This window comes from Cytobacillus massiliigabonensis, assembly GCF_900199725.1.
Taxonomy (GTDB): Bacteria; Bacillota; Bacilli; order Bacillales; family Cytobacillaceae; genus Cytobacillus; species Cytobacillus massiliigabonensis.
In genome coordinates this window covers 2041511-2156853 of the sequence record NZ_LT904904.1, presented here as the reverse complement: position 1 = coordinate 2156853, position 115343 = coordinate 2041511, and the positions used below count along the sequence as shown (strand labels likewise).

Sequence of the window (115343 nt, the reverse complement as noted above, 5' to 3'; positions counted from 1 at the left end):
CATTTTGTATCAAATAATAAATCTTGCATTATATTTATTTTTTTAATCAGAAAAAACCTGTCCAATTATAAATGAACAAGGTTCTCAGTAAAAATTCCTTTGCAACTGTGATCACATTTTTTTAGCATAAGTTCTGTGAAAAGCAATTAGCAGATCTAACTCCTTTCACGAGGGGTCATGTGCATGATGTAATATCCTAAAATTAACACTAATATAACAAATGAATAGAATAATGTATTTAATGGATTTTCATGGTCGACGATAATTAACCTAATCATCGCGGTAATGCCAATGTATATAAAATATCTCAAGGGGAAATGATAATTCTCCTTAAAATACTTCACAATCATTGATATAAATTCAAAATACAAAAAGTAGATAAGTATATTGGCAAGAAATAGCTTATAGTCATTGCTTTCATCATTGAAAAGCATTTGAATAAAAATAATTAGCTCCTTTACTAATAACACTGATAAAATGCATGCCAAAATGACTAGAGAAACATTCAAAATAATTTGTAAAATTATCGGGATTAACTTTATACTATTTTCAAAATGTCTTTTCATTATGCAGACCTTCCTCAACCTTAGTTCCTATATTTTATAAAGGATGAGGAATTAAAAGATAGCATAGTTTGGTTAATTTTATGTAAACATATTTTAAAAATGTCCCGTTGGATCACCCAATGATCATGAACAAATTGAATTGTATAGATAAGTGTTAAAAAACTTCTTTTAGGAAACAGTTAGATATAATGGAATCTGCTTTTCAATAAATTTGCCGTATGTCTCTCCCACAAAGTATTTCATCACCATGTAAACTGTTTCATTTTCTTCAAAATAAGATATTTCATAAAGAATTATTTTTTCAATATAATCTATTATGGCTTATTAAACCCATTTTTTTAATAAATTTTTACAGTAAAACATGCTATACTATATAATGCATATTAATCACCTTCCAATTTTCTGAAATTGGAAGGTTTTCTATTGGCGAATTAAGTAAGAAAAGAGGAGACAAAATTGAATAACGAAACAAAACATACATCCGTTATTGTAGCCTTGTTAATTGCAACCTTTCTAACAGCAATTGAAGGCACAATTGTCAGCACGGCTATGCCGAAAATTGTGGAAGACTTAGGCGGAAGTGAACTGTATACATGGGTTATATCTGTTTATCTTTTAGCTACAGTTATCAGTACACCCGTTTTTGGAAAACTCGCTGATTTATACGGCAGAAAACTAATGTTTACCATTGGAACAATCATTTTCCTCATTGGCTCTATGCTTTCAGGGCTATCACAATCAATGGAACAGCTTGTACTATTCCGATTGATTCAAGGGATTGGAGCTGGAGCCCTGACAACAATTCCATTCACCATTATTGGAGATGTTTTTGAATTTAAACAGAGGGCGAAGATTCAAGGGTGGATTAGCAGTATGTGGGGAATTGCAGGGATTGCAGGTCCGCTTGTTGGCGGGTTTATTGTCGACACCATCTCATGGCACTGGATTTTCTACATGAATCTGCCATTTGGAATCATATCATTAATTTTATTATGGGTTTCTTTAAAAGAGCAAATAGAAAAGAAAAAGCAAGTGATCGATTATGCTGGGATTCTCACATTTGCTATTTGTATGACATCCTTCTTATATGCATTAACACTTCTAAAGGAGCACAAACATTTAACCGGAAGCATCACAGTATACCTAGTTATTGCTTTTATCGGTCTTTGCTTATTTATTTGGATTGAAGCAAAAGGGAAAGAACCCATGCTGCCGCTTACTCTATTTAAAAATACACTTATTACCGTTTCAAATATTGCCGGATTTTTATTAGGCTTTATCCTTGTAACGGTAACGTTCTATATCCCATTATGGGTTCAGGGAGTAACGAATTTAAATGCCACTTATTCGGGAATTGCGATGCTGCCAATGTCTGTCACATGGCCGATTGGAGCGATCTTTTGTGGAAAATGGTTAGGAAATAAATCAATTGCCCATGTTACCTTAATAGGTACTTTAGTGGTTATTTTAAGCTGTACTGGCTTTGTATTTTTCCAGACAAATACACCAGTATATATCATGATGGTGGTTACCGCATTTATTGGAATCGGTTTTGGTCTAGCATTTACCGCATATACGGTTGCCGTGCAATCAGCTGTTGAATGGCAGCTTCGTGGTGCTGCAATGGGATCCCATAATTTAATGAAAAACTTAGGACAAACCATCGGAATTGCCGTTTCCGGTCTATTGCTAAGTGATCAGCTAAAAGGACCCTCATTAGAATCAAGCTTGCACTCTGTATTTATATTACTAGTTGTATTAGCGGTCTGTTCATTCGTTGTAACCGGTGTGCTTATCAGAAAGAAAGAGTCAGAACTTGCAGTAAGATAGAGGGATAGGTTCACTGACTATAACCAATTACAAAAAAATAGGAGGAGGGGTCTGACCCCTCCTCCTATTTTTTTAAGTTAAAAAGAAAAGCTGAATAATAGAGAATGCTGCCATTCCCATAATTGGTGCAAATTTTAATACAGTAAACCAAGCTGTTGTTGAAACAAGTGGCTCTAATGGGTCTTTCGCAGGTGAGGCAAGAAAATTGATTAAACGCTCCCATCTCTTCTTCTTAGACTGCATTGGAAAATTTGGAATATCCACATGATATTCATCTAACTTTGTACGAAGATGATGTGCCTTATTAAATGGATCGTGATTCATTGAAATCATCCTCCAGTTCTTCTTTTAAACTTTGGATTGCTGTGTGTAATCTCGATTTGACCGTTCCTTTTGGTATATTCAGTATTTCTGCAATTTCTTCATGTTTCATATCATGATAATAGAATAAAAGAATGACTGCCCGCTGTTTTTCAGGGAGATTTGAAATGGCTTCCCGAATCGTCAGCCGATCCGTATGGTGCAGTTCACCTTTCGTAATTGGGGCTAAAAAAGGCATAAACGATTGCCATTTTTTCCGCCGATTTAATTTATCTATCAGTAAACGGTATGCTATTTGAAATAGATAATTTTTTATCTTCCCTTTTCCTGGATGAAAATGATATTTGTAACGCTGAAGCTTGACAAATGAATCTTGAACGATATCAATCGATAATTGCTGATCCCTTGAATATCTGTATATAAACGAATATAAAGCAGGCTTTAAAAGGGTATAAATACCAGCTAGTGCATCATCATCTCCATTTTGATAAGCAATCATTAACTCATCAGCACGCTCAATCAATTTGATCTCCCCAGCGCTCTTTAATCGCCTTTAGGGTTAGTGAAACTCTTGTAATTAAGTAAATCATCGACACAAGTGTCCAAACCTGTGCTTGATTCGTAAAAAACTGGACAAAATTATTCTCAACATTTTGTCCGTTCGAAATTAATAGATTTAGAACTTGAACACAAACTATCGCATAAATTGCAAGACAGAGTGTGAGTGTATCAAAAACATTCCAGCGTAAATATATTTTTGTTTTCTTAAAATTAATTTTGCCATTCTCTCGGACAATATGTTTACGATCCATTGGAATCACAATTGCTATTATAAGCACCATGAACACTCCACCCACAATTAAGGAAATAATCCAGCCAGTATCCATTATAAAAAACCCCTTTTCTCTCTTTACTAACCTTTACATTCAAGAAGGGGAAAAAGTTCATTTTAATAAAATATTTTATTTTTTTTTAGATAAAGCAATATTGCTAAAATGACATGAATAAGTGGAACAAATATTGCCCAAGGAAAACGTGGAGACCCGCTAAAATACCATACATCCGGATAAAGGAAAATGGCACTGATTAACATCAGTCCCCAAGATTGCTTAATAAGTGCATATATAAAAAGACTGACTGATGCTATAAGCAAAGGATAAAACAAATTCAAAGTACCTAACAAAAGACCCATTAATTCTTCCATGCTTTACACACCCTTAAAAATTTGGCTTAGTTGTTTGTTAGCCCTTCAAATCTTACATTTTCCCCATATATAACTAAATCGTTTCAATGTAAGAAATTAATCAATCATACTTAAGTACTTCCAGCATAAAATCTAAATGATTTTCAACTAATAGATACACTGGACCAAAGAAGAGGATTATCCAATGCACGAACGCTATGTAATTATTACTGGTGCTAATTCAGGGATTGGAAAAGCAGCTGCGATACAGTTTGCATCTAAAGGATGCACTGTCATTATGGCATGCCGAAATCTGGAAACTAGTAAAGCAGCACATTCTGAAATTATTAAAGCATCCAATAATAAAAATATCCATCTTATGAAAGTGGATATGTCCTCCTTCCGTTCGATTCAAAACTTTTGTACACAATTTATTAGCAATTATGGAAATTATGCAAAGAATTTACCGACCCGAAAACATTCATATAAAACATCACTGTTAAAATTAATCACAATATCTCTTAGGGTTCTGCTGATTTAATCAAAAGACATAACTCTTCATTCACCAAATATTCTTATACTTTTCAATATGTTCCAAGCTTATAGGTGCCTTTTGTAATTGATGAGGGCAAATCTTATTATATTTTTTGATTTTTTTATTAATCTCTTCGACATCATTATTTGTTTCACAAGTATGGACTAATTGGGAGATTTCCTTTTGCAGCTTCACCCATTGTGGCAAATAACCAGCATCTTTTGCAATCTTTTGAAAGTGCTGGAATGTGTCCATCTGCAAATATTCTTTAGATAGCGGCTTTCCTTTCCCTTTATAATCAAAATTATCTTTCTCACCTGCACGCTCCAAAATCTCGCCTATAAGATCATTGTATTCCCTGGTCATAGAACCACTCCTTAGGTCAAATTATTCAATCCCTTACTGAGACAGAGGGACGGTACTGTCCCATATAATTAAATATAATGATGACTATGAAGCTTGGCCCCTCATCCTGAACCTGTTGACTGTATTAGTTCACTTTTCACTCTTATTCTTGGGTAACGGGAATCAATCACCCTTATTGAGTTCATTTTTCACTCGTATTCTTGGATAACGGGAACCAATCCATATGTGATAGGAATTATTCTTAATCAACTATCCAATCAATTGCTTCACTATCTAAGAGTAACTCAATTGTTTTTAAATGATTGGAGTCACTGATTATTTTAAAATTATTAATGTATTCACTATCCAAATCTAAGTTAAAACTTTCAGTTTGTGTAATCTCCTCCTTCTCGTTGGTCGTAAGAATGCTTAAATGATATTCTCTAAAAGTATTGGAAAGATTGTTATCTTTTTTTAATTTTACATCGGATAAGTCCTCCAAAATACTGTTTATGAAATTCTCATTTTTTATCGTTACATGTGCTTGCCTATTGCCTGTATGATCAACTGTATAAATTGTGATACTGGGAACAATCGTTGCCTCATTGAGCTGTTTTGCAAAATGCTTTTCAAAATTTGTGTATTTCAATTGGTTGAAAATAAGGATTGTTCCTAATACAACAACCGTTACAGCTATCCCCACTGATCTCTTTGTTTTAAAAAATAAACTCATAATCATGGCAACAATCACAATACTAATGGCCATCAGAAATAAATTAAATGGAGCCAAAAGAAAGTCAAAAATATAATTTAGTAAGTTTATTACATTCATGTTTAACCCCACATCCTTAATGGATCACTTTACTTTACTTTCTTACAAACATACACCATTTGCGTGCTATCAGCAGTTATTGGCGTTTCATTCCAATCTTGATAGAGATGTTCGATTTCAAAACCATTAGCAGATAAAATTCGTTCCATTTCTTTCGGGTACACATACCGCAGCCCACTTCAATAGAAAGGGTAGATCCTCTTTATACGATTCGTTTTCACTATCATATGTCTTTGGGTCATCATATTCTTCGAAATTATCTAATATCATAAAACACACCTCTTTTTCTAAATTTTACCACAAATTCTGAAATTTAACTTAATAAAAAAACGCTTTACCCCTTTTCGAAGCAAAGCGCTTTAATCATTATTTTTTAGTGATAATTTTATCGATAATCCCGTATTCCAGTGCTTCCTCGGCGGTCATATAGAAATCACGATCACTGTCTTTAGCAATTTTTTCAACAGGCTGTCCTGTGCGATCAGCAATAATTCGATTGACATGATCCCGGAGTTTTAGAATTCTTCGTGCAGAGATTTCAATTTCTGTTGCCTGCCCTCTTGCGCCTCCAAGCGGCTGATGGATCATAATCTCGCTGTTTGGAAGGGCAAACCTTTTCCCCTTCGTACCAGCAATTAGCAGCAATGCTCCAAATGATGCAGCCATTCCCATACAAATGGTGCTTACATCTGGTTTAATATACTCCATCGTATCAAAGATCGCAAAGCCAGCTGTTGTCGATCCTCCAGGGCTATTAATGTAAATAGAAATATCTTTTTCTGGATTATCCGCTTCCAGAAACAATAGCTGGCCAATAACACTGTTTGCGACTTGCTCATTAATTTCTTCCCCAATGATGATGATTCGATCCTTCAAAAGACGTGAATAAATATCATATGAGCGTTCTCCACGATTGGAATGTTCAATCACATATGGAATTGTACCCATTAAAATTCCTCCCTTTATTATGCTGCGATACAATAAAGGTCAAGAGGAGATTGAGAATATTTTTTCTTAGACAGCTTGGGGACATCTGCCAATGAAGGAATGTTCGATACATACTCAATTAATATGGATGGGTCTTCAGATTGTAAGGATTGATAAATCAGGTTCCCTAGCATTTCCCTTTCTTCCTCACACCAGTAGGAATCCACAGTTTGGAGATTTGTTTCCTTCTCTAGCCGCTTCCTTGTTCTATGAATAATCGCTTTTACAGCCATTTCCGATGTATCCAGCAAATCCGAAATTTCCTTTGCCTGGTACCTGAAAGCTTCTTTCAATAAGAAGATGATTGCTTGTTTTGGTGTTAGCTTAGTTATTAAAAACTTTACTGTATCAAGCAGTTCATCAGTATTAAATGGATCAACTTTTGCTGATTTCTCCTCGTGAAAGCTGATAACTTCGCGATTTCTTTTTCTAATCGTGTCAATCCATTGATGGTAAGCAATTTTGTTCAAAAGTGCAGGACTTACTTCGGAAGAAGGATAATACTGGATTGCTTTTAAGACTGATTCCTGAACAAGATCGTCAGCATCCCATTTGTTTTTCGCCAGAAAACGGCAATACCTTAGAAGACCTGGATACAGCTGATTCAAATGATTACTTCCTTTCTCTATCTGAACCCTTTCATTGGCAAACAAGCTTTCATTAGAAACCATTCCATTCACTCCTTTTGAACCTCCTTACCTTAATAACGGTTAGGGGGGACTGAAAAGATACGGGTATATAAAATATTTAATTACATATTTTATCCGCAGAATGATGTAGTAAAAAATTTACCTAAACACAAATTTTTGACTACATCCTGGCAGCTATGTAATAACTAAATCTAGATGACCACCGAATTTTGCTATCTAAATAATTGTTCCTCACCATTTAGGTTCCATGGCTTCCGATTTTTCTATCTTCTCCAATTTCGGGATCCATGAAGCTTCCATGGCTACCAATTTTTCTACCTTCTCCAATTTCGGGCGACATAAAGCTTCCATGGCTACCAATTTTTCAACCTTCTCCCATTTTTGGACGCAATCGATCCCCTAATGGGTACATTTTCGGTAACTTCCCTCACTAAACAAACGCAACGTATTAAAAATTCCGAATATCGGCAATAGGACCAATCTCATTAAAATTGCCATTCTCAATGATTGAAATAAGTTTCTTTGCCGTTTCCTCCGCACTAACTAGCTTTCCTTGTTCTTTATAATCAATGAACCGGTCTAAAAGCGGGAATGCATCCTCACTGCTTGCACGAATAATTTCCTGCATACCGGTGTCGATAATCCCTGGGGCAATCGAAATAATCTCAACTGGGCTTTCTGCATTTTCTTGCTCAAGAGCGATAACCCTTGAAAAATGATCCAATCCTGCTTTTGTCGTACAGTACGTTCCCCAGCCTTCATAAGGATTTCTGCCTGCTCCAGAAGAGATATTAACAATTCTCTTTTTCCCGTTAAAATTCTCCAGCTTTGAGATAAACACATTGGAAATAATCATGGGTGCGGTTAAATTAACTGCCATTGCCTTAGCCATTTCTGCAGCATGTACAGTGCCGATCAATCCAATGGGATCAACCATTCCTGCGTTATTTATAAGAGTAATGGATTCCACTTCCTCCGGGACAGAGCCAACGATATCATACGTAAGAGATTCTAATTTCTCTAGCTCCGATAAATCCGCCTGAAAAAATTTCACTCCATCTTGACTAATATTTGTTCTTGCAACCCCAACAACGTAATTTCCTGCTTCGCTCAATTGTTTTGCAAGTTCAAACCCGATTCCTTTTGATGCACCTGTTATGATATAAACATTCATTTGTCTTCTCCCCTTTTTTACAATATGTAGATATATAAGAAGGTAACACATCACTTATAAAAAAAGGAAGTTGAATCCCACATACTGTAGAAATTCATCTTCCTATCTGAAGTACTCTATATACTCTCTTGCTTCAATCCATCAATTATATTTTCCTTCTTCACTTTTGAGCTTGAGTAAAGCATCGCAGAAAGAACAATGACAAAAACAGCAACTAGACAATACAATACACTTAACCAAGGGAGGGAAAATGCATAAGAAAAGCTATTCATTGTTCCCTTATAAATTAAATACATGACGATAATGCTAATCGGAAGTCCAAAAAGTAATGAGTTGACTCCATAAAAGATACTTTCATAATTAATCATTTTATTAAAGCTTTTTGGTGTCATCCCAACCGATTTCAACATCGCAAACTCGCGCTTTCGCAAGGCAATGCTTGTTGAGATGGTGTTAAAAATATTTGCAATCGAAATGGCCGTAATTAAGACAATAAATCCATACGTAAAGACAGACATAAGCATGATCATTTGCTCTTCCTGCTGTCTCTGTTGAAAAATATTATAGAAAGAAAGCCCGTTTTCCTTCATTTCTTCCATTTCCTGCTGTGTTTTCATCGGATCTGAGCTTTTCAAATAAATGGAGGTGGCAATTTCCGGATTAGGAAGCTGATCAGTCAGCTTTTTCATCACTTGTTCAGAAACAATGATATCTAATCCGCCAACTCCTCCTGATTGAACGCCCATAGGGTATTGATCAGTCGTTGCTTCCACTTCAATATTTTCGAGCTTTGTCTGCTCTCCTGTTTCCCAATCTGCATAAAGTATATTAATTTTTTCCCCAATTTTGGTATGAATCGCTTTTGTTTCAACAAACTTTCCTGCATTCATATCTTCATACGTAATTGTGTCAACAATAATACCTGCGATATGCTCTGGATTGTTAAGCTTCTTAACATCCGTGCCAGCTATTTTCGCATATGATTTTATGGCATCTTCACTTAGTGCATGTAATCGAATATAATACGGATACTGTCCATTTTCAAGGGAGGTTTCTCCAGCCTTTACCATTTCTTTTAATTCATTGGCAATTGCTGATTCTTTTATCATTGAGGTCGCGTTTAATTCTTTAATCACATTAAATTCATTCACATCCCCTAGAGTTGTAATTTTTTCTATCAGGTCATCTTTTTCATCATCAATAGATACCTGTATATCAAATTCCACACCGGACTGTGACAATTCCAATGATTTCTTCAAGCTCGCTGTAAAATAAGACACTGATAAAAATAAAACAATACTAATTACTAAAGAAAAAATTGTTGCCCGGTATCTGCGTTTGTTTCTCTTTAAGTTTTTTAAACCGATTTCTGCTTCAATGCCGAAAAGCCAACGAATTAATTTTGATGTTTTTACTGATTTCCCAGTTAGTTTCACATCGGCTGTTTGCCGAATGGCATCAATGGCGGAAATTTTTGATGCTTTCACTGCTGGGACAAAGGTTGATATGAAAATAGTTATTATAGAAACGCCACAGGCAATGAGAATAGAAACTGGTGTGACAGTGACCATTAACTTTTCAGTAACCCCTAGAGCACCCTGAATAATCGAGTTAATAAACATAAAAGTAATCCCGATGCCTGCAAGGCCGCTTACTATTCCAATTGGAATACTAATTAAACCAATAATTACACCCTCAAAAAACACAGAATTTCTCTTCTGCCTTTTCGTCGCCCCTACACTTGAAAGCATCCCTAAGTGACGAGAACGTTCCGAGACAGAGATGGCAAAGGCATTATAGATCAATGAAACCGATCCAATAATAATGACTGCCATAATAATGACTGATAATGATAGAAGTGTATTCTTTAGTCCATTGTTATTTGTCAAACCATAATAATGCAGCAAATCATTATTATAAGAAATAGATTTTAATGGAATATTATTCTTCTTCGCTACGTTTTCGGCATGTTCATATAATGAACGTTTAACTTTCTTTTGTACGACAGTCGCATTCACAGTATTTTTTTCCGAGATCGCATGCTCATCCAAATATGCGAGAATCGTATATGCTGGTGACCACGCTGGCTCCCACGTTGGACGTTTGATAAAACCGACAATTGTATAATTTTTTGTTTGCTCAACACTTAAGCTTTCAAGCAATTCCCCATTTTCTATTTGCAACAGGTCATTTTGTGTTAGTATTTTGTCTCCAGATGGACTTATCCGGTTACCCACTTCAAGCTGCAACGAATCCCCCATTTTATACTCAACTTTTGCATTTAAAGCAATTTCTTCTGAAAGGACGACTTCATTCGGTGCCTCTGGAAGTCTTCCTTGACTTAATTCAATTGGGAACTGCTTGAAGCCATCATCATTGTATTCTTTGACAAATACATACGGCTTGTAATCATTTTCACTTCCTTCTAAGAATGCATAGCCATTATCCCTTGATAAGATCACTTTTTCCGTTTCTTCATCTGCTGTGATGGCTTGGAGCTGATCTGGATTGACATTCTTATACTGAACATGCCATTCTCCATCGCTTGCAATTGTCTGTCTTTGCATCAGATCCATAAAAGAGAATCCAAGGGTAGCAACAGCTGTTACCATGGCAACTGAAATGATGACACCTATAATTGTCACAAGTGTACGTTTTTTATTTTGCTTCAAATGCCTAACCGTTAATTTATTGACTATGTTCATGGACGAATCACCTCATCATTGGCAATCCTCCCGTCTTCAATGGTAATTACTCGATCAGCTTGCAGAGCAATTCGTTCATCATGGGTAATCACAATAAGCGTTTGATTATACGTTTTATTAAACATTTTTAAAAGATCAATGATTTCACCGCTGTTTTTACTGTCCAGATTCCCTGTTGGCTCATCTGCAAGCATAATTGCCGGATGACTGATCAACGCTCTGCCGATTGAAACTCTTTGCTGCTGTCCGCCAGAAAGCTGATTAGGAAGATGGGTTAAGCGATTTTGCAAATTTAATATTTTTACAACCTCTGCCAATTCCTTCTTATCCACTTTATGTTCATCCAATAGTAATGGAAGCGTAATATTCTCCTCTACTGTTAGAACAGGGATAAGATTATAAAATTGATAGATTAAGCCGATTTGTCTGCGTCTGAATATAGCAAGCTGTGTTTCATTCAACTGATATATATCGGTGTTATCGACAAGCACTTTTCCGCTTGTTGGTCTGTCTACTCCTCCAAGCATGTGAAGCAAGGTAGATTTTCCAGAACCAGACGGACCAATAATCGCGACAAACTCTCCTTTTTTAATCGAAAAAGAAACATTATCAAGTGCCTTTACTGCTGTTTCGCCTTTTCCATATATTTTAGACAGATTCTCTATTTTCAAAATATCCATTGAAATACCTCCATGTTTTGCTAATGGTTCTAGTTTACCTGTCTAAAATGACTATTAGGTGACTTAGAATATGACTATTTAGTCACTTAAATAATCTGTTTATAAAACTTCAGTTGAAATTGTGTGCCCTTATTCAGCTCGCTTTTTACATGAATGTCCCCATTTTGGCGTTTTATAATGCTATGAGCCATGGCAAGTCCTATACCAACACTATCCTCACATGCATTTTTCCCTTTATAAAAACGGTTAAATATATAAGGAATATCTTCCTTTGGAATGCCCTCTCCATCATCTTCAATCAATATTTCTGTAAAAAGAACATTTTCTGAAAAAGAAATAGAAAGGGTACCACCTGCTGAAGTATGCTCTACACAGTTTTTTAAAATATTTATAATCGCTTCGCATGTCCAGTTGAAGTCCCCTATAAAGGAAGTCTTATCTTCCCCTTCAAATGATAGAGTTTGTTCTTTAATATCTATTGGAATCATAATCGCCTCTGCCGCTTTTTCAATTAGTTTCTTCACGTAAATTTGATCTTTTTTGAATGAAACAGTGCCCGCATCAATTTTTGAAAGCTTTAATAACGAGGAAACAAGCCATTCCATTCGTTCAAGCTGTATCCGAATACTTTTGATAAATTCAGTCCTTTTTTCTACTGGAAGCTTGGCATCATATAACAAATCAGCCATCATCAACATAGAAGTAAGCGGTGTTTTTAGCTGATGGGAAATATCTGAGATCGCATCAGTTAACAATATTTTATCCAGCTTAAGGACAGATTTTTGCTCAGACAGCATGAGTGTTACTTTGTATATATCATTTTTTAAAATACTAAGCTCTCCCTCTTGATTATCACGAACATCAAGCGAATAATTGCCGCTAGTAATTTGGCGCAAGTAGCTTGAAAGCTTTTCTATCTCTTTATACCTCCAACGGGTAAACATCAAGCTGCACCCTATCAGAAGAACTGATGTAATCAATGTGATTAATGCGGCATTGATTGAAAAAAATGCTGCTGTAATACAAGACATCAAACTAATGGTACTCATTGCCGTCAGTAAAAATGCAATTTCACGATTACGGAGCATCTTACCCACCTACCTTATAGCCCATGCCTCTAACTGTTTTAATCAGTGTTGGATTTTGAGGATCATCCTCAAGCTTTTCACGCAGTCTTTTTATGTAAACGGTCAATGTATTGTCATTAACAAAATCACCTGCCACATCCCAAATTTGTTCAAGTAGCTGATTTCTTGTCAGTACTTGACCAATATGATTGGCGAAAATGAGCAATAATCGATACTCTAATGCGGTTAAGACAATTTCTTCGCTATGCTTATAAACCTTTCCTTCAAGCGAATTGATACGAATGCTTTCAATTTGAATGGTCGCATTTTTTGGGGGCTGTTTTTGATATCTCCTCAAAACAGATTTAATTCGAGACAGGAGTTCACGTATTCGGAAAGGCTTCGTGATATAATCATCCGCTCCCATATCAAGTCCCATAACAACATTGATCTCATCATCATTTGCTGTTAAAAATATGACTGGTGTATCGTTCCTTTCCTTCACAAGCTTACATAGTTCATAGCCGCTTCCATCTGGCAGGGCTAAATCAAATAGACATAAATCCAATTCATCAGATTGATTTAGGAGTACCTTTTTCGCTGAAGCAGCATCATAACAAATGACAGTTGTATAAGAATCCTGCTGCAGTGAATATTCAAGCCCCGATGCTATGGTTTTATCGTCCTCAACTATTAAAATTTTCATCATTCTCATCCTGCCTTTTGTAAATGTATTACAAAAAAACACATGGCAATTTTCTATTATAAATAGCCATGTGTTTTCTATTTTTATCTCTAAAAATTCATGCGGAAAAACTCTCTGTCAGCATTTCCTTCAGCTGCTTTCTTACTCGATATATTTTCGTTTTCACCGTATTTTGGTTTATCTTTAATAGGGTGGCTATTTCTCTTTCCTTTAATCCGCTATTTATTTTTAGAAGAAACACTTCCCTTTGATCGAGGGAAAGAGAGTTTATAGCTTGTTGGATTTGTTCTTTTAAGAGATTCATTTCCACTTCCTGTTCGACATTTTGATCCATTTTTATATTAGCCGTTTCTATTTCGATATGACTCGCCGTTCGATCGTTTAATTTTCTTTCTTTACGGACAATGTCAATGGCAGATCTTGTTGCTATTGCGGAAAGCCACGCGCCTACTTTTTCAGGGTCTTCGATTGTGTTCATTTTCTGATAAGCTTTAATCAATGTTTCCTGAACGGCATCTTGAGCTAAATAATAATCTCTAGTAATACAGTAGGCAACTTGAAAAAGCCTCTTATTGTACAATTTAAAAAGTTCGTTCATATCCATACAATTGCAATCCACTCTTACCCCTCCTCTCTGCCTTAAACAGCTGACTTATTTAAAATATTTCTGTACAAACTCAGGAATATGCTCAGCTGTAAAGCTTTTGATATCTATAGACCCATCCGCTTTATAATAATACCCAATCATGTACGGACCATCATGAATTCCGCTGGCATTAATTAAGCTTTCTTCAAGTCTTTTTTTATCTGTCACTTTGATGGAATGGCCAATTTTTCTCATTTGTTCAAATAATTCTTCATAGGAATATCCTTGGGCATAATTGATTTTAAGATCATTTGTATCAACAATATAGGCATATGATATATCAGCTGCTGTTACTTTTGCCTGCTCCAGTAACTCTTTTTTATCCAGCCATTCCTCAAAATTCTTATATGATATTCTCCATTCGATTCCCACCGTTTTTTCGTTTTTTTGCATAATTTCGATGAATGCAAGAGGATCTCTATCATCTTCTGTTTCCTCATAGGTTGCTGTATTAATTTCATCTTTTAATACTGCGATCGCTTCCTTTATGTCAGCTGGATCTACTATTACAGCTTTTTTCTGAATAGGTCCATAAGGATGGATCGTGATTTTTTCTATTTGGTCTTCTTTTAATTTGAATATCCCGTTAGTTACCCTTTTATATTCTTCCGACTCATGGATTAGTTTATAATAATGAGCATATTCCTTTTTGTTTATCACGTAATCCCGTACAAGCTTCTTCCCATTTTTCAATTCATAAACAAAAAAGGCATGTTCACTCCTGTCATTTAATTTATTCTCATTTTTATTTGCAATGATCTCCTTATGAAGCCTTCTAATTAAATCCATATTTTCAATGGTAGTTAGGTAAAATGGATCCTCGGCATCACTATACATGAAATAATTTTCACTTAAGTGAATCCTTTCGACCTCACTTAAATTAGGCACTTTTTTTTCAAACTGGGTAAAATCGAATTGAAATAAAATGACTAACAGTGCCATTGCCCCTGCATAAATAATAAGTCCTTTAATATGAATAATAATCCGCCAAGATTTTTGCAGAACCATCTCGGCAACAAAATAGCCAAGAATTGCCCCAAACACATAGCCCGCAATAAGCCAAGTCGTATTTCCCTCCATAATTCCAAAGTACAAACCGCCTAACAGCATCGTACAAAAGGTCATCCCATACTTAAAAATTGGTTTTAACAAGGGAAATACGAGTGATTGTGTGACAGCTTCTAGCCTTCTGTTTTTATACACCCATAAAGAAACACCGTATAAAATGAATATAAGTAAGCAATAAACAATGATTTCAATTGCCCCTAAAGGTCTGTAATCTATTTGACTGAGTGCGACTAATGGAGAAAATGATTCAACCTTACTTTCCATCACATACTGATCAGCAAATCCATACAGATAGAATGGGAGATTATAAGCTAATAAGACGAGTAATCCCATTGGCAATAGTAAAAATATATACGTTAATATCCCTTGCACTGCTGAAATGCCCGATATCATTCCTGTAAAAACACCCGCTAGAAAGACAAGAAGATTAAACATAATTGTGATGCCAAGCCACTTGAAAATATCAGTCCATGTAAAAAACTCAGCCAAATTCAGCGGAATATACAAAGCTGAGATGATGATAGCGATCAGCAATACTGGAAAGATTAATAGGATCATTCCAGTTAATGCATATTGATGAAAGAGCCGATCTCTTTTAATCGGCAGACTATGAATAAAATCACTATAAGGCTTCACTTGAAGGTATCGGAATAAAAAAACCGCTAATATGACAGGAATTCCAATATTTAATACTGCTTGAATTTCAAAGTGAAAATAGAATAAGCTTTCTGCTCTAATATATTGTCTTTGTTCTCCTGTTGCTGTCATTAAAATTTCTAATGGAAGAGCAATAATTAATCCTAGAAAGTGAACAATTGTAACCCAGCCGACACTTCTAATGATCGTTCTTCTTATTTCTTTATTAACCAAGGATATTTTCGACTGCATAACCAACATCCCCCATTTCATAAATAAAAATTTCTTCAAGCGTCAATGGAAGAATATCAAGAATGACAGGCTGATATTTTTTTATACTTGCCGTAACTTCCTCTTCTTTGCCCTTTACGATTAATAAGAGAATACTTCCCCTCTTCTCTCTATGCAGCACTTTAACAGAATCAAAAATACTAATTGGAATCGGAGCACCGCCCTTAAAAGCAATCTGCACCTTATGCGTATCTGATTTAAGGTCATCTAGATCTTTTTCAATCATCATTTGCCCTTTATGCATAATTCCTACAAAATCACATAGGTCCTCTACTTCTCTTAAGTTGTGAGAGGAAATTAGTACAGTCATTTCTCTATCAGCCACATCGTCAATCAAAAGAGCTTTTACCTTTTTTCTCATGACCGGATCCAGTCCATCTAAAGGCTCGTCAAGAATTAGCACTTCTGGCATTGCAGATAACGCAAGAATAAATGCCACCTGTCTTTGGATTCCTTTTGAAAAACGATGGATTTTCTTATGTATATCGACCTGAAAAATAGCTACAAGCTCTTGATAGCGTTCATCATTCCAACGAGGATAAAGATTTGCGTAAAACTGTGCCATTTGTTTAGTCGTGTAATGCGGCAGAAAATAGGGTGTGTCCTGGATAAAAAAGATCTTTTCTTTCACTTCCGGGTTTTCATAAACTGGCTGCCCGTCAATCGAAATCAATCCTTCATCTGGCACATATAACCCTGTTAAAAGCTTTAAAAGGGTTGTTTTCCCTGCACCGTTCGAGCCGAGCAAGCCGTAAATCGAACCTTTGTTGACAGTCAGACTTACATTTTCAACCGCTTCCAGCCCATCAAATGATTTCCGGACATGACTAATTTTGATCATTTTCTATCCCTCCCCCAATTGAAGCATGTAGTTCTTGTATCGTTACTATTAATTCTTCCACTGTTACGCCTAAGTACATCGCTTCTGATAACAGCTTCATTAAGTCACTTTTTACTTTTAGAAGCTTTTCTGTATTTTGGCTGTCAATTGCCGGACTGACAAAGCTTCCTTTTCCTTTAATCGAATAGATATATCCTTGGATTTCAAGCTCGCGATACGCTTTTTGAATCGTATTCGGATTGATCGTTAGCTGTTGGGCGAGCGTCCGGACGGAAGGCAGCTGTTCATCAGTCTTTAACACTTCGGTTATAATAAGTTCTTTAAGCCTTTCAACCAATTGTTCATAAATCGGCTTGCGGCTCCTTATATCCAACTCGAACATACGCACTCTCCCATCTGTATGCAGTGTACTATGACTCATAGTACAGTTAATACAGTTTGATTATAGTACAAATTGGCAGGAAATCAATCCCTTTTTTCAAATCTTAGAGGTTATTTTTAAAATGCGAGATAAACTGTTAAAATTGCGAGATTTAGTAAAGATAATGGCAGATAAACTTTTAGAAGGGCTAGATAACTATTAAGAATTGCTAGTAAAATATCAAATTTGCGCTATGTTTAATATGAAATAGCCCTAATTCTAGGAAAAAAAAAAGAAAAGTGCTAAGCACTTTTCCTTTAAGCAATCATTTTAATGATCGAATGTTCACTGCACATGCCTTAAATTCAGCTGTCCCTGAGATTGGATCAAATTCATTAATTGTTAAGACATTTGTTGGAACTTCACTGAAATGGAAGCTCATGAATACGAGTCCTGGTGCAACTTGCTCAGTGACTTTTGCCTTCACGTGCAGGCTGCCCCTTCTCGAGCTAATCTCAACTAGTTCACCTGTTTCAATGCCAAGCTTTGCTGCATCGTCTGGATGGATATCAAGCGTTTCTTCTTTTTGCTTGATTTTTACACCGCTTGCATAAAAACGTGTTTGTGTATGGGTATTATATGATTCATAGCGTCTTCCAGTTGTCAGTGTAAATGGATAGTCCTCATCCGGCAGCTCAACCGGCTCTGTATACATGACTGGAACGAATGGTGACTGCTTTCCGCTAACTGCAGCCTCGTTATGATACCTTTCATGTAAAACAAATGTACCTGGATGGGACTCATCTGGACAAGGATAATGGAGGCTGTATTCTTTTTCCAGTCTTGAATAAGGCATCCCGCCATACATTTCCCATGCAAGCTCACGCAGTTCATCCCAGATTTCTTCACTGCTATTATAGCTCATTGGATAACCCATTAATGTAGCTAGTTCACAAAGTATAACCCAATCGTCTTTCGTATTCGGATGGGCATCAACTGCTTTCCGTACACGTTGAATACGGCGGTCTGTATTCGTATACGTTCCTTCCACTTCTCCCCATGATCTTGCAGGCAAAACAACATCAGCAAGCTTAGCTGTCTCTGTTAAGAAAATATCCTGAACAATTAAAAGATCTAATTTTTCGAGCAGCTTTCTTGTGTGTGTCATATGAACATCCGCCACTAACGGATTTTCTCCAAGACAATAAAGCGCTTTGACCGCTCCAGTTTCCATTTTATCGAATGCTCTTGTTTGCGTATCACCGGCTATTGGGTTAATCTCCATGCCCCAAGCTTTCTCAAATCGCCCGCGGTACTCATCGTTCGTTATGCTGACTGCACCTGGCAGCTGATTAGGCAGGCATCCCATATCTCCTGCCCCCTGCACATTATTTTGCCCGCGTAGCGGCATAATCCCGCTGCCAGGTTTTCCAATATGACCAGTTAATAACGCTAAGTTTGCAATATCAAAAACATTATTTACTCCACAATGATGCTCTGTAATTCCGAGTGTGTAGGCAATCATTGCTTTATCTGCTTTTGCATATTCTCTTGCCGTATCGATAATGTCCTGCGGTTCGAGACCAGTAATTGCTGCGGCAAATTCAGGTGTATACTTTTTCACTTGTTCTTTTAACGTGTCAAAATCAACTGTAAATTGATTAATAAAGGCTGGATTATATAATTCTTCCTCAATAATAACTTGAATCATAGCATTCATTAACGCGATATCTGAACCGACATTAATTTGTAAATGGCGATGGGCGCTTTTCACCATGTCAATCCGGCGAGGATCGATTACAATAATTTTCAAGCCGGATTTCACTGCCTTCTTCATGCGATTCGCAATAATCGGATGGGCTTCCGTTGTATTCGAACCCATGAGTAAGAGAACTTCTGTATGATCAAAATCTTCTAATCTATTCGTTGGAAATCCGCTTCCAAATACAGTTGCCAGACCGGCAACGCTCGGAGCGTGTCACGTTCGGTTACAGCCATCAATATTATTGCTGCCGATGACTGTTCTCATAAATTTCTGGGTTACATAATTCACTTCATTCGTGCTTCTAGCAGTTGCAAACATTGTGATGGCTTCAGGACCGAACTGGGATTTGATTGCCTCAAGCTTCTCTGCAATAAATGCATACGCTTCTTCCCAAGTTGTTTCTACAAGCTGTCCTGCCTTGCGGATTAACGGAGAAGTTAAACGGCTTTTATCATGTACATATTCATAAGCAAACGAACCTTTTACACATGTTTGCCCCTTATTAACCGGTGCTTCTTTATCTCCGCGTATTTTCACAATTTTATTATTGTCTACCTCAACAACGAGTCCACACCCTGTTCCGCAATAGCCGCAGACTGTTTTTACCTTTGCAGCTTCACCCATCATTTATCCTCCCTTTTCGTAAGAATAGTTGATTTCATCCTCATCCCTATTATTTTGAAAGCGATTGCAACATTTTTCGAACCGTTTCAAAATTCACATAATACACTTTCTATTATACTACATTATGAATATTTTAAAAATGGGTTATCACTATAGAAAAAATCAGTCCATTCTTAAGGACTGATCCTTTCAATCTTACTTCTTCGTTTTATTAGCAATCTCTATCGCCCGATTTGTTCCCTCTGCTGCTTGATCAAGTACTTCCTGCGGATCAGCACCTTGATACAAATTTTCAAGGGCAGTAACAATTTGCTGACGGGATTCTGGGAAAACAGAAATGAGCGCACCTTGTGTTGCAATAGACGGTTTGGTTTGCTGAAGCTGATCGACTGTTACCTTCAATTGCGGGTATTTCTCCCATTCTGCCTTAACAATATCCTCATCGTAAGCTGCTGGATTTATCGCGAAATATCCTGTTCCAATATGCCATTTTGCCTGAACCTCAGGTGTAGTTAAATATTTCATGAACTCCCATGCTGCTTCCTGCTCTTCCGCTGCAATGCCTTTTGACATCCATAAGGATGCTCCGCCAATAGCTACCCCTTGACGTTCTACTTCATCCGGGTATGGGATAAACGCTACGCCCACCTCAAAAGGGGAATTATTAACAGCAGCCGCAACACCTGCAGACGAATCCATGTACATCGCTACTTTTCCCGTCTGGAAGGCTGCACGGATATCATCCCAATTCGTTCCATAGTTTCCGAATGTACCTGCCTTATTCATATCATTTAAGAAATTAAAGACTCGCAGACCTTCTTCTCCATTGAATACCGCCTCTGTCGCATCTCCAGCTCTGCCATTTTCTTCATTTACATATAAACCACCTTGTGTGGCAACAAGCTGTTCAAAAAACCAGCCATAAGTTAGCATAGAAAAGCCATATTGCTCATCAGGCTTTGTCAGTTTTTCTGCTGCCGCTTTTATTTCATTAAAGGTTTGCGGCACCTTATCCGGATCAAGTCCAGCCTCTTTAAATGCATCTTTGTTATAGATCATTACCGGTGTAGAGGAATTGAATGGCATCGAATACAATTTTCCATCTACGCGATAGTAGTTTAAGATATTCTCTTCCAGTTGAGAAAGATCATAATTATCCTTATCAATAAACGATTGCATTGGCTCAATATACCCGCTGTCAATCATAAACTTTGTGCCGACTTCAAACACTTGTGTGATTGCTGGTGCATCTTTCGTTCCGCCTACACTGCGTAGTTTTGTTAATGATTCCTCATAGGAACCTTGAAATTCGGCATTGACGGTATACTTGTCTTGTGAATTGTTAAAATCAGCCACAATGGTGTCAAGTGCTTCTTGACCCGCACCAGACATTGCATGCCAGAAATTGATTTCCACCTTGCCGGAACTTTCTTCTTTTTCTTTATCTCCGTCATTTTTATCCGATGGTTCTGGCTTACTTTCATTATTCGAACAAGCTGCCATAAAGATCAGGCTGAAGATCAAGCTGAACAAAAAGAGAAGCTTTACATTCTTTTTCATTGTGGCAAACGCCCCCTATTATTTTAATGCACCTTGTGTTAATCCTTTTTGCAATTGCTTTTGACCGATAAATAACAGCAGCAATGTGGGGATAATGACAACAATTACTCCAGCCATAACCACCCCCCATTCGGTTGCGACCTCTTGAGACTGGAGCTGCTTCAGCCCAATTTGGACTGTTCGGACTTGATCGTTGTTTGTAACTAATAATGGCCATAAATACATATTCCAAGTCGTTAAAAATCCGTAGGCCCCTAAAGTTACTAAACTTGTTTTTGAAACTGGGAGAATCACTCGTAAAAAGAAAGCAAATCTACTTAAACCAGCAATTTGCGAGGCTTCATATAATTCTTTCGGAATCGTCTTGAAATGCTGCCTCAATAGAAATGTTCCGAAAGCCAGTGCAAAAAACGGAACAGTTAATCCTTGATACGTGTTTGTCCAGTCCAATTTTTGAATGGTAAAGAAATTCGGTATCATTGTTGCTTCCCAAGGGATCATCATTGTTGAAATAAATAGGAAAAATATAAAATCCCTTCCTTTAAAAGGAATGAATACGAACGCATACGCAGCCATACTGCAGACGATCAGCTGTCCAAACATGACACCTGTTGAAACAACGAAGCTATTCATTAAATACTTCATCAATGGCAGACGTTCAAATACCCTAAAATAATTATCTAAAGTAAAGGATTGTGGAAAAAACTTGCCTTGCATGATTTCCCCGCCTGTCATAAAGGAAATCATGAAAGCGTACATAACCGGAAAAAAAAGCAGGAAGGCTGAGAATAAAAGCAAAAGGTAGAAAACAATTTTCTTCGGAATGCTCATTGATAATGCACCTTCCTTTCGCCAAACTTAAACTGTAAAATCGTGACGATCAGTATGCACAAAAATAAAAAGACTGCTTGAGCACTTGCTGTTCCAAATTGATAGTTTACAAATGCCTCTCGATAAATGGAATAGACAATTAAATTAGTAGCCTGAGAGGGACCGCCTTTTGTCAAAATATCAATTTGTCCGAATGATTGAAAAGCATTAATTAATGAAATCGTAATAATAAAAAACAATGTCGGCGACAGCATCGGAATCGTTATTCTTCGGAGCTGATACCAATAGCCAGCCCCATCAATTTTCGCACTTTCATATAAATACCCATCAATATTTTGAAGGCCACCTAAGAGAATCAAGAATGAAAATCCTGTATTGAGCCAAATAGTAGAAATCGAAACGGATAATAATGCCCAATCCGGATCGAGCAGCCATTGTACTTCTGGCAAATTCAAGAGATTTAACAAACGATTAAACATACCGACGCTCGGATGGAAAAGAAAAAGCCAGACTACGGAAGAAGCAGCAACTGAAATCCCCATCGATGAGGAAAATATCGTACGAAAATAGCCAATGCCTCTAAGCTTTTCATTCGCAATTAGCGCGAGAAACAAAGCAAGAATAACGCCTGCAGGAACTGTATATAAAACAAATAATATCGTTGCCTTTATACTATTTTGAAAAGCTTGCGATTCTAATAAATAGGCATAGTTCTCCAACCCGACAAATAGAGCAGCACTCCCATGCTGATCAGTTAAGAAGAAACTTAAATAGATTGTCCGAAACATAGGGTAAAAAACAAACACCGAAAACAGCAAAACCGAAGGGAATAAGTATAGCAATGCAGTCCGGGCATTAAATGATCTTTTCCAGAAACTTTGTTTTACTAATAGACCGTCACTGCTCCCCTTCATAAAAACACCTCTTTATCAAGGATATTATTTTCAATATCTGTAGGTGCTTTAATTCGTTCATTTGTTTTACGATCAAATAAACATAGGGATTCATATTTTATTTGAATCGGAATTTGATCACCAACATGCAGGCGCCATTGTCCATTCCATTTTGCCATCCATTCTTTGCTGCCTATTCTAAATGAAAAGATCGTTTCATTACCGAGGATTTCTACATTAATTGCTTCTACTACTATTCGATTGTCTGGGCTCGTCTCCTTTGATGCGACTTTTATATGCTCTGGCCGAATACCCGCGAGTATCTGCTCTGTATGTAAAAGCCTGCTATCTTCTTCGGGAATCTTAATTTTGTATTCATCCCCAATCTGTAATTCTGATAGCTGTCTATTAATTACACCTTCAGCAATATTCATCGGAGGGGAACCAATAAATGTTGCGACAAAGGGATTTGCTGGGTAATTATAAATATCGATTGGCTTACCGATTTGCTGAATTTTGCCATCATGAAGAATCATAATACGATCCCCCATCGTCATTGCCTCCACTTGATCATGGGTAACATAAATCATCGTGATCCCAAGCCGCCTTTGAATTTGTTTAATTTCCGATCTCATATGTGCCCTAAGCTTTGCATCTAAATTAGATAAAGGTTCGTCCATTAAGCAGATAGGCGCTTCATTTACTATTGCCCGCGCGAGAGCAACCCGCTGGCGCTGTCCCCCTGAAAGTTCACGAGGCTTACGGTTTAAATACCCACTTAAGCCAAGCATGGCAGCAACCTCATTACATCGAGTCTTTCGTTCTAGTTTTGGTATTTTCTTGACGTGCAGACCGAAGATGATATTTTCCTCAACAGATAAATGCGGATAAAGAGCATAGTTTTGGAAGACCATTGATATATCCCTTTTACTGGGAGGCAATTGATTCGCTTCCTTTTCACCTATTCGCAAGATGCCTCCTGTTATTTCTTCCAGACCAGCAATCATTCGCAGCATGGTGCTTTTCCCACACCCTGAAGGACCGACTAGCACGAAAAATTCACCTGGTTCTACCATGACATTAATATTAGAAATGACCTCTGTTTTTTTATCGTAAGTCTTTGAAACATTTATTAGCTCTACTTTCTTCAACTATTCATCCCTCCATGCATTTTGGGAGCTTTATAGCTAGATTTTTATAGATTGGAAATATTTCTCTCATTCATATTCTAATTACACAAAATCACAAATATGCTAACAATATCAAAATTGCATAAACAAGGAGTCTTTCAGCCTATTAAATGTAAGGAGAAAATTTTAAAATGAAGCAAAAAACACTATTAGCATGCGGTTTCCTCATATTTTTCATGGGGGGCTGCTCGAAGTCTGAGCCACCTGATCCATCCATTATTTCAGATTCTTTTATTGTTATTGGTCATCGAGGAGCCTCTGCCTATGCTCCTGAGCATACAATCGCGTCCTATCAGTTAGCGCGGGATCTTGGCGCTGACTATATTGAAATTGACTTGCAAATGACTAAAGATAACGTACTTGTTGCGATGCATGATCAATCAGTTGATCGAACAACAAACGGGATAGGAAGTGTAGAATCTCATACACTAGCGGAAATAAAAAGACTTGATGCAGGTTCATGGTTCAATAAAAAATTTCCATTGTACGCTGACACTAACTATAAATTTTTATCCGTTCCAACCTTAGAAGAAATTTTTTATTATTTCGGAAAAGAAGCTAATTATTATATCGAGACAAAATCACCTGATAAATATCCGCAAATGGAGGAAAAACTCATCCGCTTACTTAGGAAATATGATCTCATTGAAGAGCACAAAGTGATTATTCAGTCCTTTAGTGAAAAAAGCCTTAAACAAATACATGCGGCAGAGCCAAAGATTCCTTTAATCCAGCTTCTCTCTTATCAACGCCCTGCAAAGTTAACTAAATCAGAAATTAAAAAATGGAAGCAATACGCAGTTGGCATTGGTCCAAATTATCAAATGATAGATGAAGCTTATATTAAAATGGCAAGAAGAGCAGGACTGCATGTTCATCCATATACAGTAAATTCAAAACAGGAATTGGATCAGTTAAAAAAATGGGGAATAACCGGAGTATTTACAGATTTAACAGGTTCACTTTCTGAGAATTGGAAGAAGTAATTCAATTTCATACATGCCGTTCGCAAGGACAGGCATTAATTGTAATTTAGAGTTTTTTATTTCAGCTTGTGCAAAATTAATCCAAATCTCGTAGAATCATATTCATTTTTTAACAAAAATACACTTCTCATAAAATTATGATTATATTTATTATTAGTTATACAAATTTACCTAAAAAAATCCGAAACACCATATTAAAGGTGTTTCGGACACTTTTTTCAGCAAATAAAACCTAGCCTTGATGATATATTCTTTCCTATTTCAATCATTCGTGGCTGAAGCTCTAATATTCTTTCATCAGTCATCCTTATTGTCGGTCCGGAAATGCTGACAGCAGCAGCAACCTTTCCTAAATGATCAAAAATCGGAACTGCAATACATGTAATTCCATATTCATTTTCCTGCAAGTCAAGTGCAAATCCTTTATTCTTCACCTCAGCAAGCTCCTTGATAAAAACATTTATATCTGTAATGGTTTTATCCGTATGAACAGGCAGCCCTTTTCTTTCTAATATTTCCTGAACAATATCTACTGGCAAATGTGCCAGAATCGCTTTGCCAACAGATGTACAATGCATCGGTGCTCTTTTACCGACCTTGGAGTGCATACGCAAAGCTTCGTTTCCATCTAGCTTTTCAATATAAACGACCTCTCCTTGATCATACACAACTAAATGAATCACTTCATTCGTCTCTTTTTCAAGCTCCAATAAAAACGGCTTTGCCTCAGTCCGCAAATCAAGTGAATCTAATAGTTTCGAACTCACCTCTAAAAATTGGTAGCCTAATTTATAGCGTTCTGTGTCCTTATCCTGTTCAACATACCCATATTGAACAAGCGTCGAAAGGATTCTGTAAACTGAGCTTTTATTAATATCCATCTGATTGGCAATCTCTGTTACTCCCAGCCCGCCTTTTTTCATGCTGACAAGCTTAATTATATCTAGTGCACGGCTAACAGATTTCACCATATTTTCTCTTTCCAACTACCTTCAGCTCCTGTTTGGCAACTTTAGATTATTGCTCGATTGCAGACTTAGCCTTTGCTTCTAATCTACGGCGATGCAGGATCGGCTCTGTATAACCGCTCGGCTGTTCATACCCAGAAAAAATCAATTCCCACGCAGCTTGGAACGCAACCGATTCTTCATAATTAGGCGTCATTGATCGGTACATAGGATCACCAGCATTTTGTTTGTCTACAACAATTGCCATACGTTTTAATGTTTCTTCTACTTGTTCCTTCGTACAAATGCCATGATGGAGCCAGTTAGCAACATGCTGGCTGGAAATCCTTAATGTCGCCCGGTCCTCCATAAGCCCAATATTATTGATATCAGGTACCTTTGAACAGCCAATTCCTTGTTCAACCCAGCGAACAACATATCCAAGTATTCCTTGTGCATTATTATCCAGCTCAGCTTGCACTTCCTCCTGTCCCCAACTTGGATTAGCAGCAACTGGAATTTGCAGGATTTCATCCCGCAAGCCTTTCATTTCTTTTATTAATTCATTTTGTACCGTTCTAACATCAACTTGATGATAGTGAAGGGCATGCAAAGTGGCTGCTGTTGGCGAAGGCACCCAAGCCGTGCTGGCTCCAGCTTTTAAATGACCGAGCTTTTGCTTAATCATTTCTGCCATTAAGTCAGGCATTGCCCACATTCCTTTACCAATTTGGGCACGGCCTTGGAACCCTGCAGCCAATCCATTATTCACATTTGACTTTTCATAGGCATGCAGCCATGCCGATAACTTCATATCATTTTTGCGAATCATTGGACCAGCTTCCATTGATGTATGCATTTCATCCCCAGTACGATCAAGAAAACCGGTATTGATAAATGCAACTCGTTCCTTTACTTCACGGATACAAGCTTTTAAGTTAAGGGACGTTCTGCGTTCTTCATCCATTACCCCTATCTTAAGTGTGTTTCGCTGTAAACCAAGTAAGTCCTCTACTCGATTAAATAAAACATTTGCAAAGGCAACTTCTTTGGAGCCATGCATTTTTGGTTTCACAATATAGATGGAGCCCTTTTTGGAATTTTGATATTGTCTATCTCCTATTAGAGAATGCTTTGCGATTAGGGATGTAACAACCGCATCCATAATCCCCTCATACACTTCTTCGCCATCCTCGTCTAAAATCGAATGGTTTGTCATTAAGTGACCGACGTTCCGTATAAACATCAAAGACCGCCCATGCAAGGTGAAGGTTTCGCCATTAGGTGCAGTATAACTGCGATCAGGATTCAGTTTTCTTGTCATTGTTTGATGATCTTTCGTAAAAGTTGCAGTTAAATCCCCTTTCATTAAACCTAACCAGCTGCGATAAACTTCAACTTTATCCTTCACATCAACAGCTGCAACAGAATCCTCACAATCCATAATCGTAGACAGTGCTGCTTCGAGAAGAATATCTTTAACACCTGCCTCATCTGTTTTTCCGATTGGGTGATTCCTGTCAATTTGTATTTCGAAATGCAATCCATTATTTTTTAATAATATTGCTGAAGGATTGTCCGAACTCCCTTGATATCCTGCGAATTTCTCACCGTTGATTAATTTACTTTCATTCCCATTATTTAGTGTGGCAATTAATTGTCCATCAGTAATATGATATTGAACCACATCCTTATGCGATCCACTTAGTAATGGTACAGTTTGATCAAGAAATTCACGAGCAAGGGAAATGACCTTTTTTCCACGAACTGGATTGTAGCCTCCACTGCGATGTGCTCCTTTCTCTTCACTAATAACATCCGTTCCGTATAGGGCATCATACAAACTGCCCCAACGAGCATTAGCAGCATTGAGAGCATAGCGATGATTATTTACAGGCACAACGAGCTGTGGTCCAGCTTGAATGGCAACTTCATCATCCACACCAGCCGTTGTAATTTCAAAATCATCACCTTCGTCCTCAAGATAACCTATATCCTCAAGAAATGCTTTATATTTCGCAAAATTAAAGTCTTTGTTTTCCCTATGCCATGAATTAATTTTATTTTGAAGCATCTGACGTTCAGTAAGAAGCTGTTTATTAATAGGTGAGAGCTCCTTCACAATGTCTCCAAATCCATACCAAAACATCTCCTGCTCCATACTTGTTCCAGGAAGTGCGTCAGAATTAATAAAATCGTATAACTCAGTGGCCACTTGCAAATTTCCAATTTTTCGATAAGTCGTCACTCTTCATTGCCTCCTTTAAATCAATCGTTTGTTATTACCAAACACTGTTCCATTCTACCGTTAAGTACAGAATAGCATAGGATCATAAATTGTTTCAATAATTTTCTAAAAATTTAGCAAAATAAAAAAAAGACCACAGGTGCAGTTCGCACTCGTGATCTTTTTTATTATATACGGCGAGCATGTCCGTTAAAATGGTCTTTCCAATATCCGCTGGTCATGCTGGCAACAGCAACACCTGTAGAAGTTTGAGAACCGATAAATCTTCCTCCACCGATATAGATGCCCACATGTCCATCTTTTTTATACGTGTCGAAGAATACCAAGTCTCCTGGTTTTAAATCACTTGGTGATATTTTCGATCCTGAATATCTTAATGATGAAGTACTTGCTGGAAGATTAATTCCTCCTTGGGAGAAAGCCCAAGAAACAAAACCTGAACAGTCAAATCTTCCATTCGCAATATCTGATGCTGTTCTTCCTGCACCAAAAACATAAACCGAATTTCCGATATATTTATATCCAGCTGCAATAATTGTACTTAAATCTCCGCTTGCAGAAGGCACATAGTGAGAAGAGCTGCTTTCATTCGATGATGAACTTGAACTTGAACTTGAACTTGAACTTGAACTAGAATTTACAGCAACGCTTTTTGGCGTGAATTGGCTAGCAATTCTATTTCTAATTTCAGCTTCTCTTGCAGCAAGCTCGCTATCCTTAACTTGTAAGCTATCTTTAAGTGATGCAATTTTCTTTTCCTTTGCTTCAAGATCTTCCTTTAATGAATCATTTTGAGCTTTTTGCTCATTCATTAACTCCTGCATCCCTTGAAGCTCTGTTTTCATATCTTGAAGTTCATTTAACTTCTTTTCTATTTTTGCTTGATTCTCTTCTAGAACTTTTTTATCTGCTTCATGCTCAGCTAAAATATCTTGGTCTGCCTGGACAATTTTAGTAACAGCACCAACTCTTTCAATAAAGTCACCAAAGCTAGTTGATCCAAGCAGGACCTCAACATAGCCAATCGGAGAGCTTCCATTTTCCTGGTAAGAAACCGCTCGTTGTTTTAAAATAACGCTTCGTTTATCAATTCTTTCTTGTATGACAGCTTTTTCGTTATTAAGTTCCTCAATTTCTGCATTCGTACTAACAATGTCTTTTTCTGTTTTCTTAATAAGTTGTTTGTTATCAAGAATCGCTTGGTCGATTCTTTTTAATTGTGCATCTAATTTAGCTATCTCCTCAAGGACTGCAGTTAATTCCTGATCAGCTTTTGAAAGGCTAGATTGTATGCCTTGACGCTGTTTTTGGATAGATGACTTTTGTGTATGTAAGGAATCAGCTTTTACAGACGGAATAGCAAACGCTCCTCCTAATCCAAGCATTAATGTCGTATTTAAGATTACTAGTTGCTTCTTCATCATTTTGCCTGCCTTCCAATATACTCTAGTTGTTTTTATATGTACATTTTAATATTTCAGATAATTATGTTACTCTTTTCTTGGTTTTTCGATTATTTTTGACAGAATATACATTTCTTTCACTTGCAAGTTGAATTATATCATCATAATTTGACAGGAAGATGTTATTAATATTACAAGAATATTTCATTCAGTACCAAAAAATTGAAAAAATACTTTAATATGTATATTTATTGAAAAAACTAGAGACTTATTGGTAATATAAATCTTGATGTAATAATTAATTACCTATGAATATAGTAAAGGAGATTTAATATGACTAAAATCTCGCTTGCAGAGGCAGTTAAACTAAAAAGTGTATTATCAAAGAGAATTCATGAATTAGAAGAGGAAATGGATCGTGTTTCCTTTATTGAGATAGAAAAAGGAAGCCAATTGCCAAAACAGGCACGTCAATTGAAGGATGTTGAAGAAGAAATTGAACAAATTCGACTGGATTTTAGACTGCTTGATCGGTTAATGTATAGAGCAAATATCGATCATGAAATACAATTTAATCAGGAGTCCCTTCCAATAGTAGAAGCGATTGAACTTGCCTCACAGCTCCGGGCTAAAGCGCGCAAATATAAAGAGTTCGGTTCAGCAGTAAAGGAGGAATTTCTCTATCCGCTTGGTGACTCAGGATCCATGATTAAAGTGGCGCTATTTGAACCTGAAGATTATCGCATGAAAGCTATCGAAATGGAACGTCAAGCAAACAGGCTGTCCAATTTCATCAACGCAAAAAATTATACAGTTGAATTAGACTTTGACAGTGAAAAATATTTCTAAACCTTGAAGTGGTGAGACTCCGCTTCAAGGCATAGAAGGAGAAAATCGTGTACCTTTAAGTACAGTATTATGGTGAAGGCAACCCAATAACTACTAACCATTTATTATGTTACCTGTGACCGATGACCAACTATGGCTATGGATTGGTCGATGACCAAAATTCGTTGTTTTGTAATTCTCCTTCTATTGGCCCCTAGCTAATTAGCTGGGGGTTTCTTAGTTACTTATATATGGACCTAATATATTGATGACCTCATTTAGTTTCTTAGCATTTTTCTCATACATTTTTTTTGCATCTTCAGATTCTGTTTCAAGGCTAAATATCTCCAGATCAGCCTGACATTTCTTCATCATTGCCAATAATAATAGTCTGGTTTGCGGGAGCGGCACTTGGATTTTATCATCGAAAAGATCGACAGTTAGTTCTCCATACGAGTCAACTTGTCCATAAAAAACATTATCGAGTGTCACATTAAGTTTTTCTAATTCTAAATCCAGCCATTTTCTGCTTTTTCCCACAGCAGCAAGTGCATCATAAACGATTTCTCCATCCCTTATGATCATTTGTGGTGCTTTTTCATTAGGGACCTTCATATTTAAGTCTTTTGCAGTTATAGGTCTGTATTCCCTTTTTAACAGTACACTTAAATCGCCTGTTGGTTCTAAGACAGCAAATTCTACGTCTGCTACATTAAAGACATTTTTTTGCCTTAATAAGCTTCCTAGCTCATCTGTAGAATATTTTTCTTTCTTAAGATTATCCTCCATGATCTTTCCATCTTTAATAAAAATCGTGCTCTTCCCTTCGACAAAATCACGAAATGAATTGCTTTTTAAAGAAAGAAAATCCACTAAATATGTTATACTTCCGAATAAGAAAATGGCAAGAATTCCATGAGCCATATTACTTTCCAGTCCCATAATTACTTCCCCTGCAATACTTCCTATTGTAATTCCAGAAATATATTCAAAAAAGGAAATTTCCGAAATTTGTTTTTTCCCTAGTATCTTTGTAAAGAAAAATAATACAATCATAAATAGAATAGATCGAACAATAATATGGCTCCAATCCGACATATGCTCACCTCACCTTATGTTTGTTTATATTGTGGCTCCTCTAACACCATTTCATTTACCCGGTATTGAAGGTCTTTCTTTATCTCATTCATGATATTCATCATTTCATGGAATGTCCTTTGAGCTGCTTCTTCTTGAGAATTTAATGCTAAACTCGATAGCTGTGCTTCAATTGAGCGAATAGCTGCTACACATTGATTAACACTGGAAACTGTTGTCATCCTTCCACCTTCTTTAAAATAATGAAAAGGTTGGCGAAAAGCCAACCATCCAAGCAATTATTTATATTGCGGCTCTTCTTGCTGAATTTGCTGCAAGCGTGGTTGAACATTATCAATAATTGCCTGAGTTTGCTGAGCAGCATCCTGATATAACTGTTTTGCTGCTTTATTATCTGTTGCTAATGCGAATGTTTCAAAGCTAGCTTGAGCGCTTTTTAAACCAGCGATCGTTTGTTTGATATTTGTACCTACTGTCATTTCAATTCCTTCTTTCATTAAATTAATCACTTACACCGATATTATTTCTTTTTCCTTCAGCAATATTAGAACTAATTTTTGGAAAAATTAATTTCACATGATAATTCTTTCTAGATAAAATATGTGATACTCATCACTACTATCTTTATTGAGATTAATTATCATTAATATGTACGATATACTCTCTAGTATGGAGGTTAATAATAATGGAGAAAAAATCAATTGCCGCTGCTCAAGAATTCAATGAGAAACAATTTACAAAACGAATTCTTTTTCGTGAAGGAGAAAGTACAGTATTTGTGCTAAACTTTATGCCTGGACAGCAGCTCCCCGCACATAAGCATCCAGGAACGAATGTTTATTTAATGGTACTTCAAGGAAGTGGTACCCTTTCAATAGATGGTATACCTACAGATATAAGTGAAAAAGATGTAATTTTAGCTGGAGGCAATGAAGAATTTGCCTTTACAAGCAGCGAAAATGAACATACGTCTTTGTATGTCATGTTAAACAAGATTCCTGATGAAAGATATGTACAGAATATTTAATTAGATATTTTGTTATAAAGGGCTGGAGAAACTCCAGTCCTTTTTTAACGATAGAATAATTCATAGGTTTAACGAACATAATTAATTTAAATTGTTTTTGGAGTGATTAAACTTATGAATTATAAAAATCCTATTAGTTCATCCGAACTAGGAACACTTTGGCTTACATATCAAGAAAAAACACTTATTTTAAGAGTATTAGAGTACTTTATCGCAAAAGCAGATGACCAGCAGGCTATTAATATTATGGGCGGCTTATGGCAGGAACTTCACTATTATGTTCAAAAAATAGAGACGATTTTGAAAAATGAAGGAGCCGCGATCCCAAAAGGATTTACAAATGAGGATGTTAACTTAGAAGCCCCGAAATTATATGACAATGGATTTGATATTATGTTCATTCGAATATTAAAGGAAGTTAGTATGGGGATGTACACAATCAACATGAATATGGCTTACCGTGATGATGTGATGGCTATTTTCGAAGGACTAACTGCTATTACCCAAAAAATTTATAAACTTTCTACATTATATTTACTTGAAAAAGGAATACTCAGCCTTCCACCTAACGTAACAATACCCAAAACCACAGAGTTTATTAAAAGCAAAGACTATTTAAAGGGATTTAAACTATTTAGCGACAAAAGATCCCTAAATGATATTGAATTAGGGTACCTCCATCATGGGATTGAAACAAATAATATTGGCATGCAGCTTATTACTGGTTTTGCCCAATGTGCGGAGGATGATGAAGTAAAACAATATTTTGTTAAAGGAAAAGAACTAGCAAAGAAACAAATAAAGGAATATGAACAAATACTGCTTGAAAGCGATGTTCAGTTTTCCGCTACTTCTGGAAGCACTGTTACAGCATCTACAATCGCCCCATTTTCTCAAAAACTTATGATGTTTTGCGTATATCTTTTAAATAGTTTTGGGATCGTTGGCGGAAGTTTCGGAGCCGTATTTAGTTTAAGAAATGATGTTATCTTAAAAACTTCTTTATTTGCCAAAGATATATTCTTTTATGCAAATGATGGGATTAAAATTATGATAAAAAATGGCTGGTTAGAAGAACCTCCGCAAATGGAGGATCGCCCTCGTTTAATAAAAGGAAAAAATAAATAAGCTGAAATTTCTCTCTTGAATAATTATGGATTCGTTGATAAATAATATAACTGGTGTTACCTACTAACACTAAATCTAAATGTGGAGGGATACATGTTGAATATTCTTTTCCGCTTAATATCAGCATTATTAACTCTGTTTATTAAAGGTGCATTCTTTTTGAAGAAAATAAAATGGAAGTTCGATGAACTGTTAAGAATGCCTGCATACAATTAAGCCTGAATATTCTTTTCGTATTTATCTTTTCCGCATTGTATTTATAAAGGCAGGCATATTGAATGCTTGCCTTTTAAAATTTCAAGAATAACTAGTACCAATTTAATTCACCTTATGATAATCCATTGCTCTTACACTAATAGAAATTAGGTGGTGAAATTAAGATGCCCGACAGACAGCCGATCGAGTATACAGGACGGGTTTTGGATCAAAGAAATGATCTTACTGGACCTGATGATAAAGAAAAGGCGTCCTATCCAAAACCTCCACAACATGTGTCTATCAAGAGATCTGATGCTAAAGAAAGCCAGTAACCATATAAAGCAAAAAAACAAACCATTTTGATGAATCAAAATGGTTTGTTTTTCCTATGATAATTGCATGGTCGTAATGCATGTGCCGTCATTTTCAAAAGTAGAAAGCTTTGACTCCACCATTTTTCCATCATTCGAAATTGTTACATGATACTTTTTATCTCGCGGTAACCATAAATCAATAAATCCATTTGCTTGAGATTTCATTGTTTCATTCACAATTACATTGCCTTCATTATCTTCAATGTATACCTCAAACTCTTTCTCCACCATTTCTCCTTGACAACCTGTCAAGCTATGATTCGTTCATGGATGGGTTTCATTAACATAAGGAGCGATCGATACAAAAAACTCGTCCTCAGGCAATTCATAGGTTAACTGACTTTCATCGCTGTCGGTTACAATGAGTTGCTTTGATGTGATTGAAGCTGTATGATCCTTGATTTTGCCTGTACTATAATCATGGACCAGCTCCTTAATGTTTTCAGTCTCTCCTTTTTTTGAAGAGGTTTCTTCATTCGTGTTTCCTCCGCTGCAAGCAGCTAACATAATAGTGGCCAACAAAGTAAGACCAATAAATCTCCTTTTCATCTCAAATTATCCTCCTTTCACAGCCAATGAATACAATACCTAAAAAGTATGCAGATTTTATGCATTAAATTTAGCAGTCTACATATATTTTTTTTGCTATTAATATGATAGAATTAAAATTCTAATTTCATTATATCATTTTCATCTATTTTATTTAGGCTTTTCAATGCTAATTTGTCAAAAATAGGGACGGTGACTGCCGTTGGTTTCTAGAGTCTCTACGAGAGATAAAATACTTGAACTATTAAAAAAAGAAACAAATTTAACTGTTAATGAACTTTCTAAGTCTTTAGGAATTACAGAAATGGCTGTACGAAAACATTTAAATATACTGGATCGAGATTTATTCCTGGCTATAAAGGAAGTAAGACAGCCAATGGGAAGGCCGATCCTTGTTTATTCTTTATCACAAAAAGCAAATGATCTATTCCCAAAAAGTTATGAAAATATGACTGTAGAATTTCTGAATGACTTAAAAGAATTACATGGAGAAGGAATAATTGATTATCTTTTAGAAAAAAGAAGTGAACGGCTTAAAAATAGTTACATAATGCACATGAAACATAAAAACTTCGAAGAAAAAATAGTAGAGCTTAAAAATATTCAGATAAAAAAAGGATATATGGCTGATGTGACAAGAATTGATAATAAAACGTTTGAATTAGTAGAATACAACTGTCCTATCTTTGCCGTTGCAAAAGAGTATAAAAAAGCTTGTTCTTGTGAAACTGAAATGTTCAAGGAAGTCTTAGGAACCAGCAATGTAAAAAGACTAACCTGTAAGGCAGACAATGATGCGCATTGCAGATTTTTAATAAAGGATTATGATTCAGAATAGGAATGCTGGCGGCCTTTGTCGTTAGCATTTTTTTATTACTACTCTATGTAGAGTCCATTTTTTGCTTTTATGGAGGCATATGCTGTCTTGAATATTGAAAAAATCCCGGTAAGATGAGTGATCCCATCTTATCGGGAAAAGACAAACCCTTATAATATTGCACAAATGTGCATTTTTTTATTGAACTTCTGCCATATTCTCCTTAATTAACTTCAATCTCTCAGAAACCTCTTCATCAATTAATTCATGTTCTTTCACATAACGGTTTCGTGGGTGAACACGACATTCATGGGTACATCCGCGCAAATATTTATGTTCATTTTCTTCAGTGCAAATAATTTGTTTGTTGCATTCGGGATTGGCACAGTTTACATAGCGCTCACATGGTTCACCCGTAAAGAAGTCTTTTCCTACAATGACATGCTCCTTCTGATTTACCGGAACACTAATTCTTTCATCAAATACATAACATTGCCCATCCCAAAGTTCACCTTGCACCTCTGGATCTTTTCCATAAGTTACAATGCCTCCATGTAGCTGACCTACATCTTGGAACCCTTCTTTAACTAGCCAGCCAGAGAATTTTTCACAGCGGATGCCCCCAGTGCAGTAGGTTAGGATTTTTTTATCCGCAAACTCCTCTTTATTCTCCTTTATCCATTGAGGCAATTCACGGAATGCCTTAATGTCTGGTCTTACAGCGCCCCTAAAATGACCTAGATCATATTCATAATCATTTCTGGCGTCGATCACTATGGTATTTTCATCCTGCATTGCTTCATAGAATTCTTTCGGGCTTAAATATTGGCCGGTTACTTCCTTCGGATTAATGTCATCCTCTAAACGAAGAGTAACAAGTTCCTTTCTTGGACGTACATGCATCTTTTTAAAAGCATGATCGTCAGCCTCGTCTATTTTAAAAACCATTTCAGCAAAACGAGGATCTGCTTTCATTGTCTCCATATAACGATCGGTTTGTTCGATAGTACCGGAAACTGTTCCATTAATTCCTTCCTCAGCGACAAGAATTCTGCCCTTTAAATCAAGCTCCTTACACATTCTTAAATGTTCGCTAGCAAACTCTTCAGGAAGATCAATTGGGACATACATATAATACAAAAGGACTCTATACGGTTTATTGTTTTCTGACATTCTATTTCTACCACCTATCATAATTAATATTTGCAAGATATTAATGCATTTAGGCAGGTTCTAACATACCTTATTGCTATTCTTACAAGTTTTATTCTTCACCTAAAAAAATTACTTCTGTTTCTAAATCAACACCAAAGTTTTTCTTTACCGTTCCTTTAACTACGTTAATCAATTCAATATAGTCTTTTGAAGTAGCCTGATCAATATTGACGATGAAGCCTGCATGTTTTTTTGATACCTCTGCTCCGCCAACTCTTGTACCTTGCAGCTCGCTATCTTGAATTAATTTTCCAGCATAGTGTCCAGGTGGGCGCTTAAATACACTTCCACAAGAAGGATATTCAAGAGGTTGTTTTGATTGTCTAGCAATGGTTAATTCTTCCATTTTTTGTTTGATTGATTTGGGATCACCTTGTTTAAGCTGAAATTCAGCTTCTAAAATCACATAATCCCCATTCATGAAAATACTTTTACGATAGCCTAATTGCAAAGCTTCTTTTGACAACGATAGAATGTCGCCATCCCATGTCATAACTGTCGCTTTTTCAAGTACATCTGAAATTTGTCCTCCATAAGCACCAGCATTCATATATAATGCTCCGCCAACACTTCCTGGAATTCCACACGCAAACTCTAATCCAGTGAGTTCATATTCTAATGCAAAGTTAGAAACACCAATGATAGCGGCTCCGCTTTGAGCGGTAATCACATCTTCATTTACACATATTTGATTAAACTTAGTAAGACATAATGCAATGCCGCGAATCCCGCCATCTCTTACAATTACATTCGAACCGCTTCCTAGAATTGTGACAGGAATATCGAACTTTTTTGCCTGCTTTACGACTGACTGTATCTCAGCAAAACTAGAAGGTGTAATAAAAAGGTCTGCCACTCCACCAAGTTTTGTAAACGTATGATTTCTGATCGGCTCCAATAATTTAATATTTTCCTTCATTACATCTGCCGTAATTGTGTTAATAAAATGTTGATATTCACTCATCATTTTTCCCCTTTAATTCCTAAATAGATATCCTATACTCTATATTTAATGATACCTATCCCAGAAAGGTGTATCGATCAAATGACTATCACTCATAGGATATTATTAAGTTTTTATACCAAAATGTATAAAAACTCTTTGTTACTATAACATACTATGCTATTTTTTTCACCTTTCAAAAAACAGACTAATTATTCGCTAATTTCAATTTCCTTATAGGGAAACAAGGACATTTAAAAAAGTTACTCAGCAGTTTGAGTAACTTAAATTTGTCTTTATTATTTTTACTAATGTATCGTCTGGCCAAAAAGTTGAATCCAATCAAAAAGCTGTTAAAGTAGGTAAGAAGGGCAAAATTTTATGGAGGAACTTTATAAATGAGCAGGAATATTTTAGTCGTTGATGATGAAAAGGAAATTGCAGATTTAATTGAAGTATATTTAAAAAATGAAAATTATACTGTCTTTAAGTATTATACCGCTAAGGAAGCTCTAAATTGCATTAACACAGAAAAACTGGATCTCGCCATTCTTGATGTAATGATGCCGGTAACAGATGGATTTGCTATTTGTCAGAAAATCAGAGAAAAATATCATTTCCCTGTTATCATGCTCACTGCCAAGGATGAAGAGATTGATAAAATTACTGGCTTAACATTGGGTGCGGATGATTATATTACAAAACCCTTTCGCCCTTTGGAGCTGATTGCCCGTGTAAAAGCTCAGCTTAGGAGATTTACAAAATATAATCAGCAGGATACAGAAGAAAATGAACATATCATCACCGTCTCAGGTTTAGTCCTTGATCAAAAAACGAGGAAGTGCCAACTAAACGAAAAGGCTTTATCGCTGACACCGACAGAATTCTCCATTTTATGGTTTTTAAGTGTAAATCGGGGCCGCGTCGTTAGTTCTGAGGAATTATTCAAGGAAGTATGGGGCGAAAAGTATTTTAGCAGCAATAATACAGTGATGGTTCATATTAGACATTTGCGAGAAAAAATGAATGATTCCGCAGAAAAGCCCAAATATATAAAAACAGTCTGGGGAGTGGGGTATACGATTGAATAATGAATTTAGCAAATTAAAAAGGAAAATTATTCTTCAGATTACTTTAATTTTACTCTTAACGATCATTGTCGGTTATTTCATTTATTATGCATTCATTGATGGTGTCCTGCAGGATCCTTTTGCCAATATGTTTATTTACTTTTGTGAAAACGTGCTTCAGCTCGATTTCTATACTGCACAAAATATTTACTCATCAATATTTCAAATGAATAAATCATTGTGGCTGGCAGTTGGTTTCATTTTATTGCTGCTTGTTATTTTTTACCTGGCACTCACTCGATTTACACGCTATTTTAACAAAATCAGCGAAGGAGTGGATAGGCTAACTGAGGAATCTGAAACCGACATTCAACTTCCTGCTGAACTGGATTTTATGGAAAAAAAGCTTAATACAGTGAAAAGCAAACTTGAAAAGCGTGCGAAGGATGCAAAGGAAGCAGAACAGCGAAAAAATGATCTTGTCGTCTATTTAGCCCATGATATTAAAACTCCATTGACATCAGTCATTGGCTATTTAAGTCTATTAGATGAGGCATCCGATATGCCAATGGAGCAAAAAGAGAAATATCTAAAAATCACATTGGAAAAAGCAACACGCTTAGAACAATTGATCAATGAATTTTTCGAAATTACGAGATTCAATCTACAGTCGATTTTACTCGAAAAAGAAACAATCAATCTGAACTATATGCTTATGCAAATGGCAGATGAGTTCTATCCGTTACTTGCCCCAAATGGAAAGCAAGCAATAGTGGATGTCGAGGAAGATCTTAAGATCGATGCTGATGCAAATAAGTTAGCAAGAGTATTTAACAATATATTAAAAAATGCCATCACTTATAGCTATGAAAATAGCATCATTGAAATTTGCGGAACAAGGAAAAACGAACAGGCAATCATTACTTTTACTAATAAAGGGAAGGTCATTCCTCCTCAAAAGTTAGAAATGATATTTGAAAAGTTCTATAGACTAGATACTTCCCGTACTACACAAACAGGCGGGGCTGGATTAGGCCTAGCTATTGCTAAAGAAATTGTCCATGCTCATGGAGGCACAATTTCTGCGGAGAGTAATGAAGAAAAGACGATATTTACGGTTACGGTTCCGATCCACTCTTAAGAAAATCTTAAGATTTCAATAATGGAAAATTAAAAACTCACTCCTTCTTTTATGTTTTAATTAGTGAAGCAATGAGATAAGGAGTTGTTTTTATGAGAAAAAGAAAAAGTACAAGTCGTACTGCTTGGATCATTACTTTTCTAATTGTGCTAGCGATTTTTTTTATTCCGTTGGAAAAGTTCGATAGATTGATTCAAGACAGACCTGATCATGATACGCCAAATAATCATATAGCAAGTAATACATCCATTGAAAGTGATCTCCATAGTCAAAATGCCATTTTAATAAACTTAAAGGATCATAAAATCTTGATGGAAAAACATAGTGAGGAAATCATCTTCCCTGCTTCCCTCACAAAAATAATGACTGCATTAGTCGCTATTGAGAATTTATCTGATTTGCATAAGCAGATTTTACTACCTGAAAGATTGTTTTCCGACCTTTACGCGGCTAATGCATCAATGGCTGGATTTCTGCCAAATGAAAAAGTAGCTGCCATTGATCTTCTTTACGGAACAATGCTTCCTTCTGGTGCAGAAGCTTCTATTGGGCTTGCAAATGAGATTGCTGGGTCAGAAGCAGCATTTGTTCAGCTTATGAATGATAAGGCTAAGCAGCTCGGTATGAAGGATACGCATTTTATAAATGCTACTGGTCTACATCATAGAGACCATTATTCAAGTGTAAAGGATATTTCAGTGCTATTGGAATATGCATTGAAAAATCAAACCTTTCGAGCCATCTTTACAGCAGAAAGACATTCCACTTTGCCATCAAATCTTCATCCAGATGGGATTACATTTAAGAGCAGTATGTTTAAAAATATCGATCCAGCTAATTTTCTGAGCGGGGAGATTATTGGCGGGAAAACAGGCTATACAGAGCAAGCTGGATTGTGTCTGGCGAGCATCGCTGTAATTAATGGAGATGAATATCTTCTAATTACCGCAGGTGCTAATGGAAACCATCAAACTGAACAATTCAACATTACGGATGCAATTGAAGTGTATAAGCAATTATAATCTTACTATTTTACTAGGGAACCCACACATTCAATCGGGGTTCCTTTGTTTCACTTTCCATTTTGAGAATCAAATGATCAAAACTGACAAAATTATTCTTATGTAAAAATATTAGACCATCCATACTCTTTTTATCAGGTATTGATTCATTCTTTCCATACTTAATTAACAAAGATACTGCTCCTTTTAGTTATACTCGCTCAAGTTTCCGATATGGCTTAGGAGGCAGCTTAATATGAATTGAATCTCCCGGCTCTATCTCACCACTTTTCAAAACAATTCCCATAATGCCAGCCTTGCGAATAAGATTTCCCTCACTATCCTTATCTATAACTGCTTGCAAAAGACCGGGCTTAAAATGATCTATTTGTTGACAAGGATTACGTAGACCAGTTATTTTAACGATCGCCTCTTTACCTACGTGAAGAATTGTGTCTGCAGGCAATTCAAGAAGGTTGATCCCATGGGTTGTGATATTTTCACCTAGCTGACCAGGTTTAATATCAAAACGGTCGTGTAATTCATCGAATAACTCAGATTGAATGAAATGTACTTGTCTCAAATTAGGCTGATTCGGATTCTGCGCCACTCTTGAGCGATGTTTGACTGTTAGGCCAGAATGTGCGTCTCCTTCTACCCCAAGTCCTTCCACTAATTTAATCCTATTTACATTTTCCTTACTAAATGTATGCGAGCTGCTCAAGCTTACAGCAAGTACGCTTCCGCTTATCAAATTTTTTGCCTGTTTATTCATACTTTTTCTCCATTTCTCTATTTTTTGATTCTATCAATTGGAATTGGGGAATTTATCCTAAACAATTAAAAATTGATCATTTTATTATTATTTATCTTTATTCTTCATCAAAAGTATAGATTCCTTCTATATTATTTTGTTGCTATTTAAATTCCAGTTAAAAAGCATTACTATATAAGCAATGCTTTCTATTTCAGCAGATTTATTACTCCAGTGAGAATATTTACGCCTTTTTTCAAATCTTGGCTTGCTGCATGCATGACCTTCATTCCTAAACCGATGATTGATGTGTCTTGCTTTTTTAGGCTTGCTAGTTCTTGTTTCGTGTTTATAAGCTCTTTGTTCATTGCCTCTATTTTTTTTTGTAACACGAAAAGCTCATGATCCTCATTTTGCTGTAAATTCTGCTCTTCCTCCATTTCATCAGGTGCATTGCCAATTTCTCCAACAATCTCCATGAGTGTTTCATCATTCAAAAGCTTGTTTGCCATATTCATTAAAGAACTGTAGTTAAGTGAATCTTCATTTTTCAGGAGGCTTGTAACTAAGTTCATCGCTGATTCATTATTAAGAGAATGCTTTTCTGTATCTTCACTATTACTTGTCACTTGGTGAACTCTCCTTTCAAAGTTTTTAAAAATATAGTCACCTTCTAATAAATACACTGGGAGGATCATTTCCCAGTGTACCTTCTAATTATGCTGCAGGCGTTTGTACAAATAATGAACGAATGGCATTTCTTATTGTATGTGCTTGATTTTCACTGCCTAGTATCATCGCCAAAATCCATGCAAACAACAGAATGATTAGAAGAAGAAGAATTACTAGCATAAATAGTCCCCCCTTTCACAAAGATTTAAGGGACCCTTACAGTTTCATGTTATGTATGAGTGATGGACATGCATAATAAAACCCCCTATATTCTTAAAAATAGGCAAAAAAAAGCACAAGCATTTTGCTTGTGCGCTAAATTTATCTCTGGAATTGTACTTTATGAAGATTTGCGAATATGCCACCAAGGTCAATCAATTCATCATGGCGTCCCTCTTCTGCAATTCCATCTTCCGTTACCACGACAATACGGTCAGCATTACGAATCGTTGCTAGTCTATGAGCAATAACAAGTGTTGTTCGGTCTTGTGCAAGCTCGGTTAGTGCTGTTTGAATAATTTGTTCTGTTTCTGTATCTAATGCAGATGTTGCTTCATCAAGAATAAGAATAGGCGGGTTCTTTAGAAACATTCGTGCGATGGCAATCCGCTGCTTCTGACCGCCTGAAAGCTTCAATCCTCTTTCCCCAATTTGTGTTTCATAGCCAAACGGGAGTGAAGCAATGAAGTCTTCCAAGTGGGCCCTTCTTGCCGCTTCTTCAATTTGTTCATCCGATGCCCCCAGCATCCCATAGGCAATGTTTTCTTTCAGTGTCCCTGTAAATAGAAATACATCCTGCTGCACAATGCCAATTTGTGAACGGAGCGATTTTTTCGTCAATTCCCTAACATCCAGGCCATCGATTGTTATGCTCCCGCTGTTGACATCATAAAAACGTGGGATTAGAGAGCAAATGGTTGTTTTTCCGGCGCCAGAAGGACCAACAAACGCAACTGTCTCCCCTTTATTAATTCGTAAATTAATCCCTTCCAGCACAGATTTATGCTCATCATAGCTGAAGGAAACATCATTAAACTTAATATCCCCTCGAAGGGTGGCAACTTCAATGGCATCTTCTGCATCTTCTACCTCAGGTTCTGAATCCATTAACTCTAGAAAGCGTTTGAATCCTGCCATTCCTTTCGGATAAAGCTCCAATAATGCACTAATTTTGTCAATCGGTTTTAAGAGAACATTCACATAAAGAACAAAACCAACTAGTTCTCCATAAGATAGTTGTCCGGTAAAGCTCAGCCATGCACCAAAAACAAGGACGATTAAAGTCATTAAGCGCGTAAGCATATAAATCCCAGAAGAACTAAAACTCATAATTTTATAGGCAGATAGCTTGGCTAAACGAAATCTTTGATTATTGCTTCTAAATCTGCTAATCTCATATTCTTCATTTGTAAATGATTGAACAACACGTACACCTGAAACACTATCCTCTACTCTTGCATTCACATCGGCAATTTCACCGTACATTTTCTTCCATGCTTTATTCATACGGATATTGCAGAAGGAGATAAGCCAAATAAGAAACGGAGTAATAATTATCGTAACTAGTGCCAGTTTCACATTAATCGTAAGCATGATCCAGAATGCCCCAACAAAAGTCATGATCGCAATAAATAAATCTTCTGGTCCATGATGCGCCAATTCCCCAATATCAAACAGATCATTTGTCACTCGGCTCATAATGTGCCCTGTCTTTGTATTATCAAAGAAACGGAAGGATTGCCGCTGTACATGCTGAAACAGCTGCTGTCTCATATCTGTTTCAATATTAATTCCGAGCATGTGTCCCCAGTAGTTGACAATATATTGCAAGAAGGTGCTTACTAAATATAAAGTTAAAAGTCCTGCACTAACAGACACAATCTTCGACCAATTTCCGCTTGGAAGCAAATCATCTACAAACCATTGTACAGCAAGCGGAAATGCTAGCTCCAAAATTGCGACAATGACTGCACTGCTAAAATCGATCGTAAAAAGTTTTTTATGCGGTTTATAATACGAAAAAAATCGGCGAATCATATCGTTTTTCTCCTTGTCCCAAAAATACAATCACTAGGATTATATGATTTGATTGATAAACATACAAGTTAATTGATTTAATGAGCTTTTTTCGTCTTTTTAAATTTTATTTTCATTATTAACTGATAAAGGACCTCTGAAATGACAAGTCCAACAGCAATCGCACCAGAAATCATAAAGGCCTTTGCGGCTAGCTGAATCGCGCCATTATAATCGTTGACAACAAAATGGCGCATCGCATCATAGGCTAAACCTCCTGGAACAAGCGGAATGATCCCTGCGACACTGAAAATTATGATTGGTGTTTTGTACATTCTAGCAAAGATTTGACTAATAACCGCTATCACAAAAGCGGCAACTAAAGACGCGACAACCGCATCGAATTCCTTATTCACGAGGAAGATGTAAACAAACCATCCAGCCATGCCAACAAACCCACATTTCAGCAATGACTTTTTAGGCGCATTAAAAAGAATGCCAAACGCTGCAGAGGCAATGAAACTTGTTATTAAGTGTACAATCATTTGCTGTATACCCTCCGTTTATCCTAATAAAAGGCGACGACAACTGCAATTCCAGTTCCAATCGCACAGGCAGTTAAGAATGCGTCAGCCCCTTTTGATAATCCCGAAACTAAGTGCCCCGCCATCAAATCCCTTACAGCATTGGTAATTAATAGACCTGGGACAAGCGGCATAACCGACCCAATTATGATCTTATCAAGCTGTGTCCCGACACCCATTTTTACAAACAGAAAGGCAATTAGACCGATTACAAGTGATGCAACAAATTCAGAAAAAAATCTAACCTTTAATATTTGATGAATATAGACAAAACAAACAAATCCTAATCCTCCTGCAATGACTGCAGGAATAAAATCACTCCACTGTCCTAAAAACATCATTAAGAAGCAGCCGCTAGCAATGGATGCAGCAATGATTTGCTGATAAATCGGAAAAGTAAAGTCAGCATTTTGAATTTCTTTCAATCGATTAAGCGCTTGTTCAGAAGTCATTTCTCCGCTGCTTAACTTTCTCGAAACTCCATTTACAAGTGTAACCTTATATAAATCCGTTGTCCGCTCGGATATTCGAATAAATTTTGCTGGTTCTGTTCCATCAATAGAAAAAATAATTCCAGTCGGTGTTACATAGCTATGTGATTGAGGAATGCCGAACGAAGCCGCAATCCTTGTCATTGTATCCTCGACTCGATAGGTTTCTGCTCCGCACTGCAGCATAATTTTCCCAGCAAGCAGACATAATTCAATCACTTCATAGGTTTGGGGAAATCTATTTTCCACCCTTTTCCCTCCTAAACAATATTACATTACTACAATTAATTATATTTCTTCATAATATAGGAAATGTGGTATGAATTAAAGAGCAATCTAGAAAGTTTTGCCCTGTATGACGATATAAAAATCTTCGAAATATAATTATATCTACGAAAAAAGAAATTTATTTACGAAATATTAAATATATCTACGAAATTATATGTTATATCTGCGAAAAAACAAAAATATCGATTTTTCGACAAAATCATCATGATTCAGCCAGAGAAAAAAGCTGCCGAGCAGGCAGCTTTTTCCTATAGTGGAACGTCCAAAATAATTTTTGTCCCTCTATCCTTAATTGACTGGATCTTAATGCTCCCTTGTACGGCTTTGGCCCTTTCTTCCATACTAAAAAGGCCCACTCCTCGGGAAACTTCTTGTATATCAAACCCTTTGCCCTTATCCTCAATCATGACTCTCACTTCATCTTCCATTTCTCGAATCGTAACGGTTGCTTCATCCGTATCCGCATATTTCCTTATATTGGTCAATGCCTCCTGAATAATTCGATAAATGGTTATTTCTTTATTTTCACTTAATCTTGTATTCAAATAGCAGTCAAAATGAACATTTATATGGCTATGATCGGAAAACCGCACTAGGTAGGAACGAATGGCTGGAATTAATCCAAGGTCATCAAGAACTGAAGGCCGCAAAGCCCAGGAAAGATCCCTGAGCTCTTCGATAATTTCAGTTGCTTCATCCTGCATTTGATCTAATAAAGGATGATTCAGTTCCGATTGCATCCGATTGATTGTAATTAGATGGCTATAAAGGTTTTGTCCAATCCCGTCATGTAATTCTCGGGACAGCCGCCGTCGCTCATCTTCCTGCACATTTATGATTTTCGCCATCATTAATTGGAGTTCTTCTTCTACCTTTTTCCTCTTTGTTATTTCATGTCTAATCGCCAAATATTGGTATGGGCGTCTATGTTCATCAAGGAATGGAACGATTGTCGTGTCTACCCAATAATATGTACCATCTTTGGCTCGATTTTTAATTTCACCCTTCCACACTTTTCCCGATGCTATAGTTCGCCACAAATCAGCAAAAAATCGTTTAGGATGAAATCCCGAATTAATAATCCGGTGGTCTCTGCCAATTAATTCATCTCTTGAATATTTAGAAATACGGCAAAATTGATCATTGACATAATGAATGGTTCCTTTTTGATCAGTAATAGCAACAATTGACGATGAATCAAGTGCAAATTTAAGGTCGCTCAACTCATTAACAGACTTTTTCAGTTCTTCCACAACTTGCTTATACTCTGTGATTTCATTCCGTATGGCTAAATATTTAAACGGTATGCCTTTTTCGTTAAGAAAAGGAACAATGGTCGTATCAACCCAGTAAAAGGAACCATCCTTCGCTTTATTCTTAATTTCTCCACGCCATACTTCCCCATTTCCAATTGTCTTCCAAAGGTCTCTCATAAATTCCTTTGAATGAAAACCAGAATTAATAATTCGATGATCTTTCCCTACTAGTTCCTCGGCTGAATACTTTGAAACCTCGCAAAATTTATCATTCACATATGTGATGATTCCTTTTTGGTCAGTAAAAGCAACGATTGTTGATTCATCTAGGGCATATTTTAAATCGACAAGCTCATTCATATAATAAGCATGCTGAGATTTAAGTCTTGATTGATCCTTCACACCATTAAAAACAATAAGGAAGAAATTTTCATTACTAAGTGAAAAAGAGTTTATTCGAAAAAACAAAGAAAAATCATAACCCATCTGATGTTTTCCAAACTGATGAATGATCATTCCTTCTTTAGCAGCAACAAGATTTATCTCTGGCATCAAACGAATTAGCTCTGCTCCGATCATTTCATCTTTTTCATATCCAAATATGTGACATGCCCGTTCATTCGAATATGAAATAATCCCTTTTTCATTCACTAGAATAGTCGCATCTCCAGAACTAGGAGTGTCATTAAAATTAAATTGTGTCTGACTATCCCTGTCCATATCTGTTCCTCCTGATTGCCGTTAAAACAGACTGCTAATCATTCCTTCTAAAGTTCGTGCAGCCTGCCTGACGATATTTTGTTCCCCTACGGTAATCGGCGTATTTGTTCGTCGCCCTACCAGTAATACACCTTTTGGCGCACCTTTAAAATAAATCGGCACAGCAAATGCATAAAGCAGCTTTTCAGCAAGCATAATCGGATATTCAAGCGCTTTTCCATGTATATTCTCAGGAAAATTATTGATCGTTATCGGACTTCCAGTCGAAATCACTTTCCCAGCAATTCCTTTTCCATATCGAACAGTGATTTTCTTATATTTATCATTGCTATTCCCAGCTGCATAATGCCATCTGACATCAGGTCCTTCCCTATTTTGCAAAGCAAGGCCGACAAAATCAGCGGCTATTTTAGATAAAATGAACTCGCATGTATGTGCAATCTCAAATAATTGATTCAAGATTGCACTCCCCCTTTAAATTCCATATCCTAATAACCCCTTTTTCAACGCTATTTCAACTAGCTCCGGCCTTGTTTTCATTTGCAGCTTTTCCATCAAATTTCCTTTATGTGTTTCAACCGTTTTAACACTGATAACGAGCTGTTCAGCAATTTCCTTATTTGAAAATCCTTTCGCAATTAAAGTCAGCACTTCTTTTTCCCTATCAGAAAGTAGATTAAACGTGTCAACATTCCCATTTTTCACATTTCCAATGTATTCTTCCATTAATCTTTTCGTTGCTGAGGGATGCAAATAAGCATTTCCTGCAGCTACCGAACGGATTGCTGAAAGAAGTTCATCATGGGGAGCGCTTTTTAAAATACATCCCGATGCCCCCGCTTGAATGGCTCTAAATAAGTATTCCTCATCATCATGCATTGTTAGTATAAGTATGGCCGTTTCAGGCAGCAGCTTTTTTAATTCTGTTGTTGCAGAAAGACCATCTTTCCCATGCGGCATACTTAAATCCATTACAACGACATTTGGCTTTAATTCAAGTGACTTTTGAATGCCTTCATTCCCTTCAGAAGCTTCCCCTATCACTTCTAAATCAGAATGATTGTTTAATAGCATTTTCAACCCCATTCTTACAACTGCATGGTCATCACAGAGCAGAATCTTGATCATCCCAGCTCCCCCTAACTTTGTTCGATTGTTAATCGTAAAATACATAACAAGGGATTGCGTCATAGCAAATCCCTTGTTTTTTTCTTCTATATTAATGGTAGATAAAGTTCGACTGTAGTCCCTTCTCCGATCTTTGATGAAAGATGCCATTCTCCCCCGATTAAATGCATTCTTTCCTTCATTGCTGCAAGACCAGTCGACTGTTGCCACCCCTCATCAATATCAAATCCTTTGCCGCTATCTTTAATGATAATGGATAAATGATCTAATTTCCATGTAAAAGTTATTTCTGCTTTTACTGTATCCGCATATCTTGCAATATTTGCTAAAGCCTCTTGGCAGACTCGAAAAAGAGTAATTTTTTGTCTATTCTCTAATGGCACTTCCTTACCAGAAGTCTTCAACTCTACCTCAATTCCGAATGTGGAAGTGTATAGCTTCAGGTAGCTTTTCATCGCAGGAAGCAGTCCTAGAGTAGTAAGGGTAGGAGGATGCAGCTCGACAGCCAGCAGCCGTATTTCTTGAATTGTTTTTTCAAGCAATTCAGCCATATCGCTCACATAACCCTTCATTTCATCCTGCTGAACCGCATTTCCAATAAACTGCATCCCTGTATAAAGACTATATAATGTTTGTCCGACCCCTTCATGCAGTTCGAGTGCGATTCGTTTAATCTCTTCTTCCTGTGATTGAATAATATAGGAACTAATATCCGTTTTTTCTGGCTGTCTTTCCATGTCACCCCTCCTTTAACCCATCCTTACGCTTTTCTCTTCTTATGATTTGATATATCACTAAACATTCCTGCATATTGAACTACTTCACCAGCATCGTTCTTTACCGCACTTATCGTTAACCATTGGAGATACTCCTCTCCATCTTTGCGGGTATTCCATATTTCCCCTTGCCAAAACCCGTTGGTTTCAATCGAACGCCAGAGATCTTCATAAAAATTCTTTGCTTGTTTAGTCGATTTAAGAATATTCGGATTCTTTCCGATTGCTTCAGAAGCTTCAAAACCTGTAATCTTTGTAAAGGCTGGATTGACAGAAATGATTTTTCCGCTCATATCGGTAATCATAATTCCCTCAACTGTATGGTTTAAAACTTCATTAGCTAGACTCATTTTTCCTTGAAAATACATCCAGACAACTAAAATTAAGCTTGCAAGAGCCACCTCTGATAGAGCCATAAAGCCAATAGCATAGTGACCAGTCAGGTTAAACAGCAAGGTGAGAATAATTGGCGGAAAAAATCCGCCCAAACCACCCATAGCAGAAACGATCCCATTCACAATCCCTGCCTGTTTACTAAAGTACATTGGAACAAGCTTAAAGATCACACCGTTCCCAATACCAGCGCAAAGGGCGATTGTTAGGCATCCAAACGTATACCAGCCGATAGAAGGTGCAAATGATAGGATCATAGCAGAAACCGTGTAAACACCGAAAACAAACATCAGAAGAATTAGCGAATGAAAACGGTCTGCCAGCCACCCGCCAATGGGTCTCATGAGTGTAGCGATGACAATAAAACCAGCTGTTCGAAAACCTGCATCTACCTTATCAAGACCAAAATTCGCAACAAGAAAGTTTGGCAGATAGATCGTGAATGCAACAAACGATCCAAATGTGATAAAGTAGAACAAACTCAACAGCCAAAGCTTTTCATTTTTATATACACCTTTAATTTGTTCTAAAAGCGGTGTTTTTACTTTAGTTTCCTGTTTATCCCCTAAAAGAAAGTTAGCAAGAATGAAAATGCCTAGAATAATGAGATAAAGCTGAACAGTTGTTGACCAGCCAAATTTTGTTGCAACAACAGGTGCTGCAAATGCAGATATGGCAGTACCCAGATTTCCGGCACCGTAAATCCCATTTATAAAGCCATGTTTTTCCTTTGGATAATACTTTGGCAGAGATGTCACCCCAACTGAAAACACGGCTCCGCCAATTCCGAGAAATAATCCCCCTACCAATAAATCTGCTAATGAATTCGCAACACTAATATAATAAACTGGGAATAATAGCAGGACAAAGCTGATAAGAAAAATTTTCCTTGCTCCAAATTGATTGGCATAATAACCCAGAGGAACACGTAATATCGACCCTAGAATAACTGGAATAGCTGTAACAAGTGCCAATTGATTATCAGGAATAGCAATATCTTCTTTTATAAACGGCAGTAACGAAGATATCAACACCCAAATCATAAAGCCGACAACAAGATTTAATGTTTGTAATGGGAGCTGAATTTTTCTAAGCATCTGGTCCACGCTCTCTTCTAATAACATAATTTAATCCTGCTTCATGGTCATACGCTGACCATTCATTTTCGCTCATTCTTACGTCTGCTTTTAAGGGTACAGCGAAGAAATATTTATCATCAAAATAAATGCGCAAATGCGTCTTATCAGGACATAGCCCTGTTTTCGTTATCGTTTTTTTCACAAAAGGTGCTTGATCTTCACCGGGCTGATCTAAGATCGCTACTTCAGCCCGATAAGAAATAAATGACTCAATTTTTTCGATTTCAGTGGGTCCCACAGCTACCGCACCCTCTCTTTGCCGGATAGATAAACATTTTATAGCCTTGAAGTGTATCCCAAAATGTCTCTTCTGCATGTTCCTCTATATAGGCAATTGTTTCTTCTTCTGATTGCCATTTGCTCATGCCTTTAACTTCAGCTACGACAATTTCCATGTCATCCTCAATTTTCTCGTCTAAATACCAATTTAAGCGGACACCTTTGAATAGCTTCGATAACATTTCGTCTACTTCAGCTGCAAAATTTCCGGAAGATTTTCTAATAAAACAAAAATCAAGGTATGTTTCACTGTTCATTTGACTCACGCCTTTACATTTTTCATCTTTTTATAAGCAAATAATGCGATCGGGAACAACAAGATGTTCAACCCGCAAAATATCAATGTGTTTACATAATTTTCATAAAAGAATTGGTGAACCATATATTGTGTAAATATAATGTTAAGGAACAAAATGAATGCAAGGACGGCAACTCCTACGTAACTACGCTTCATAACGCTTCACCCTCACTGCAAAAATTGCACCATTTTCTACTTTCACTTGAATTTCGGGCAGCGGACGTCTTGGTGGTCCTCCAGTCGGTGCTCCAGTTTCTGCATCGAAGAATCCGTGATGACAAGGACAAACCATTTGGTTTTGTTCTTTCACCCAAAATACAGGGCAGCGAAGATGTGTACATGCATTTTGATACGCAACATACTTATTTTCATTTAATCTAATAATAATCGCATCATCATGCTCACCAGGGAATTTAAATTCTAATGAATCCCCTACCGCCAATTTGCTGACATCGGTAATTTTTTTATGCGGATATTCTTTCTCACCGAGTCCCATTAATTCCTTTGCTGCAACAGCTCCCCATGGAAGGGAGGAAACAGCGAATACACCCGCTGCCCCAGCTAATGTTTTCATAAATCCTCGTCTATCCAGTTTTCTTTCATTATTCCGTTCAATATTATGTGTGTAATTATCTTCATTAAAGGGAATTTTATTATTTTTATCTGATGGCATTCCGAATCCCTCCTAAAATAGCTTAGTAACACCCTGTAAAATACCAGGGAGATTTACTTTTACATTTGTTTCACCTTCTAGATATGGCAGGCTAGTCACCCATTTGCCATTATCTAAATTGAATTGCTGCTTCTTGTTTTCAATTTCTTCATCTGTCAGCCATTGAAGTGTATTAGATGGACAAACACTTGCACACATCGGCGGAATGCCATCCTTTGTCCGGTCAATACATAGATCACATTTATACATTAAGTTTTGTTCTGTATCAAATTTCGGTATGCCATAAGGGCAAGCAATCGTACAGTTTTGACAGCCGATACATTTCTCCACTAAAGCCGATAATACAGCTCCTGTTTCATGGATTTGAATAGCTTGCGCCGGACAGCTTCTTGCACATGCCGGATTCACACAATGAAGGCACATTAAAGGCATCGTTTGTCTGTTAACTAGAGGGTTTACATCATAAACATAATTTCTGTTTCTCTCTTCATGTCCGCCGCATTGTGTACATGCGGCAAGGCATGAACGGCAGCCGATACAGTTTTCTAGTTCTAAATACAGCCTTTTTTTAGTCATTTATTGCACCTTCTTCATTTCAGCATTTTCAATTTTTTCTAATTGTGCAGCGCATGCTTTAAATTCTGGCATTCTTGAGATTGGATCCAGTGCTGCAATTGTTAGTAGATTAATAGATTGTTCGTGACCAAAGTGATAGGGAACAAAGACCGTATCCTTACGTATCGCTTCTGTAATTTTCACTTTGTAGACGGCCTCGCCTCTACGTGTAAATAGGCGGACTCTTTCTTCATGCTCCATCTTATATTTTGCTGCTGTTTCCGGATGCACTTCCACAAATGGCTCTGGACACATGTCGCGAAGAAATGGAATTCTTCTTGTTTGGTTCCCTGATAGGTAATGGTAAACAACACGTCCAGTTGTTAAGCGCAGCGGATACGTTTCATCCGGCTCCTCTGCTGGCGGACGGTATGGAAGTGCACAAATTTTTGCTTTTCCGTCTGGATGATAGAATTTCTTATCCAGGAACATATGTGGAGTTCCTGAATCGTTTTCATCCTTACATGGCCAGAATACACCATCTTGCTTATCAATTTTATCCCATGTCGCACCATAGTAATCCGCATAACCGCCTTTACTTGCCAAACGGAATTCATCTGCTACATCTCTTGCTGTTTTTAGATGAGAGAAGTATTTGCCCTTTCCTAACCGTTCTGCAAGCTCAACTTGAATTTGCCAATCTGGCTTTGATTCACCAAGCGGATCTTGTGCTTTGTTAATTTTAATTATACGACCTTCAATGTTTGTGACTGTTCCTTCATCTTCTGACCATGTAACGGCTGGAAGAACAACATCTGCAAATTCAGCAGATTCTGAAAGGTAGAAATCTGCACACACCATGAAATCTAACCCTTTTAGCGCTTTTCTTACAAAATTTTGATTTGGAGCAGAAACAGCTGGATTCGAACATAATAAGTACAATCCGCGAATTGTCTTTTCTTCCATTAATTCGAACATTTCATAAGCAGAAACTCCTGGCTTCGGCATTTCATCTGGCGTAATTCCCCAAACTTGGCAGACTTCTTCTACATGTTTAGGGTTTGTAATTTTCCGGTAACCTGGAAGCAAATCAGACTTCTGCCCATGCTCACGGCCTCCTTGGCCATTTCCTTGACCAGTAAATGTCGCAACACCTGATTTTGGACGACCAATTTTACCAGTAACTAGCGCCATATTCGTGTATCCTGAAACATTATCAACACCTTTATGCTGCTGTTCAATTCCACGCGCGAACATTACAACTGCATTTGGTGCTTTTCCGTAAATTTCTGCAGCTTTGATAATTTTTTCAGGTGCAACTCCTGTTAGTTCACTTGTATATTCTGGAGTAAATTCTTTGACAAGCTCTTTTGTTTCTTCAAATCCATTTGTATGCTGATTAACAAACGCCTCATCTGCATACCCATTTTGGATTAATAGATTTAAGATCCCATTTGCAAGAGCAAGATCTGTACCTGGTTTTAAATCAAGATGAACATCTGCTCTTCTAGCAATCGGTGTTTCGCGTGGATCAGCGACGATAAGATATCCGCCTCTTTCCTGTACATTCCAAACACGGAACATGGATGTTGGATGGCACTCCGCTGTGTTGCTTCCGGCAATAAACAAGCAATCTGTTTCATGAATATCAGTCCAAGGCAACGTTGAACCTCTATCCACCCCAAATGAACGGAGGAAGCCACCGGCAGCACTTGACATACAGAAGCGACCATTATAATCGATATAGCGTGTTCCGAGGGCTACACGTGCAAATTTCCCTGTTAAGTAGCACTTTTCGTTCGTCATTGACACACCACTGAAAACAGATAACGTATCTTTTCCGTGCTCGGCTTGCATCTCCTTAAATTTCTTTGCAATTAAATCATATGCTTCATCCCAGCTAGCTTCACGGAAACCCTTAGTTGTTCCTTTCAATGACGCATCATCACGTATAAGCGGCTTAAGAATTCGATCATCATGATTTGTTTGCTGGTAAGCTGTAACCCCTTTAGGACACATTTTCCCAACAGTTACCGGCCAGTCGTATCGAGGTTCAACTCCGATAATTTTATTAGTCGTTGTATTCACCCTTAAGTTCATGCCGCACTGCATTCCACAATAAGCACAGTGGGTTTTAATTAACTTTTCATTTGGGTGATTTACATTTGCAATTTCTTTAAAAAACTTATCCCTTTGCATTCTGGTTTGCCTCCTTCACTTTTACCTCATGGGTAGGGAAGCCGGAAAATTGTGCAATCCGGTATTTTCTTCGACATGGAAGACATAATTCAGCGAGATGGTAGCCTTCCTCTGTTTTGAAATGTATATCGTTTACGCCGAGTACTTCGACAACATCTTTTGATTGTTCTGTTGAGACAAATTCTGTTTCACATACTTTACATTTTTTCATAGATTGCTCTCCGTAGAATTCACGGTAGTTCTTCGCAAAAACACTCATTGGACGGAATGGAATATGTGCAAGTTTTCCAAACGGAAGATAGATTAATGTAATGATAACCGTCCATTGATGGATTAAGGACATGGCAGGCTGACCTTCACCATGCATAAAAATATTTAAAAATGTTAATAGTAAACCAGTAATACTGACTAATAGAAGCATAATTAATGGCAAGAAATCATACATAAACTTCTGTTCTGCTCTTGCTTGCATATTTTTAAAACGGCGGTAAAGAACCATACACACACCCGCAATGACCATAACAGCGGTAATATTCAAGGCATTATATGAAAGGTTAGCGATAATTCCATTAGCTGGAACAGTCAAGATTTGTATTCCGAAAAGAATAATATTGTACATTCCATTATCATCCATCGTGAAGTACATCCAGCCAAATACGAGAGGGAATGTTACACAGCAAGCGAGGATACATCCCCACCCTATAAGTAAGTGCTGCGTCCATCGGTAAATTCCCCTATTCCAGATGAATCGATATGTAGCTAAATGCTCTACAGATGTTTTTGGTGTCGATTTTCTAAAAAGAAGCTTGATCCCTTTTTTAATAATAATTTTTGTTGGCGGTCTTTCTCCCCATGCAATAAATCGGTAAAAGAACCCGCCAAGAAAGACAATCGTTCCAACCATATAGCCGTATAAATTCAAATCGATATGCGTGAACATCCTAGTGCCAATGAATGTTAAGATAAAAAGTCCACAAATAGCTAGAAACATAGATTTTGCAAATTTTGAAGCAAATGCGTTATTAATTGAATGGACCGGCTTTTCGTTAACAGCAGCTTTTGCCTGCATTTCCTATTCCTCCTCAAAACGTTTAACTTACTCTCATTGTAGAAGTTTGTAGATTTATAATATATAGGGGAAACTCCTTATCTTTTGGAGGAAATCCCCTGATATTAAAATCATATAAAAATCGCCATATCAGGAGAAATTTTTGTAACATTTTTACTATTCATTCGTATCTTTAATGAAGGAGGCGAATAAATGAAAAAAAATATGGTGAAATTTACTTTTACATTGATTATAGAAATTGGACTGACCATTATTCTTGCAAGGCTTTTCTCTGTCCGCTTCATAGAATTAATGTTTTTTACAGGGATTGCATTTTCGACAATTACAATCTGGTTTTCGAGCAGCGGCGGTGCAATGACTAGACATATTGACAGTCAGACAAGTGCCATGACTGGAATCATGATGAAGAGGGAGGAATTTATCTTACGCTTAAACTATGTTGTATTAGCTTCGGTCACTTTTCTTGTAATAGGACTCATTTTCTTTGTATTATTAATAACAAATATGATCCCACAAGCTTAGGTGAATTCTTACATTATGGAATGAGATGAAAAAGGAGTGTTTTTTTATGGCAAAATCAAAAGCTAAGAAAATTCGTGAGAAGTTAGCACGTGAAGGAAAAAGAAATCCGGAAGAGAACCGTAGCCCATTTGCATTTGCTGATATGAGAACAAGGAAAACGAAAACAAAAAGAGATCTGCTCTGTCAGAAAAAACAAAAGAACCATTCACCTTATAATGATATAAGTGATGGTTCTTTTGTTTTTATATAAATAATAATATAATGGCAAAATCAGTTTACTTCTAATTGATTTTCTTTAAATGAAAAATAAGATTGGAGATCCCCTTGATAAACTAGTTTTTTAGAAGATGCATGTTTTAAATCCTGAGGGGTAATCATACAAAGATGTTTGTTTGTTTCTAAAAGCTTGCCTTCTTTTAAAATGGTAGCGACAAAATGAGAACAAAAATATGCATGCTTGCGCTGGATTCGCTTATTTAATGCGAGTGCAAACAAACCTAGTAAATTATATCGATATTTTTGCTTATTTTCTTCTATTTCCTTAATTAGGCGAAGCATTTTTTCATACTGCTTTTCTGTTACCGAATAAACATATACTGCACAAGTGGCATTTCGGAATAATTCCGAACGCATATCCTCTTTCACAAACCCGCCAATAAATGGATTTCTTGGTCTTTTTCTGCCAAAGCTATATACTTCCGTTAAATCACAATCAAAGCCAATGGACGCATGGTTATGACTTTCCTTCGTATACAACCTTATCATTCTAGTAAATAATGTCCCTGTATCGGTAAGCAGAAGATACACTTTCCTTTCTCCCATAAATCATCCTCCTGCAATCACTTATCGAAAAGGAATCATCTAAAATCATAATCCCAATCGTTCTTTACGCTTTTATTAAATCAAAATCTAACAATCGCCATAAGAATCTAGAGAACTATTATTCCCTAGGACTTGAGAAGTAGGGATGAATCTTCTATGACAAAATCATAACAAATTCTGTCCTACTATTCATATCCAATATTATACAAAAATCAAATAGAATTGGGTATTAAAAAAGTAAAATCATCGTTTCTTTTGAATATACATGAAGAAAGCAAATGAAGGAAGGGGAAAACATGACTTTCTGGATCCTATTGTTTTTTATTTCAATTATAACTATTGCGATTGTTGAGGAGCTGATTTATTTTTTTGTAAACAGGAGGGTGTTTGGTGCTTCAAACCTAGAGCTTGCTTTGTCTAAATGGGTCAAGCAGCTATTTATAAAATCCAAAAAGAACACTGATCCTTAGTTCATTAAACGGGAGTATGATTATTTCAATTTATATAGTGCATATTACTATATGTAATTATTTTTAGGAGGGTTTACTATGAATAAACAAGGACATTCTAACCCTGATCAAACTAGGGAACAAATTGAAAAACAAGATAAGCACAATGATATCGAACTTGGTTCAGAGTTCCAGATTGGGAATAATTCTTCACAAAGTCAGAAAAAAAGCGGAAAACAAGTGAATAAAAAATAAGGTCAAAAACCCCGTTATTTATAATGGGGTTTTTGCCTTTTTATAAGTATTGTTCACTTTTTTATAGTCCCTATTATGTTTGCAGCTTTAATCAGCTCTTCAATCGCTGACAATTCTTCTTGTCTAAAGAGTTCAACAATCTTACTGCCAACTATGACTCCATCACAATAATGTATCATTTCTTCTACATGTGAAGGAGTAGAAATGCCAAACCCAGCAAATACTGGCAGGGCGCTGACGCTTTTCACCCTTTTCAAATGCTCCTTAATCCGCTTATCAAATCCATTTCTTGCCCCTGTAATCCCATTAACAGTTACTGCATAAATAAATCCATTACCCATCGATGAGATCTCTCTAATTCGTTCAAGCGGACTCGTTAATGTCACAAGTCTTATGATTTCAATGCCATATTTTTCTGCTAAAGGTGCCAATATCCCTTCTTCCTCAATTGGTAAATCAGGTAAAATAAGTCCATCAACCCCTGCATGATAGCTTTCTTCGAAAAACCTCTCCATTCCATAAGCAACAATTGGGTTCATATAGGTCATAAAAATTAAGGGAATATGAACAATCGGACGAACAGCTGCAATTGTTTGTATGACCGCCTTCAATGTAGTCCCTTCTTGCAGTGCTCTTATCCCTGCCGCTTGTATAACCGGTCCATCAGCAACAGGATCTGAAAACGGGATGCCAATTTCAATTGCCGTTGCCCCTGCTTTTTCCAAAAAGGTTATTTGTTGCGGCAATGCTTCTAATCCTCCATCTCCTGCCATGATATACGGGATAAACGCTTTCTCATTATTTTCCTTTATGCCTTTCATCACCTTTTCTAATCGATTCATTATTCATCTCCTCCCAATTTAACTCTAACAGTTTCCATATCCTTATCACCTCTGCCAGACAAGCAAACTGCAATCCCTTCCTTGGCATTCATTTTCTTTGCTAGTCTTAGCGCATATGCAACAGCATGGGCGCTCTCCAACGCTGGAATGATTCCTTCTAATTGGCTAAGAAGCTGTAATGCCTCCAATGCTTCTTTATCTGTTATTGATTTATATTGGACACGGTCAATATCCTTTAAATAACTATGTTCAGGTCCTACCCCAGGATAATCAAGCCCAGCTGAAATGGAGTGGGCTTCTTGTATTTGCCCATTTGCATCCTGCAGCAAATACATAAAAGCCCCATGAAGAATGCCTGGACTGCCTTTCGTTAATGACGCGGCATGTTTGTTCGTTTCTAGACCGAATCCCGCTGCTTCTACACCATACATTCGTACACTTTCATCATTAATAAATGAATAAAACATGCCCATTGCATTGCTTCCTCCGCCTATGCAGGCGACCACTGCATCGGGCAGCCTCCCTTCTTTTTCCATATACTGCAGTCTCGTTTCCATCCCAATGATACTTTGGAAATCACGGACAATCATTGGGAATGGATGAGGTCCCATAACTGATCCTAGAATATAGTGGGTGTCCACTACATTCGCAACCCAGTAGCGCAGTGCTTCATTAACAGCATCCTTCAAAGTTGCACTTCCTGTATCTACACTAATTACCTTTGCACCTAAAAGCTCCATTCGAAAAACATTTAACTGCTGCCTCTTGATATCCTCTGCCCCCATAAAAATAATGCAGTCAAGATTCAACAATGCGCATGCGGTTGCTGTGGCAACTCCGTGCTGCCCTGCACCTGTTTCCGCGACAACTTTTTTCTTCCCCATTCTTGAAGCTAATAGAGCCTGACCTAGTGAATTATTAATTTTATGCGCACCTGTATGATTTAAATCTTCCCGTTTCAAATAGATTTTTGCCCCATTTGCATATTCAGTCAGTCTTTCCGCATAATACAAAGGTGTTTCACGCCCTACATAATCTTTCAATAGCCTCTTTAATTCAGCGTTAAATTGGTAATCTTCCATCGCTTTCTTATACGCTGCTTCCAGTTCTATTATCGCTTGCATTAACGTCTCAGGTACAAATTTGCCGCCGTACTTTCCATAGTGACCGCGTTCATCTGGCATAGTGTAAGTTTCCATTTCTCTTCCTCCCCTTTACTTCATCTATAAACCTTTTTATTTTCCCTTTATCCTTCTTGCCGTCTAATTCTACCCCGCTGCTGACATCAACCATATAGGGATGAATCATTCCAATGGCTTTTGACACATTTTCAGCTGTCAATCCTCCTGCCAAAATGACCTTTTTTCCTTTTACCCTATGCCCAGCAGCTACACTCCAATCAAAAGCAGTACCATTCCCCCCTCGATATTTGCCTTTTGGACTATCAAGCAATAAATACTCACATCCGTAATTATCAACTTTCAATAAATCTTTAGCTGTTCCAATACTAATTGCTTTTATAACTGGAGTTGAAAAGCCAGTACACTCATCAGGTGACTCATCGCCATGAAGCTGAATAGCATTGATTCCAGTATCCTCAACAATTTTCTCAATCGTTTCTTTTTGCTCATTCACAAAGACTCCTATTTTCAATAGATCTTCAGGCAGTAAACGGATAATTTTCTTCGCATGCTCAATTGTGATTCTTCTTTTACTTTCAGCAAACACGAAACCAAGTGCATCCGCTCCACATTCAATGGCAGCTAAAGCTGTATCAAGATCGGTTATTCCGCAAATTTTCACCTTCAACCTAACGTCCCTCCTATTTGAGCGTACTTCAATGCTTTAAACATCTCTTCAAGGTTATCCGTCTCCATGAAAGCTCCGCCAACCAGAATGCCATTTGCTCCTGCTGCAATGACTCTTTTTACATCTTCCACTGACTTGATTCCGCTCTCACTAATTAGAAAAGCACCTTCTTTTTTTATGATGGGACCCAGCGATTCTGTTACCGATAAATCGACCGAAAAAGACTTTAAATCACGGTTATTCACCCCAATTAGTTTCACACCAGAGGAAAGTGCCAGTTCCATCTCTGCCTCATTATGAACCTCTACTAATACCTCAAGCCCATGTTCAAATGCAAAATCAGAAAGCTCTTTCAATCTTGATGCTTCTAATGCCGCCGCAATTAATAAAATCAAATCAGCCCCAACTATTTTCGCTTTCCTTATTTGTACTTCATCGATTATAAAATCCTTGCAAAGGATCGGTACATCCACCGCCTTTCTACCTGTAGCCAAATCTGTAAAGCTGCCTTTAAAGAATGGAGTATCCGTTAAAATAGAAATGGCAGCTGCACCAAAATGAACATAATCAAGGACTTGTTCTCTCAGACTGATATTTACATTTATATCTCCTTTTGAAGGGGATGCCCGTTTGAATTCAGCAATAATTGAAAGATGTTCTGTTTGCAGTCGTTCAAGGAATGGCCTTTTCTTATATTGGTTTAGTATCTTAACTCCTGCCATTTCCTCTTTTAATTTCACAATCTGCTTGCTTTTTTCTGCCAAAATTAAGTCAAGAATGGTAGACATTTATATCACCCGCTTTTGATTGGATCTGCTTGCCATAATAAGCTGGTACAATTTATTAAGGGCAGCTCCTGAATCAATACTTTCTCTTGCCAGTTCAATCCCCTCTTGAATTGAATCTGCCTTTGCAGCAGTGAAAATACCAAGACCAGCATTTAGAAGAACAGTATCCCGATACGGTCCTCCCTCACCTTTTAACACTCTCAGAAGAATATCCGCATTTTCCTTTGCATCTCCTCCTCTGATTGAATCATTTGATTGAATGGATAGACCAAATTCCCCTGGCACTATGACTTTTTCCTTGATCAGTCCATTTTCCAGAATGGCTAAATAATTCCCACCCTGGAGAGACGCTTCATCCATATAACCGGCTCCATTAACGACAATCGCTCGTTTTCTGCCTAGTTTTTTTAATACATCTGCAAAAAGAACTACCATATCACGTCTGTAAATGCCAAGAAGCTGAGTTTCTAATTCAACTGGGTTTGTCAGTGGACCAATAAAATTAAAAATGGTTGGTATTCGCAGATCTTTTCGCACTTTCATAATCCTTTTTAATTGGGGATGAACATGTGGTGCAAATAAAAAGGCAATCCCCACCTTTTCCAGAATTTCCTCAGTTGCTTCTGAAGAAGCAGTTAAATCAATTCCAAAATGCTCCAGTACATCTGCACTCCCTGTTTTACTGGAAATGCTTCTGTTTCCATGCTTAGCTACAGGTATTCCTGCACCTGCTATGACAAAGGCGGATGTTGTACTAATATTAAAGCTTTTTACTCCATCGCCCCCCGTCCCGCAATTATCCATAATATTCGGAATCCTCCCGCTAAACTTCAGTGCTTTCTCCCTTAAAGCTGCTGCAATTCCAGCAATCTCTTCTGCCGTTTCTCCTTTCATTTTCAGTCCGATTAAAAAGGCTGCTATTTCACTTTCGGTTATCTCATCTGAAAAGAGACTCTCTGAGGCAACTTTTATTTCTTCTAAAGATAAGGACTTTCCTTCAGCTAGTTGCTGGAGAATATGCTTCATTATTCTTATCCCTCCCAATATATTTTAAGAAATTTCTGATTATCCTTTTCCCTTGCGCGGTTCCTATCGATTCCGGATGAAATTGCAATCCAAAAAGGGGATATTGCTCATGCCGTATCGCCATAATCTCATTGTCTTCTAATGATCTTGCAAGCACTTTAAAACTTCCAGGCAATGTACCTGAAACAATCACTAATGAATGGTAACGCATAACATCAATAGGCTGTGGCATGTATTGAAATAAGGAAGAACCATTGTGTTTGAGCTTTGATATTTTTCCGTGCTTGATCTCCTTAGCTCGATCAATAGCGGCTCCAAAGGCATATCCTATCGCTTGATGCCCAAGGCAAATGCCTAGAATAGGCACTGATTGAAAAAATGCTTGAATAATTTCCAGACAGATCCCAGCATGCTCAGGTCTTCCGGGTCCTGGAGAAAGGACAATTGCATCAGGCTTTATAGAAGCAATTTCTTCTATAGTAATTCTGTTATTTCTAACAACAAGTACTTCCTCACCTAACTCACCTAAATACTGGTAAAGGTTATACGTAAACGAATCGTAATTATCAATCAAAAGTATCATCTTGATCCTCCAAAAATGCTCTTAGTTTATGAAGTGTCTCCTCGTACTCTTTTTCTGGGATGGAATCATGGACAATTCCCGCTCCTGCCTGAATATAGGCTTTGTCATCCTTAATAACCATTGTGCGGATGGCTAGAGCAAAATCCAAACTGCCATCTAAGGATAAATAACCGACTGCCCCTGCATATACTCCTCGTTTCACTTCTTCCAGCTCATTAATAATTTCCATTGCTCTAATTTTCGGTGCACCAGAAACAGTTCCAGCTGGCAAGCATGAAATCAATGCATCTGTTGCCGAGTAGGATTTATTTAATTTCCCGCTCACTTCAGTTACAAGGTGCATAACATGCTTGAATCGTTCTACCTTCATATTTTTCTCGATCTGGATCGAACCAAATTCACAGACTCGGCCAAGATCATTTCTCCCGAGATCTACGAGCATGCGATGCTCTGCAAGCTCCTTCTCATCCCTAAGCAGATCAATTTCTAAATTTAGATCTTCCTTTTCCGTTTTCCCCCTTGGTCTCGTCCCTGCGATTGGATTCGCTGTCACCTTGCCATTATTCACTTTAATTAGGCTTTCTGGTGATGAGCCGGCTATCTTATACGAACCAAAATCCAGATAATACATATATGGAGATGGATTTTGCACCCTTAATTTCCGATAAAATAAAAATGGATCGCCTTTTATTGTTGCTTGTAGACGCTGGGAAAGAACAACCTGAAAAATATCACCCCTGTCAATGTACTCCTGCGCTTTTTTTACTTTTTCAATAAATTCTTCCTTTTTCATGTAGGGGGTAAATGCAGAAAGTTTCGTCCGCCCAGTATCCTCACGTGCCGTTCCAAAAATCATTTCATTTTTTATCTTTGCAAGCCGATGTTCGAGCTTTGATCGATCTGTCTCACTTGAAAGCGGATTGGCAGCGAGAAAGACCTTTTGTTCAAAATGGTCAAATACCACCACTTCTTCATAAAACAGAAGATGCACATCTGGAATATTCCAATCATCAGCAGGGATGAGTCCAATTTTTTCATATTGGGCGACAGCATCATACCCAACATAGCCAACCGCACCGCTAAAAAATGGCAAACCATTTGGGCGGGTAATCTTTTTCTCAGGCATCACTGATTTCAAAACTTCTAACGGTTTTTCTTGTATCCATTCCTCTCCCTTAGCAGAAATAACCTTCGTTTGATTACCAACACCCTTTAATTCCATAACCGGGTCAGCTCCAATGAAGGAGTATCTGCCAGACTTTTCATGCTTTAAAGAGCTCTCCAATATAAACTTTTTCTTGCCGCTGATCCTTTGATAAATCAAAATTGGGGTTAATAAATCCCCATTTAATTCTTTTAGTACAATTGACTCTGTCACTTCCATGAAATTCCCTCCTATCCTAATTGAAAATAAAAAAAGTCCCCTATACGCACAGAATTTCTGTGTGTATAGAGGACGATTTAAATTAGTTCGCGGTGCCACCTCAGTTCGGAGCAAATACAGGCTCCCTCAATCAAGTACGGATATAAAATGCTTTGCATAAAAAGCATTCCTATCGATACCCTATCCATTTAACGGTGGAATTCCGTGCTTCCCTACTGCTGTTCAAGAAGCCTCTCGTAAGTCCATTCCGATTGCTCTCCTCGTACCGGCTCACACCTCACCCGGCTCTCTGAAACGATTTGAATCAATGTACTACTCTTACTCAGCGATTTCAATTATTTATTTTCTAAACACAAAAAGGGCTCCCCGTCATTAAAGGACGAGAAACCCGTGGTGCCACCTTCATTAGCTAAAAAAATTCAGCTCACTTAACAAGCATCTAAAAATGTATTTAAATGCCTGCCTCTTGTAACGATGAGACTGTTCGCCAAAGCCTACTTGCTGTTATCAGCTTTCGGTTTGGGGCTCGGAAGTCCATTCACAAACACATCCACACTGATTCACACCAGCCATCAGCTCTCTTAAGTATCTGTATTTGCTACTCTTCTTCTTCACTGCCGTCAGATATATTGTTATTTATAATATTAGAATTATTAAGAAGTGTCAACAGGAATTTCGTAATTATTTTAATATTCTAAAGCCTTCAGGAATTTCTCTCTCCAAACTCCAGCAAGTTCTTCTACTTGCAAAAATTCTTTAATCGCTACATAGTTTTTTCGATCATGAAACATGAGCTGATTGCCTCTTAATACTGAAAATTTCTCCTGTTTACGATCAATTAAAGAAAGCTGAGAACTCTTAGTAACGATTCCTTCTTGCAGAACACGAAAGAAATAACCTGTATAGCCCGTTTCAACGATTCGCCCAAGCAATGAATCCACCCGATTATGCTTTGAAATCGTGGAACAGGGGATTCGACCTTGGGAAACCTGTACAATCGCTTCTCCCAAGGAGAATGTGTCTCCAATATAAATATCTTCTTCCAGCATATTTTCCACACAAATATTCTCACCAAAAGCCGGCTTACGGAATGTCTGATTAAATTCCTTTTCCCATAACAAATAATGTTCATATGGATAAAGGCAAACTGCTCTTTCTGGTCCGCCATGGAATTCCCGATTGGCAACAGAATCTCCTATAAAACCATTTTTCGACAATTGCACTTCTTCTATTCCTTTTTTCGCAATAGCGGAATTTTCTGTTATCCCTTTCCAGACATGTAAATTTGGTCTGCCAATATTAAGCGTAAGTAACTTCCTCTCCATTCCATCACCTCTAGTTTTTTTACATTTTATCCTTTCGCAGCCTTTAACGCTAAACAAATATTTCCATTTTGTAAACTTACCAAAAAATGTGTCTTTTACTTTTATGAAAGTAACCAATATTAATAGTAGGTTGATTATGTTCAAGGAAGGAATCGCAAATGGAGCATGTTGAAAAGCTGCATAGCAATCAAAAGAATTCGAAAAATGGGGAAAATGGAGACGATGTTCCTAATAAAAAATGGGCAATCTTGGCTCTTGCTTCAATCCCGCTTGTAATGACACTTGGAAACTCCATGCTTATCCCCGTTTTGCCAGCAATGGAGAAGCAATTAAATATATCATCATTTCAAACAAGCTTGATCTTAACTGTTTATTCGATCGTTGCGATTATTCTTATCCCTGTTGCTGGATTTATATCTGACCATATCGGAAGAAAAAAGGTAATTATTCCAAGTCTTCTGATAGCAGGAATAGGGGGGCTTATTTCTGGCTGGGCTGCATGGAAAATGAATGATGCTTACTGGCTGATTTTAGTTGGACGAGCGATTCAAGGAATTGGAGCAGCAGGTGCCGCTCCTATTGTTATGCCCTTAGTTGGAGATATGTTTAAAAACGAAGATGAAATGAGTACATCCTTAGGAATTATTGAAACTGCGAATACGTTTGGAAAGGTCTTAAGTCCAATACTTGGGTCGTTATTAGCTGGATTTATTTGGTTCTTGCCTTTTTTTTCATTCCCAGCTTTTTGCTTGATTTCGGTTTTACTAATGATCTTTCTTGTAAAAACAGCAAATATGGAGTTTGAGCCAGTCCCTTTAAAACAATTTTTTGCCAACATTAAAGAAACCTTTAAAAATAACGGAAGATGGTTATACGCCATTTTCATTATTGGCGCCATTTTAATGTTTGTTCTCTTTGGGGTATTGTTCTATCTGTCAGATATCCTGGAGAAAACGTACGATATAAAAAATGTGAAAAAAGGTTTTTTCTTAGCCATCCCCCTTGGGGCTTTATGTACAGCATCATTTATAACAGGAAAATTAATTAAGGAGAACAAAGTTTTAATGAAATGGCTTATTTTTGGCGGCTCTGTTCTTACTGCCATTTCAATAGCCATCCTTAGTTTTTCAGATAGTTTGTGGTTCATGATTATCCTATTTCTATTTGGAGGGGTTGGAATAGGAATAGGTCTTCCATGCTTAGATACATTGATTACTGAAGGAATTGAAAGACAGGAGCGAGGTACGATTACTTCTATTTATAGCTCGATGAGATTTGTAGGGGTAGCAGCAGGCCCTCCTGCAATTGCTGTGCTGATGAAGCATGCTGAAAAATCATTATTTTATATTTTAAGCATCCTCGCCCTCGCAGCAGCCATTGCTACATTTAAAGCCATCAAACCAGATGAGGAATAACCGCAATAGTGTACTATTGCGGTTTTAAGTCTTTTTTTACTCCTTTAATCTTGGCTTTGCAGGGTCACATTTAGGCGCATCTTCTTGTGTTGATTCGGATAACTTCATTAAATAATAACATTCTTCTCTATACATATGATCAGCCATTAAAGGAGCGAATGTACCTAATGCTTCTTTACTAAGCTCAAGCTCCTCAATTTCATTAAGAAAATTCATAAATAACTTCAATTCTGCGGAAGTATCATTGTTAAATCTATCTAGTGCAGGGAAAGAGGTTACCCCTGTGCGAAGAAACCCAGCCATTTCTACAGCCTTTAAATAAAAGGCTTCAAAATCCTTTGTAAAGCTATCACTCACTTTTTTAATTTTCTTTTCAATTTGATCCATATTATCGGAAATCGCCCCAGAATGACCAGCTGCATCCAATAACCAAATTAAATGATGATGCAATTCATGAAAAATTGGAGGAACTACCCCTTTTTTTAAATAATTTAACAGCAATAAGTATTCTTCAAGCTCATTTACCATATGGTTAATAAAGGTTGGACCAAGGTGGATGGTAACCTTCCCCACAAGATGCCTCTCAATAATGTTCAATTTGTATTCTCGTAAGTTTAATCCTTCCTCTTCTGCCTTTATACTGAGTTCAATTAAATTATCTACTTCAACCCTACCTAACAGCTGATCAAACGTCTGGATAAAATAGGTTGCCGCATCAATTAGCTCAGTTTCTTGAGGCGCTAAAGAATCGTGCAAAAAACGAGCATGATCACCAAGCACTTGCAGCCAAAATCGATGTTCAAATTTAGCAGCTTGTTCATAGCTTACAGCCAACTTCTACTCCCCCTTTTCACATCCACTCCTAACAGCTTATCGTTTGGATTTGTCTTTTATGACTTAAATGGAAATGAAAAAACCGGCATCCTAAATGGATGCCGGGGCTCTTACTTAAAAATTATAAGCTGATAGCTTTTCACTTAGAACGTCCATTTCATAGCCATGAGATTGTAAGTATTTTAAAAGTGATGGCAAATGCTCAGCTGTTGATTTGCGATCGTGCAACAGAATCACGATTGGGCTGCTCTTATAACGATAATTTTCCATTTGTTGAATGACATCACCAACAAATTCACCATTTTTATATTTCCAATCATGGCTGTCAATCGTCCAATCCCATAACTGGAATCCAGCTGCTTGAACAGCTTCTTTATATGACGGCTTCATATGTGGAGCCGATCCATATGGTGTCCGTATTAAGTGTGTTAATTGTCCTGTAAGATTTAACAACGTCTCTTGCCCTTGGGTCATTTCATCAACAACGGTTTGTTCAGAACGATAAATTTTCGATACATCATGAGAAACCCCATGTAATGCAGGCACATGCCCTTCGGTAATTATTTGATTCAGTTTATCCGGGTATATCTTCATATTTGGTTCAAGCATAAAGAATGTAGCCTTTATGTCATATGAATGCAGAGATTCTAAAATACTGGTAGTATAGGCTGATGGTCCATCATCAAAAGTTAAATAAACTTTATGAAGATTTACATCCTGATTCACTGGCACAGTATTCGTATCTTGGTTATTCGCTTTCTCTGAACCTACTTGGCTATTATCCTCTTTTTTATCTTTATTAACAGCTTCTTCCTTTACATCTTTATCCTGAATTTTCTCTTCGGCAGTTACTTTCTCTTCCTTATTTGCCGCCTCTTTTTTCTTTAGTTGCAGCAATCGGTAATAATGATATATGGAACCATTCATTTCATCAATTTGGTTAAAATTCCTCTGGGACATAAAAGAGTACATCATATTAATTGGCTGCTTAAAACTGGATACAGCCAATGCTTCATTATTGCTACCTGGTTGTAAAATCATTGCGACTAAAGCTATACATACTAAAGCTGAAATGATTACTTTTTCCTTTGTTTTAATTAATTTTCTACTTCTTCCTGCCCTTGTTCTTCTCACGAGAATTCACCTTTCCATTTCTTGTTAATCTTAGAAGCAATCATATCAATAAAGAAATCTTTACCGTCAACCAGGTTGTTTAACAAAATGATCGTGTTGATTATCACTCCTTTTCAATTTATAGATGATTTATTTAGTTATTACTTTTGTGTTGTTATAAATTAGACGTTACAATTGTAAAAAAAGTTGTCATATTTCTATGTTATTTTACAAAACTATTAAAATTTCGCTATAAATCTACTCTATTAACTTTACATAATATTTACAGCGTTTTCAATTCCTTATGGAAAATTGGAGTGATTTTTTTCACAGGTTTTTGGGTTGCTTTGAAAGGAATAGAATATTAAGTATTGAGGGTGCTAGAGGTTTAGTTGAAAAAGCTATTTGTAATTGTGTAAAAATTATGAAATATCTATAAAATTATTGCTATTTAATTGTTTCTATGCTAGAATCACATTTAACGACATATAGTATATATATTACATTTCATATACTATATGTCGTTTTATTTCACTAATTCAACTCGATCCATAGTCTCTTTTTTTCTTTTCCGCTTCTTAATGAAGCGGTCTTTTTTATTTATCCAGGCATACACATCCTAGAAATCCTTTGCATACATACTTTAGAAAAAATATTTGTGACCCATAATTAATACCAATATACCACTTTAAAAAAAAATGCTGACTCATTGATTGTTTGATTTTCACATTAACTTTTTTCGTTGTTCAATTCGACAATTTTCGAAGCTTATGATTCATCCCTTCTTTCTTCTCAATTAATGCAAAATAAGCTTAAGTAAATATCCTCAAGCTTCAATTTGACAAAATTATCAGGTAAAGGCATCAGTAAATTAACATGGACCAATCATCTGTTTATTTAAAAATACTAATTTCTTTTGCCATCACACTCAATCTATCAACCATTTTTCTATACTTCGAACGACTGTCTGGCAGCAAAGCGATACCGGAGCCTTCAGCAATCGTTTCTATTACTTCTCCAATAGACATTGCATCTGTTTGGATATGTTCTTTGAATAATCCCTTCGATAAACTGCTCATCCGAATCTCCATCTGCTGATAAGCCCATGAGTTTTTGCCTTCTAGTCTTTTCCTAAGTCGTTTTTGTATGGTAGATTTTGAAGCTATTAGAGTAAAATGTTTCACTTCAACATTATTCTCTATGAGCTTTCCGACAATTTCAAGGAAGTACATTTCATTTGTCAGTGTCATTGGTACGATAATGGTTCCTTTGAATTCATCAGACAATTGTTTTAATAAAGTATAATTTGCTTCTCTCCATAAAGGATAGTCCTGAAAATCATCTTTTGCTAAATCCTTCGGTACATTCCTCATAAATACATACCCAAATCTCTCTGGATCATACACAAAGGAATTCTCAACTCTTCTATGCAATTCATAAGCAGTTGTTGTTTTGCCTGAACCAAAAGTACCATTAATCCAAATAATCATTAAAATCATCCTTTATGTTTCAAAAATATCTATTGGAATACGTATAATTTATTTGGAATACGTTAAATGAATTTACAATAAAGTTTTCTTTAAGTATCTATTTGTAAAGCTGTGCTTTATAATCTGCTTCCTAATAATAGATAACCAACAATTGGAATATCACTCTCTCTTCTCTTTCGCTTGCTGGTTATTATCATTTATTTTCACATGCAATTTTGTCGATATCTCGATCCATCTAAGAGTATTGCTCAAAAATAAGATGTTTTGGTGTTAAGGGAAGGTCTTCAAGAGATGTCCTTAAAAATTCAGGAAATAACGGGATTTGCTTCAGCTCATTAATCGGAACCCATCTATAAATCAACCTGTTCCCTTCTTCACCATGAAAAGTTTCAGTTGTAAAATGGAATGGGGAAGTAACGGATGAAATATTGTAATAAAATCCAATTTCATGATAATGTTTGCAATTGTATTCAAAAAAGTTCTCTGTCATCCAAAGGAGTCTATTAATCTTCACGTCGAAATCAAGCTCTTCTTTCATCTCTCTTATAATACATGACTGAGAATTTTCCAGGATTTCTACTCTGCCGCCTGGTAAAGCCCAGTGATTTTCACTAACTTGCTTATGTATTAGCACATGTCCATTTTCAATCATGACTCCTGCAACTCTAACGTTAAAAACAGCATTCTTAATATGAAAGGTAGCGTCCATTGTTCCATCTCCCGGCTATTAATATAACAAGCATCCTTGGTTTAAATTATCTGTACCCCTTTAAATCTATACCTATTTTGAATCAATCCATAGGGTACCTCCAATATCAAGCACGCACAACTGCTCCTTGCTCATTTTTAAGTGTTCCCACTCTTTGTGCAATCGATCAAGCGCCTCTGGTCCCGTATCATCAGCTAAACGATATGCACCATAATGCATCGGGATGAATATAGAGGCGTTTAAATCTATGAATGCTTTAACGGCATCTTCCGGATTAATATGCGAATTCTTCATGAACCATTCTGGTTCGTACGCTCCGACTGGCATCAGCACATAATTAATAGAATTAAACCTTTTCGCTATTTCCTTAAAACCACGGAAATATCCAGTATCCCCGACAAAATAGATGGATTGATCAGTAGATGCATCTTCTATTATCCACCCTCCCCAATGAGAAGAGTTCGTATCAAATAAACTCCGCCGTGTCCAATGCTGAGCAGGAACAAAGGTAATTTTAAGATTTTGAAAGGCAAATGAATCCCACCAATTAGCTTCAATCGTATTGTTATATCCCCTTTTTACAAAAAGTCTTTTTAATCCATGTGGAACATAAAAGGCAGGATTTCCTTTTAGACGACGAATAGAACGAAAATCCAAATGATCATAATGACCATGTGATATGAACACCATATCAATTTCCGGCAGTTCCTCGATTGGAATTCCTGGATTTGTAAGGCGCTTATCAGTGCCCTGCCACTTTGCCCAGACGGGATCCGTTAATATATTTAGCCCACCTAACTGGATTAGAAAAGTAGAATGACCTATCCAAGTTATACTTGCCTTGTCACGATTGAGTTGTAGTGCCTCTACTTCTTTGTTTTCTGCCTGCGGGATCTGAATCGATAAATTCTTAACTTTAGAGCGGCGTTCCTTTCTCCATTGAGATAAAGCCTTAAATGAATGGTTATTCTCCACTCGGTCCAAATTTTCGTAGCGTTTTCTCACGTTCATTTCCTCACATATCTAAAAAATTGATTCTTTTTTATATTCTAGCAAAAGCAGAGATAAAAATCCTATTCTAATATCTATACGAATAAAAAACACCGCTCTCATCCATTATAAAAATAAGAAACAATGTAGGAGGTTAATTTATGAGACTTGCAGCACATGAACTTCATGATTTACATGAACTAACGATGAGTTGTGTTAACTCAATAACAAATATGGGTTATATGCTACAGCATGTACAGGATCAGGAATTTAAAAGCATCTTAGAAAAACATTTCCCCTTTCATGTACGCGATTATAATATGAAAGTAGAATTTCTTAATCAAATGGAAGGGGCAAAGAAAGAGTTATCTCTTTTAAAAGAAGTGGGGAAACTTACCGATTTTACAAAATCTCCAATCAATCAATATCCACCAGTACAGCCTCGCACTGCGGTTGACAACATGAATGATCGCGAAATGGCTACTGCTTATTTACTTACTTTAAAACGGGCAGGACGAGAATATGCATATTCGGCAATGGAAGCAGCAAATCCTGAAATACGCTCATTTTTACAAACTTGTTTTATGATGAGCTGTACCCATGCTTATGACATGTGGCAATATATGGTTAATAAGGGATACTATCCTCTTGAACCAGCAGATCAAAATATGACTGCAAAAATCGGAGCAGTATACCAGGTTGTACCTGAAAATCAAGAACAAATTCAAAAATATATCAATCAATACCAAAGTCCAACCAGTGGTGCAAGTGATCAGCTTTACCAGTAGTCTTTTCAAAAACTCCAAATCCCCACTTTGCCCTCAAGATCCTTAAAGAGGGCTTTTTACTTTCATCTTGAAATTAAAAGGAAAGTACAGTAGTACTTGTTCTTTTTGATTAGTTAACCATTTGTATTTTCATAGAGGCAGGATTATATGCCGAAGACAGAGCTCAATACGTTAAAAAGCTTTTTCCATAAAAAAAATCCTCACCTGTATTTTATTCTTTTTTTTGTTAAGAATAATAACAACCATTTTTACAGGAGTGGATAATAATCATGATTGAGTTACAATCTGAAATTGAAGGAAAAAGAGCTTATTTTGGGATTGTAAAAGATTTATTTAACTTAAATGGCTGCAGTTTCTGCAGTAATTTTGACTATCACCAAGGAAAATTTGATGCTGTTCTATGGCGTGACGGCGGTGAAACCATTTATCTAAGGGTTCCGATTAATGTTTTAGAGGGGGCATTAGATCATTCGAATGCCTATATTGAATTTGGTACCCCTTATGTAATTAAACATGTGGTTAATATTGGTTTAGATTACGATAAACACTCACTGCTGACTGGTACGACGGGGCTGACTCAATTCCAGGAACCATTAGATAAAGATGGGTACATAAGAGATAAAAGCAGGTGGGAAAGGGCGGGAGAAGAAAAAATCAACCAGATTTTGAATTCAATTGATACACTTTTAAGCTCATAACAGATTTCCTATAGGGACTGGTGTTTTATATGCAACTCAAGGATAACATTTAGGACTCTTTATTAATTAGATACTGAGCCAATATTCTTATAAAGGTTCAAAAAGTCGAGTAAGTAAGCACTCGACTTTTTAAATTATTTTTATTAATCATTTTTATCCTCATCAGTTATTAATGAACGATCTCTTAGCTCTGGTAAATCTGTTTCTTCTCCAAACTCTGTCCCGTAATTTACTTTTCCATATCCCTGACGATTGATTTCAGCCACATTACCTTTTTCTTCCCACTCTTTAAACAGAAGAGGCAGACACGCGATTCCACTTAGTCCAACAAGGCTATAGATGATTCTTGCCATAAAAGCGTCTTGACCTCCAAATAAGGCGGCTACCAAATCAAAATTAAAAAATCCAATTAGCCCCCAGTTAAGCGCACCAATAATGGTAAGTACTAAAGCAATACGTTGTAATGTTCTCATTTACATACATCTCCTTTTCATAGCTCGATTATAAAAAATTCACTTATAAAAATTGAATCTTAGCTCGTGTATAAGATCCATTACTATCGTTTGTATTAAAAACAAATTTCATACAAAGTAGTTTTTACATTGCTAACTATTATAAAACTGTGCTATTAAAAGAAATTGTCGAGTACCAAAGGTACTCGACAATTTTTAACGACGATGTTCAACTAGGTCAATAACCCCTAATAATATGTGTGCTAAGCCAAAGCCAAAAACTGTATTGGCAATCATTTTATTTGAACGACGCTGTTGCTTCATTGCGTATCCGGCTGCTGTGACAGCTGATCCTAATGCAGTTGGTATTAAGCCTTCACGTATATTCATTGTTATTTCCCTCCATATTGCAGGTAATGGTGAGTAACACCAATCTTATTTTCACCTTGGAGAAGGGAAATATACTTCGTTAAACAGTTAGAAGATATGGGAACTTACTCATTACTGAAAATAAAAGTGGAAAATGAATAACCCCCCAACCATTTAGTACATATAGTACCTAGGGGGGATCCTATGTCTTCTGCAGGACCTTTTTTGCAAGAAATGTTGACACTGTATGGAATTGCCATTCTTGGGTTTTTTGTAAGGAAAAGAGGAATTTTAAATGAACACGCCAATGATGTGCTGACACATTTGATTTTAAATATCACATTACCTGCCCTCATTTTATTCTCGTTAGATATTTCATTTTCCTTCGATACGATAAAAGATTTTCTATGGCTCATTTCTATGTCTATGTATATCCTTGTCCTTTCTTGCTTTTTAGCAAGGTGGATGAAAAAGCGTGCGGAACTTGAAAAGAAACAAAAAAATGTATATGAAGGTTTGATCATTTTTGGGAATCAAGGGTTTATTGGGTATGCTGTTAGTTTCATTCTTTTTGGAGAGCAAGGAATTATTTATTTAACAATCTTTAACTTATGTTATTTAATACTCATATGGACGTACGGAATATTCCTATTTAGTAATAGTAAGGATGCAATCAGCTGGAAACAAATTTTTATGAATCCTGGAATTCTTTCTACATTCGCCGGACTTATTCTTTTTCTCCTTCCAGCCAATTTGCCTGCAATGGTTTCTAGTGGATTGGAAAGCGTGGGTAAAATGACAATTCCTCTCTCCATGATGCTTATTGGCAGTCTTGTCGCCAAAGTAAAGGATAAAGATCTTTTTCTATTGATCAAAAATAGATACTTATGGAAAATGGCAATAGCTAGACTGTTATTCATTCCCTTTTTATTACTCCCGTTTGCCATTATATCTGTCCCGGATTCATTGCTGATTACTGCTATTCTCGTTTCTGGAATGCCTGCTGCTCCAACGATCACACTCTTCTCACAGAAATATGGGGCAGACACTTTATTTGCTTCGTTAGGTGTATTAATCACTACAATGCTATGTATCGTCACCATCCCATTGCTATATTTGATTCTTAACATTTTTTATATTTTTTTTTAATAAAGAAATCGAATCCAGTCTTGCTTTTTGATCAAGTGAAGTATTCCAGCTTTGCGTTCGGAAAGAACTTTTTCATATATTCAAATAGATGACTTTTCAAATCCTCTTCTTCCTCTTTTTGATAAATATATTTTCCAATCCCGTATTTTCCCCATTTGTACCGTCGCTTTTCTTCATCTAACTCTAATTTTGTCATTGGATAATTCTTTTCAATGACTCTTTTCGCTGGTTTTGTAAAACGATGCTGAATAAACTCAAAGGTTAAATCTTCTTTCGCTTCTCCTGGCAGTTCCTTTTCCAATCGTTCAAACATATGGTAGTAACCTTCCTCCCAGCCTACATGCAGATAAATGGGGGCAACGATAAAGCCAAGGGGATATCCCGCTCTTGCAACTTTCCCTGCGGCCTCAATTCTTTTTTCTAGTGGAGAAGTCCCCGGCTCAAAGTTCTTAATGACGTAATCTGCATTGACACTAAAACGAAACCTTGTCCTTCCATTATGTTTGGCATCAAGCAGATGATCAACATGATGAAACTTTGTGACAAACCGCAGCTTTCCAAGTTCCGATTTTCCAAAATGCTCAATCGCCCTTTTTAAGGAATGGGTTAAGTGGTCTATTCCTACAATGTCAGATGTACAGGACGCTTCAAATCTTGTTAGCTCTGGTGCCCGCTTTTCCATATATTTATCGGCGGCTTCTAGAATTTCATCCACATTTACGTAAGTCCGGATGTATGGTTTACTCCCCATCGTTGTTTGTAAATAACAATAGTGGCAATGTCCCATGCACCCTGTTGCAAATGGAATGGCATATTCTGCTGATGGTTTGGACGTATCAAATTTTAATGTTTTTCGAATGCCAACGACAAGCGTCGACTTTGCCACCCGGTATCTTTGTAGATCATTCTCCCCCGGGAGGTTCCTTACTTGGTTGTGAGAAGTAGTATACCTTATTTCCACATCCATCTTTTCAAATTTTTCCAGCAGTTCTTTTCCTAACGGATAATCTAAGCTTTGTGGCTCAAAATATACGAGTCTAGGCGTAAACGGTTTATTCATTCTAACTCCCCTTCAAACATATCTCCGTAATAGTAATTATAAGCAGCATTTGCCTCTTCTACTGTGGAATAAACAGCCATTTCATTTGATAAAGGATAATAAGTCTCATATAAAAACAAAGCCAATTCGTTATGGTTTTCAGGGTTATTTACTACAGCTGCTGCTTGAATATTTGCCACATCCTGTGTATGCGGATTTCGGTAGAAAACATATACAACATCGCCTGCTTGAAAATTATTCATTCTCTCACCTCACTTTAAGGGACAAGTTTCCTGTCGCTTTGTCCCAGTATCTCTCTATACAATTTTGCCTTTAGTTCCTACGTTTATGTTATCTTTTTTATGGTAAGTGTTATGAACTTTTTTGTTTAAAGTTCATTAATCAGCTCATAATAACTTTGGATACACCTAAATATGAAATTGTAGTTGATTACATAATGACATTTGAGACTGGAAGCTCTACTGAATCTGCACTTATTAAATACAAAGAAGGACTCGGCATGTATACGGAAAAAATGCCTGAATTTGAACCAAGGGAAGCAATAAAGGAGTAGGATGCATGAACCAAGAAGATTTAAAGGATCATATTGTTAAGATTATTTCTAACCAACGGACTGGGGTTCTTTCATCAGTTGAAAATAATAAACCTCATTCAAGATATATGACATTTTATAATGATGATTTGACCCTATTTACACCTACAAAAAAGGATACTGAAAAAATAGAAGAAATGAAGAAAAACCCTTCAGTTTCTATTCTCCTTGGATATGAAGGCAAAGGAATTGAAGATGCTTATGTTGAAATTTCTGGAAAAGCGATGATAAAAGACAGCCCAGAAGCCAAAACAAACTTATGGAATGACTCTTTTTCTACCTGGTTTAATGGACCTGAAGATCCCAATTATGTATTACTTCAAATACAGCCAGAAGTGATTCGGCTTTTAAACATTCATGGAGAACCGTCACAAAAACTGATTCTGTAAAGAGTCAAGGGACAGGGAAAAGTCCCCGTCCCTATCAATTATTTATTATTAACTATGCATTACTTTCCTGAAATCTCCATGTTGACATTAGAGTAATTATTAATATGAGTTCAAATCCATTTGTTAGTGCCTCACTTTTAATGGGCATTGGAATAATACTGCCAATTATCATAATAATCGTTCCGATAAAAAACCATCTCCACTTCAACTTTCGCCAAATTATAATTGAAACAACTAGTAAAAGGAGTGAAACAACAATCACCATTAGGGGGAAAATACTAGACTCATGGACATTTTCATATATTAGTACACCATATTTCCATTTTGAGATAAGTTCGAGTTTTGAAACGACTGTTGTTACCTCTAGAAAAATAAGGATAACGACAAGGATATATGCTCCAATTCTTACCCATCGTTTAGGAAACCATTTAATTCCAGTTTTTACTGCAACGTTCCATGCAAAAAGAACTAATAAAGGTGTAAAGATGGCATGCAGCCAATACCTAGCATAGTTTAATCCTTTAAGTATCTTCCCTTCACCTATGAATCCGCCTATTGCAACTATTGCATTATCATAAATTAAGGCAGCTATTACGATTAAAAGAACATTGGAGATGGAAAACGAAGTGCTTTTTTTCACAAGAAAAAATCCCCAACAGAGGATTCCAACGTATGAAATTGTAATAAAAGTATAAATAAAAATGTCCATTATATTACTCCTCAGCACTAATATAATACTCTAGGCATTTTTTATACTAACTTAAAACTTGATTGATCAATAATCTCGATATCTTTCCTTTGTTTTATTTCATCCATTAATCGAAAAAGTGCTTGATCTTTCATTTTCGCTTCAATCATACAATCAATTTGCGGAACCGACCTATTCACTGCTTTCAAAAAGTCAAAGAACATAGATATGTCAATATAATCAGCATGATGACGAAAGGATTCTGCAGATTTAGGGCTTGAGATATGCATTTTCAGTGGAAGTAGCGAGTATTTCCAAGTGTCCGCGACTCGCTCCCAATTTTCCTCCCAACTTGGATTTTGGTTAAAAGCTAGATGGTGATGATAGTCAAAAACAAGAGGAATCCCTAACTTTTCACATAAGTACAGGGTATCATCGAGGTTGAAGCTTGTATCATCATTTTCAAGCATGATCATTTGTTGTAATGTTTCTGGGACATCCATCCAATTTTCTATGAATCGCTCTAAGGATCGGTCAGTCTCTTTATAATTTCCGCCTACATGCATGACACAGCGATGAGCTGGATCGATGCCCATGCCTTTCAATAATAGATAGTGCATCTTTAATGTTTTTATTGAATTTTTTAAAACCTCCTCTTTAGGAGAATTAAGTATAACAAAATGATCTGGGTGAAAATCAATTCTCATCTGATGATTCTTAGAATAATCCCCAATTTCCTTTAATATCCCTTTAAGCGGCTTCATGTAATTCCAGTCATGCAATTCCTCATGGTTAGCCAACGGAATCAGCCGAGAGGTTAAGCGGTAAAAGTGAATAGCAGATGCTGCATTATGTTTGAGCAGCCTCAATGTATTTTCAAGGTTTGCTATTGATAGTCTTTCTAATTTACGAATAGCTGCTGTACGATCTTCTATTTTTTGAAATTGAGCAAAGGTCATTGTTTTCGACGGTGATGCATTCTTTACTTCCATGCTCATTGCCACATAGCCTAGCCTTACAATCGTCATTTTCCACGTCCTTCGTTAAAAACTACTTATATTTTTCTTTATTCTTTGTGAGTTTTTCTTTATCCAATGTCTCAGGAGGCTGTTCCATCCATTTATTTTTTATCATAATATCTGCACCATCCTTTGCATATAAAGCAACTTCAAGAGATAATCTCTCATAATTCAATATTAAATCCGTTCGTTGGCTTGCTGCAGCTGAAGTTGCATAATTCCCCGTTCCTGCAGCACTCAATAATGCCATATGATACATTACAAGCTTATCTGAAAAAGGGGGGATTGTTGAATCTGTAATAGACACATCTGCAGAAACAGGTGCTTGTATATCATTACTTATCAGAGCATCAGCAAATATTTTCATGTGCTTTTGTGAAATATCTCTTCCCCTTAACATCCATTTTTGAATCGTTTTATTCGCAGAAGTTTGCGCAAAACTAAGAGAAAGCTTACTTCCGATTTGATTCGTTAACCCATTCATATATAAATGCGCAATTTCAACCGCATTCAATGACCGTTGTTTACTGAAAATAGAGTACCCACTTAAATATTTCTTACTGTCTACATAATCAGTTTTAGTCGGATAAGGAATATAGGGTGCTCTTATAAACAACCCTTTAGATAGTAAAACATCCGTACTATTGTCAAATAAATCAGATATTTCTCGAAGCCCTTCCATGAAATATGTTTTTAAATCTTTTCTGGCGCACATTGAAACAAACCCACCATACGCAAGCAAACCAACCTTTGCCATATGAGCTATGTATGAAAGCATAAAAGGGTCCGTATATAAGCGTGGCGCATGTAAATTTACATCGCTGTCAGTAAACCCAGTTGGCAGTGGTAGGTCTTCCTCCTTATATAGTATGTTCAACTTCTCTAAATGAGCAGATGAGAGATTATACGCTGATTGTATAATAGGACGAATATCCTCATCATCTACAACATTAAGAAAATAACCCATCACGCATTTAGACATACTATCATTCATGTAAGCAGTCCAAATACAAGCAATTTCAGAAGAAGTCAATTGGGGAAGATGGACAGTCATAAATGGATTCCCTCCAAATAATACTTTCTTAAAAATATTATTGCCAAAATGCATATATTTATGACTCAGGGGGATATTGTAATAGAAATTCAGAAGTATTGTCTTCAATCTTAGTCTCGTGATAATCGATTACAATCATTAAAAAAGAAGTTGTAATTTCTTACATACAAAGGGACAGTTCATACTGTCCCTTTGTCCTGTTTACCATTCTATAGTAGAACTTGTTAATCGTTTAACTCCACGTATAGAGACAATTTCTTCTACAAGCCTTTGCATGGCAATATTTTTTTGTTTTGCCTCTATCATAATATCAAGATCAGTATTAACTTCCCTTGCCATTTTCAAAAAAGGCAAGACAAAATCTAATGAGACAAAATCTGCATGAGATCGATAAGCCTTCTCTGTCTTTGGAGATGAAAGATGAACTTTGGTATAAGCCCTGAAGCGTCCCATGTATCAAAAATTCGCTGCAAGTACTGTGTAAGGTCATGTTCTCCTTTATTAGCCATGTAATGATGATAATCAAGAATCATTGGCATCCTTTCTTTTTCACATGTTTGGAGTGTTTCCTCCACATTAAATGTCTTATCATCATTTTCTAGTGTTGTTACTTTCTTAATATGTGCAGGCAGGTTTTTTATATTTTGATGGAACCGTCCTAATGCCGTTTCTTTATCCCCATATGCTCCGCCAATATGAATATTAATGATCGCATGATCGGTAATTCCCATGGCTTCGAGCATCATATAATGATATCGCATATCTTTAATTGAATTCACAGTTACTTCTTGCCGTGGACTTGTAAATAGTGTAAATTGGTTCGGATGAAAGCTTGGTCGCAACTTTTGACTTTTTACAATATGTCCGAGTTCTTCCCATTCTGCTTTAAACGGTGTAATAAAGTCCCACATTACTTCTGGATGAGTGGCTAATGGAACAAGGGAACTTGAGAACCGATACAATTTTATTTCATGTGCAAAGTTATAATAAAGTATTCTCTTTGTATGGTGTAGATTATGTGAAGTTACTTCTCTTAACCTATCCATCCGTTCATTTTTAGGAAGTACTGAATAGCGGGTAAATGTTAATGACTTAGAAGGACTCGCATCCCATAAACCTAAGGCGTTTGCCACATACCCAAAACGAATCTTCATTGAAGTCTCCTTTCCCACTAAAAATACATAGTTCCCATATGGAAACGAATAAATGTGAACAGGTTTGTTTTCTCCATAATATCCACTTAGACAATTAGTTTTATTCCATATTCCCAGCAAATTACCCTATCATTATTTTCCCCTCTGGATAATGAAATGCGTCTCGTTTTCGTCTCATAGTTATTGCAAGGGCAATGGTCAGCGGACCCACTCTTCCGGCAAACATAGTTAGAATAATTATGATTCTCCCCATCAAAGATAGTTCAGGAGTTAATCCCATTGACAGTCCAACCGTTCCAAACGCTGAAGTAGCTTCAAAGAGATACATGATAAAATGATGTCCCCTATCTGTTATGGATAGGATCATGGTCACAACAACGACAATAAATAATCCAATTACGGTAACAGTAAGTGCCTTTAGTATTGTCTCCATTACAATTTTCCTTCTGAATAATACAACATCTTCTTTTCCTCTGATTTGAGTCCAAACCGCAGCAGCTAAGACTGCTAAAGTTGTTATTTTTATCCCCCCAGCGGTTGAACCTGAACCGGCACCAATAAACATCAGGATGATTGTCAGAAATAAAGTCGAATGGGTTAAATCCCCTATCGGCAACGTATTAGCGCCAGCTGTTCTTGGTGTTACCGCCTGAAACAAAGATCCCAATACCTTTCCTTGAATAGACAGCGGTTCTATTGTTTTAACATTTCCAAATTCAAATAGAAAAATAAAAATAGCTGCTCCAATCGTTAGCATCAATGTTGTATAAATAACAACCTTTGAATGTAAGGCTAATCGGCGTGTCTCCCTATATTCATACAAATCATTCATTACAATGAACCCTAATCCACCAAGTGTAATCAGTGCACTAATTGTTAGGACAACTGTCGGATCGCCTACATAAGAAGTTAAACTCTGAAAGTTACCCATTAAATCAAAGCCAGCATTATTAAAATTGGATATCGCATGAAAGAAACCATAATATATCGCTTTTCCCATAGGCATATCAAAAGAAAAACGAATGGACAGAATGATTCCACCGGCTATCTCAATAACAGCTGTAAAAATCAAAATTCTCTTCACTAACCTTACAACACCTGCAATGGAAAGGTGGTTTACAGCTTCTTTCAAAAGTAATCTATCTTTCAAAGAAATCCTTTTTCCAAGAAGAAGAAATAAAAAAGTGGCAAATGACATAAATCCTAAGCCGCCAATTTGAATAAGAGATAGTATCACCAATTCGCCAAACATTGTAAAGGTATCACCCGTATCTACAACTACAAGCCCTGTTACACAAGTTGCTGAAGTGGCGGTAAATAGAGCGTTTATGAAGGATAGACCCTTCCCATTTTCTGTTGCAATAGGGAGTGTCAATAGTATCGTGCCTATTAGAATGACTACAGCAAAGCCCAAAACAAGAAATTTTGGAGGATCAAGTTTGAATGGATGCTTTTTCATTGTTATCTCCTGACTAATCTGACCTAGATTAATATAATAAAAGAACACAAAAAGACCATGAGAACTTTTCTCCGAAATATAGCTTGCAAAATTCATCTTAGCCATTAACGCCAAAAAACACGCTCATGACTGGTACTTGATAAATCATGCAAAACAATATTTTTATTAAGAGAAAGTAATCATGGTCTACTTAACGCCCAGCAAGTCTTAAGACTCTCTTTGCGTTCTGTCTTCCAAGAAACTTTATTATTGTCCTAAAAATTATGCAATCCGATGTTGTTGCGGATAACTTTGTGACAAGTTGATCTGCTTTCGGCTCCAGCGCCTATCCCCTCGAGGTCACAAATCAATCCTCCCAGTAAGGTAATGAACACCTTTCCAAGATGCTTGCCTTGTACTTGTCGAGGGTGATCAAGGCGCTATTCGCATTTGTTCATCATAGGCATACTAAAAAGACCTACGTATCTTTCAGGCTGCTCTCTTGCTTTCAAACAAAACAAAAAAGCCCCCTTAATTAAGGTGGTCTTATGACCTCCTTCGCTTTAGCCGACGAAGTTAGCTGACGGGTAGGATGGCGAAAGAGTTTCTCATCCCTTCTGCTTGCAGAATTAACCCCCGAAAAATGGGTCCTCCGTTCTCAAAATTGAGATTTGGCCGATATAAAATTTATATTTATGGAAGTATTCTACGCTAGCTGCAAATCTTTGTAAACCCCCTTTTTTGTTAAAGAAGTGTCCTATTTATTCATTGGATTAATTTCAGTTGATAGTACTGTACAAACCAACCTAGCTAATTATTCCTTTATTATCCGAAAATGTAATCAACTTAATTTTATCTTGACAAGAACGAAGCAAGGACATTATGATAAATTCCATGAAATCCAGAAGACCAATGGAGGCATTATGCTAAATTCAAAAAAGAAATTAGAAGCTGAAATAAGTGCAGCATTTATTAAATTCCAGCGTAATCTAATCGGCAGAGGACCACAGGAAGCTAAAACTTATATTATCAATGATATGCTAATTATCCGTTTTAAAGGGGTTCTTACTGTTGAAGAAAAACATCTTGTCAACAATACTTCTGGAAAAAAACTCGTGAAACAAATGCGGTCTCTTCTCCGTGAAATGTACAGTGAAGATTATGAAAGTATCATAGAAGAGCACACTGGCTGCAAGGTTCTCTCCTCTCATAGCGATATTAGTACGAAAACTGGAGAAAGAATCGAAGTGTTTATCATGGATAAAGACTTAGAGAAAAGTTTAGATATCAGCTAACACCTATAGATTAAAAAATTTTTATCTTCATAGAATTGGCGGTATTTTATATTTTACAAAAGGCGGGAAAACATGAGGAAATCCTCTTGTAGATTTATTGTTAATGCTGTCGGAAAAGGCGGACAAACTTATTTAACCCATTGTCAGGACAAACATGAACTAAAAAAATGGTTAGCCGAGCATCAGGACGATCTATTATTGAATGAGTTAAAAATTATTGATAGGAAAATGCATCCATTATTAAAGTTATTTTTTAGAAAGATATAGTTATTGTAATGTATTAAAATTGTTATACCTGTCAAAACACCTTTGTATTGAAAGTGTTTTGACAGGTTTTCATTTTCTAGCACATCATTATACATACAGTTATTCAAAATAAACTATAGTTCAAGGTTTTCCATATTCTAGGGAGTGTATGAATGAAAAAATTAATTTTTCTCTCATTAGTATTATCCTTCATCCTTTTTCTTTTATTTTGCCCATTTTTCATTCAATTAGTTTCCTACCTCCATTCGATTGTATTGATTGTGGTAGTTTTCTGTCATTTTATATTTATACTATTTATTCTTCTGCTCATCTATAAGAAGACTATCTATATCCGTCATTCACTTTTCTTATGGATCTATATTTTGTATACAATTGCTCTATTGGTATTATTATTTTTCCGGCCAAATAATCAAACCTATGAATCGATTAATCTTATTCCCTTTTCCACTATCCATTATTATCTTACTGGGAACGTGGAATGGATTGTCTCTTTTTATAATTTGGCAGCAAATATTGGATTGTTTATCCCTTATGGCATCTTGCTGCTTACGAAAAACTACTCTGTCCTCAAGCTCTTATTGATTCCTATTCTATTCATTTCATTTATAGAAATTCTGCAATTTATCACCCATCGCGGCAGTTTAGATATTGATGATCTTATTCTAAATGTGTTTGGAATTTTAATTGGTTATTTACTTTATCCTTCATTTAAGAGAGTATTCCAGCTCTATTGAACAGCAAAAACCCGTTCGCTTCTATTCATTGCGAACGGGCTTATTTTTTCTAATATTCAACTAATGATTTACTAAGCGTTTATTATTATTCTGAAAAAAAGAAAGCCAAAGAATGAGAATCCCCGTTAATAGTAAAATACTTGCTATTAACAGTCCTCCTGTATCAAATGCTAATCTAGGGAAATCAAACCATTGAAGCAGTCCTTGACCAAACAGCAGAAATTTATTTAGAAGGAATCCTGCAAAAAATATTGAAAACCCAAGAATGGATAACCATTTAGAGGTAATTACATTCATCATCTGGTATTGGGTAATTATAAAAATACTAACAAAGCCTAATAATGTAAAATGTAAATAACCAATTACTATACTTCTCGTATCATAGATTAAATTTGCTAACGCAGGCGAAATTAATCCTAACTCCATTGTACTTTTAAAAAACAATAAGATAAATGTTATGTAAAGACAAATCATAGTAAATTTCGAAAAATGACGGGCAAGTTCTCTCCAAATTGCTTTAAAGGCAAGCAGGGTAAAGATGACTCCAATCCATTGTCCAATACTCCCAATAGCTGCAAGGATCATACTGAGTACACCTAAATCCACCCATAAAATACTAGAAAAATAACTTGGGAATAGGGATATAATATAGAACCAAAATCCGTACCTAATAAAAGAGCTGCGAATTAAAATATTTTTCGAATGAACAAGAATAATAAACATACCGACTAAGAATAAGTATAGCCAGCCATTGTATTGAAAATGCAAATAAAAATAAATCGCAATATCAAATAAAATTGAATCCTTCATCCCATTTGCAGAAATATACCCAAGTGAAAAAGGACCGAATGATGAAATAACCAATGCCAATATAGAGGCTTTAATAAAAAGCTGCCCCGGCTTTGGCACATTATTCTCCATCTTAAGTTGCCGCATAATAAACACCGCTGCCCAATATTCTAAAAAAATATGAATACTAGACATAATGATTGAGAAGACACCATATCCCTGGTATAAGAAAGCTGCAAACATCAATAAAGATGTAATAAATAACATAAAAGTCAGTGCGATTGCCTGCTTTCGCTGCTTAATCGTATGCCAATATACTGATAAGAAAATAATAAATCCACCCAAAAATGCCCATCCTAATATAGCTAAATGAGAATGTCCATGTAATACGTTGGTATATGGTATTGATGCATTTGGTTGAAAGGGAGCAAATCGCATCCATACTCCAGACAATGCAGTTAGAGTGAAAAAGAAAAAAGTATAGTGGACAAAAGCTTTCGGCATCCCTTACTCACTCCTTGCAGCTATCACTAGCCATTTGTTTTAACTTTTCCAATAATTCATTTGAATTCTCCGCTGCAATGAATTCACCATTTACAATTGCATAAGGGGATTTCTTACAAAACTCACATTTGCTTTGACAGCTATATTCTTTAAATTGAATATGATTCTGATTCAGGAATTGATGATAATTAGGACTTGCTTCATCAGTTAGAAAGCGATCCAGATTTTTTTCACAAAAATCAATTTGTATTTTTTTTTGTTTTGAAAATAATTTAGAAAATACACTCATAACATTTCACATTCCTTATTCAATCTTCCACTACAATAAAAAAAAGTACCACTATTACTATATCCCTAATTTTATTTGGCAATCAAATAATTCGATTTCGAAAAACTAATTAATATAGAATAGTACTTAATAGATTCACAAAAAGTTCAGAATTACAGGCTATATTAAAAACAAGCACCATCCAAATTGGATCGTGCATGTGTACAAAAATATAAAAGAGTTAGTAAGGTTTAATTATCCCATGCCAAGATGATTGTTATCCTCATTTGAAACCTCCAATCTCCTTATTTCATAGCTTTCTAATCCAGAGCTAACAAACGGATCTGATTCAGCAACTCTCCTTGCTTCATCCATAGATTCTGCTTTAATAATTACCATTCCTCCTTTATAGTCAAGAAATGGTCCGCATAAAACTAACTGACCTTTTTCCTCAAGATTCCTTAAGAATGACACATGTTCACGTATAATTGGTTCCGATAGTTTTTCCCCATGTTTCATAGATAATAGGATTACATAGAGAACACGATCATTATAGCTGCTATCCCTCATTTGAATTTCTCCTTCTCATTTTTTTACTTTTTCAAACTCTCTCTTTCCCCATTATAAATGGGACAGCCGCCTATTTACCGCAATATTCCAACATTTTTCCGACACATACATGCTACTGCAAAAAAAAGAGCAAAATTGGCTACTTACCAATTTCACTCTTCTCACTCAGTAGTACTTCCCTAATTAAAGGATTTCTTAATATTTTCTGCACTCTCTGCTGTTTGTTGGATATATTCTGCAATTAATCGATTATCTGCAGTTATTGTTTCAATTGATGCACTTACTTGCTGCATGCTAGCAGTTGCTTCCTCAATAATTGCCGCAAAATCATTTGTTGATGATTCTACGCTTTCACTATTCCTTCCTACCTCTTTAGAAAGAGCCTCAAATTCCTGAAATTTTTTGTTAACTTTTTTCAGCATCAAATTAAGTTCTGAAAACTTCTCGTCCACTTCTTTAGAGGACTCAACACTTTGGTTCAAATTCACACTGCTTGCCTGCATATTTCCTTGTGCCAATTCATTTGTTTTGTTAACTGCTATGAGATTCTCAGTAATTTTGATTGTTATCTCTTTCGTTGTATCAGCTAAATTTCTTATTTCTTCAGCTACAACTGAGAATCCTTTTCCTGCTTCACCTGCTCTGGCAGCTTCAATTGAAGCGTTTAATGCCAGTAAATTCGTTTGCTCTGTAATCTGCTGAATTTGATGGGCAAACTGATTGGTTTCTTCAATTTTCTGAGTTAATGTTATAAAATTTTCATTAAGCTCGCTAATAACAGTTTGTAAATTATCCATCTCATTTATTAGATGCTTCGCCTTCGCTTGACCTTCTTCCGCAGCAATACTAGATTGAACAGATTCTTCAATAAGTTCCCTAGTTGACTGATTCATTTCATTCAAAACGATTAAATTATTATGCGCATTATTGGCAATACCAGAGATTTGCTCACTTTGGATTTGGCTTCCTGCAGAAACTTCACTAATAGCAATTCTCATTTCATCCTGCGAAGCGACACTGAATTGAATTTTTTCATTAACCTTGCTTAAACTTTCTGCAATAGTAAACAGCTCTTGTTCAAGCTTCACTTTTTGTTCTTCCTTCGCCCTTGAGTTTGCTTCTTCTTGATCCATATATTCTTGAAGCTTTTTATATTGCTTATCATTTAAATGAATCAATACTACTAATAGTACACTTGATAACAAATAAACCATCATAAATGCTGCAAATTCTTCTTTAATATAGGCATAGGATTCAGAAGGGAATAAGCAATTATAAACAAGAATAATTAAACCAAAACCGAAACCCCATCCAAAAAGCCCCTTTTTAAATTGTACAGCAGAAAAGATAGTAAAAAAGAAAACACTGATAATGCCAGATAAACTGCCTCCTATCACATAAGTAGAAATAAGCGTACATACGTTCATTCCAATAACTATAATATAAGGAAAGATAAACTCTTTTTTATTCTTATTTGTAACAAAAAAAGCAATTGGATAAACAATTAATTGAATAATATAAAGGATGCTTGTTATTGAAGTTGGATCTAATGCCAAAACCCCCACTAGTCCGATAATCGTAGATATTAAATAAACAGTTAGCATTAGTTTGTTTTTACTTTTCAAATCGATTAATTTTAATTGCTCAATGGCATTCATTTTGTTCCCCCGCTAGAATAATAATTACTTTTTAATATTATCGGCTTTGTTTAGCGTTTTTCGATATATATCATTAAAGTAATAAATTTTTTTTCAAGAGACCAGTTTATATACAATAGAATGAATAAAAAAACTTTTCGCTTAAATACTAAATAACAGATATCACAAATGAATGTAAGGAATCTAAAGGAGGATACAGCCATTGGATAATGAAATGAATTATGGAAGTGATTATAAGTTCATTCCCGCTACTTCCATCGGAAGCGGGATCAGTATTCAAGTACTGCCTGATTTATTATGTCACACAATTCAAATTGTAAATATTAATTTAGTCGGAGACCCACAAACAAATGATTTTGTTTTAGTTGATGCCGGAATGCCTAATTCTGCAAATGAAATCATCGAAGTAACTGAAAAGCATTTCGGTACAAATAGTCGCCCTAAAGCCCTTATCTTAACACACGGTCATTTTGATCATGTTGGTTCCATTATTGAATTGATTGAGCATTGGGAGGTGCCTGTTTATGCACATGAATTAGAACTGCCCTTTCTAACTGGACAAATGAGTTATCCCGAGCCAGATCCAACTGTTGAGGGAGGAATGGTAGCAAAAATGTCACCAATGTTTCCAATTGAGCCAATAGATTTAGGAAGAAATATAGAAAAATTGCCTTCTGATGGCTCTGTCCCGTCAATGCCTGGTTTTCGCTGGATTCATACACCCGGACATTCACCTGGGCATATTTCATTATTTAGAGAAAAAGACAGAGCCTTGATTACAGGTGATGCATTTGTTACGGTTAAACAAGATTCACTTTATAAAGTATTAACACAAGAACAAGAATTAAATGGCCCACCAAGATATCTTACAACGGACTGGAAAACCTCTAAAGAATCCGTCATTAAACTAGCAGCTTTAAAACCAACAGTTGCAGTGACTGGCCATGGTTTACCAATGAGTGGTGAATTATTATTGGAAAGTCTAGAAAAGTTAGTTCGTGACTTTGATAAAATTGCTGTTCCTGACTACGGGAAGTATATTGATAAAAATCTGCACTGATCATTAACTTCCCCTCTTATTTATGCAAATGGCTAAAAGGGTTGTTTAAATTTACTGTTTAGCTTATAATCATAAAAGTACAAAATATAGTATTGGATTCTTAACGATACTACAATATACAGTGATAAACCTGTAAATATGGTGTCTGTAAAGACTTAATAGGGAATCTGGTGTAAATCCAGAGCTGTTCCCGCAACTGTAAGTGCTGACGAAATAAGTAAACCACTGTCCATTAGGATGGGAAGGACTTAAAGTAGGCTAAAGCACGAGTCAGGAGACCTGCCATATTTATTACGTGTTATCTTCTTCGGGAGCTGGGAAGATACAACGAGGGTATTTTGATAGACTATTTTTCTTTTGTCTATGATCATATCAACGTTTGTTAAACCCATCCTCTTTTTAGAGTGATGGGTTTTTATTTTCCCCCCTTTTTTCCAAAAGTTGAAAACAAATGAACTGAAAGGGGAATAATTTTTATGAAAACAATGATTCATTCAGAAGTAGATTCTATTTTGGAGGCTATAGAAAAAACCTCAAAAAAGTACAATATCGATGTTAAGGAACTAAAAAAAAGGTTAAATGAAAAGGATATCCCCCCTCCCGAAATAAATGAACTGGCACTGCACTATTCCTTGAACAAAATATCAATGGATCAGCCAAATTGGACCTTTCTCGCTGCCCAATTTTATTTAAATGAACTTTATGCAAAGGCAGCAGCAAACAGAGGGTATAACAAGGAGCAAAAGTATGGAGATTTCTATGAATTGATTAAAATACTAACGAACATAGGAATCTATTCAAGTGATTTACTAGATTTATATACACGAAATGAATTTATTGAAATTGGGAATGAAATCGATTCTGATAAAGATCATTTGTTTAATTATGTTGGCTTGTTCCTGCTCGCCGATCGCTATCTAGCCAAGGATTATGAAAAGAGCATCTACGAATTGCCTCAGGAGCGATTCATGATCATCGCAATGACCTTAATGAAGCATGAATGCCCATCCAAGCGGCTTTCGCTTGTAAAGGAAGCCTACTGGGCATTAAGCAATCTTTATATGACGGTAGCCACCCCTACTTTAGCAAATGCAGGCAAAAGCTATGGCCAGCTCTCCTCCTGCTTTATTGACACAGTAGAAGATTCTTTGGACAGTATCTATTTAAATAATTGGGATATTGCCAGATTAAGCAAAGATGGCGGTGGAATTGGTGTTTATTATGGGAAGGTTCGTGCCTTAGGTTCTGATATTAAGAGATTTAAAGGGAATTCCTCAGGTGTCATTCCATGGATTAGACTAATTAACGACACTGCTGTAAGTGTTGATCAATTAGGACAAAGACAGGGTGCTGTCGCTATTTATCTAGATATTTTCCATAAAGATATTATGAACGGTTTCTTAGACTTAAAGACGAATAATGGGGATGAACGCCGTAAAGCCCATGATCTCTTTACAGGTGTCTCAATTCCCGATTTATTTATGAAAAGATTAGAAGAAGTTGATGAAACAGGACGAAGTATTGGGGAATGGCATACATTCTGCCCTCATCAAGTAAAGCAAGTAATGGGCTGGAAGGATGAACATGGAACTCCATTAGGACTTGAAGATTTCTACGATGAGGCAGATAACCTATATTTCACCCAAAAGTATGAAGAAGCGGTTAATCATCCTCTTCTTCCAAGGAAAACATACCGTGCAATGGATATCATGGCTCGAATCATGGTTTCACAATTAGAATCCGGTACTCCTTATATGTTTTATAGAGATGAGGTAAATCGCCAAAATCCAAATAAACATGTGAAAGGAAGAGGACGCACTTCTATTTATTGCAGTAATCTCTGTACTGAAATTATGCAAAATATGTCTGCAACCGTGATTCAAAAGGAATATCAAGATGAGGATGGCAATATTGTCATCGTTAGAAAACCTGGGGATTTTGTCGTTTGTAATTTATCCTCTATCCATCTTCCTAATGCAGTCAGATCGAATGTGTTGGAACGACTCATCCGAATCCAAATGCGCATGCTCGATAATACCATTGATATTAATCATATCTCAGTTGGACAAGCCAAACGGACAAATGAGAAGTATCGTGCGATTGGATTAGGCACCTTCGGATGGCATCATCTGCTTGCACTCAAGAAAGTTTATTGGGAATCCGACGAAGCTGTTGAATATGCCAATGAATTATATGAAGAAATTAGCTTCCACACGATTCATGCTTCAATGGAACTTGCTAAAGAAAAAGGTTCATATCAAATGTTTTCTGGATCCGAATGGCAAACAGGAGAATATTTTACACGAAAAAACTATACATCCTCTCGCTGGGTTAAGCTTCAAGAGGATATCCAAACGTATGGGGTTCGAAATGGCTGGATGCTTGCAGTAGCTCCAAATTCTTCTACAGCTAAGATCGGTGGTTCCACTGATGGAATTGATCCTATATATGCCATTGAGTATGCGGAAGAAAAGAAAAACTTTAAATTTAAGGTGACTGCCCCTGATTTAGATCACCATACGTACAATTATTACCGGCGTGTCCGCCATGAACTAAGCCAACTATGGAGTATTAAGCAAAATGCAGCACGTCAACGTCATATTGATCAATCAATTAGCTTTAATTTTTATGTTCGCCACGATATTAAAGCACGTGAATTGCTGCAGCTTCATCTGGAAGCATGGAAGCACAGATTAAAAACAACATATTATGTACGCAGTACTTCACAAACAGAAATTGATGAGTGTGAAGCATGTCATAGCTAAACTAAATCGAGGAGGAATTCTTATGAACATCAATAAAACCCTTTCTAAAATAAAGCTCCTTAACCCAGAGTTTCCTAATAAATCAACACGAATCATTAACGGTCGTGCTTCTGGAATTTTAAATTGGAACGACATTAAATATCCGCAAATGTACCGCATGTACCAAACATTATTATCAAATTTTTGGAAGGCACAAGAAATTAATATGCAAGATGATATTAAACAATGGGAATTGCTGAGTCCCATTGAACAAGATGTATTCCTAAGGATCAATACACAGCTGGCTTCGCTCGATAGCTTACAAACCCCAACGATGTCTCAAGTAATGGATTATGTAACTGATCCAAGCTTTAAAGCTATTTTTGCTGTCATTTCACAGCAGGAAGCGGTTCATAATGAATCGTATTCCTATATTTTAAGCTCACTTGTACCATTAAGTGAACAGAATGCCCGCTTTGATCAAGCAAAGGATGATCCGATCGTACGAAAACGTAATCAGCTTATATTAGATGCATATGAAAATTTCCGAAACGATCCTACTCCTCAACATTTATTCGAGCTATGCATTAATTCGATCAATCTTGAAGGTATTTACTTTTACGCGGGCTTTGCCTTTTTCTATCACTTAGCACGTCAGCAAAAAATGCTAAAAACAAGCACAATGATCAGCTATATTCAACGAGATGAAATGCAGCATGCATACTTTATTGCTCAATTTGTTCGGATACTTTTAACAGAAAATCCTGAGTTAAATACAGAAAGAAATACGCAATTTGTTTATGATACCATCCACAAAGCAACTCAGCTTGAGAAAGAGTGGGCGCATTATATTTTGAAGGACATTAATGGCATTGACCTAGATGAATTTGAGGGCTATGTAGAGTATTTAGCAAACAAACGGTTTCGCCAACTAGGACTTGATAATCTTTATGAGGATCGAGAAAATCCAATGCCGTGGATCCATGTTTTTAGTGATGAAATGATGAATGAAACAAAGTCGGATTTCTTTGAACAAAAGTCACGTACTTATACGAAAGTCTCCCAAGACAATGGCTTTGATGAGCTATGAGAATCGGCATTGTTTACACATCTTTATCCGGTAATACTGAAGAACTGGCACAAATACTTCATGAACTGTTTGTTGAACTGGAATATAGGCCTCAATTAATAAATATAGCTGACTTCCCTCTTCATGAGTTAGCTGAATACGATGCGATGGCAATCGGCACGTATACATGGGGAGATGGAGACATCCCCCTAGAAATGAAGCCTATTTATAATAAGTTTAAAGGTTTAAAAGATAAGAAAATGGTAACAGCCATTTTTGGTACGGGTGACCGATTTTACCCTCGTTACTGTGGAGCTGTTGATGCGTTTAAAAATGTATTAAAAACAAATACGAATTTAGCTGTAACCTTAAAGATTGAATTATTGCCGCAAAAACAAGACTTATCCAAGTGTAAAAAATTTGTTGAACTTTTTGCTAATCGGATTCAATCAAGCTTGCATTTAGACACCGTTAAATGACGGTGTTTTTTTAATTTGACCATTTTTAATAAAGATTTACTAATCATAGGAATATTATTCATACGATAGAGCAACCTTAAATCGAGTTCATTATTAAGAGAATTGTATTTTGAGGTGCGTAAAGATTGCTATCAAAAAGGATTAATAAAAAAGAGCAAATACTGATTATCTTGTCATTACTTGCATTAACCATCTTCGTTTCCCCCCTATTCATATTAGGAGACAATGCTCACATACGCGTTCATGATAATTTGGATTCCAATCTTGCATGGTATAAAGTTCTTGCTGAAAGCGGACAAATTACTGGACCAGCTAACGCAATTATTCCTCAAATTATTAACGGAAACTTGTCACGGAATGCATTTGGTACTGAATATAGCCTTATTGTCTGGCTCTATGCACTATTTCCGACAATGATTGCCTACGCAATAAGTCAGACAATAACAAGATTTACGGCCTTTTTTGGCATGTATTTACTATTGAAAACACACTTCCTTAAAGATCAGGAATGGTTGATCATTAATTTTGGCACCGCATTAGCTTTTGCATTCACCCCGTTTTGGCCTTCAGGGATGCTAAGTACACTCGGTATGCCACTCGCATTATGGGCTTTTTTGAATATACGAAATGGAGAAAGATCGTGGAAAAACTATCTCGTTTTATCAGTTCTTCCATTCTATTCAAGTATTGTACTTGGGTTTTTCTTTTTTCTTAGTGCAATGGGGATATTTTGGCTTTCTGACTTGATTCGAGGAAAAGGCTGGAATTTTCGCTTTCTTTTATCAATCGTTTATATGACAGTCATGTTTTTACTAGTTGAATACCGGCTTGTATATTCTCTATTATTTGATGATGATCCAAACAGCCGTGATGAATATTTTCATGCTAGATTATCAATTGCGCACGTTATCCGTCTTACTTTTAAAAATTTTGTTTATGGGCACCATCATGCTGCAACCGTACATACTTTTGTCATATTGCCAGTTATGCTTATTTCTTTTGCCATTATATTAATAAAGAATAGGTGGAAAAAGGAAAAAACATTTGTATTTTTATTTTTGCTGAACATCGTTTTATCTGCTTGGTATGCATTCTGGTTTTACAAAGGGTGGCTTCCGCTTACTCAGCGCTTTCACTTTCTGGATACTTTCAACTTTGCTAGGTATCACTTTTTAAGGCCACTTATTGTCTATTTGTTATTTGCGATGTCATTAAGAATTATCTGTTCTATTTCGAAAAAACGAAATAGTATCGGGCTTATCCTTGTCATTGCCCAGCTTTTAGTTGTTTCATTGACTAATGAAGAAATATTGTTTCATGATAAACCTAATGTTAAACAGTTTTATGCTGAAGAACAATTCAGCAATATTAAGGATTATATCGGCATTCCTCAAGAGGAATATCGGGTGGCAAGTATCGGCATTCACCCTGCAATCGCACAGTATAATGGGTTCTACACGCTTGATACGTATAATAACTTTTATCCTTTAAGCTATAAATATCAGTTCAGAAAAATAATTGAAAAAGAACTTGCAAAGAACAAAACGATTCGGACATACTTTGATGAATGGGGCGGCCGCTGTTATATCTTTACGGCTGAACTTGGGAAGCATTATATGTTTAAGAAAAAGACAAAAAAGCGGCTGAAAAATCTAGAACTTAATATAGAGCCATTTAAAGAAATGGGGGGAAGATATATATTTTCAGCAGTTCCAATTGATAATGCTTTAGAAAATAGCCTAATGCTAGAAAAAACGTTTGAATCAAAAAGCTCTGTCTGGAAAATCTACCTTTATAAAGCATTATAGAGGATAGGAGAATGCCAAATGGAAAATCCAATACTTACAATCATCGTTCCCTGTTATAACGAAGAGGATGTTCTTCCAGAAACCATTTTGCAGCTAAGTCGTTTCCTTAAAGATCAAAAGGAAGAAGGGCTCGTTTCATATAAAAGTAAAATTTTATTTGTGGATGATGGCAGTAAGGATGAAACTTGGAAGATTATTTACAAAAAAAGCTTACATGATGAGAATATCCGTGGACTAAAGCTTTCAAGAAATGTTGGGCATCAGAACGCCCTTCTTGCAGGTTTAACAGCTGCTAGAGAAGCATCTGATTGTGTCATTTCCATTGACGCAGATCTTCAGGACGATATAACTGTCATTCGGGAATTTATCCTAAAATTTAAGGAAGGCTATGAAATTGTTTATGGCGTTAGGAGAAAACGAGATAGCGATACTTTTTTCAAAAGAAGCACTGCACAAGGCTTTTACAAGCTAATGAAAAAAATGGGTGTAAATCTTGTTTATAACCACGCTGATTTCCGTTTAATGAGCAAACGTGCGTTAAATGAGCTCCGGCATTTTGAAGAAGTTAATTTGTTTCTGAGAGGCATTATCCCCCTTATCGGCTTTAAGTCAACAAATGTGTACTACGACCGAAAGGAACGGCTGGCCGGAGAGACAAAATATCCATTAAAAAAAATGATCGCCTTCTCATTTGAAGGAATAACCTCTTTCTCTGTTACGCCCATTCGTTTCGTTCTGCTGGCTGGTGTTTTATCATTCTTTATTAGTCTTTTATTCGGAGCTTATTTTCTAGGTTTAAAGTTTTTTGGGCAAACAGAAATAGGATGGACATCCTTAATTATTTCCATATGGCTTATTGGCGGACTTCAACTTATTGCTATTGGACTTGTAGGAGAATATATTGGGAAAATTTACAAAGAATCCAAGAGAAGACCAAAATATATCATCGACATTGATACTTTTAATATGCCAATGCCCCGCCATCTTATAAATGATGGAGGGGATGAAAATGAGTTCTATCGCACTGATCTTGGAAAGCTGTCTGAAACGAACTAATTCCTTTACCCGTTTTTTAATCGTGGGGATAATTAATACAATGACAGGTCTTAGTACAATGTTTTTTCTTTTAAATGCGGCAGAACTTTCCTATTGGTTATCTACTTTTTTGGGAAATAGTGTTGGGGCGATTGTCAGTTATAGTTTAAATCGGACTTTTACTTTTCATAGTAAAGCCACTCTCAAAAAAAGTGTCCCCCGCTTCATCACTGTCATTCTTTTTTGTTACTTTTTTTCTTATGCTGTAAGTGATATGGCAGCAAGTATGATTAAAGATCAATTCCCCCTTAAAATGGTAACAGCCGAAAATTTAGCTGTTTTAGTCGGTACTGCAATCTATATGATCATGAATTACTGTGGGCAAAAGCTTTATGTTTTTAATAAATGAATAGACAAAAAAGGACGATATCTCTAAGAGATCGTCCTTTAAAACAGAAATAATATTTAACAGCTTCTAATTAATTATCTTTGTGATCCCTATTCCTTTCCCTTTCAAGATATTCAGCAGTATATGGATCTTTTTCATAGGCTGGTAAATCCCCGTACGAAGTCATAATATCTTCTTCATCTAATCTATCCTCTAGCTGTTCATGCTGAGCATTTGGGTAAACGGTAATATTCTTTCCTTCAATATCAACACCAACGAAATTTTCGAAATCCTCGACATATCCCACATTTTCCCCTGAATCGGTATATATTTCATTGTAATCGTCAGGCGGATCTGACATATCTGAAGGAGATTCGCTTGTTCCCCATTTTGCTACTTCTTGCCATGAATCCTCAGCATCAAAGGCAACATTTTCATCTCCGTCCTCATCCTTGAAAAACTTTTTAAATGGAGGTCCGATAATCTCCTCTTCAACTGGGCGTTTATGAGATGTGCGTTGATCCTGTGAATGTTCTATACAGAAAGTGGTTGTCGGTAAAGCATCCAATCGTTCAATTGGGATATCCTTCGAACAAACTTCACATTTTCCATAGGTCGCATTTTTAATTGCCATTAATGCTTTGTCAATATTCTTCAATTCATCTTCTAAATGCTCATTTAAGGCAATATCTTTTTCTCTTTCAAATAACTCAGTTCCAGCATCCCCCGGGTGGTTGTCATAATTTGAAAGTTCGCCCATGGATTCCTTCCAAAATGATTCATTTAAACCAAAGTGGTCATTTTGCTTGAACCTATTTTGAATATCCTGCTTTAAATGGATTAATTTTTGCTTAAACTGGGATAATTCCTGATTTGAAAGCATACTTAAACAGTCCCTTCATTTACTCTTAACCAATAAGTATAAGCTTCCCTTGTTTTGAAACTCTTATAACATAATCTTCTATGTTCCTTACCTATGCTTATTACAATTACTCTCATAAAACCAAAATTATCAATGTATAATTTATTACCTTTATTCCTTTTGCTCAATTAATACATTCGTTTTTATCAATTCATATTGGTCAGCAACGATTTTCCAATCACTAAAAAATAGAGACCAAAGGTTGGGACGTCGTCTTACTGCAAGCGGATGATAAGCAACAGCTGTTTTATAACCTTGAATATCATACCAAGACCCACGCATTGTCTTCACATCAGCTTCTGCATTTTGAAAGAAGGATTGAACAGCAACATTGCCTAAGCAAAGGATGAGTTTTGGTTTTTTGACAGAAATTTGTTCATATAAATGATTCATACAGATTTGCCGTGTCTGATTCTTGTCATATGCACGGACAGGTCTTCGTTTCAGAATATATGTAATGTATAAGTCTTCTTTTCTTAACCCAACATCGCTTGCTGCCCTCTGTAAAGTTTGCCGGGTCCCACAAACAATTGAATTCCCGTCACGATCTTCAAGTGCTCCTGGGTTATCGAGAATAATCATAATTGGGGCAGTAGGATTTCCTTCACCCCAAACCATACGTGATCCATGTTTATAAAGACCGCATTCTAGGCAATTTTTATAATCGTCTGGTGTTGACTCCTCGAACCATCTTTCTGGACAAAAATCTGACATCATTTTCATCTCCTCAGAAGGCTAGTATATTCCCCCTTATTTTTGCCCTTCTCACCGTTTGATAGCCAATAGGCTCTTAATAATCCATCAATAATTAGTTACTTTTAACACCATAGAGGATACATGCAACGCCTCCAAAAATCCAAATGAGTTTTGTAAGAGGCACCTTCTCAGATAATCCAACAAGACCAATCGTTGTTGTGATCATCAATATTATGGGGCCAACTAAAGCAAGGGAACTATTAACTACTAGTGCCTTTTCAATATCATTAAATTTCAGTATCAAGAACGCAACAAAAATTTCTATGCAGCCCGAAAGAATACGTAATAATGCAATGCCCATAATTGCCTTTTCAAATATATGAAACATAATTATCCTCCCAAACGATTTCTCTCACTAATATATGCAATATCTTCATAAAGAAGGACAGGTTATTTTATAAGTCACTATGGGATACATTTAAATGAATAAAAAAATAAAACACTCAAAGAATATACTTCTCCAAGTGTCTTACCTATCGAAGCTTATTTATCATCTCTCCTGTTTTTAATTTCTTCCCTATTTGGTATCAGCTCCTCTGAAGCCTCAGTTTGAAATCGCATATTCCCAGAATAATTTTGAGAGGCCTGAGAATTATTAATTACATTATTTGAAATATATTTATGATAAAAAAACTCAAAAAGGGCAACCCCTAATGAGGCAACTAAAGACATTGAAAATAAATTCCCGCCATTTGTCAAAACACTGCTCATTAGCCAAATAACCATTAACGCAAGCCCAAAGTCGGCGAATGATGCGACTAAGTTATTTGTCCTTGGCAGGATGAGCATATCACCAATTATATAAGCAACCATCCCTAAGACTAAAGTAATGAACAATACATTGCCAAAACTCATCCCATACATCATGCCAAGTATTAAATATAAAAGGGCAAGGCTTGCAATACCTTTTATTGCTAGTGCTATTACATGCTTCATCTTTTCATCTCCTTTTATTAATATTTTGGATCATAAATTTAATCTTATTCACCAACATCGGCCATATTGTCATGTGGATAAAAAGGTGACTTTCAATGAATACTAGGATAGAAAAGGATTTTTTTCCTGGGGGTGAAAAAATGAATCAGCTAACCACTAAAGAACTTTCATATATAGAGGATGAAATCCGAGCAGAGGAAATTACTGCAAAAACGATGAATTGGTGTGCATCACTGTGCGAGGACCAAGAGCTAAGAGTATTTCTTGAAGAGCTAGCGGAAAGTCACCAATTAAAAATCGCCGATCTTTCACAATACTTTAATCGTTCGAAAATGATGCAATAAAAATGATAGGAGGCAAACAAATGCCAAACAATATGGAGGGGCGCGGTTTAACAGATCGAGAAATGCTTCAGCTTTGCCTGGAAATGGAGAAAGGCAGATGCCGTAGCATCAGTAATACGATGTTAGAATCGAAGCATGAGGATTTGCGAAAAATTTATCAGCAGTGTTTTGATAATTCTAATATTAATCAATATAGGCTCTATGAAAAAATGGATGAAAAAGACTGGTATAAAACAAAAATAGCCTCAACTGAAGAAATACAAAGGGTACAAGAACTAATGCAAAATAATCTGCACCCAGACAATCAGTTTTAATTAAAAAGGAGCAGGCCCTTACTTATAAGGTCTGCTCCCGTTTATTAACCTAATTCAACATTATGATATACTTGTTGAACATCCTCTAAATCTTCTAGTGCATCAATCATTTTTTCGAACTTTGCCTGTGCATCTTCTGAAAGAGTTACGTCATTTTGTGCTAGCATTGTTTGTTCTGCTACTGTAAATTCAGTAATTCCTACATTTTTTAATGCTTCTTGCACCGCATGGAATTGATCAGGATCTGCATACACAATCACTGATTCGTCTTCTTCAACAATATCACGAACGTCTACGTCTGCTTCCATTAGGATTTCAAGCACTTCATCAGCTGTTTTGCCCTCTAGTCCAATAACAGCAGTCGCATCAAACATATAGGCAACAGAACCACTCACGCCCATGTTCCCGCCATTTTTCCCAAATGCTGCACGGACATCTGCTGCAGTACGATTGACGTTATTTGTCAATGCATCAACTATAACCATTGATCCATTTGGTCCAAAGCCTTCATAGCGAAGTTCGTCATAGTTTTCCTCTGATCCGCCCTTTGCCTTTTCTATTGCACGGTCGATAATATGTTTAGGCACATTGTATGTTTTTGCGCGCTCTAATGTAAACTTTAAAGCCTGATTTGCCTCTGGATCCGGCTCGCCCTGTCTTGCAACTACATAAATTTCACGGCCAAATTTAGCATAAATCCGACTTGTATTTGCGTCTTTTGCTGCCTTTTTTTCTTTAATATTATTCCATTTACGACCCATAATGAACACTCACTTTCGAGATTGAATCAAAATTAAATATGAATTGTTTACTTCGGCAAACACTTCATATTGGTTAGTAAAATAAACTTTGGCATCTACCACTAAATTATTTTATACCTATTTGATTCATTTGTTAAGTTATATATTCAAAAAAAAGAGCTGCATACGCAACTCCCTTTTTCTTCCTTATTGCCCTTGTGCTCCATTCGAAGTAACTTTTCTGACATGGTCATCTTCAAAGTTGTTTTTTCGAAGAGTCTCTACCTTGTCGTTTAATAATTTCTTTTGATCAACTTCTTCAGATGGTGTTTGTTTATTTTTTGACACTTCATCTCCCCCTTTAACTTTTTCCGTGCATTATTATTTTGCTTATTCTTTATAAAAATAATCATCTGTTGTCAAAAACGGGGCTACATAAATTTTAATGAAATAAGCAACCTAGTCTAAAGGAGGTGTCCGAATGTCAGAACCAAGACAGCCAGGTAATAAGGATCTTCCCGATTTTAATGAGTTAAATGATCGAATAATTGCCGAACGAAGAACTTCCGGACCAGTTTTGGAAATAAAAACTAATTTAGATCCCAAAGATTCAACGATCGATAATCCATATTTTCAAAACGAAAAAAATACGGATATAGAAGCGTTTAGGGATTTCTTCGAAGACTAGATTCAATAAAAAATTATGACTATATACAGGAAAAAATCCTCAAACATATTTGAGGATTTTCCTATTATTATTGGGATAATTGACCTCTTCCATTAAATGATTGCCCTTTTTGAACAGGAGACACAATTTTTTCCTGATAATACATCCAAACAACAATAATTAAACTTGCAAGTGCTACTTGGGATAATGCCATAAAGCCGATTGCATAGTGGCCAGTCAAGTTAAATAGGAGTGATAGCATGAGTGGTGGAAAGAACCCTCCTAAACCCCCCATTGCTGAAACAATCCCATTGACAATTCCGCCTTGCTTTGAGAAATACATCGGTACCAATTTGAAAATAGTTCCATTTCCAATACCAGCACAGAAAGCAATTGTTAAACAACCGATAGAATAGAATGTTAATGTAGGATTAAATGCTAATAAGATTCCTGAAAGAGTTAAGCCAGCAAAAACAATCATTAAAATTTTAAATGAATTAAATTTGTCCCCAAGCCAACCGCCTAATGGACGAACAAAAGTAGCAATCGCAATAAACCCAGCTGTTCTTAAGCCTGCATCAACCTTATCTAATTCAAAATTAGCGACAAGGAAATTTGGCAAATAAATTGTAAATGCTACAAATGCTCCAAATGTTAAGAAATAAAACAAACTTAAACACCATAGCTTTTCATTTTTATAAACACTTTTGATTTGATCCTTAAGCGGAGTATCTACTTTTGGCTCTTTTTTATCACCAAGGAAAAAGTTAACTACTGCCACAACTAATACGATGATTAAGAATAGCTGAACAGTTGTTTGCCAGCCTAACTGAGTGGCAATGACTGGTGCTGAAAATGTTGTGATCGCTGTTCCAACATTCCCTACACCGTAAATACCATTAACAAAACCATGGCGTTCTTTAGGATAGTACTTCGGCAAGGAGGTTACACCAACTGAAAATACTGCACCGCTAATTCCTAGGAATAATCCTCCGATAAGTAAATCTGTAAAAGAGTTTGAGATACTAATGTAATAAATTGGAAATACCAACAAGATGAAGCTTATAGAAAACAACTTTCTAGCCCCGAAACGGTTAGTCCAATATCCAATTGGAACCCTTAAAACAGATCCAAGTACAACCGGTATCGCCGTTACCAACGCTAATTGGTTAGCAGATAATTGAATGTCTTCTTTAATAAATGGCATTAATGCTGATAAAATGACCCAAACCATAAATCCAGCAACTAAACTAATTGTCTGAAGAGGTAATTGTATCGCTTTCGATTTCATTTAAAAATTCCCCTTTCGGTTATTTGAGTACATCGTAAAAAATTTGGATGCTATAAGATGTGAAGATCTTCACATTTCAAATGAAGTTCATAAATAATTCACAGTTTAAAACAGGCAGTTTCCTTACCCATAGTGTTAGAATGTAGTTAACAACATGGATGTTAAAATAAAGGGTGATAAACAAATGGTTCAATCAATGAAACCAACACATTCAATCGAAATAAAAGAATTGCTTCAGCTGGCAGACCGGACAATAAAAACGGTAAAAGGGCAATATTTATTTCAAGAAGGAGAACATGCAGAAGAACTTTACCTAATCATTTCCGGTAAAGTGCAAATTAGCAAAATTTCTAAGGATGGACGGGAGCTTGCTTTAAGGATTTGTGGAGATAATGATATTTGTGGGGAATTAACCTTATTTACCCATGCCCCAAGATATTTGCTTAGCGCCCTAATACTTGAAGAGGGAGAAGTAGCAGCAATCAAAAAAGATGTCATTGAGAGGGAAATTTTCCAAAATAGTGCACTCGCATTCGAATTTATGAAATGGATGAGTGACCATTTTCGTAAAACGCAAACAAAATTTCGTGACCTTGTATTAAATGGGAAAAAGGGAGCATTATACTCCACTCTTATTCGTATGACAAATAGTTATGGGATTAAAAAAAGTGACGGCATTCTCATTGATCTTCCATTAACAAACCAAGAACTTGGCAATTTTTGCGGAACATCAAGAGAAAGTACGAACCGGATGCTAAATGAATTAAAGAGAGAAGGAATTATCTCTATTAAGAAAAGCAAAATTACAGTCCATAATCTTAAATTCCTCAAAGAAGAAATTGGCTGTGAAAATTGCCCTGCTACTTATTGCAGCATTGAATAGGACCATAGTGAAAAAGGCTGACATTTTAATGTCAGCCTTTTTTTGTCTGCCTTTTTATTTCACACAAATTTCTTTTTTTACAAAAATCCAGCCTATACTTTGTCTATTTTGTGACATAAAAACATCCTGTGAAGTACTTCACAGTTTTTTAAATTGCTTACTTGCTAAGGTAAATGTATGAACCACATTATCTTTTCCAATTTTCGCTGAAATATCAGTTAGAAAGGCAGGGTTTTTATATGAAAAAGAAAAAGTCACCTTTATACAATCGTTTTAAATATTTAACGCCTATTGAAAAGCAGTCTAATAATCATAGTCAAACAACACATGAAAATCGTGATTGGGAGCAAGCCTATCGAAGCAGATGGCAGCATGATAAAGTTGTTCGTTCTACACATGGTGTGAACTGTACTGGATCATGCAGCTGGAATGTTTTTGTAAAGGATGGAATTGTTACATGGGAGGGTCAACAGCTCGACTATCCATCAACTGGTCCAGATATGCCTGACTTTGAACCGCGCGGATGTCCACGTGGCGCAAGTTTCTCTTGGTATATCTACAGCCCGCTTCGTGTGAAATATCCATATGTACGAGGGACATTACTCCATATGTGGCGGGAAGCATTAAAGGTTAATAAGAACCCGCTTGATGCTTGGAAAAGTATTGTTGAGAATCCAGAGAAAGCAAAAAGCTATAAAAATGCTCGAGGCAAAGGTGGATTAGTGAGAGCTGAATGGGATGAAGTTCTCAAGCTTGTATCTGCTTCCATGCTTTACACAACTTTAAAATATGGTCCAGACCGAAATGTTGGTTTCACACCTATTCCAGCGATGTCAATGATCAGCTATGCATCTGGTTCCCGGTTTATGTCTTTAATGGGTGGGCCGATGCTTAGCTTCTATGATTGGTATGCAGATCTCCCTCCTGCCTCACCGCAAATTTGGGGAGACCAAACAGACGTACCTGAAAGCAGTGATTGGTACAATTCAGGCTATATTATGACATGGGGCTCAAACGTACCACAAACAAGGACACCTGATGCTCACTTCCTTGCGGAGGTTCGCTATCGCGGAACGAAAGTAGTTTCTGTCAGCCCTGATTATGCTGAGTCTACTAAGTTTTCTGATGATTGGATGAAAGTAAGACAAGGCGCAGACGGTGCACTTGCGATGGCAATGGGACATGTCATTTTAAAGGAATTCTACGTTGACCAGCAGCATGATTATTTTATTAACTATTCAAAACAATATACTGACTTCCCTTTCGTTGTCACTTTGGAAAAAGATGGGGACCACTTTATTCCAGACCGTTTTCTGAATGCAAAAGATCTTGGGAAAGAAACAGGGAATGGTGAATTTAAACCAGTTCTTTACAATGATTTAAATGAAAAGCTCGTTATCCCACACGGAACGATGGGAGCTAGATGGGAAGATAAAGCGAAATGGAATTTGAAACTTATTGACGAAGAAACCGGTGAACGAATTGATCCGCGACTTTCTTTCCATGGAATTGAAGAAGAAATTTCGACTGTGAAAATTCCCTATTTCTCGCATGAGGGAAATCAGGTGCTTTACCGCAATGTACCAATGAGAAAAGTAGAAAGTAATGGGGAAATTTTTTATACAACAACTGTATATGATCTAACACTGGCAAACTATGGGATCGATCGTGGATTAGGAGGCGAAGGCACAAAATCATTCGATGAGGAGATTGCTTTTACCCCGGCATGGCAAGAAAAAATTACAGGGGTTAAAAAAGAACTTGTAACAAAAATTGCCCGTGAATTTGCACAGAATTCACTAGATACAGATGGCCGTTCGATGATTATCGTTGGTGCAGGGATTAACCATTGGTTCAATTCCGATACCATTTATCGCGCAGTCCTAAATCTCGTTTTATTCGTTGGTGCGCAAGGAGTAAATGGAGGCGGCTGGGCACATTATGTCGGTCAAGAGAAACTTAGACCTGTAGAAGGATGGCAAACGATTGCCACAGCAAAAGACTGGTCATCCCCGCCTAAATTGCAAAATGGAACATCCTTCTTCTATTTTTCAACTGACCAATGGCGCTATGAGGAACAGCCTGTCAGCGAGCATATTTCACCAATTTATGAAAAAGCCCGATATGACCATTATGCAGATTACAATGTAATGGCTGCAAGACTGGGCTGGCTTCCATCCTATCCAACTTTTAATCAAAATAGCATTGACCTTTATAGCGAAGCTGAAAATGCAGGAGCAAAAACTCCTGAAGAAGTTGGGCGTTATGTAGCAGCAAAATTAAAAGAACGCAAACTAGAATTTGCGATTGAAGATCCTGATAATCCAGTAAACTTCCCTAGAAATCTATTTGTATGGCGCTCAAATTTGATTTCCAGCTCTGGCAAGGGTCACGAATACTTTTTAAAGCATCTATTAGGAACAACTAGCGGCCTATTAAATGAAGACAAAGACAGCCTAAAGCCTGAAGAAGTGAAATGGCATGAGAAAGCAGCGAAAGGAAAGCTTGATTTATTAATCGATTTAGATTTCCGTATGGCTGGGACAAGTCTGTATTCAGATATCATCCTTCCTGCAGCAACATGGTATGAAAAGCATGACTTGAATAGTACGGATATGCACCCATTTATCCATCCATTTAATCCAGCTATTTCTGCACCATGGGAAGCTCGTTCAGACTGGGATATTTTTAAATCAATTGCTAAATCAGTTTCACAAATGGCTGCAGAGCTAAATATCGATCCTATTAAAGAAGTTGTTGCTACTCCGCTAAACCATGATACTCCTCAGGAAATGGCACAGCCATTAGGGATTATAAAAGATTGGAGCAAAGGGGATTGTGAGCCTATACCAGGAAAAACAATGCCTCAAATTCATGTTGTCGAAAGAGATTTCAAACTTATATACGAAAAGATGATCTCTTTAGGGCCAAATATTAAAACTGCACCATATGGCATAAAGGGAATCAATTGGTCTGCAGAGGAAGAGTACGAGAAACTAAAAAATACTCTTGGGACAATTCGAGGCGGAATTGCAGATGGCTGTCCAAGTATTGAAAATGCCAAAAGTGCCTGTGAAGCTGTATTAACCCTATCCTCTACTTCCAACGGCAGAATGGCTGTTAAAGCGTGGGAGGCACTTGAGAAGAAAACAGACCTTGAGCTTGTTGACTTAGCCGCAGAACGGGAAGAAGAATGCTTTACTTTTGCACAAATTACTGCTCAGCCAAAAACAGTTATTACTTCCCCAGCCTTTAGCGGATCTGAAAAAGGCGGACGCCGCTACTCGCCATTTACTACAAATGTGGAAAGACTTATACCTTGGAGAACAATCACTGGAAGACAGTCCTTCTATATCGATCATGAAATGATGCAAGAATTCGGAGAATCGATGGCAACATTTAAACCTATTCTCCAACAAAAGCCATTTAAGAAAAATAGACCTGAAGCTGAAGGAAAGGAAATCGTTCTAAATTATTTAACACCGCATAATAAATGGTCCATCCACAGCATGTATTTTGATTCTCAGCCAATGCTGACTCTATTTCGCGGCGGTCCGACTGTCTGGATGAACAAAGACGATGCAGCAGAGGTTAACGTAAATGATAACGATTGGATTGAATGCTTCAACCGAAATGGCGTTGTCGTAGCAAGAGCTGTTGTTTCTCACCGAATCCCAAGGGGAATGGCCTTTATGCACCATGCACAAGACCGTCACATTAACGTACCTGGAACAAAATTAACAAGCAATCGCGGCGGTACACATAATAGTCCAACAAAAATTTATGTTAAACCAACTCACATGATCGGCGGCTATGCACAGTTAAGTTATGGTTTTAACTATTATGGACCTACTGGCAACCAACGAGACGTAAATGTTGTCATCCGCAAACTTAAGGAGGTTGATTGGCTTGAAGATTAAAGCACAAATAGGGATGGTAATGAATCTAGACAAATGTATCGGCTGCCATACTTGCAGTGTTACTTGCAAGAACACCTGGACAAATCGTCCAGGTGCAGAATATATGTACTTTAACAATGTAGAAACAAAGCCAGGCATTGGTTATCCAAAACGCTGGGAAGACCAAGAACTCTACAGAGGAGGCTGGGAAGTTAAGAATGGAAAACTGCAATTAAAGTCAGGTTCGAAAACAAGCCGCTTGCTTAATTTGTTCTACAACCCGAATCTGCCAACAATTGATGATTATTACGAACCTTGGAATTACGATTATGAAACATTAACAAATAGCCCTGAGCGTAAAACACAGCCAGTTGCTCGTCCAAAATCAGCTTTAACTGGAGAATTCATGGAGGTTCTTTGGGGTCCAAACTGGGAGGATGATCTTGCCGGAGGTCATATAACTGGGTTACAGGATCCGAATGTTGTGGCAATGGAAAATCAGATTCGGACAGAATTTGAAGAAGTATTCATGATGTACTTGCCAAGAATATGTGAACACTGCATCAACCCTTCTTGCGTGAGCGCATGTCCATCTGGTGCTATGTATAAACGTGATGAGGATGGGATTGTTCTTGTTGACCAAAATGCTTGCCGTGCGTGGAGACACTGTGTAACTTCTTGCCCTTATAAAAAGGTTTATTTCAACTGGCAAACAAATAAAGCAGAAAAATGCACATTGTGTTTCCCAAGAATTGAAGCAGGACTGCCTACAATCTGCTCTGAAACTTGTGTCGGACGTATTCGCTACCTTGGTGTCATGCTTTATGATGCGGATAAAGTTGAGGAAGCTGCTCTATCTGATGAAAAAGACCTTTATCATGCACAATTAGGCATTTTTTTAGATCCTAATGACCCTGATGTCGTGGAAGCCGCAAGAAAGGAAGGCATCCCAATGGAATTCATTGAAGCAGCACAAAAATCACCTATCTATAAAATGATCATCGATTGGAAAATTGCGCTTCCATTGCATCCAGAATATCGGACGATGCCTATGGTTTGGTATATTCCGCCGTTAAGCCCAATTATGAATATGTTTGAGGGGGTTGGCAGTTCATCTAATGCCGAGGATATTTTCCCTGCCATTGAAGAAATGCGGATTCCAATCCAATATTTAGCTAATTTACTTACGGCAGGCGATGAATCACATATTCGAAAAGTCTTGAAGAAAATGGCTGTCATGAGAACTTACATGAGAAGTGTACAAACGAAAAAACAGCCTAATACTGCTTTAATCGAACAGCTCGGATTAACAGAACAAGATATTAAAGATATGTACCGCCTTCTTGCAATTGCTAAATATGAAGATCGGTTTGTCATCCCTGCTTCACATCGTGAAGAGGTGGCTGATCTTTATGATGAACAAGGCAGCTGTGGGCTTGCATTTGCAGGAGGTCCGGGGGCTTGCGGCACACTTTAGATAATGTGCGCGGCGGCAGATGAAATATTTCATCGCCCCCTCCCCTTTTAGCAAATCTAACAATCAGAAAGCTGGTGGCAAACGAATGATTTTCCATGAAGTACAACAAGTTTTTCAAGTTTGTTCCTATTTATTAAGCTATCCGAATAAAGAATTTCTTGAATCTTTTGATGACCTTAAAGAAGATATTCATCTCCCGTCTTTTCTTTCAATAAAAGAAGAATTATTTCAATTTCTTCATAAATGTAAACAGATGTCTCCGTCAAAACTGATTTCCGTGTATATAAATACTTTTGATTTTGGCAAGAAAACGAATCTTTATGTCACGTATATGTCGAATGGGGAACAGCGTGAACGAGGGATGGATCTCCTTTTCTTGAAAAATTATTACAAAATACATGGATTTGCTGTAACTGACCAAGAACTGCCAGACTACTTGCCAATCATGCTGGAATTTGCAAGCCATGTAGACCAAGAAATAATAATACCTGTTTTTTCCAGATACTTTGCGAGCATAAAGGAAATTTCCGAAAATATTAACCCTGAAGATAATCATTACGGGCACATAATGAAGGCTATTTTATTAGCCCTTGAAGCAATTGGAATTTCAAAGACTGTTAGAAGGAGTGAAACTCTATGTTCGACCAGTTTCTCTGGGTAGTCTTCCCCTATATTGTTCTGACAATATTTATCGGCGGTCATATTTATCGCTATCAACACGATCAATTCGGCTGGACTTCCAAATCAAGCGAATTGCTGGAAAAGAAGCTCCTTCGTTTAGGCAGCAATCTATTTCATTGGGGAATTATCTTTGTATTCGGCGGTCATGTAATGGGACTTTTAATTCCTATTGGAGTGTATGAATCAATGGGTATTTCTGAACATCAATACCATATGATTGCCCTTATAGGGGGAATCCCTGCTGGAATTGCTGCTTCGATTGGGATATTCATTCTCCTTTATCGAAGGATGACTGTACGCAGGCTTATTGCTACTAGCACTAAAGGAGATTGGATTTCACTTATTTGTTTACTTATTGTTATTTTATCAGGAATGTCAGCTACTTTTTCAAATATAGATTCACAAGGTTTTGATTATCGGACAACAATTGGACCATGGCTTAGGGGCATTATAACCTTCCGTGCTGACCCAAGCTTATTGATAGCTGTTCCTGTTTGGTTTAAATTTCATATGCTCGCAGTATTTGGATTAGTGGCTGCATGGCCTTTCACACGCCTTGTACACGTTTTTAGTGTACCAGTCAGATACTTAACACGAAGCTATGTCATTTATCGCAAACGCAGACCAAGGCATGAAAATTTGTAAAGATTTTTATCATCTGTTCTTTAGAATTACCTTACAAAATGAATAAACAGGTATTTATATGACCTGTTTATTCATTTTCAATTAACTTACACACGTAATTATTTTTCCTGCTTCTTCGCAGTTTATTGCCCTCTCATTGTTCCGCCTGTCCCAGGTATTTGATCATCTCTATTCTCATCATATAAACGGTCATTTTGCTGCACATTATTTAACAAATCATGGTTATTCCTATTATTTTGATCATATCTGGCCGGATTCATATTTGGGTTGTCCAGGTCAGTTCCAATATTATTATCCTGAGGCTCATATCGAACAGGTCGGTAATTTACATCCTCCGTATCATTCATTCTGTTGTTATTAGCACCGCAAGCCGACAATAATCCTAATGAAAATATAGCAAATAGTACAGTTATCACAAGCTTTATCTTCATAACAATCGCCCTCCTAATCATTTTTTATCAAGGCAATATTAATTTGCGCTTTTTTTTAGATCCTAAACTTGAAATATTTACTCACCTTATCGTTTTAATTATTTGATATTTACCATTCAAATTGTTATCCTAAAACTGCAATTGAAAGGCAATAATTAGCAAAGGAGAGACATTTTGATGAATTTTGTAACCTTAAATAATGGATTAAAAATGCCGCAGCTTGGGTTCGGGGTTTGGCAAGTGGAGAATGATCAAGCAGAGGTTGCTGTTGCCAAAGCAATTGATGTGGGCTATACGTCTATTGATACTGCAATGATTTATCAGAATGAACGTGGCGTCGGGAAAGCGATCCAAGCTTCTTCCGTTCCACGTGAAGAGCTTTTTATTACTACAAAAGTTTGGAATAGTGATCAAGGCTATGAAAATACATTGCGTGCATTTGATGAAAGTTTAGAAAGACTTGGTCTTGATTATGTTGATCTATACTTGATTCATTGGCCAACGCCAGAGTTCGATCAATACGTTGATACATATAAAGCATTAGAGAAACTTTATCATGATGGACGAGTAAAAGCGATTGGGGTCTGTAATTTTGACATCGAACACCTGGAGCGAATTTTAAAAGAATGTGATGTCAAGCCTGTCCTAAACCAAATTGAGTGTCATCCATACCTTGATCAAAAAGAGGTAAAAGACTTTTGTGCCAAACACGAGATATTTGTCGAAGCTTGGAGTCCTTTACAGCAAGGCGGCGAAGTGCTGAACGAAGAAGTTATTCAAAAAATTGCAAAAGATCACGGAAAAACACCAGCACAAATCGTCTTGCGCTGGCATTTACAAAATGACACAATCGTTATTCCGAAATCTGTAACACCAACACGAATTGAAGAAAATTTCAATGTATTTGATTTTGAACTTTCCTTGAATGAAATGGAAGAAATCAACAAACTTAATCGAAATGAACGCAAAGGACCAAAACCAAGCGAAATGAATGTAAGATAAAAAAGCAAAATATAGGATATATACAATGGAAAAAGCCCTTCAACTGAAGGGCTTTTTTATTAATAATCAATGGACTATTTGTCATATCGTCAAATCTTTTACATAAAATGTACAAGTTATATAACTCAATTCTGAGGTGGAGTGGTGGATGTTTGAGCAGCAGTATTTTATTAAGCTATATTTTATTAGGATTTACTTTAGCAGCTCCGATTGGTCCTGTAAATTCTGCCCGTTTAGATAAAGGAATAAAAAACGGATTTTGGCATGCATGGGTGGTTGGTGCTGGCTCGATGATTGCAGATGGGATCTTCATGATGATCGTTTATTTAGGAATGGTTCAGTTTCTAGAAATTCCTGTCGTCCAAATCTTTCTTTGGTTATTCGGCGGTTTTATCCTTATCTATTCAGGAATTGAAAGTATTATCAGTGCGGGCTCTTTTACTCTTGCAGACAGCAGTGGAAAGGAATCAATCATAAAATGTTTCTTCACTGGATTTATTATGTCCATTACTAGCCCTATGTCCATTCTTTTTTGGCTAGGTATTTATGGTTCTGTTTTGGCGAAAACGGCGCAAACGAACGGAACAACCTCATTATTAATTTACAGCAGTATGATATTTCTCGGTTTAACACTTTGGGATGTTCTTGTAGCTGGGCTGACTACTGGTTTTAGAAGGTTTTTAAATAGCAGAAGCCTTAAAATGATATCAATCATTTCTGGCTTTTCCTTAATTGGTTTTGGTCTTTATTTTGGATATCAAGGAATAGTGAGTTTACTTTCAGGATAATCCTACATTTATTAAGGCTGCGTATTCAATGTTGGCTGCACAATTAAATCATTTGGGCCGTTTTGTTCTTTTTTTATAAACTCTTCAGGATATCCGTAAGTGCCATGCTCACTAATATCTAATCCCATTAATTCTTCTTCTTTTGTCACTCGGATTCCATTCATTACTTTTTTCATGATAAATAATGCGGCAAATGAAACAGTAAAGGCAAAAACTGCGGAAACAGTTACACCCATCGCTTGGACACCAAGCTGAGATAGCCCGCCTCCATAAAACAATCCTGGTTGACCAACAGATGCTAATTCAGGTGCAGCAAATAATCCGGTAGATAACGTTCCCCATACACCAGCTAAGCCATGGACTGACAGTGCGAAAATCGGATCATCAATCTTTAGTTTTTCAAACAGTCTGGCACCATAAAAGACTAGTAATCCAGCAATGATACCAATAACAAATGCTGCCCATGTTTCAACGAATGCGCATGAAGCTGTAATCGCAACGAGTCCTGCTAATGCTCCATTCAACATCGTTGGAATATCCGATTTTCCCATCACTGCCCATGAAATAAGTAAAGCACTGATTGCCCCGGCAGCTGCAGCTAAATTTGTATTTAAAGCAATAAAGCCAAAAAATCCATTTTCAACTCCTAAAGTACTCCCAGCATTAAAACCAAACCAGCCGATCCATAAAATAAGCACGCCTAAAGCAGTGAATACCTGGTTGTGCCCATGTAAATTATTTGCAGAGCCGTCCATATTGTATTTTCCAATCCGCGGCTTTAATAATATAGTAGCAGCAAGTGCCGCCATCGCACCTGTCAGGTGGACAACTGTCGAACCAGCAAAATCCTGTTTTCCATGCTCAGCTAACCAGCCTCCCCCCCATATCCAATGTGCAACAATTGGATAAATGATGCTTGAGAAAATAAGGGCAAAAATAAGATATACCGATAATTTGGCACGCTCTGCAAAGCCGCCAAATGCAATAGTTAAAGCAATTCCCGCAAACGCAAGCTGAAACACGAAGAATGCAGCCTTAGAATAACTAGTTTCTCCCGTTTCTTGCCCCGAATAGAAAAAGTCAGACATACCTATAAAAAAGTTTCCATTATTTCCAAAGATAAAGCCGTAGCCTACTGCCCAA

125 protein-coding genes, 1 pseudogene, 2 riboswitches and 2 other annotated features (1 of these 130 cut by a window edge) are annotated in these 115343 nt (G+C 36.7%); of the genes and pseudogenes, 40 read left to right on the top strand and 86 right to left on the bottom strand.

All coding sequences use genetic code 11. The features are described from left to right. Positions 1-155: 155 nt before the first annotated feature. Complete coding sequence (gene psiE, locus C1726_RS21865; RefSeq protein WP_102275082.1) at positions 156-566, bottom strand: phosphate-starvation-inducible protein PsiE; 411 nt, start codon at positions 564-566, stop codon at positions 156-158. A gap of 456 nt (positions 567-1022) precedes the next feature. On the opposite strand from psiE, the gene C1726_RS21860 reads away from it, so the two are divergent. Then, entirely contained in the window at positions 1023-2396 is a 1374-nt protein-coding gene (locus C1726_RS21860; RefSeq protein ID WP_102275081.1) for an MDR family MFS transporter, read from the top strand. Positions 2397-2468: 72 nt separating this feature from the next. Here the strand turns inward: C1726_RS21860 and C1726_RS21855 are convergent, their stop codons facing one another. The 4 genes from C1726_RS21855 to C1726_RS21840 form a co-directional block, all read right to left on the bottom strand. After that, positions 2469-2720 carry a hypothetical protein gene (locus C1726_RS21855; RefSeq protein WP_102275080.1) on the bottom strand — a complete coding sequence of 84 codons (252 nt, stop codon included), beginning with the start codon at positions 2718-2720 and terminating at the stop codon, positions 2469-2471. Further along, on the bottom strand, positions 2701-3216 hold the full coding sequence (locus tag C1726_RS21850) for an RNA polymerase sigma factor (protein ID WP_102275890.1): 516 nt from the start codon (positions 3214-3216) through the stop codon (positions 2701-2703). The genes C1726_RS21855 and C1726_RS21850 overlap by 20 nt, the downstream gene beginning before the upstream one ends. A 16-nt stretch (positions 3217-3232) precedes the next feature. After that, positions 3233-3604 carry a group-specific protein gene (locus tag C1726_RS21845; RefSeq protein ID WP_102275079.1) on the bottom strand — a complete coding sequence of 124 codons (372 nt, stop codon included), beginning with the start codon at positions 3602-3604 and terminating at the stop codon, positions 3233-3235. Positions 3605-3666: 62 nt separating this feature from the next. Then, positions 3667-3921, bottom strand: a complete 255-nt coding sequence (locus C1726_RS21840; RefSeq protein WP_102275078.1) for a hypothetical protein — start codon at positions 3919-3921, stop codon at positions 3667-3669. A gap of 184 nt (positions 3922-4105) precedes the next feature. Here C1726_RS21840 and C1726_RS21835 point away from each other — a divergent pair, with 184 nt between their 5' ends. Further along, positions 4106-4441 (top strand): SDR family NAD(P)-dependent oxidoreductase, encoded by a 336-nt coding sequence (locus C1726_RS21835; RefSeq protein ID WP_102275077.1) that lies wholly within the window; start codon positions 4106-4108, stop codon positions 4439-4441. Between the two features lie 21 nt (positions 4442-4462). Here the strand turns inward: C1726_RS21835 and C1726_RS21830 are convergent, their stop codons facing one another. From C1726_RS21830 to C1726_RS21740, 19 genes are all read right to left on the bottom strand, one after another. Continuing rightward, positions 4463-4801 (bottom strand): DnaJ family domain-containing protein, encoded by a 339-nt coding sequence (locus tag C1726_RS21830; protein WP_102275076.1) that lies wholly within the window; start codon positions 4799-4801, stop codon positions 4463-4465. Positions 4802-5042: 241 nt separating this feature from the next. Then, on the bottom strand, positions 5043-5612 hold the full coding sequence (locus C1726_RS21825; RefSeq protein WP_102275075.1) for a hypothetical protein: 570 nt from the start codon (positions 5610-5612) through the stop codon (positions 5043-5045). A 29-nt stretch (positions 5613-5641) separates the two neighbouring features. Further along, positions 5642-5776, bottom strand: coding sequence for a hypothetical protein (locus C1726_RS26815; RefSeq protein ID WP_268877040.1), 135 nt, complete (start codon positions 5774-5776; stop codon positions 5642-5644). Between the two features lie 202 nt (positions 5777-5978). Then, positions 5979-6560: an ATP-dependent Clp endopeptidase proteolytic subunit ClpP gene (gene clpP, locus C1726_RS21815; RefSeq protein ID WP_102275074.1), complete on the bottom strand. Its 582-nt coding sequence runs from the start codon at positions 6558-6560 to the stop codon at positions 5979-5981. Between the two features lie 17 nt (positions 6561-6577). Continuing rightward, the gene (locus C1726_RS21810; protein ID WP_235822880.1) at positions 6578-7270 is read right to left on the bottom strand and encodes a sigma-70 family RNA polymerase sigma factor; all 693 of its coding nucleotides are present in this window, start codon (positions 7268-7270) and stop codon (positions 6578-6580) included. Positions 7271-7697: 427 nt separating this feature from the next. After that, on the bottom strand, positions 7698-8423 hold the full coding sequence (locus C1726_RS21805; RefSeq protein ID WP_102275072.1) for a (S)-benzoin forming benzil reductase: 726 nt from the start codon (positions 8421-8423) through the stop codon (positions 7698-7700). Between the two features lie 116 nt (positions 8424-8539). Then, positions 8540-11128 carry an ABC transporter permease gene (locus C1726_RS21800; protein ID WP_102275071.1) on the bottom strand — a complete coding sequence of 863 codons (2589 nt, stop codon included), beginning with the start codon at positions 11126-11128 and terminating at the stop codon, positions 8540-8542. Beyond that, a complete protein-coding gene (locus tag C1726_RS21795; RefSeq protein WP_102275070.1) occupies positions 11125-11808 on the bottom strand; it encodes an ABC transporter ATP-binding protein in 684 nt (227 codons plus the stop codon). The genes C1726_RS21800 and C1726_RS21795 overlap by 4 nt, the downstream gene beginning before the upstream one ends. An 86-nt stretch (positions 11809-11894) precedes the next feature. Then, positions 11895-12896, bottom strand: coding sequence for a sensor histidine kinase (locus C1726_RS21790; protein WP_102275069.1), 1002 nt, complete (start codon positions 12894-12896; stop codon positions 11895-11897). A 1-nt stretch (position 12897) separates the two neighbouring features. Next, on the bottom strand, positions 12898-13581 hold the full coding sequence (locus tag C1726_RS21785) for a response regulator transcription factor (RefSeq protein WP_102275068.1): 684 nt from the start codon (positions 13579-13581) through the stop codon (positions 12898-12900). 97 nt (positions 13582-13678) lie between these two features. Continuing rightward, entirely contained in the window at positions 13679-14200 is a 522-nt protein-coding gene (locus tag C1726_RS21780; RefSeq protein WP_235822820.1) for an RNA polymerase sigma factor, read from the bottom strand. A gap of 33 nt (positions 14201-14233) precedes the next feature. Continuing rightward, positions 14234-16183, bottom strand: coding sequence for a DUF6449 domain-containing protein (locus C1726_RS21775; RefSeq protein ID WP_235822819.1), 1950 nt, complete (start codon positions 16181-16183; stop codon positions 14234-14236). Beyond that, complete coding sequence (locus tag C1726_RS21770) at positions 16158-17063, bottom strand: ABC transporter ATP-binding protein (protein WP_102275066.1); 906 nt, start codon at positions 17061-17063, stop codon at positions 16158-16160. Before C1726_RS21770 ends, C1726_RS21775 begins: the two co-directional genes overlap by 26 nt. Then, positions 17050-17445 carry a GntR family transcriptional regulator gene (locus C1726_RS21765; protein ID WP_102275065.1) on the bottom strand — a complete coding sequence of 132 codons (396 nt, stop codon included), beginning with the start codon at positions 17443-17445 and terminating at the stop codon, positions 17050-17052. The genes C1726_RS21770 and C1726_RS21765 overlap by 14 nt, the downstream gene beginning before the upstream one ends. A gap of 304 nt (positions 17446-17749) precedes the next feature. Further along, the gene (gene fdhF, locus C1726_RS26665; protein WP_102275064.1) at positions 17750-19813 is read right to left on the bottom strand and encodes a formate dehydrogenase subunit alpha; all 2064 of its coding nucleotides are present in this window, start codon (positions 19811-19813) and stop codon (positions 17750-17752) included. A 195-nt stretch (positions 19814-20008) separates the two neighbouring features. Beyond that, positions 20009-21373: an ABC transporter substrate-binding protein gene (locus C1726_RS21755; protein ID WP_102275063.1), complete on the bottom strand. Its 1365-nt coding sequence runs from the start codon at positions 21371-21373 to the stop codon at positions 20009-20011. An 18-nt stretch (positions 21374-21391) separates the two neighbouring features. Next, positions 21392-22204, bottom strand: a complete 813-nt coding sequence (locus tag C1726_RS21750; RefSeq protein WP_102275062.1) for a carbohydrate ABC transporter permease — start codon at positions 22202-22204, stop codon at positions 21392-21394. Then, on the bottom strand, positions 22201-23118 hold the full coding sequence (locus C1726_RS21745) for a carbohydrate ABC transporter permease (RefSeq protein WP_102275061.1): 918 nt from the start codon (positions 23116-23118) through the stop codon (positions 22201-22203). Before C1726_RS21745 ends, C1726_RS21750 begins: the two co-directional genes overlap by 4 nt. Further along, positions 23115-24248, bottom strand: coding sequence for an ABC transporter ATP-binding protein (locus C1726_RS21740; protein WP_102275060.1), 1134 nt, complete (start codon positions 24246-24248; stop codon positions 23115-23117). The genes C1726_RS21745 and C1726_RS21740 overlap by 4 nt, the downstream gene beginning before the upstream one ends. 170 nt (positions 24249-24418) lie before the next feature. Between C1726_RS21740 and C1726_RS21735 the strand changes: the two genes are divergently transcribed. Beyond that, on the top strand, positions 24419-25273 hold the full coding sequence (locus tag C1726_RS21735; protein ID WP_235822818.1) for a glycerophosphodiester phosphodiesterase: 855 nt from the start codon (positions 24419-24421) through the stop codon (positions 25271-25273). Between the two features lie 218 nt (positions 25274-25491). On the opposite strand, the gene C1726_RS21730 is transcribed toward C1726_RS21735, so the two are convergent. The 3 genes from C1726_RS21730 to C1726_RS21720 form a co-directional block, all read right to left on the bottom strand. Beyond that, positions 25492-26259, bottom strand: coding sequence for an IclR family transcriptional regulator (locus tag C1726_RS21730; protein ID WP_102275059.1), 768 nt, complete (start codon positions 26257-26259; stop codon positions 25492-25494). Between the two features lie 31 nt (positions 26260-26290). Then, entirely contained in the window at positions 26291-28468 is a 2178-nt protein-coding gene (locus tag C1726_RS21725; protein WP_102275058.1) for a malate synthase G, read from the bottom strand. A 167-nt stretch (positions 28469-28635) separates the two neighbouring features. Continuing rightward, positions 28636-29889: a coiled-coil domain-containing protein gene (locus C1726_RS21720; RefSeq protein ID WP_102275887.1), complete on the bottom strand. Its 1254-nt coding sequence runs from the start codon at positions 29887-29889 to the stop codon at positions 28636-28638. 315 nt (positions 29890-30204) lie between these two features. Between C1726_RS21720 and C1726_RS21715 the strand changes: the two genes are divergently transcribed. Next, on the top strand, positions 30205-30720 hold the full coding sequence (locus C1726_RS21715; RefSeq protein WP_102275057.1) for a hypothetical protein: 516 nt from the start codon (positions 30205-30207) through the stop codon (positions 30718-30720). 216 nt (positions 30721-30936) lie between these two features. On the opposite strand, the gene C1726_RS21710 is transcribed toward C1726_RS21715, so the two are convergent. The 3 genes from C1726_RS21710 to C1726_RS21700 are packed head-to-tail and all read right to left on the bottom strand — an operon-like array spanning position 30937 to position 32276. Continuing rightward, entirely contained in the window at positions 30937-31797 is an 861-nt protein-coding gene (locus C1726_RS21710) for a DUF421 domain-containing protein (RefSeq protein ID WP_102275056.1), read from the bottom strand. Between the two features lie 14 nt (positions 31798-31811). Next, complete coding sequence (locus C1726_RS21705) at positions 31812-32018, bottom strand: DUF1657 domain-containing protein (protein ID WP_102275055.1); 207 nt, start codon at positions 32016-32018, stop codon at positions 31812-31814. Positions 32019-32075: 57 nt separating this feature from the next. After that, a complete protein-coding gene (locus C1726_RS21700) occupies positions 32076-32276 on the bottom strand; it encodes a DUF1657 domain-containing protein (RefSeq protein WP_053476490.1) in 201 nt (66 codons plus the stop codon). Between the two features lie 206 nt (positions 32277-32482). On the opposite strand from C1726_RS21700, the gene C1726_RS21695 reads away from it, so the two are divergent. From C1726_RS21695 to C1726_RS26340, 4 genes are all read left to right on the top strand, one after another. Next, positions 32483-32824, top strand: a complete 342-nt coding sequence (locus tag C1726_RS21695; protein ID WP_102275054.1) for a cupin domain-containing protein — start codon at positions 32483-32485, stop codon at positions 32822-32824. Positions 32825-32938: 114 nt separating this feature from the next. Further along, positions 32939-33952, top strand: a complete 1014-nt coding sequence (locus C1726_RS21690; RefSeq protein ID WP_102275053.1) for a DUF3231 family protein — start codon at positions 32939-32941, stop codon at positions 33950-33952. 93 nt (positions 33953-34045) lie between these two features. Further along, a complete protein-coding gene (locus C1726_RS26810) occupies positions 34046-34168 on the top strand; it encodes a hypothetical protein (RefSeq protein WP_268877039.1) in 123 nt (40 codons plus the stop codon). Positions 34169-34332: 164 nt separating this feature from the next. Further along, positions 34333-34482 (top strand): hypothetical protein, encoded by a 150-nt coding sequence (locus C1726_RS26340; RefSeq protein ID WP_180968265.1) that lies wholly within the window; start codon positions 34333-34335, stop codon positions 34480-34482. 54 nt (positions 34483-34536) lie between these two features. Here the strand turns inward: C1726_RS26340 and C1726_RS26335 are convergent, their stop codons facing one another. After that, a complete protein-coding gene (locus C1726_RS26335; RefSeq protein ID WP_180968264.1) occupies positions 34537-35073 on the bottom strand; it encodes a CueP family metal-binding protein in 537 nt (178 codons plus the stop codon). Between the two features lie 202 nt (positions 35074-35275). Between C1726_RS26335 and C1726_RS21675 the strand changes: the two genes are divergently transcribed. Continuing rightward, positions 35276-35911: a helix-turn-helix transcriptional regulator gene (locus tag C1726_RS21675; protein WP_102275050.1), complete on the top strand. Its 636-nt coding sequence runs from the start codon at positions 35276-35278 to the stop codon at positions 35909-35911. A gap of 177 nt (positions 35912-36088) precedes the next feature. Here C1726_RS21675 and trhO read toward each other — a convergent pair whose 3' ends face one another. After that, entirely contained in the window at positions 36089-37063 is a 975-nt protein-coding gene (gene trhO / locus C1726_RS21670) for an oxygen-dependent tRNA uridine(34) hydroxylase TrhO (RefSeq protein WP_102275049.1), read from the bottom strand. A 91-nt stretch (positions 37064-37154) separates the two neighbouring features. Next, positions 37155-38069, bottom strand: coding sequence for a UDP-N-acetylmuramate dehydrogenase (murB, locus tag C1726_RS21665; protein WP_102275048.1), 915 nt, complete (start codon positions 38067-38069; stop codon positions 37155-37157). Positions 38070-38446: 377 nt separating this feature from the next. On the opposite strand from murB, the gene vanR reads away from it, so the two are divergent. The 3 genes from vanR (at position 38447) to C1726_RS21650 (ending at position 41281) form a co-directional block, all read left to right on the top strand. Then, positions 38447-39139, top strand: a complete 693-nt coding sequence (vanR, locus tag C1726_RS21660) for a VanR-ABDEGLN family response regulator transcription factor (RefSeq protein ID WP_102275047.1) — start codon at positions 38447-38449, stop codon at positions 39137-39139. Then, complete coding sequence (gene vanS / locus C1726_RS21655; protein WP_102275046.1) at positions 39132-40259, top strand: vancomycin resistance histidine kinase VanS; 1128 nt, start codon at positions 39132-39134, stop codon at positions 40257-40259. The genes vanR and vanS overlap by 8 nt, the downstream gene beginning before the upstream one ends. 92 nt (positions 40260-40351) lie before the next feature. Next, on the top strand, positions 40352-41281 hold the full coding sequence (locus C1726_RS21650; protein WP_102275045.1) for a D-alanyl-D-alanine carboxypeptidase family protein: 930 nt from the start codon (positions 40352-40354) through the stop codon (positions 41279-41281). Between the two features lie 190 nt (positions 41282-41471). Here the strand turns inward: C1726_RS21650 and C1726_RS21645 are convergent, their stop codons facing one another. The 17 genes from C1726_RS21645 to C1726_RS21565 all read right to left on the bottom strand — a co-directional run bounded on the left by C1726_RS21645 (position 41472) and on the right by C1726_RS21565 (position 56550). Further along, the gene (locus tag C1726_RS21645) at positions 41472-42035 is read right to left on the bottom strand and encodes an MOSC domain-containing protein (RefSeq protein WP_102275044.1); all 564 of its coding nucleotides are present in this window, start codon (positions 42033-42035) and stop codon (positions 41472-41474) included. Between the two features lie 188 nt (positions 42036-42223). After that, positions 42224-42643 carry a hypothetical protein gene (locus tag C1726_RS21640; protein ID WP_142385104.1) on the bottom strand — a complete coding sequence of 140 codons (420 nt, stop codon included), beginning with the start codon at positions 42641-42643 and terminating at the stop codon, positions 42224-42226. 88 nt (positions 42644-42731) lie between these two features. After that, positions 42732-42866 carry a hypothetical protein gene (locus C1726_RS26805; protein ID WP_268877038.1) on the bottom strand — a complete coding sequence of 45 codons (135 nt, stop codon included), beginning with the start codon at positions 42864-42866 and terminating at the stop codon, positions 42732-42734. Positions 42867-43007: 141 nt separating this feature from the next. Next, positions 43008-44723 carry an ABC transporter ATP-binding protein gene (locus C1726_RS21635; protein WP_102275042.1) on the bottom strand — a complete coding sequence of 572 codons (1716 nt, stop codon included), beginning with the start codon at positions 44721-44723 and terminating at the stop codon, positions 43008-43010. A 77-nt stretch (positions 44724-44800) separates the two neighbouring features. Then, a complete protein-coding gene (locus C1726_RS21630; RefSeq protein ID WP_102275041.1) occupies positions 44801-45247 on the bottom strand; it encodes a threonine/serine exporter family protein in 447 nt (148 codons plus the stop codon). A gap of 23 nt (positions 45248-45270) precedes the next feature. Next, positions 45271-46026 carry a threonine/serine exporter family protein gene (locus tag C1726_RS21625; RefSeq protein ID WP_102275040.1) on the bottom strand — a complete coding sequence of 252 codons (756 nt, stop codon included), beginning with the start codon at positions 46024-46026 and terminating at the stop codon, positions 45271-45273. A 287-nt stretch (positions 46027-46313) separates the two neighbouring features. Continuing rightward, positions 46314-48041, bottom strand: coding sequence for a sensor histidine kinase (locus C1726_RS21620; RefSeq protein ID WP_102275039.1), 1728 nt, complete (start codon positions 48039-48041; stop codon positions 46314-46316). A gap of 21 nt (positions 48042-48062) precedes the next feature. Further along, a complete protein-coding gene (locus C1726_RS21615) occupies positions 48063-48500 on the bottom strand; it encodes a GAF domain-containing protein (RefSeq protein ID WP_235822817.1) in 438 nt (145 codons plus the stop codon). A gap of 15 nt (positions 48501-48515) precedes the next feature. Beyond that, the gene (locus C1726_RS21610; RefSeq protein ID WP_102275037.1) at positions 48516-49169 is read right to left on the bottom strand and encodes a response regulator; all 654 of its coding nucleotides are present in this window, start codon (positions 49167-49169) and stop codon (positions 48516-48518) included. A gap of 86 nt (positions 49170-49255) precedes the next feature. Beyond that, positions 49256-49906 (bottom strand): sensor histidine kinase, encoded by a 651-nt coding sequence (locus C1726_RS21605; RefSeq protein WP_102275036.1) that lies wholly within the window; start codon positions 49904-49906, stop codon positions 49256-49258. Positions 49907-49929: 23 nt separating this feature from the next. Beyond that, a complete protein-coding gene (locus C1726_RS21600) occupies positions 49930-51435 on the bottom strand; it encodes a nitrate/nitrite transporter (protein WP_102275035.1) in 1506 nt (501 codons plus the stop codon). After that, a complete protein-coding gene (locus tag C1726_RS21595; RefSeq protein ID WP_102275034.1) occupies positions 51428-51715 on the bottom strand; it encodes a hypothetical protein in 288 nt (95 codons plus the stop codon). Before C1726_RS21595 ends, C1726_RS21600 begins: the two co-directional genes overlap by 8 nt. Next, complete coding sequence (locus tag C1726_RS21590; protein WP_102275033.1) at positions 51702-52013, bottom strand: hypothetical protein; 312 nt, start codon at positions 52011-52013, stop codon at positions 51702-51704. The genes C1726_RS21595 and C1726_RS21590 overlap by 14 nt, the downstream gene beginning before the upstream one ends. 186 nt (positions 52014-52199) lie before the next feature. Next, positions 52200-52727 (bottom strand): Rieske (2Fe-2S) protein, encoded by a 528-nt coding sequence (locus C1726_RS21580; RefSeq protein WP_102275031.1) that lies wholly within the window; start codon positions 52725-52727, stop codon positions 52200-52202. 12 nt (positions 52728-52739) lie between these two features. Continuing rightward, positions 52740-53303: a 4Fe-4S dicluster domain-containing protein gene (locus C1726_RS21575; RefSeq protein WP_053476521.1), complete on the bottom strand. Its 564-nt coding sequence runs from the start codon at positions 53301-53303 to the stop codon at positions 52740-52742. Beyond that, positions 53304-55481, bottom strand: a complete 2178-nt coding sequence (locus tag C1726_RS21570) for a molybdopterin oxidoreductase family protein (RefSeq protein WP_102275030.1) — start codon at positions 55479-55481, stop codon at positions 53304-53306. It abuts the gene before it with no gap. Further along, positions 55468-56550 carry a hypothetical protein gene (locus C1726_RS21565; RefSeq protein ID WP_102275029.1) on the bottom strand — a complete coding sequence of 361 codons (1083 nt, stop codon included), beginning with the start codon at positions 56548-56550 and terminating at the stop codon, positions 55468-55470. The genes C1726_RS21570 and C1726_RS21565 overlap by 14 nt, the downstream gene beginning before the upstream one ends. A 192-nt stretch (positions 56551-56742) precedes the next feature. On the opposite strand from C1726_RS21565, the gene C1726_RS21560 reads away from it, so the two are divergent. After that, the gene (locus C1726_RS21560) at positions 56743-57072 is read left to right on the top strand and encodes a hypothetical protein (protein ID WP_102275028.1); all 330 of its coding nucleotides are present in this window, start codon (positions 56743-56745) and stop codon (positions 57070-57072) included. Between the two features lie 46 nt (positions 57073-57118). Next, positions 57119-57322, top strand: coding sequence for a hypothetical protein (locus C1726_RS21555; protein ID WP_102275027.1), 204 nt, complete (start codon positions 57119-57121; stop codon positions 57320-57322). Positions 57323-57342: 20 nt separating this feature from the next. On the opposite strand, the gene C1726_RS21550 is transcribed toward C1726_RS21555, so the two are convergent. Next, positions 57343-57894: a hypothetical protein gene (locus C1726_RS21550; protein WP_102275026.1), complete on the bottom strand. Its 552-nt coding sequence runs from the start codon at positions 57892-57894 to the stop codon at positions 57343-57345. A gap of 548 nt (positions 57895-58442) precedes the next feature. On the opposite strand from C1726_RS21550, the gene C1726_RS26330 reads away from it, so the two are divergent. Further along, positions 58443-58598, top strand: a complete 156-nt coding sequence (locus tag C1726_RS26330; protein WP_180968263.1) for a hypothetical protein — start codon at positions 58443-58445, stop codon at positions 58596-58598. A gap of 53 nt (positions 58599-58651) precedes the next feature. On the opposite strand, the gene trpA is transcribed toward C1726_RS26330, so the two are convergent. From trpA to C1726_RS21505, 8 genes are all read right to left on the bottom strand, one after another. Next, on the bottom strand, positions 58652-59440 hold the full coding sequence (gene trpA / locus C1726_RS21545; RefSeq protein ID WP_102275025.1) for a tryptophan synthase subunit alpha: 789 nt from the start codon (positions 59438-59440) through the stop codon (positions 58652-58654). After that, a complete protein-coding gene (gene trpB / locus C1726_RS21540; protein WP_102275024.1) occupies positions 59440-60639 on the bottom strand; it encodes a tryptophan synthase subunit beta in 1200 nt (399 codons plus the stop codon). Before trpB ends, trpA begins: the two co-directional genes overlap by 1 nt. Beyond that, on the bottom strand, positions 60614-61249 hold the full coding sequence (locus C1726_RS21535; RefSeq protein WP_102275023.1) for a phosphoribosylanthranilate isomerase: 636 nt from the start codon (positions 61247-61249) through the stop codon (positions 60614-60616). Before C1726_RS21535 ends, trpB begins: the two co-directional genes overlap by 26 nt. Continuing rightward, positions 61246-62037 carry an indole-3-glycerol phosphate synthase TrpC gene (gene trpC / locus C1726_RS21530; protein WP_102275022.1) on the bottom strand — a complete coding sequence of 264 codons (792 nt, stop codon included), beginning with the start codon at positions 62035-62037 and terminating at the stop codon, positions 61246-61248. Before trpC ends, C1726_RS21535 begins: the two co-directional genes overlap by 4 nt. Beyond that, positions 62038-63063, bottom strand: a complete 1026-nt coding sequence (gene trpD / locus C1726_RS21525; protein ID WP_102275021.1) for an anthranilate phosphoribosyltransferase — start codon at positions 63061-63063, stop codon at positions 62038-62040. Continuing rightward, a complete protein-coding gene (locus C1726_RS21520) occupies positions 63035-63646 on the bottom strand; it encodes an anthranilate synthase component II (RefSeq protein WP_102275020.1) in 612 nt (203 codons plus the stop codon). The genes trpD and C1726_RS21520 overlap by 29 nt, the downstream gene beginning before the upstream one ends. Next, positions 63630-65030 carry an anthranilate synthase component I gene (gene trpE, locus C1726_RS21515; RefSeq protein ID WP_102275019.1) on the bottom strand — a complete coding sequence of 467 codons (1401 nt, stop codon included), beginning with the start codon at positions 65028-65030 and terminating at the stop codon, positions 63630-63632. Before trpE ends, C1726_RS21520 begins: the two co-directional genes overlap by 17 nt. Before the next feature lie 65 nt (positions 65031-65095). Beyond that, positions 65096-65365 (bottom strand) — a binding site (T-box leader). A 37-nt stretch (positions 65366-65402) separates the two neighbouring features. Further along, positions 65403-65654, bottom strand: a binding site (T-box leader). Positions 65655-65716: 62 nt separating this feature from the next. After that, positions 65717-66355, bottom strand: coding sequence for an MOSC domain-containing protein (locus tag C1726_RS21505; RefSeq protein WP_102275018.1), 639 nt, complete (start codon positions 66353-66355; stop codon positions 65717-65719). A gap of 158 nt (positions 66356-66513) precedes the next feature. Here C1726_RS21505 and C1726_RS21500 point away from each other — a divergent pair, with 158 nt between their 5' ends. After that, positions 66514-67770 carry an MFS transporter gene (locus tag C1726_RS21500; protein ID WP_102275017.1) on the top strand — a complete coding sequence of 419 codons (1257 nt, stop codon included), beginning with the start codon at positions 66514-66516 and terminating at the stop codon, positions 67768-67770. 36 nt (positions 67771-67806) lie between these two features. Here the strand turns inward: C1726_RS21500 and C1726_RS21495 are convergent, their stop codons facing one another. The 5 genes from C1726_RS21495 to C1726_RS21475 form a co-directional block, all read right to left on the bottom strand. Further along, positions 67807-68604, bottom strand: coding sequence for a DUF2935 domain-containing protein (locus tag C1726_RS21495; protein WP_102275016.1), 798 nt, complete (start codon positions 68602-68604; stop codon positions 67807-67809). A 114-nt stretch (positions 68605-68718) separates the two neighbouring features. Continuing rightward, positions 68719-69738, bottom strand: coding sequence for a polysaccharide deacetylase family protein (locus C1726_RS21490; protein ID WP_102275015.1), 1020 nt, complete (start codon positions 69736-69738; stop codon positions 68719-68721). 872 nt (positions 69739-70610) lie between these two features. Further along, the gene (locus C1726_RS21485; RefSeq protein ID WP_180968262.1) at positions 70611-71207 is read right to left on the bottom strand and encodes an AAA family ATPase; all 597 of its coding nucleotides are present in this window, start codon (positions 71205-71207) and stop codon (positions 70611-70613) included. A 235-nt stretch (positions 71208-71442) separates the two neighbouring features. Then, a complete protein-coding gene (locus C1726_RS21480) occupies positions 71443-71916 on the bottom strand; it encodes an NUDIX hydrolase (RefSeq protein WP_102275013.1) in 474 nt (157 codons plus the stop codon). 72 nt (positions 71917-71988) lie between these two features. Further along, positions 71989-72921: an MBL fold metallo-hydrolase gene (locus C1726_RS21475; protein ID WP_102275012.1), complete on the bottom strand. Its 933-nt coding sequence runs from the start codon at positions 72919-72921 to the stop codon at positions 71989-71991. A gap of 146 nt (positions 72922-73067) precedes the next feature. On the opposite strand from C1726_RS21475, the gene C1726_RS21470 reads away from it, so the two are divergent. Continuing rightward, the gene (locus tag C1726_RS21470; protein WP_102275011.1) at positions 73068-73694 is read left to right on the top strand and encodes a spore coat protein; all 627 of its coding nucleotides are present in this window, start codon (positions 73068-73070) and stop codon (positions 73692-73694) included. 269 nt (positions 73695-73963) lie between these two features. Further along, on the top strand, positions 73964-74392 hold the full coding sequence (locus C1726_RS21465) for a YugN family protein (protein WP_102275010.1): 429 nt from the start codon (positions 73964-73966) through the stop codon (positions 74390-74392). Between the two features lie 143 nt (positions 74393-74535). On the opposite strand, the gene C1726_RS21460 is transcribed toward C1726_RS21465, so the two are convergent. Both C1726_RS21460 and C1726_RS21455 read right to left on the bottom strand, forming a co-directional pair. Then, positions 74536-74865 carry a DUF378 domain-containing protein gene (locus C1726_RS21460; RefSeq protein WP_102275009.1) on the bottom strand — a complete coding sequence of 110 codons (330 nt, stop codon included), beginning with the start codon at positions 74863-74865 and terminating at the stop codon, positions 74536-74538. Between the two features lie 195 nt (positions 74866-75060). Continuing rightward, on the bottom strand, positions 75061-75234 hold the full coding sequence (locus tag C1726_RS21455; RefSeq protein WP_102275008.1) for an asparagine synthase: 174 nt from the start codon (positions 75232-75234) through the stop codon (positions 75061-75063). A 183-nt stretch (positions 75235-75417) separates the two neighbouring features. Between C1726_RS21455 and C1726_RS21450 the strand changes: the two genes are divergently transcribed. Beyond that, positions 75418-76362, top strand: a complete 945-nt coding sequence (locus tag C1726_RS21450; protein WP_102275007.1) for an AEC family transporter — start codon at positions 75418-75420, stop codon at positions 76360-76362. 31 nt (positions 76363-76393) lie between these two features. Here C1726_RS21450 and splB read toward each other — a convergent pair whose 3' ends face one another. Further along, the gene (gene splB, locus C1726_RS21445) at positions 76394-77422 is read right to left on the bottom strand and encodes a spore photoproduct lyase (protein WP_102275006.1); all 1029 of its coding nucleotides are present in this window, start codon (positions 77420-77422) and stop codon (positions 76394-76396) included. Then, positions 77419-77664: a transcriptional regulator SplA domain-containing protein gene (locus C1726_RS21440; protein ID WP_102275005.1), complete on the bottom strand. Its 246-nt coding sequence runs from the start codon at positions 77662-77664 to the stop codon at positions 77419-77421. Before C1726_RS21440 ends, splB begins: the two co-directional genes overlap by 4 nt. Before the next feature lie 316 nt (positions 77665-77980). Here C1726_RS21440 and C1726_RS21435 point away from each other — a divergent pair, with 316 nt between their 5' ends. Further along, complete coding sequence (locus tag C1726_RS21435) at positions 77981-78403, top strand: pyridoxamine 5'-phosphate oxidase family protein (RefSeq protein ID WP_102275004.1); 423 nt, start codon at positions 77981-77983, stop codon at positions 78401-78403. A gap of 52 nt (positions 78404-78455) precedes the next feature. Here C1726_RS21435 and C1726_RS21430 read toward each other — a convergent pair whose 3' ends face one another. From C1726_RS21430 to C1726_RS21410, 5 genes and pseudogenes are all read right to left on the bottom strand, one after another. After that, the gene (locus C1726_RS21430) at positions 78456-79112 is read right to left on the bottom strand and encodes a phospholipid phosphatase (RefSeq protein ID WP_102275003.1); all 657 of its coding nucleotides are present in this window, start codon (positions 79110-79112) and stop codon (positions 78456-78458) included. Positions 79113-79153: 41 nt separating this feature from the next. Further along, on the bottom strand, positions 79154-80119 hold the full coding sequence (gene uvsE, locus C1726_RS21425; RefSeq protein WP_102275002.1) for a UV DNA damage repair endonuclease UvsE: 966 nt from the start codon (positions 80117-80119) through the stop codon (positions 79154-79156). A gap of 22 nt (positions 80120-80141) precedes the next feature. Next, complete coding sequence (locus C1726_RS21420; RefSeq protein ID WP_102275001.1) at positions 80142-81164, bottom strand: DUF3231 family protein; 1023 nt, start codon at positions 81162-81164, stop codon at positions 80142-80144. 201 nt (positions 81165-81365) lie between these two features. Continuing rightward, positions 81366-82318: pseudogene (gene uvsE, locus C1726_RS21415) on the bottom strand (UV DNA damage repair endonuclease UvsE). A 121-nt stretch (positions 82319-82439) separates the two neighbouring features. Further along, the gene (locus C1726_RS21410; protein ID WP_102275000.1) at positions 82440-83777 is read right to left on the bottom strand and encodes a TrkH family potassium uptake protein; all 1338 of its coding nucleotides are present in this window, start codon (positions 83775-83777) and stop codon (positions 82440-82442) included. A 529-nt stretch (positions 83778-84306) separates the two neighbouring features. After that, a riboswitch (cyclic di-AMP (ydaO/yuaA leader) is annotated at positions 84307-84443 on the bottom strand. Positions 84444-84679: 236 nt separating this feature from the next. Here C1726_RS21410 and C1726_RS21405 point away from each other — a divergent pair. The 3 genes from C1726_RS21405 to C1726_RS21395 all read left to right on the top strand — a co-directional run bounded on the left by C1726_RS21405 (position 84680) and on the right by C1726_RS21395 (position 86052). Beyond that, positions 84680-85051, top strand: a complete 372-nt coding sequence (locus tag C1726_RS21405; RefSeq protein ID WP_407642054.1) for a DUF2294 domain-containing protein — start codon at positions 84680-84682, stop codon at positions 85049-85051. A 72-nt stretch (positions 85052-85123) separates the two neighbouring features. Continuing rightward, positions 85124-85318: a hypothetical protein gene (locus C1726_RS21400; protein WP_102274999.1), complete on the top strand. Its 195-nt coding sequence runs from the start codon at positions 85124-85126 to the stop codon at positions 85316-85318. A 152-nt stretch (positions 85319-85470) separates the two neighbouring features. Further along, positions 85471-86052 (top strand): VanZ family protein, encoded by a 582-nt coding sequence (locus C1726_RS21395; protein WP_102274998.1) that lies wholly within the window; start codon positions 85471-85473, stop codon positions 86050-86052. Between the two features lie 60 nt (positions 86053-86112). Here the strand turns inward: C1726_RS21395 and C1726_RS21390 are convergent, their stop codons facing one another. The 4 genes from C1726_RS21390 to C1726_RS21375 all read right to left on the bottom strand — a co-directional run bounded on the left by C1726_RS21390 (position 86113) and on the right by C1726_RS21375 (position 89841). Next, positions 86113-87345, bottom strand: coding sequence for a hypothetical protein (locus C1726_RS21390; RefSeq protein ID WP_102274997.1), 1233 nt, complete (start codon positions 87343-87345; stop codon positions 86113-86115). 7 nt (positions 87346-87352) lie between these two features. Continuing rightward, on the bottom strand, positions 87353-87634 hold the full coding sequence (locus C1726_RS21385; protein ID WP_102274996.1) for a DUF1450 domain-containing protein: 282 nt from the start codon (positions 87632-87634) through the stop codon (positions 87353-87355). A 234-nt stretch (positions 87635-87868) separates the two neighbouring features. Then, positions 87869-88183, bottom strand: coding sequence for a YciI family protein (locus C1726_RS21380; RefSeq protein WP_102274995.1), 315 nt, complete (start codon positions 88181-88183; stop codon positions 87869-87871). 179 nt (positions 88184-88362) lie between these two features. Further along, complete coding sequence (locus C1726_RS21375; RefSeq protein WP_102274994.1) at positions 88363-89841, bottom strand: methyl-accepting chemotaxis protein; 1479 nt, start codon at positions 89839-89841, stop codon at positions 88363-88365. 202 nt (positions 89842-90043) lie between these two features. Between C1726_RS21375 and C1726_RS21370 the strand changes: the two genes are divergently transcribed. The 7 genes from C1726_RS21370 to C1726_RS21340 all read left to right on the top strand — a co-directional run bounded on the left by C1726_RS21370 (position 90044) and on the right by C1726_RS21340 (position 98445). Next, on the top strand, positions 90044-90901 hold the full coding sequence (locus C1726_RS21370; RefSeq protein WP_102274993.1) for an MBL fold metallo-hydrolase: 858 nt from the start codon (positions 90044-90046) through the stop codon (positions 90899-90901). A gap of 122 nt (positions 90902-91023) precedes the next feature. Next, a riboswitch (cobalamin riboswitch) is annotated at positions 91024-91202 on the top strand. 175 nt (positions 91203-91377) lie between these two features. Then, the gene (locus C1726_RS21365) at positions 91378-93666 is read left to right on the top strand and encodes a ribonucleoside-diphosphate reductase subunit alpha (RefSeq protein ID WP_102274992.1); all 2289 of its coding nucleotides are present in this window, start codon (positions 91378-91380) and stop codon (positions 93664-93666) included. Between the two features lie 22 nt (positions 93667-93688). Continuing rightward, positions 93689-94735, top strand: coding sequence for a ribonucleotide-diphosphate reductase subunit beta (locus C1726_RS21360; protein ID WP_102274991.1), 1047 nt, complete (start codon positions 93689-93691; stop codon positions 94733-94735). Beyond that, a complete protein-coding gene (locus C1726_RS21355; protein WP_102274990.1) occupies positions 94732-95193 on the top strand; it encodes a flavodoxin domain-containing protein in 462 nt (153 codons plus the stop codon). The genes C1726_RS21360 and C1726_RS21355 overlap by 4 nt, the downstream gene beginning before the upstream one ends. Before the next feature lie 140 nt (positions 95194-95333). After that, entirely contained in the window at positions 95334-97001 is a 1668-nt protein-coding gene (locus tag C1726_RS21350) for a DUF6044 family protein (RefSeq protein ID WP_407642078.1), read from the top strand. A gap of 18 nt (positions 97002-97019) precedes the next feature. Further along, on the top strand, positions 97020-98057 hold the full coding sequence (locus tag C1726_RS21345) for a glycosyltransferase family 2 protein (RefSeq protein ID WP_102274988.1): 1038 nt from the start codon (positions 97020-97022) through the stop codon (positions 98055-98057). Then, positions 98011-98445: a GtrA family protein gene (locus C1726_RS21340; RefSeq protein ID WP_102274987.1), complete on the top strand. Its 435-nt coding sequence runs from the start codon at positions 98011-98013 to the stop codon at positions 98443-98445. The genes C1726_RS21345 and C1726_RS21340 overlap by 47 nt, the downstream gene beginning before the upstream one ends. Before the next feature lie 70 nt (positions 98446-98515). Here the strand turns inward: C1726_RS21340 and C1726_RS21335 are convergent, their stop codons facing one another. The 4 genes from C1726_RS21335 to C1726_RS21320 form a co-directional block, all read right to left on the bottom strand. Further along, a complete protein-coding gene (locus tag C1726_RS21335) occupies positions 98516-99307 on the bottom strand; it encodes a TraR/DksA C4-type zinc finger protein (RefSeq protein WP_102274986.1) in 792 nt (263 codons plus the stop codon). 150 nt (positions 99308-99457) lie between these two features. Further along, the gene (locus tag C1726_RS21330; protein WP_102274985.1) at positions 99458-100060 is read right to left on the bottom strand and encodes a uracil-DNA glycosylase; all 603 of its coding nucleotides are present in this window, start codon (positions 100058-100060) and stop codon (positions 99458-99460) included. Between the two features lie 94 nt (positions 100061-100154). Further along, entirely contained in the window at positions 100155-100430 is a 276-nt protein-coding gene (locus C1726_RS21325; protein WP_102274984.1) for a YqhV family protein, read from the bottom strand. 155 nt (positions 100431-100585) lie between these two features. Continuing rightward, the gene (locus C1726_RS21320; RefSeq protein ID WP_102274983.1) at positions 100586-101038 is read right to left on the bottom strand and encodes a YndM family protein; all 453 of its coding nucleotides are present in this window, start codon (positions 101036-101038) and stop codon (positions 100586-100588) included. A gap of 140 nt (positions 101039-101178) precedes the next feature. Here C1726_RS21320 and C1726_RS21315 point away from each other — a divergent pair, with 140 nt between their 5' ends. Continuing rightward, positions 101179-101382: a hypothetical protein gene (locus C1726_RS21315; protein WP_102275885.1), complete on the top strand. Its 204-nt coding sequence runs from the start codon at positions 101179-101181 to the stop codon at positions 101380-101382. Positions 101383-101402: 20 nt separating this feature from the next. Next, on the top strand, positions 101403-101696 hold the full coding sequence (locus tag C1726_RS21310) for a spore coat protein (protein WP_180968261.1): 294 nt from the start codon (positions 101403-101405) through the stop codon (positions 101694-101696). A 44-nt stretch (positions 101697-101740) separates the two neighbouring features. Here the strand turns inward: C1726_RS21310 and C1726_RS21305 are convergent, their stop codons facing one another. Continuing rightward, entirely contained in the window at positions 101741-102457 is a 717-nt protein-coding gene (locus tag C1726_RS21305; RefSeq protein ID WP_102274981.1) for a YebC/PmpR family DNA-binding transcriptional regulator, read from the bottom strand. A gap of 186 nt (positions 102458-102643) precedes the next feature. After that, positions 102644-102784: a hypothetical protein gene (locus tag C1726_RS26325; RefSeq protein ID WP_180968260.1), complete on the bottom strand. Its 141-nt coding sequence runs from the start codon at positions 102782-102784 to the stop codon at positions 102644-102646. A gap of 133 nt (positions 102785-102917) precedes the next feature. On the opposite strand from C1726_RS26325, the gene C1726_RS21300 reads away from it, so the two are divergent. Next, a complete protein-coding gene (locus C1726_RS21300) occupies positions 102918-103124 on the top strand; it encodes a hypothetical protein (RefSeq protein WP_102274980.1) in 207 nt (68 codons plus the stop codon). A gap of 67 nt (positions 103125-103191) precedes the next feature. Here C1726_RS21300 and C1726_RS21295 read toward each other — a convergent pair whose 3' ends face one another. Then, complete coding sequence (locus C1726_RS21295) at positions 103192-104394, bottom strand: nitrate/nitrite transporter (RefSeq protein WP_102274979.1); 1203 nt, start codon at positions 104392-104394, stop codon at positions 103192-103194. Positions 104395-104578: 184 nt separating this feature from the next. On the opposite strand from C1726_RS21295, the gene C1726_RS21290 reads away from it, so the two are divergent. The 5 genes from C1726_RS21290 to narI all read left to right on the top strand — a co-directional run bounded on the left by C1726_RS21290 (position 104579) and on the right by narI (position 111979). Then, complete coding sequence (locus C1726_RS21290; RefSeq protein ID WP_102274978.1) at positions 104579-105277, top strand: Crp/Fnr family transcriptional regulator; 699 nt, start codon at positions 104579-104581, stop codon at positions 105275-105277. A gap of 239 nt (positions 105278-105516) precedes the next feature. Next, positions 105517-109197, top strand: coding sequence for a nitrate reductase subunit alpha (locus tag C1726_RS21285; protein ID WP_102274977.1), 3681 nt, complete (start codon positions 105517-105519; stop codon positions 109195-109197). Next, the gene (gene narH, locus C1726_RS21280; RefSeq protein WP_102274976.1) at positions 109187-110653 is read left to right on the top strand and encodes a nitrate reductase subunit beta; all 1467 of its coding nucleotides are present in this window, start codon (positions 109187-109189) and stop codon (positions 110651-110653) included. Before C1726_RS21285 ends, narH begins: the two co-directional genes overlap by 11 nt. 85 nt (positions 110654-110738) lie before the next feature. Then, a complete protein-coding gene (narJ, locus tag C1726_RS21275; protein ID WP_180968259.1) occupies positions 110739-111314 on the top strand; it encodes a nitrate reductase molybdenum cofactor assembly chaperone in 576 nt (191 codons plus the stop codon). Further along, positions 111290-111979, top strand: a complete 690-nt coding sequence (narI, locus tag C1726_RS21270) for a respiratory nitrate reductase subunit gamma (protein ID WP_102274974.1) — start codon at positions 111290-111292, stop codon at positions 111977-111979. The genes narJ and narI overlap by 25 nt, the downstream gene beginning before the upstream one ends. A 122-nt stretch (positions 111980-112101) precedes the next feature. Here narI and C1726_RS21265 read toward each other — a convergent pair whose 3' ends face one another. Beyond that, positions 112102-112410: a hypothetical protein gene (locus tag C1726_RS21265; protein WP_102274973.1), complete on the bottom strand. Its 309-nt coding sequence runs from the start codon at positions 112408-112410 to the stop codon at positions 112102-112104. Between the two features lie 177 nt (positions 112411-112587). Between C1726_RS21265 and C1726_RS21260 the strand changes: the two genes are divergently transcribed. Both C1726_RS21260 and C1726_RS21255 read left to right on the top strand, forming a co-directional pair. Further along, positions 112588-113412, top strand: a complete 825-nt coding sequence (locus C1726_RS21260; RefSeq protein WP_102274972.1) for an aldo/keto reductase — start codon at positions 112588-112590, stop codon at positions 113410-113412. A 152-nt stretch (positions 113413-113564) separates the two neighbouring features. Then, complete coding sequence (locus C1726_RS21255) at positions 113565-114200, top strand: LysE family translocator (RefSeq protein WP_102274971.1); 636 nt, start codon at positions 113565-113567, stop codon at positions 114198-114200. Between the two features lie 11 nt (positions 114201-114211). Here C1726_RS21255 and C1726_RS21250 read toward each other — a convergent pair whose 3' ends face one another. Further along, a protein-coding gene (locus C1726_RS21250) for an ammonium transporter (RefSeq protein ID WP_102274970.1) crosses the window boundary here: on the bottom strand, positions 114212-115343 show its 3' portion. Its footprint extends 170 nt past the window's final position; only the last 1132 of its 1302 coding nucleotides appear in the window; its start codon lies off the right edge, out of view; the stop codon is at positions 114212-114214.

Bases quoted from the DNA above. Each gene is read 5' to 3' on its own strand.
- psiE (WP_102275082.1), bottom strand. From the start codon at position 566: ATGAAAAGACATTTTGAAAATAGTATAAAGTTAATCCCGATAATTTTA.
- C1726_RS21855 (WP_102275080.1), bottom strand. From the start codon at position 2,720: ATGAATCACGATCCATTTAATAAGGCACATCATCTTCGTACAAAGTTA.
- C1726_RS21850 (WP_102275890.1), bottom strand. From the start codon at position 3,216: ATGATTGCTTATCAAAATGGAGATGATGATGCACTAGCTGGTATTTAT.
- C1726_RS21845 (WP_102275079.1), bottom strand. From the start codon at position 3,604: ATGGATACTGGCTGGATTATTTCCTTAATTGTGGGTGGAGTGTTCATG.
- C1726_RS21840 (WP_102275078.1), bottom strand. From the start codon at position 3,921: ATGGAAGAATTAATGGGTCTTTTGTTAGGTACTTTGAATTTGTTTTAT.
- C1726_RS21835 (WP_102275077.1), top strand. From the start codon at position 4,106: ATGCACGAACGCTATGTAATTATTACTGGTGCTAATTCAGGGATTGGA.
- C1726_RS21830 (WP_102275076.1), bottom strand. From the start codon at position 4,801: ATGACCAGGGAATACAATGATCTTATAGGCGAGATTTTGGAGCGTGCA.
- C1726_RS21825 (WP_102275075.1), bottom strand. From the start codon at position 5,612: ATGAATGTAATAAACTTACTAAATTATATTTTTGACTTTCTTTTGGCT.
- clpP (WP_102275074.1), bottom strand. From the start codon at position 6,560: ATGGGTACAATTCCATATGTGATTGAACATTCCAATCGTGGAGAACGC.
- C1726_RS21810 (WP_235822880.1), bottom strand. From the start codon at position 7,270: ATGGTTTCTAATGAAAGCTTGTTTGCCAATGAAAGGGTTCAGATAGAG.
- C1726_RS21805 (WP_102275072.1), bottom strand. From the start codon at position 8,423: ATGAATGTTTATATCATAACAGGTGCATCAAAAGGAATCGGGTTTGAA.
- C1726_RS21800 (WP_102275071.1), bottom strand. From the start codon at position 11,128: ATGAACATAGTCAATAAATTAACGGTTAGGCATTTGAAGCAAAATAAA.
- C1726_RS21795 (WP_102275070.1), bottom strand. From the start codon at position 11,808: ATGGATATTTTGAAAATAGAGAATCTGTCTAAAATATATGGAAAAGGC.
- C1726_RS21790 (WP_102275069.1), bottom strand. From the start codon at position 12,896: ATGCTCCGTAATCGTGAAATTGCATTTTTACTGACGGCAATGAGTACC.
- C1726_RS21785 (WP_102275068.1), bottom strand. From the start codon at position 13,581: ATGAAAATTTTAATAGTTGAGGACGATAAAACCATAGCATCGGGGCTT.
- C1726_RS21775 (WP_235822819.1), bottom strand. From the start codon at position 16,183: ATGCAGTCGAAAATATCCTTGGTTAATAAAGAAATAAGAAGAACGATC.
- C1726_RS21770 (WP_102275066.1), bottom strand. From the start codon at position 17,063: ATGATCAAAATTAGTCATGTCCGGAAATCATTTGATGGGCTGGAAGCG.
- C1726_RS21765 (WP_102275065.1), bottom strand. From the start codon at position 17,445: ATGTTCGAGTTGGATATAAGGAGCCGCAAGCCGATTTATGAACAATTG.
- C1726_RS21755 (WP_102275063.1), bottom strand. From the start codon at position 21,373: ATGAAAAAGAATGTAAAGCTTCTCTTTTTGTTCAGCTTGATCTTCAGC.
- C1726_RS21750 (WP_102275062.1), bottom strand. From the start codon at position 22,204: ATGAGCATTCCGAAGAAAATTGTTTTCTACCTTTTGCTTTTATTCTCA.
- C1726_RS21745 (WP_102275061.1), bottom strand. From the start codon at position 23,118: ATGAAGGGGAGCAGTGACGGTCTATTAGTAAAACAAAGTTTCTGGAAA.
- C1726_RS21735 (WP_235822818.1), top strand. From the start codon at position 24,419: ATGAAGCAAAAAACACTATTAGCATGCGGTTTCCTCATATTTTTCATG.
- C1726_RS21720 (WP_102275887.1), bottom strand. From the start codon at position 29,889: ATGAAGAAGCAACTAGTAATCTTAAATACGACATTAATGCTTGGATTA.
- C1726_RS21715 (WP_102275057.1), top strand. From the start codon at position 30,205: ATGACTAAAATCTCGCTTGCAGAGGCAGTTAAACTAAAAAGTGTATTA.
- C1726_RS21710 (WP_102275056.1), bottom strand. From the start codon at position 31,797: ATGTCGGATTGGAGCCATATTATTGTTCGATCTATTCTATTTATGATT.
- C1726_RS21705 (WP_102275055.1), bottom strand. From the start codon at position 32,018: ATGACAACAGTTTCCAGTGTTAATCAATGTGTAGCAGCTATTCGCTCA.
- C1726_RS21700 (WP_053476490.1), bottom strand. From the start codon at position 32,276: ATGACAGTAGGTACAAATATCAAACAAACGATCGCTGGTTTAAAAAGC.
- C1726_RS21695 (WP_102275054.1), top strand. From the start codon at position 32,483: ATGGAGAAAAAATCAATTGCCGCTGCTCAAGAATTCAATGAGAAACAA.
- C1726_RS21690 (WP_102275053.1), top strand. From the start codon at position 32,939: ATGAATTATAAAAATCCTATTAGTTCATCCGAACTAGGAACACTTTGG.
- C1726_RS26810 (WP_268877039.1), top strand. From the start codon at position 34,046: ATGTTGAATATTCTTTTCCGCTTAATATCAGCATTATTAACTCTGTTT.
- C1726_RS26340 (WP_180968265.1), top strand. From the start codon at position 34,333: ATGCCCGACAGACAGCCGATCGAGTATACAGGACGGGTTTTGGATCAA.
- trhO (WP_102275049.1), bottom strand. From the start codon at position 37,063: ATGTCAGAAAACAATAAACCGTATAGAGTCCTTTTGTATTATATGTAT.
- murB (WP_102275048.1), bottom strand. From the start codon at position 38,069: ATGAGTGAATATCAACATTTTATTAACACAATTACGGCAGATGTAATG.
- vanR (WP_102275047.1), top strand. From the start codon at position 38,447: ATGAGCAGGAATATTTTAGTCGTTGATGATGAAAAGGAAATTGCAGAT.
- C1726_RS21650 (WP_102275045.1), top strand. From the start codon at position 40,352: ATGAGAAAAAGAAAAAGTACAAGTCGTACTGCTTGGATCATTACTTTT.
- C1726_RS21645 (WP_102275044.1), bottom strand. From the start codon at position 42,035: ATGAATAAACAGGCAAAAAATTTGATAAGCGGAAGCGTACTTGCTGTA.
- C1726_RS26805 (WP_268877038.1), bottom strand. From the start codon at position 42,866: ATGCTAGTAATTCTTCTTCTTCTAATCATTCTGTTGTTTGCATGGATT.
- C1726_RS21635 (WP_102275042.1), bottom strand. From the start codon at position 44,723: ATGATTCGCCGATTTTTTTCGTATTATAAACCGCATAAAAAACTTTTT.
- C1726_RS21630 (WP_102275041.1), bottom strand. From the start codon at position 45,247: ATGATTGTACACTTAATAACAAGTTTCATTGCCTCTGCAGCGTTTGGC.
- C1726_RS21620 (WP_102275039.1), bottom strand. From the start codon at position 48,041: ATGGACAGGGATAGTCAGACACAATTTAATTTTAATGACACTCCTAGT.
- C1726_RS21610 (WP_102275037.1), bottom strand. From the start codon at position 49,169: ATGATCAAGATTCTGCTCTGTGATGACCATGCAGTTGTAAGAATGGGG.
- C1726_RS21605 (WP_102275036.1), bottom strand. From the start codon at position 49,906: ATGGAAAGACAGCCAGAAAAAACGGATATTAGTTCCTATATTATTCAA.
- C1726_RS21600 (WP_102275035.1), bottom strand. From the start codon at position 51,435: ATGCTTAGAAAAATTCAGCTCCCATTACAAACATTAAATCTTGTTGTC.
- C1726_RS21590 (WP_102275033.1), bottom strand. From the start codon at position 52,013: ATGAACAGTGAAACATACCTTGATTTTTGTTTTATTAGAAAATCTTCC.
- C1726_RS21580 (WP_102275031.1), bottom strand. From the start codon at position 52,727: ATGCCATCAGATAAAAATAATAAAATTCCCTTTAATGAAGATAATTAC.
- C1726_RS21575 (WP_053476521.1), bottom strand. From the start codon at position 53,303: ATGACTAAAAAAAGGCTGTATTTAGAACTAGAAAACTGTATCGGCTGC.
- C1726_RS21570 (WP_102275030.1), bottom strand. From the start codon at position 55,481: ATGCAAAGGGATAAGTTTTTTAAAGAAATTGCAAATGTAAATCACCCA.
- C1726_RS21565 (WP_102275029.1), bottom strand. From the start codon at position 56,550: ATGCAGGCAAAAGCTGCTGTTAACGAAAAGCCGGTCCATTCAATTAAT.
- C1726_RS21560 (WP_102275028.1), top strand. From the start codon at position 56,743: ATGAAAAAAAATATGGTGAAATTTACTTTTACATTGATTATAGAAATT.
- C1726_RS21555 (WP_102275027.1), top strand. From the start codon at position 57,119: ATGGCAAAATCAAAAGCTAAGAAAATTCGTGAGAAGTTAGCACGTGAA.
- C1726_RS21550 (WP_102275026.1), bottom strand. From the start codon at position 57,894: ATGGGAGAAAGGAAAGTGTATCTTCTGCTTACCGATACAGGGACATTA.
- C1726_RS26330 (WP_180968263.1), top strand. From the start codon at position 58,443: ATGAATAAACAAGGACATTCTAACCCTGATCAAACTAGGGAACAAATT.
- trpA (WP_102275025.1), bottom strand. From the start codon at position 59,440: ATGAATCGATTAGAAAAGGTGATGAAAGGCATAAAGGAAAATAATGAG.
- trpB (WP_102275024.1), bottom strand. From the start codon at position 60,639: ATGGAAACTTACACTATGCCAGATGAACGCGGTCACTATGGAAAGTAC.
- trpC (WP_102275022.1), bottom strand. From the start codon at position 62,037: ATGTCTACCATTCTTGACTTAATTTTGGCAGAAAAAAGCAAGCAGATT.
- trpD (WP_102275021.1), bottom strand. From the start codon at position 63,063: ATGAAGCATATTCTCCAGCAACTAGCTGAAGGAAAGTCCTTATCTTTA.
- C1726_RS21520 (WP_102275020.1), bottom strand. From the start codon at position 63,646: ATGATACTTTTGATTGATAATTACGATTCGTTTACGTATAACCTTTAC.
- trpE (WP_102275019.1), bottom strand. From the start codon at position 65,030: ATGGAAGTGACAGAGTCAATTGTACTAAAAGAATTAAATGGGGATTTA.
- C1726_RS21505 (WP_102275018.1), bottom strand. From the start codon at position 66,355: ATGGAGAGGAAGTTACTTACGCTTAATATTGGCAGACCAAATTTACAT.
- C1726_RS21500 (WP_102275017.1), top strand. From the start codon at position 66,514: ATGGAGCATGTTGAAAAGCTGCATAGCAATCAAAAGAATTCGAAAAAT.
- C1726_RS21485 (WP_180968262.1), bottom strand. From the start codon at position 71,207: ATGATTATTTGGATTAATGGTACTTTTGGTTCAGGCAAAACAACAACT.
- C1726_RS21480 (WP_102275013.1), bottom strand. From the start codon at position 71,916: ATGGACGCTACCTTTCATATTAAGAATGCTGTTTTTAACGTTAGAGTT.
- C1726_RS21470 (WP_102275011.1), top strand. From the start codon at position 73,068: ATGAGACTTGCAGCACATGAACTTCATGATTTACATGAACTAACGATG.
- C1726_RS21465 (WP_102275010.1), top strand. From the start codon at position 73,964: ATGATTGAGTTACAATCTGAAATTGAAGGAAAAAGAGCTTATTTTGGG.
- C1726_RS21460 (WP_102275009.1), bottom strand. From the start codon at position 74,865: ATGAGAACATTACAACGTATTGCTTTAGTACTTACCATTATTGGTGCG.
- C1726_RS21455 (WP_102275008.1), bottom strand. From the start codon at position 75,234: ATGAATATACGTGAAGGCTTAATACCAACTGCATTAGGATCAGCTGTC.
- C1726_RS21450 (WP_102275007.1), top strand. From the start codon at position 75,418: ATGTCTTCTGCAGGACCTTTTTTGCAAGAAATGTTGACACTGTATGGA.
- splB (WP_102275006.1), bottom strand. From the start codon at position 77,422: ATGAATAAACCGTTTACGCCTAGACTCGTATATTTTGAGCCACAAAGC.
- C1726_RS21440 (WP_102275005.1), bottom strand. From the start codon at position 77,664: ATGAATAATTTTCAAGCAGGCGATGTTGTATATGTTTTCTACCGAAAT.
- C1726_RS21435 (WP_102275004.1), top strand. From the start codon at position 77,981: ATGAACCAAGAAGATTTAAAGGATCATATTGTTAAGATTATTTCTAAC.
- C1726_RS21430 (WP_102275003.1), bottom strand. From the start codon at position 79,112: ATGGACATTTTTATTTATACTTTTATTACAATTTCATACGTTGGAATC.
- uvsE (WP_102275002.1), bottom strand. From the start codon at position 80,119: ATGACGATTGTAAGGCTAGGCTATGTGGCAATGAGCATGGAAGTAAAG.
- C1726_RS21420 (WP_102275001.1), bottom strand. From the start codon at position 81,164: ATGACTGTCCATCTTCCCCAATTGACTTCTTCTGAAATTGCTTGTATT.
- C1726_RS21410 (WP_102275000.1), bottom strand. From the start codon at position 83,777: ATGAAAAAGCATCCATTCAAACTTGATCCTCCAAAATTTCTTGTTTTG.
- C1726_RS21405 (WP_407642054.1), top strand. From the start codon at position 84,680: ATGCTAAATTCAAAAAAGAAATTAGAAGCTGAAATAAGTGCAGCATTT.
- C1726_RS21400 (WP_102274999.1), top strand. From the start codon at position 85,124: ATGAGGAAATCCTCTTGTAGATTTATTGTTAATGCTGTCGGAAAAGGC.
- C1726_RS21395 (WP_102274998.1), top strand. From the start codon at position 85,471: ATGAAAAAATTAATTTTTCTCTCATTAGTATTATCCTTCATCCTTTTT.
- C1726_RS21390 (WP_102274997.1), bottom strand. From the start codon at position 87,345: ATGCCGAAAGCTTTTGTCCACTATACTTTTTTCTTTTTCACTCTAACT.
- C1726_RS21385 (WP_102274996.1), bottom strand. From the start codon at position 87,634: ATGAGTGTATTTTCTAAATTATTTTCAAAACAAAAAAAAATACAAATT.
- C1726_RS21380 (WP_102274995.1), bottom strand. From the start codon at position 88,183: ATGAGGGATAGCAGCTATAATGATCGTGTTCTCTATGTAATCCTATTA.
- C1726_RS21375 (WP_102274994.1), bottom strand. From the start codon at position 89,841: ATGAATGCCATTGAGCAATTAAAATTAATCGATTTGAAAAGTAAAAAC.
- C1726_RS21365 (WP_102274992.1), top strand. From the start codon at position 91,378: ATGAAAACAATGATTCATTCAGAAGTAGATTCTATTTTGGAGGCTATA.
- C1726_RS21360 (WP_102274991.1), top strand. From the start codon at position 93,689: ATGAACATCAATAAAACCCTTTCTAAAATAAAGCTCCTTAACCCAGAG.
- C1726_RS21355 (WP_102274990.1), top strand. From the start codon at position 94,732: ATGAGAATCGGCATTGTTTACACATCTTTATCCGGTAATACTGAAGAA.
- C1726_RS21345 (WP_102274988.1), top strand. From the start codon at position 97,020: ATGGAAAATCCAATACTTACAATCATCGTTCCCTGTTATAACGAAGAG.
- C1726_RS21340 (WP_102274987.1), top strand. From the start codon at position 98,011: ATGAGTTCTATCGCACTGATCTTGGAAAGCTGTCTGAAACGAACTAAT.
- C1726_RS21335 (WP_102274986.1), bottom strand. From the start codon at position 99,307: ATGCTTTCAAATCAGGAATTATCCCAGTTTAAGCAAAAATTAATCCAT.
- C1726_RS21330 (WP_102274985.1), bottom strand. From the start codon at position 100,060: ATGTCAGATTTTTGTCCAGAAAGATGGTTCGAGGAGTCAACACCAGAC.
- C1726_RS21325 (WP_102274984.1), bottom strand. From the start codon at position 100,430: ATGTTTCATATATTTGAAAAGGCAATTATGGGCATTGCATTATTACGT.
- C1726_RS21320 (WP_102274983.1), bottom strand. From the start codon at position 101,038: ATGAAGCATGTAATAGCACTAGCAATAAAAGGTATTGCAAGCCTTGCC.
- C1726_RS21315 (WP_102275885.1), top strand. From the start codon at position 101,179: ATGAATCAGCTAACCACTAAAGAACTTTCATATATAGAGGATGAAATC.
- C1726_RS21310 (WP_180968261.1), top strand. From the start codon at position 101,403: ATGCCAAACAATATGGAGGGGCGCGGTTTAACAGATCGAGAAATGCTT.
- C1726_RS21305 (WP_102274981.1), bottom strand. From the start codon at position 102,457: ATGGGTCGTAAATGGAATAATATTAAAGAAAAAAAGGCAGCAAAAGAC.
- C1726_RS21300 (WP_102274980.1), top strand. From the start codon at position 102,918: ATGTCAGAACCAAGACAGCCAGGTAATAAGGATCTTCCCGATTTTAAT.
- C1726_RS21295 (WP_102274979.1), bottom strand. From the start codon at position 104,394: ATGAAATCGAAAGCGATACAATTACCTCTTCAGACAATTAGTTTAGTT.
- C1726_RS21290 (WP_102274978.1), top strand. From the start codon at position 104,579: ATGGTTCAATCAATGAAACCAACACATTCAATCGAAATAAAAGAATTG.
- C1726_RS21285 (WP_102274977.1), top strand. From the start codon at position 105,517: ATGAAAAAGAAAAAGTCACCTTTATACAATCGTTTTAAATATTTAACG.
- narJ (WP_180968259.1), top strand. From the start codon at position 110,739: ATGATTTTCCATGAAGTACAACAAGTTTTTCAAGTTTGTTCCTATTTA.
- narI (WP_102274974.1), top strand. From the start codon at position 111,290: ATGTTCGACCAGTTTCTCTGGGTAGTCTTCCCCTATATTGTTCTGACA.
- C1726_RS21265 (WP_102274973.1), bottom strand. From the start codon at position 112,410: ATGAAGATAAAGCTTGTGATAACTGTACTATTTGCTATATTTTCATTA.
- C1726_RS21260 (WP_102274972.1), top strand. From the start codon at position 112,588: ATGAATTTTGTAACCTTAAATAATGGATTAAAAATGCCGCAGCTTGGG.